This is a genomic window from Streptomyces sp. TP-A0874 (genome assembly GCF_001748085.1).
Taxonomy (GTDB): domain Bacteria; phylum Actinomycetota; class Actinomycetes; order Streptomycetales; family Streptomycetaceae; genus Streptomyces.
Genome location: NZ_BBZK01000003.1, coordinates 921,093 through 1,017,734, shown reverse-complemented (window position 1 = coordinate 1,017,734; position 96,642 = coordinate 921,093). Strand labels below are relative to the sequence as shown.

Here is a 96,642-nt window from a genome sequence, read left to right as displayed (position 1 = left end):
ACAGCATCCTCGCTGAATAAAAATTTGTTTCAAAGGAACCACATCCCGAAGAAAAACCCACGAAACCGCAGGCCCCTCCGGAACGGGGTATCAACATAAATCTGGCGTTGACTTTTGGCACGCTGTTGAGTTCTCAAGGAACGGACGCTTCCTTCAACCCCTCTTACAAGGTCTCCGGGCGCTTCCCTTTCGCTGTGTCCACTACTTTAGCGGATTCTTTCTCCTGCTCATAATCGAGCTGTTGGAAACCAGATTCCAGGCATACCGAGACTTCCCCCTGGAGGGGGCTGCTCAGAGTAGTGGTGCCGCCTGTCGGCGCTCGTCCGGCCGAGGGCCGAGGTCACGAGTCTGCTTCTTCAAGCGGCCTGGCGTACGTTAGGCGCTCCGTCGCCCGGAGTCAAGCGGTGCTCTGACGCCGTCGCCGGGGGACGTGCGCCCGGTAACGGCTGACCGTGGGATCACCGTCGATCCAGAACCGCCAGGGATGCACGGCGCCCTCTCCCCCGACACCTGTTCTGGGGCCGTTCCGTACTCGCTCCGCTGCGGGTGGGCCGCCAGTCAGCAGGGACAGCTCCCCGCTGCCGCCGCACAGGTCGATGCCGTCATGCCCCTGCCGGGTGATGTCCAGGGCGGTCGCCAACCGCGCGGGGCCCTGCGCGAGTTCGGTGTCCCTACGAGCCGTGGCCCGCCGGGCGCGCACCAGTTCCGCGCCCCGAGTGATCTCACCGGCCCGCAGCAGCACTCCGCTGGCGACCCCCTCGGGACCGCAGACGAGGTTGAGACTGAACCACATCCCGTAGATGAAGTAGACGTAGGCGCGGCCCGGTGGGCCGAACATCGAGGCATTCCGTTCGGTCCGTCCCCGGTACGCGTGGGACCCCGGGTCGGACGGCCCGTCGTAAGCCTCCACCTCGGTGAGCCGGAGCTCGATCGGGCCCTGCTCCGTCCTGCGGACCAGTGTGCGCCCCAGCAGGTCCGGGGCCACCTCAAGCACCGGGCGGTCGAAGAACTCGCGGGGCAGCGGCGTGCGGCTGGTCGAGGGGCCGTCCGGTGCCGGGAGCACCGAGGTCTCGTCCTCGGAGGGTTCTGGCATGTGGTCCGAGGTTACCGGATCCTCCTCCGCCCGGGCGGGCACTCACGGACGCCCCGGCGCGGGGTGGCTGCGTGGAACCGCCCTGGCTGATTCCGCGTTTTCTTGATCAAGTAATAGCCGCTCGAGAAGATCACGCCGGCCGGACGCGCCCGCGTCCGGCCGGCTCTGCCGGAGAGGGAGACCATGGGGCTCAAGAAGTTGCTCGCCAGCCTGGGTGCGGGCGGTGCGACGGTGGAGACCGTACTGACCGAGGAGAACGTCCTCCCCGGAGGCATCGTGCAGGGAGAGGTGCGTATCGAGGGTGGCTCGGTCCCCCAGAAGATCCAGGGGCTCTCCGTCGGGCTCAGGACCCGGGTCGAGGTCGAGGGTAACGACGGCGAGTACCACCAGGACGTCGAGTTCTTCCGGCAGCAGCTGGGCGGGGCCTTCGAGGTGCAGGCCGGCGCGGTCCACACGGTGCCCTTCGGTCTGGAGATCCCCTGGGAGACCCCGGTCACCACGTTCATGGGGCAGTACCTGACGGGGATGAGCATCGGTGTCTCCACCGAACTGCAGATCGCGCACGCGGTGGACTCCGGGGACCTCGACCCCGTCAACGTCCATCCGCTCCCGGCCCAGCAGGCCATACTCGACGCCTTCGGCAACCTCGGCTTCATGTTCAAGTCCGCGGACCTGGAGCGGGGGCACGTGCGGGGCACCCGGCAGCAGCTGCCCTTCTACCAGGAGATCGAGTTCCACGCCCCTCCGCAGTACCGCGGCCTGAACCAGGTGGAGCTGACGTTCGTCGCCGACGGTCGGGAGATGGACGTGGTCCTGGAGATGGACAAGAAGTCCGGCCTGTTCACCGAGGGCAGCGACACCTACCGGTCGTTCGTCGTCGACCTGGCCTCCTTCGGACAGACGGACTGGACGGCGCTGTTGAACCAGTGGCTGTCGGAGGTCGGGGGCCAGCGCAACTGGTTCTGACCGGACGGCGTTCCCAGCGAGCAGCTCCGCTTCCGCGGACGGCGGCGGAGCTCTCGAGGGCGGTCCGCCCGGTGGCCGCAGGACATGGGACACGGCCTCCTGCCGAGCTGATGTCGGCGCCTCTCCGTGTCGATCGGTGCGCCCGCGCATCCTCGTGTCCGGATTGAGCTCGGCCTCGGACGCACCGCCTCTGGCGACGTGCGCTGATCCACCACGGATGACCGGACAGCCCTTAGGCTCGCCCGCAGTGAGTCCATCGGATCCGGAGGTTCCAACGTGACCGACAGCAAGCGGCCACCGCTCCCGCACGACCATCTGCCCCCGGTACTGTCGTTCACCCTGGTGAGCGACGATCTGGCGCCCGGTGCCAAGCTGGGCGAGGCCCAGGCCCGCACCGGTGGCGACGTCTCTCCGCACCTGCGCTGGGAGGGCTTCCCGCCGGAGACGAAGAGTTTCGCCGTGACCTGCTTCGACCCCGACGCGCCGACGGGCAGCGGGTTCTGGCACTGGTCGCTGTTCGATATCCCGGCATCGGTCACCGAACTGCCCACCGGGGCGGGCGGCGGGGAGTTCCCCGGGCTGCCGGCCGGCGCCGTGCACGTCCGAAACGACTACGGCACCCGGGACTTCGGTGGCGCGGCGCCGCCCCCGGGGGAGACCCACCGCTACGTGTTCACGGTCTACGCCGTCGACACGGAGAAGCTCGGCCCGGACGCGGACGCCTCACCGGCCGTCGTCGGATTCAACCTGCGGTTCCACACCCTGGCCCGAGCGCATCTGATCGGTGAGTACGCCATTCCCGGCTAGGCGCGGGCAGCGCTCATCCGCCCCGGTCCCGGTGGGGACTTCCCCGTCCCGGAGCCGGGGCGCTGCCGTCCCGGTTCGCCGGGCGCTCCCCTGAGCCGGGAAATTCCGTTGTAGCCACCCCCGGCCGACGACAGAGTTGCTTCGAGGCCCGCCGTAGCGGCGGACGGCCTACTCGGAGGTGAGCGGGATGCGGGAGACCTTGGTGCTCAATGCGAGCTTTGAGCCGCTGGCGACGGTGACGCTACGCCGGGCGGTGGTGCTCGTGCTGCAGGGCAAGGCCGTCGTCGAACACGCCCATCCGGGCCTGCGGATCCGTGCCACCGCCGTCGAACTGCCGGTTCCGTTGGTGATCAGACTCTGCCGTTACGTCCGGGTGCCGTTCCGAAGACAGGCTCCCTGGTCCCGGCGGGGGGTGCTGGTGCGGGACCGGAACCGGTGCGCCTACTGCGGCCGGCGGGCGACCACGGTCGACCATCTGGTGCCCCGCTCGCACGGGGGCGCCGACTCCTGGCTCAACACGGTGGCGGCCTGCGCCGAGGACAATCACCGTAAAGCGGACCGGACTCCGGAGCAGGCGGGGATGAAGCTGCTCAGCGAGCCGTTCGTGCCGACACCGGCGGACGCCATGCTGCTGGCTCTCGGGGGCGGTGCCGCGGAGGCGGAACTCCCGCAGTGGCTCTCCCTGTCCGTCTGAGCACCCCCCGCCCTGGCGCCCACCGGGTATTACGGGACACCCCTTAGCGCAGCAGCAGTTGGACGATGGCGAGGCTGCCGACCAGGACGATGAGGCCGCGCAGCGCCGTGGCGGGGAGCCGCCGGCCGATCCTGGCACCGAGTTGGCCGCCGGCGGCCGAGCCGATGGCGAGCAGGACCACGACGCCCCAGTCGAATTCCGCGACGAAGAGGAAGAAGAGCGCGGCCACGCCGTTGACCACCGCGCCCAGGATGTTCTTGACGGCGTTGATGCGTTGCAGGTTCTCGTTGAGTAGCAGTCCCATCAGCGAGAGGTAGAGCACGCCCTGGGCGGCGCCGAAGTACCCGCCGTACGCGCTGGCCAACAAGAGGCCCACCAGCAGGGCGGGGCCGCCGTCCTGCTGGGCCGCCGTGCCCTTCTCCTCCCGGCGGCGCCGGAGGGCGCCGGAGAGCCATGGCTGGAGGATGACGAGCACCACGGCGATGCCGATCAGTGCGGGCACGATCGCGTCGAAGGCCTCGGAGGGCAGTGCCAGCAGCAGAACCGCGCCGCAGAGCCCGCCGATCAGCGCCACGGTAACGAAGCGGAGCACCCGGCCGCTCTGCCCGGTCAGCTCGTGCCGGTATCCGATGGCACCGCTGACCGATCCCGCGACCAGCCCGAGCGCGTTGGAGACGTTGGCGGTGATGGGCGACAGCCCCAGGGCGAGGAGGACCGGGAAGGTGATGAGGGTGCCGGAGCCGACCATGGTGTTGATGGTTCCGGCTCCGACCCCGGCGACCAGCACCGCCGCCGCTTCCCACATGCCCACTCGGTGTCTCTCCTCGGTCGGGGCTGATCGCACCGATCATGCCGGAGAGGCCCGGACTCAGTCGATCGGGGGGGCCTCCCGGCGCGGAGGCGCGACCTTCGGCGCCTCTTCGCCCATTCCTCCCGGAGTGAAATTGCCGAGCGCGCCGCCGAGCCCCTTGAGTGCGTCGCCGATTTCGCTGGGCACGATCCAGAGCTTGTTGGCGTCTCCCTCCGCGATCTTGGGAAGCATCTGGAGGTACTGGTAGGACAGGAGTTTCTGGTCCGGGTCGCCGGCGTGGATCGACTCGAAGACGGTGCGGATCGCCTGCGCCTCGCCCTCGGCCCGCAGCGCCTGCGCCTTGGCGTCACCTTCGGCGCGCAGGATGGCGGACTGCTTCTCGCCCTCGGCGCGGAGGATCTCCGACTGGCGGACACCCTCGGCCTGGAGGATGGCGGCCCGCTTGTCCCGGTCGGCGCGCATCTGCTTCTCCATCGAATCCTGGATGGAGGTCGGCGGCTCGATGGCCTTGAGCTCGACGCGGTTGACGCGGATGCCCCACTTGCCGGTCGCCTCGTCGAGGACGCCCCGCAGCGCCGCGTTGATCTCCTCGCGGGAGGTGAGGGTTCGCTCCAGGTCCATGCCGCCGATGATGTTCCGCAGCGTGGTGACGGTGAGCTGCTCGATCGCCTGGATGTAGCTGGCGACCTCGTACGTCGCGGCCCGGGCGTCGGTCACCTGGTAGTAGATGACGGTGTCGATGTTGACGACCAGGTTGTCCTGGGTGATGACCGGCTGCGGTGGGAACGGCACGACCTGTTCACGGAGGTCGATGCGGTTGCGGACCGAGTCGATGAAGGGGACGACGATGTTCAGGCCGGCGTTGAGCGTACGGGTGTAGCGGCCGAAGCGCTCCACGATGGCCGCGCTGGCCTGGGGGATGACCTGGACCGTCTTCATGAGGGCGATGAAGACGAGCACCACCAGGATGATCAGAACGATGATGACCGGTTGCATGGATCCTTCCCCCCGCGTCCTACGGTTGCTTGCTGATCAGTCTCTCAGAAGTCCGGCCACCGGAGTGCGGGTCGGCGCCGGTGCGTGCACGGAGTGCTCACATGACCACGGCGGTCGCCCCGTCGATGTCGACCACGTCGACCTCCTGACCCACCTCGTAGGCCTGGTCCGCGTCGAGCGTGCGGGCGGACCACACTTCCCCGGCGAGTTTGACGCGGCCCCCGTGATGGTCGACGCGCTCCAGCACCACCGCTTGCCGGCCCCGTAGGGCGTCGATACCGGAGGCCAGCTCGGGCCGTTGGGCTCGGTGCCGGTTGGCGATCGGGCGGACGACGGCGATCAGCGCGACCGAGACGATCGCGAAGACGAGGAACTGGGCCACCACGCCCCCGCCGAGGGCGTCGGTGACGGCGGCGGCCACCGCGCCGACCGCGAGCATCCCGAACTCGGGCATCGCGGTCACGACGAGAGGAATACCCAGCCCCACGGCGGCGATCAGCCACCACACCCATGGATCCACGTGGTTATCGTAAGGCGGAAGTCCGCCCGGCGACAGGGCCCCGTAGATCTCGGTCCGGTGGTTCCGGGTGTCAGGAGAGAGCCAGCCCCTGGGCGGTCCAGCGGTCCTCACGGCGTTCCACGACGAGCGGGAGTCCGAAGCAGCGGGAGAGGTTGCGGGAGGTGAGCTCCTGCTCCACCGGCCCCGCGGCGAGCACCTTGCCCTGGCGGATCATGAGGACGTGGGTGAAGCCCGGAGCGATCTCCTCGACATGGTGGGTGACCATGATCATGGAAGGGGCGTACGGATCGCGTGCCAGTCGGCCCAGGCGGCGCACGAGGTCCTCGCGGCCTCCGAGGTCGAGGCCGGCCGCCGGCTCGTCGAGCAGCAGCAGCTCCGGGTCGGTCATCATGGCCCGGGCGATCATGGTGCGCTTCCGCTCGCCCTCGGAGAGCGTGCCGAACCTGCGGTCGAGGAGTTCGTTCATGCCCAGCCGGTCGAGGAAGGCCCGGGCCCGCTCCTCGTCGACTGCCTCGTACTCCTCCTGCCAGCCGGCGGTCATACCGTAGGCGGCGGTGAGCACCGTCTGCAGCACGGTCTGGCGGCCGGGCAGCTTCTGGGCGACGGACATACCGGCGACACCGATCCGGGGGCGCAGGTCGAACACGTCGACGCTGCCGAGCTTCTCGCCCAGGATCTGGACGGTGCCGGTGGTCGGGAAGAGATAGCTGGAGGCGATGTTCAGCAGGGTCGTCTTGCCGGCTCCGTTGGGGCCGAGGATCACCCAGCGCTCCCCCTCGGCGACCGACCAGGAGACCTGGTCGACCAGAGCCCGGCCCTCGCGGACCACTGATACGTCCACCAGCTCCAGTACATCGCTCATGAGCGCGTTGTCTCCCCTTGCAGTCTCGGTTGTCCACCGCGCCTGTGGGCGCAGCCCCCAGCCAACCTACGCCACACGTTCCCGGTGCCACTCCTTAGGCTGTCCCCATGCTCTGCGAACCTCACTCAGGACGGCTGGCCGCTTGGGGTAATTCCCTTTTCGCCGGACTCGTCGCACCGGATGACGCCGTCCAGATGATCCTCGGTGAGGACGCCGTGCACCGGGTCGTCGCGGTGCCCGGGGAGAGTGCGCCGGTCGGACTCACGCTGGCGTTGGGTCGGCTGCGGTCGATCGGGGCGGTCGGGCTCCGGGTCGCCCTGCCGGTGCCGGGTCATCCGCTGGGGTTGAGCGGTCCTCCGGAGTTCAACGCGCGGGCGCTGGAGGCGGGTGAGGCCGTCCTCGCGTCGGGTGCCGCGGTGGGCCTGGTCCCCGAGGTGCGCGAGGTCGGACCGGAGGGTGATGTGCTGCGCGAGGTGGTGTGGCACTGGCTGCCCGTCCAGGTTGCCCCGCCGGCCGACGTCCCTTCGCTGGGGGAGGCGGAGCGGGAACTGGCCGAGGCGCTCAGGGAGGCCACCGCGACGCTCTCCGCGCTGGACGTCGCCGGCTCGGGTGCGGCGGCGCGGGCCGCACTGGAGGTCTACCGGGCGCGAGCCGAGCGGAGCCGGGACGTTCTGGCGCCGGGCTACTCCCCCAGGGCCGTGCGGGTGCTGGAGATGGCGCAGCGGGTGGCCACCCTCGTCGCCATCGCCCAGGGGGCCGGGACACCGGAAGGGCACGGCACCGAGCACGGAGGCGCGCTGAGCGCTTCGCAGATGGCCGCGCGGAGCGAGACCCTACGACCACTGGAGCGCACCGCCCGCCGGGCTCAGGTGGCGGCGTACAACGCCTATGTGGAGGAGCGCGGGCGGGGCTGACCGGCTGGTGGGGGCTCCGGGAAGGCCGAGGCCCTGCGGGACCATGGGGCCCGCAGGGCCTTCGCAGGAAAGCAGCTGGTCAGCGGTGGTGCTTCCAGTGGCCGTGGTGGTCCACGTCACCGTTGATGCACTTGTGGCCCTGCGAGGAGTCCAGCAGGCCGATGACCGAGATGGTGTTGCCGCAGAGGTTCACCGGGATGTCGATCGGCACCTGGATGACGTTGCCCGAGATGAAGCCCGGGGACCCGACAGCCGCACCCTGGGCTCCGGCGCCGTTGGCGGCGAGAGCGGTGCCCGCGGAGGCACCCATGGCGACGCCCGCGGCGACGATGGTGAGGGCGGCCTTCTTGACAGTCTTCATGAGGTCTTCCTCTTTCTCAGTGTTCCGTGACCCCAGCCGCGGGATCACGTGTTGCAGAACGCCTGAGAGGTCCGGATGACACGGGCACCCCGGATGTCACCCCCGATCGGCTCAACCTCCGTGACGCACGGCCCAGAGCGCGGCCTGGGTGCGGTCGGCGAGATCCAGTTTCATCAGGATGTTGGAGACGTGGGTCTTGATGGTCTTCTCCGAGAGCACCAGTGCCCGGGCTATCTCCCGGTTGGAACGGCCGTCGGCGATCAGGGTGAGCACCTCGCGCTCCCGTTCGGTGAGCGAACCGGCCCGTCCCCGCGTCTCCGAGGTCTCGCCCGGGAAGAGTGTCGCTTCGGCCACCTCCGGCTCCAGCACCACGTGTCCGGCGTGCACCGACCTGATGGCGCCCGCGAGCGCCCCCGGATCGATGTCCTTGTAGAGGTAGCCGGCGGCACCGGCCCGCAGTGCGGGGACGACGGTGCGGCGCTCGGTGAAGCTCGTCACCACCAGGACCCGGGCCGGGTGCTCCGACTCCCGGATGGCACGGAGCGCCTCGATGCCGTCGGTGCCGGGCATCTTCACGTCCATCAGCACGACGTCGGGGCGGAGCTCCTCGGTACGGGCGATACCCTCCGCACCGTCCGAGGCCTCGCCGACCACCTCGATGTCCTCCTGTACCTCGAGGAACGTGCGCAGTCCCCGGCGGACCACCTGGTGGTCGTCGACGAGCAACACTCTGATCGCGGAGGGCTCAGACACCGCCGGGAACCTCCATCTCGATGACGGTGCCCTTCCCGGGCTCCGATGCCACGGTGAGCCGGCCGCCGACCCCGCCGGCCCGGTCCCGCATGGACACCAGGCCCAGGTGGCGGCCGCCGGTCCGCACGGCCTCGGCGTCGAAGCCCCGGCCGTCGTCGCTGACCCGGAGCAGCACACCCGGGCCGTGCCTGCTGAGTGCCACGTCGACACGCTCCGGATCGGCGTGCCGGAGCGCGTTGTGCAGCGCCTCCTGGGCCACCCGCAGCAGCGCCTCCTCCTGGGCCGCCGGGAGGGCGCGGACCTGGTTGGCGGTGAAGGCGACGCGGGCGCTGTGGGCCCGGTCCAGCACCTGCACCTGGGTACGGAGGGTGGCGACCAGGCCGTCCTCGTCGAGCGCCGCCGGGCGCAGCTCGATGACGGCCGTGCGCAGTTCCTCGGCCGCCTCGGCGGCGAGGTGGGTGATCTGCCCCAGCTCCTCCCTGGCCCGGGCCGGGTCCCGGTGTACGAGGGCGGCGGCCGCCTGGGCGGTCAGCCGCAGCGAGAAGAGCTTCTGGGCGACCGCGTCGTGCAGTTCGTGGGCGAGCCGGGCCCTTTCCTCCGCGATGGTCAGCTCGCGGCTCCGCTCGTAGAGGCGGGCGTTGGTGAGGGCGATGGCGGCGTGCTGGGCGAGGATGCCGAGCAGCGCCTCGTCCTGCTCGGTGAAGGTGCACCGGCCGGGGGGCTGGGGCCGGGGGCAGTTCTTGTTGGCGAGGAACAGCGCGCCGAGCACCTCGTCACCGTCCGCCACCGGGAGCCCCAGGAAGTCCGATATCTCCGGATGGGCGCTCGGCCAGCCCTGGAAGCGGGGGTCGGTACGGACGTCGGCGAGCCGCTGCGGGGTGGCCTCCCGGAGCATCGCGGCGAGGATCCCGTGCTGCCGGGGGAGCTGCCCGAGCGCTCGCCACTGCTCCTCGCTCACCCCGTCGACGACGAACTGCGCGAAGCCCCCGTGGTCGTCGGGGACGCCGAGGGCGGCGTACTCGGCGTCGAGGAGTTCGCGGGCGGAGGTCACGATCGTCTGGAGGACGTCGCGGACCTCGAGGTGCCGGTTCATCGCCAGGAGGGCGCCGCTCACCGCGGCTAGTCCGGATCTGGGTAGCGGGCCGCTGGTCATGGCCCTCACGCTACCGGCGAGGGCGGAGCGGCCCCTCCGTCCGGCGACGCATCCCGCCTCGGTCCTCGGGCCTAAGGGCCGCCGCCGGACCGTGGGCTCGGCTGGCTCGCCGGCGGTGTGGGGACACCCCTCCTACACCGCTCCCGGGGCCGGCGAAATCAATGACGGTAGGTGGTACCGCCGCTCCGTCCGGTCATTTTCGGGGAGCCCCGTTGTGAGCCCCGGCATAGGACCAAGGTCACCTACGACCGGGGCTAGTTGACCACCGGTTTCCGCTTGGCTTGGAAGCGCCGGTCGGGACGGTCCCGGGACGGGTCCTTTGCCACGATCGAGGGTAGTACGTCACACCTTTGTCAGGGGTTTTCCCGGCCGCTAACAATGGCTGATGTCGCACGGCGCCAAGTCAGAAGTGGCGCTCTCTGCCAGAACCGGCATCTGCGGCCCTACCGCTCAGGGCCTTGGTCGGTCGAAGAACGGCACTGCGGCGTCCCACGCGATCGGAAGAGGTTCATTCCGTATGTTCGTCCCCACCTTTTCTTCTGCTTTCCGCCGTCTGTCCAAGCCCCACAAGTACTCCGCGGCCGGTCTCGCCGCCGTAGGCGTCGCCTCGCTGGCGTTCGCGGCGGTGCCGGGCCAGGCCGACGCCGGCCAGAGCGCGCAGGCCCTGTCGGCCAAGCCGGTCGCCCTGCAGGCCTCCGGCCAGGGCGCGCAGGCGCAGAAGGCCGCTCTGGTGCACCAGACCTCCTTCGCCGTGAAGAAGGCGGACAGCGGGGTCGACCAGAAGAAGGATGCCGGGAAGAAGGCTGACAAGAAGGTCCTCGCCGACGGCGCCAAGAAGGCGAACGAGACGGCGAGCGCCAAGCCCAAGGCCCAGCCGAAGAAGTACGAAGACAACCTCGACGGCTGGATCCGGGAAGCCATGGACATCATGAAGAAGGAAGGCATCCCCGGCTCCTACGAGGGCATCCACCGCAACATCATCCGTGAGTCCGGCGGTAACCCGAACATCGCCAACACCTGGGACATCAACGCCCAGAACGGCACGCCGTCCATCGGCCTGCTGCAGGTCATCCAGCCGACCTTCGACGCCTACCACGTCAAGGGCACCAAGCACGACCTGAAGGACCCGGTGGCGAACATCGTCGCGGCCTGCAACTACGCGGCCGACCGCTACGGCTCCATGGACAACGTCAACTCCGCGTACTGATCCGGTCAGCCCGGCTGACCCCGGACGGATAGAGCGCCAAGAGCGGCGGCACCCGGAAGGGTGCCGCCGCTCTCGTGCGTGCGGGGCCGGAGGCGGTACGGCGCACCGCTGCCGGCCGGGGGCCGCTACTTGCGCATGACCTCCGGCTCGTGCCGCCGCAGCAGCCGGGCGACCGCGAAGCCGCAGACCACGCCGATCATGATCAGCGCCGCCATGTTGAGGCTCCACTGACCGACGGTGCTCTGCCAGAGCGGGTCGAGGTCGGTGGGGTTGTTCCGGTCCCACGGGGCCATGACGTGGGAGAGGTCCAGCGTGGCCCCGGCGGCGCCGATCGCCCAGCGGGAGGGCATCAGCCAGGCGAACTGCTCGATGCCGGGCGAGCCGTAGATCTGGAAGAGCACGCCGGTGAAGACGACCTGCACGATGGCGAACATGACCAGCAGCGGCATGGTCTTCTCGGAGGTCTTCACCAGCGAGGAGATCACCAGGCCGAACATCATCGAGGTGAAGCCCAGGGCGATGATGACCAGGCAGAGCTCGAAGGCCGGCGGGAAGATCAGCCCCTCGTCCGGCAGCTGGCGGGTGGAGAAGCCGATGGCACAGATGACCACGGCCTGCAGCGCCGTGGTGACGCCGAGGACGATCACCTTCGACATCAGATAGGCGGAGCGGGAGAGACCGGTGGCGCGTTCCCGCTCGTAGATCACCCTCTCCTTGATCAGTTCGCGTACGGAGTTGGCCGCACCGGAGAAGCACATCCCCACCGCGAGGATGAGCATGATGGTGCCCGCGTGCTGGTTGAACAACGACTTGCTGGTCGGCGGTGGCGAGGTCAGCCCGAACTCGGTCGGGATGACGACGCTGACCGTGCCCAGCACCGCTGGCAGGATGAGCATCAGGGCCATGAACCCGCGGTCGGAGGCGATGACGGCGCAGTAGCGGCGTATCAGGGTCCACAGCTGGGAGCCCCAGCTCTGCTGTTTCTGCGGTCGCGAGAGCTGCGGCTGCACGTGGGTGGACTGCGGCGCCACCGCGTCGATGTCGGCCGCGTACATCTGGTAGTGCTGGGAGCCGCGCCAGCGGCCGGCCCAGTCGTAGTCCCGGTAGTTCTCGAAGGCCGAGAAGACGTCGGCCCAGCTGGAGTAGCCGAAGAAGTTCAGCGCCTCGTCCGGCGGGCCGAAGTAGGCGACCGCACCGCCCGGCGCCATGACCAGGAGCTTGTCGCAGATCGACAGCTCGGCGACGGAGTGGGTGACCACCAGGACGGTGCGGCCGTCGTCGGCGAGGCCGCGCAGCAGCTGCATGACGTCCCGGTCCATGCCCGGGTCGAGGCCGGAGGTCGGCTCGTCCAGGAAGATCAGCGACGGCTTGGTGAGCAGCTCCAGCGCGACGGAGACCCGCTTGCGCTGGCCTCCGGAGAGCGAGGTGACCTTCTTGTCCTTGTGGACGTCGAGTTTGAGCTCGGTGAGCACCTCGTCGATCCGAGCCTCCCGCTCGGCGGCGGCGGTGTCTCCGGGGAACCGGAGCTTCGCGGCGTACTTCAGGGCGGTGCGTACCGTGAGCTCCTTGTGCAGGATGTCGTCCTGCGGCACCAGGCCGATGCGCTGGCGGAGCTCGGCGAACTGCTTGTAGAGGTTGCGGTGGTCGTAGAGGACCTCGCCCTGGTCGGCCGGACGGTATCCGGTGAGCGCGCGCAACAGCGTGGACTTGCCGGAGCCGGACGGGCCGATGACCCCGATCAGCGACTTCTCCGGGGCTCCGAAGGAGACGTCCCGGAGGATCTGCTTGCCGCCGTCGACGGTGACGGTCAGGTGGCGGGCGGAGAAGGAGACCTCGCCGGTGTCCGCGTACTCCTCCAACCGGTCCCCGACCAGCCGGAAGGTGGAGTGACCGACGCCGACGATGTCGTGCGGGCCGATGATCTGCCGCTGGACCGGTTGGCCGTTGACGTAGGTGCCGTTGTGGCTGCCGAGGTCGACGATCTCGAAGCGGCCGTCCGGTGTCGGCCGGAACTCCGCATGGTGACGGGACACCTGCAGATCGGAGACGACCAGCTCGTTCTCGAGCGCCCGGCCGATCCTCATCACGTTCCCGGCCAGCTGGTGGAAACCGGTCAGGTTGCGGTCGCGTTGCCGCGGCAGCTCCGTCCCCGGTCCGGCGCCGGCGGGGGCGCCCCCCTGGGGCGGTCCCTGCTGCGCATAGGGCTGGGTCTGCGCCGACGACTGGTGGGGCGGCTGCGACATGCCGGGGTACTGCTGCTGCGGCTGGTACGGCTGCGGGGCCTGGGGCTGCCACCCCTGCTGCTGGTGCGCGGCCGGGGCTCCCCAGCTCTGGTTGGCCGGCTGGGCCGGCGCCGACTGGGCGTACTGCTGGGAGAGCCCCCCCTGGGCCGGCGCGGGGTAGGGCTGCGCGGCCTGCTGGCCCCCGGCGGCCGCTCCCGAGAAGGTCAGCTGCGGGCCGTCGCTCGCGTTGCCGAGGTGGACGGCGGAGCCGGGCCCCACCTCCACCTGCTGGACCCGTCGGCCCTGCGCGTACGTGCCGTTGGTACTCCCCCCGTCCTCGATCACCCAACCGCCTCCGCCCGGGCGGAGGGTAGCGTGCCGCCAGGAGACCCTGGCGTCGTCGATGACCACGTCCCCCTGCGGATCACGACCGATGCTGTACGACCTGGACGCTTCGAGCATCCAGGTGTTTCCGTTGAATTCCAGTACGAGTTCCGGCACTCCAGGCCCCACTTGTCGTCCCCCGAGTTTCCCCCTGCACAGGGAGTCTAGGGATGCTGAACATCGTGAGGAACTATTCCAGGCCCGTCCGCCGAATCGAAACCCGGGGCACCGGGTGCGCGTGATCCCGGTCACCCACCCGTCCGCCGGTCGGGCGGTGCGGCGGGGCCCCGGAGTCCCCCGGCTTTCCGAGCCGCCGCACCGCCGCGGCGGGCGGGCCGGGCCGTCCGCAGTCCGGACCGGACGAGCGCCTGGCAGACCCGTCCGGATACGGTGGAAACACCATGAGCGCACTGCGGACCCCACCCTCTCCGGCCGTCTCCCAGGACGACGTCCCCACCATCCTTGTGAAGATCTTCGGCAAGGACCGGCCGGGTATCACCGCCGGACTGTTCGACACACTGGCCGGCTACGCGGTCGAGGTCATCGACATCGAGCAGGTGGTCACCCGCGGGCGGATCGTGCTGTGCGCCCTGGTCACCGCCCCCGCGACGAACGGCACCACCGAGGGGCAGCTGCGGGCCACGGTCCACAACTGGGCCGAGTCGATGCGGCTGCAGGCCGAGATCATCTCCGGCACGGGCGACAACCTCCCGCGCGGCACCGGGCGTTCCCACGTCACCGTGCTCGGCCATCCGCTGACCGCCGAGTCGACGGCCGCCATAACGGCCAGCATCACCGGCACCGGTGGCAATATCGACCGGATCTTCCGGCTGGCGAAATACCCGGTGACCGCCGTGGAATTCGCCGTCTCCGGCGTCGAGACCGAGCCGCTCCGCACCGCGCTGGCCACCGAGGCCGCCGCGCTCGGCGTGGACGTCGCCGTGGTGGCGTCCGGTCTGCAGCGCCGCGCCCAGCGCCTGGTGGTGATGGACGTGGACTCCACGCTCATCCAGGACGAGGTGATCGAGCTCTTCGCGGCCCACGCCCGCTGTGAGCGGGAGGTGGCGGACGTGACCTCCGCCGCGATGCGCGGCGAGCTGGACTTCGAGCAGTCGCTGCACGCCCGGGTCGCACTGTTGGCAGGGCTGGACGCCTCCGTGATCGACACGGTGCGGTCCGAGGTCCGGCTGACCCCGGGCGCCCGTACCCTCATCCGTACGCTGAAGCGGCTCGGCTACCAGGTCGGCGTGGTCTCCGGGGGCTTCACCCAGGTGACGGACGACCTCAGGGAGCGGCTGGGCCTGGACTTCGCCTCGGCCAACACCCTGGAGGTGGTGGACGGGAAACTGACCGGCCGGGTGGTCGGCGAGGTCGTGGACCGTGCGGGGAAGGCCCGGTTGCTGCGGCGATTCGCGGCGGAGGCGGGTGTGCCACTGGCGCAGACGGTGGCGATCGGGGACGGCGCCAACGATCTCGACATGCTGAACGCCGCCGGGCTCGGGGTCGCCTTCAACGCCAAGCCGGTGGTACGGGAAGCGGCGCACGCCGCGGTCAACGTGCCGTTCCTGGACACCGTCCTCTACCTGCTGGGCATCACCCGGGAAGAGGTCGAGGCCGCGGAGACGGACCTCGACTGAACGGCCCGAGCGGGCCGGGAGGGACTCCGCGGCGCAGCGGAGGCCCACCCCCGCCCCCGGCCCTCAGGAATGCGGTGCCCAGTACTCCAGCAGCCGGCCCGCTCCGTGCTCGACGGACTTCCAGGGGCCGTCGAACCCGATGACGGCGAAGGCCGTGGTGGGGTATCCGCCGCGGTTCATCCGCTCGAGGCTGTCGCCCTCGGCCTCCGCCGCGAGGGCGTCGGCCAGTGCGTGCATCCCGGGGTTGTGGCCGACCAGCAGCAGGTTGCGCACGCTCTCGGGCACTTCGTTGAGCAGGGCGAGGAGGTCACCGAGAGTGGCTTCGTAGAGCCGCTCCTCGTACACCGTTCTGGGACGCTGGGGGAGTTCGTGGGCGACGAGTTTCCAGGTCTCGCGGGTGCGGGTGGCGGTCGAGCAGAGGGCGAGATCGAAGTCGATGCCGAGACCGGCCAACCGGACCCCGGCCACCGGCGCGTCCTTGCGTCCGCGTTCGGCCAGCGGACGGTCGTGGTCGGCCACGTCGGGCCAGTCGGCTTTGGCATGGCGGAGGAGGACGATCCTGCGGGGCTCGCGGTGCGTGCCCAGGGAAGATGCAGCGACGCTCATACCACCAGCTTCGCACGAAACCCGCCGTGGAGCGCCAGCTGTTGGCCCTTGCGACGGGCAACTGCCGCCGTCGGTCCGCCCGGTCAGGTCAGGAGTCTGACCGGTCAGATCAGCAGCCTGAGGAGCACCTCCGGGAGCCGGCCGAGCAGCGGCGGGATACCGCCGCCGAGGCTGACGCCTCCGGAGGCGGCCTGTGCCTCGACGGGGCCGAGCAGCAGGGTCAGCAGGAGGGCGAAGGCGGCGGCCGGCAGGGCGATCGCCCACCACGGTAGCCAGACCCGCCCGCCGTCCTCGGGTGGTGAGTTGCTCCGCGTACGCGAGCCGGCCGGCATGGGTGCCTCCGCTGGTTCGGGGCCGTGACGGCGCGGCCGACCGGCCGCGCCCACCGCTTCGGGCGGTGGATGGCCGCCGCCCCGTCCCCTGAGGGGCGACAGTGAGAACCTACGGGCTTCCGCGGTCCGTTCTCATCCGGTGAGCCACCCAATCGTCCCTGAGGCCGACCCCCTAGGGGGTGGGGCCGCGGTTCGATTCGTCCCCGGTTGTCCCGGAGCGGTGCTGCGGAGGGCGCGGAGGGGTGCCGGCCGTCTGACGAACGGCTGGGCACCCCCTCCGGCAGACGGTGGCGACGGCAGCCGGTCACCGCCCCCGGTACCGGCCGTGCGGTACCGGGGGGTGCGGCCACCGCCGGGTTCACGACGAGAGGAAGCTGGCGAGCGCGCCGATGACGACGGTGATGGCGAGCATCGTGCCGAGCACGGCGAGCAGCTTCTTCTGGCCGTCCTTGGGACTGGGATCGAGCACTGGCATGCTCCCAGTCTACGAGGGGCGGTGGGCCGCTCCTGACGTCGCCCGCTGCGACGGGGAGCGGCCGGCACCGCCGCTCGTGACGCCGCCCCGGAGGCGGGCCTGGGTGAGAGGTGGTACCGGCCGGATCTCGCGGCGGGGTCGAGCGGAGGCGAGTGGCTCAGCCCTTGCCGCCCGAGATGGCGATCTTCGCGCCGAAGGGGTCCCAGGTGTGCTTCTTGGCGCTCGACCCGGCGCCGACCGTCACCTGCGGCTCCACGACGACGGTCACCGACTTGGTGTCGGCCGGGATCTGGAACACGGCCCTGTCCTTGAAGGCGCTCTTCAGCCCGGAGGGGTCGTTGCCCGGTTGGACGGTCTTCCCGTTGTCCAGTTCGAGATGCATGGTCGTCTCGTCGAAGCTCGTCGCGCTGAACTCCGCCCACTCCATCTCGACGGAGAGGTACGTCTTGCCCGAGCCGGCCCAGCCGTCACCGCCGTCACGTCGATGGAGCCAGGGCACGACGAAGGCGTCGGCCACCGACCCGGCGATCCGCTGCTTGTCACCGGTCCACCCGGTGAAGTTCTTCTCGAACTCGTCCACCGAGGAGACCTTGACATCGCGGTCCGCGACCTCGTAGACCTGCTCGACGTCGCTGCTCACCCGGTGGCCGTCGAGCAGGCTCAGGCTCTGGAACTTCCCGTCGGTCTCGACCTCCAGAACCGCGGAGTCGGGGGCGCTGTCGGCGGGCAGGCTGGCGACGATCGTCCCCCGGTGCATCGTCCCCTCGTCGGTGCGGAGGACCTCCGCGACGTCGTTTCCGTTGACCACGACGGAGGCGACACTGTCCGGGATCTCGCCCCTCGGCTCCCACTGCGGATCGTCGGAGGAGTACTCGACGGCGTAGAAGGCCTGGTTCTTGGCCGGGTAGACCTCCTTGACCGGCTTGCCCTCGCGGTCCACACCGGGCGATGTGCCGGCGAGGTCGGCATAGACCTCCGCGGTCAGGGTGTCGAGCTGCGCCACCCCGGTGATGTGCAGATCAACGCCTGGGGCGAGCAACTGGGCGTCGGCGGCGTTGTCGACCTTCTTGAAGCGGGCGTCGACCGACATACTCGTCGCCCCCGCGATATCGGCCTTGGCCCGGAAGGCGTTGTCGGGGACGGTGGCGGACACCTTGTCCCCGCTGTCCTCGGCGGACCCGCCGCCACAAGCGCTCACCCCGAACAGCGCTGCTGCCGCTACGGCCGCTATCGCTCCGGAACGCGGCCGAATCCTACCCATCATGGTCATATGCTCTTCTCGTTACACGTCGTCGGAGTGCGGCCAAATGCCCGCTGACGCACGGGCGGTGGGGCTGCCGCACTCACGGAAGGTCCTTGGCCACCAGGTGCGGCCAGCCCTCATTGGCAGCAACCAAGCCATTCCCGTCCAATAAGGCCACAGTTGGAACAACTGTGCCATGGTCTCTGCCATCCTGACGCATCAGGCCCTATCCGAGGGCCATATAGCTTTGATTCGCATGCGGTTGGTTTCGAGCTTTTGAACACACCGCGCGTTCCCGGACCGGTCCGTCCGGGTCAGGACTTGACACTCTCGGCGCACCCTTTGACGACCGCCGCTCGTTTAACCCGCAACGCCGGGAGAAGCCGGGCGGTTTGTCCCAACGGCTGTCCCCGCGGCGCGAAACGGCCGGAAGCGGCGCGGTTCCGGGAAAGTGAGTACGAACTCCGCCGAGCGGTGACCGGCTCCCGCTGAAGGTGGGGAGAGAAGAGGTCCGGAAAGGAAGGGGGAGTCCATGACGCGTCCGGTACTCGGGGCACCCGCGGGCGGGGCGGCTGTTGGTGGCGGCGTACTCTTCGGGCTGCTGACGGTCTGGGTCCTCTGGTCCGGAAAGGGTGCTCTGCCTGTGGACCGGGCGCTGCTCGACTGGTCTGTCGCTCATCGGCCGGCCGGTGCCGCCGGGGCGGCGAGAGCGGTCACGGACACGGGCGCCGGGGGCCTCCCGTATGTCCTGGTCGCCCTGGCGGGGCTGATCGCGGGGCGGACGATCCCACGCAAGCTCCTGTCGGCGGCCGGATGCGCGGTGTTCCTGGCCGCCGGCCAGCTCCTGCGACGCCTGGCAGCGGCGGAGGTCGCCCGCCCCCGTCCCCCCTCACACGACTGGGCGGCGCACGCTTCGGGCTGGTCCTTCCCCTCCGGCCACACCACGACGGCCGGAATCACCGCGGGGCTGCTCATCGCCGCCCTGCTCGCTGCTCGGCGAGCGGACTCCCGAGGTGGGCCGGCGGCTGCCGCCCTCGCCTGCTGCTGGGCGGCGGCGGTCGGCTTGACGCGGGTCTATCTCGGCGTGCACTGGTTCACCGATGTGGTCGGCGGATGGCTCTTCGCCACCGCCTGGGTCTGCCTCGGCCTGTGGGCTGTGGCGCGGCTCCGTCCGAGAGCCGGCAGGGGTGGCTGGCGCCGCTCCGGGGCGTCCGGTTCCGGCTGACGGAGCAGCGCCACCGGTGTGGTTCCCGTGTCGAGACGGGTCCGCCTACCGCCCGGTGCGCGCGATCAGGTCCCCGGACGCTGCCCCACCGTCCACCGCTGGGCCCGGCAGGATCCGAGGCGACGAGCACGGACGACGGAAGCGGCGGCCAGCGTGCGCTGCTACGGTCGCGCGGTCGTCAACTCCTCCTCCACCACCCGGTCGCGTCCAGCCAGCATGCCGAACAGGACCTGGGGCACCATCAGCCCGGCCATGAGCGCCAGCGGCTGCCCCCAGCCCCCGCTGTGCTGGTAGAGCACCCCCACCAGCAGCGGGCCCGGGATGGAGATGAGGTATCCGGCGCTCTGCGCGAAGGCGGACAGCCGCACCACCCCGGCGCCGCTGCGGGCACGCATCCCGATCAGGGTGAGAACGAGAGGGAAGGCGCAGTTCGAGACGCCGAGCAGAACGGCCCACACCCAGGACCCGGCCGCGGGTGCCAGGTAGAGACCGGCGTAACCGGTGAGTCCGCAGGCCCCGAGAACCAGGGAGAGCAGGCTCTGGCTCCGCATTTTCGCGGCGATCCTCGGCAGCACGTACGACAGCGGCACACCCAGCCCCATGATCACGGCGAGCAGCAGCCCGGCGGTGGAGGCCGAGACTCCGGCGTCCCGGAAGATCTGCGGCATCCAGCCCATGGTGATGTACGCCGCGGTGGCCTGGAGTCCGAAGAAGCAGGCGAGGGCCCAAGCCGTGGGGCTGCGGGTGATGTTCCCGGTCGTGCGCCGGTCGGCCCCGCCCCCGGATCGCTCCGAGGCGTTCCGCCGGCCGGCCGCGGCCGGCAGCCAGATCGCGACGGCGACCAGGGCCAGCACCGCCCAGAGGCCCAGCCCGATCCGCCAGTCGCCGCCGGCCAGGCCGGCGGCCGGTACGGTCACGGCGGCCGCGAGCGTGGTGCCGAGGGCGAGCCCCATGGAGTAGACGCCGGTCATCTGGCCGACCCGGTCGGGGAAGCGGCTCTTGACGATGACCGGCATCAGGATGTTGCTCACCGCGATCCCGGCGAGGGCCAGAACGCTCGCCATGAGGAACCCGGCGGTCCCCCCGGTGAAGGAGCGGGCCAGCACGCCCGTGGCGATGGCCACCATTCCGGCGCAGACCACCGCGCTCGGTCCCCAGCGCCGCGCCAGGCGCGGGGCGGCCACTCCGAAGACGGCGAAGCAGACCGCCGGTGCCGAGGTGAGGAGGCCGGCGACGCTGCCGCTCATACCGAGGCCGTCGCGGACCTCTTCCATCATCGCCCCGAGACTGGTGATGGCGGGGCGCAGGTTGAGGGCGGCCAGCACGAGGCCGACGACCATCAGCCAGCCGCGGTTCGAACGTGCCCGCTCGGCGTCCGCAGGTTGCCGGAGTCCGTCCGGTCGGGCGTCGGCTGGTGCGGTCGGTGGTGGCTGCAGGATCCGGGTCTCGTCGTCGGGCATCCAACCATCATAGAATGATGGGATGAATGACCCGTCCCGCAGTCCTCTCGGTCCCGCCGCAGTCCGCACCCCCGGGGAAACGGCATGGCTGCACTGAGGTCTCCCCGGCGTTCGGTCCTGGCCGACCAGGTGATCGCCGAGCTGCGCCGGCAGATCTCCTCGGGCGAGTGGCCGGTCGGCTCCCGTATCCCCACCGAGCCGGAACTGGTGGAACAGCTGGGGGTGGCCCGCAACACCGTGCGTGAGGCGGTGCGCGCGCTGGCGCACAACGGCCTGCTGGACATCCGCCAGGGATCGGGCACGTACGTGGTCGCCACCAGCGAGCTGGCCGGGGTGATGCACCGCCGGTTCGCCGACGCCGAGCACCGCCACATCGCGGAGGTCCGCAGCACGCTGGAGTCCTCGGCGGCCCGGCTGGCCGCGGTCCGGCGCACGGAACGGGACCTGGAGCAGTTGGAGGAGCTGCTCGCCCGGCGGGAGGAGACCTGGCGGACCCGGGACGCGGAGGCCTTCGTCGCCGCCGACGTGAACCTGCACCTGGCCGTGGTGGCCGCGTCTCACAACGAGGTGCTGCTGGGGCTCTACGCCGACCTCGGGGCCGTACTACGGGCCTTCCTCCGGCAGGACGTGGGCCGCGAGCTGCGCGCCGAGAGCTACATGGACCACCATCTGCTGGTCGACGCGATCCGCGCCGGGGACGCCGAGATGGCGGCCACGGAGGCGGCGAGCTACGCCTTCAAGTGCCGGCCGGAGCACACCCCGGCCCACTCCGGCTGACCGAGGGCCACCTTCGGGCCCGTACCGCCCCGTTTCCTCGTCGCCGCGGCGCGGACCGAACGGGGCTGGGCTCTGGTGGGCTGGCGGGAACGGACACGACGGGCCCGGCCCCCGATGGGGTGGGCCCGTCGTGTCCGTTCCCGGACGGGCTCAGGCGCCCATCATGTGCACGCCGCCGTCGACGTGGACGATCTCACCGGTGGTCTTGGGGAACCAGTCGGACAGCAGCCCGACGACCCCACGGGCGGCGGGCTCCGGGTCGGCCATGTCCCAGCCGATGGGGGCACGGTGGTTCCAGACGTCGGCGAGGTCCTCGAACCCGGGGATGGACTTCGCGGCCATGGACTTGATGGGCCCGGCCGAGACGAGGTTGCAGCGGACGTTCTTCTCGCCCAGGTCGCGGGCGATGTAGCGGGAGGTGGACTCCAGCGCGGCCTTGGCCACGCCCATCCAGTCGTACTTCGGCCAGGCGAACTTGGCGTCGAAGGTCAGACCGACGACGGAGCCGCCCTCCGCCATCAGCGGCAGGCAGGCCATGGTGAGCGACTTCAGCGAGTAGGCCGAGACCTCGACCGCCGTGCCGACGTCCGCCCAGTCCGCCGCCAGGAAGTTGAATGCGCCCTGCGGGCCGAAGGCGATGGAGTGGACGACACCGTCCAGCCGGGCGTCCTCGCCGAAGTGCTCTCGGACCCGGTCGGCGAGCCCGTCGAGCTGCTCCTGGTTCTGCACGTCGAGCTCGATGACGGGGGCCGGTTTGGGCAGCCGCTTGGCGATCCGCTGCACCAGGGTGAGCCGGCCGAAGCCGGTGAGGACGACCTCCGCGCCCTCCTCCTGGGCGAGCTTGGCGACGTGGAAGGCGATGGAGGCATCGGTGATGACTCCGGTCACCAGGATCCGCTTGCCGGCGAGAATTCCACTCATATGATCAGTGCCCCATACCCAATCCGCCGTCGACGGGAATGACGGCTCCGGTGATGTACGCGGCCTCGTCGGAGGCCAGGAAGCGAACCGAGGAGGCGATCTCCTCGGGCTGCGCGTAACGCGCGAGCGGCACCTGCTTCTTGATGGCCTCTCGCTGCTCGTCGCTGAGCACCCGGGTCATGTCGGTGTCGACGAAACCAGGGGCGACGACGTTGACGGTGATGTTCCGGGAACCGAGCTCACGCGCGAGGGACCGGGCGAAACCGATCAGTCCCGCCTTGGAAGCGGCGTAGTTCGCCTGCCCCGCCTGCCCCAGCAGACCGATCACCGAGGAGATCAGCACGATCCTCCCCTTGCGGGCGCGCAGCATCGCGCGGTTAGCGCGCTTCACCACCCGGAACGCCCCGGTGAGGTTGGTGTCCAGGACGCTGGAGAAGTCCTCCTCCGACATCCGCATCAGCAACTGGTCGCGGGTGATGCCGGCGTTGGCGACCAGCACCTCGACCGGGCCGTGCTTCTCCTCGATCTCCTTGTAGGCCTGCTCGACCTGCTCGGGGTCCGTGATGTCGCACCTGACCGCGAGGAAGCCCGCCGGCGGTTCCCCCGACCGGTACGTGATGGCGACCTGGTCGCCCGCTTCGGCGAAGGCGCTGGCGATGGCGAGGCCGATGCCCCGGTTTCCTCCGGTGACGAGAACCGAGCGGCTCAACGGATCACCCTTTCGCTAGTGGTCGGGTCCCCTGGAAAGCTATCGGCCCGAGAGCCGTTACGGGGAATCGGGCACTGACAGGGGCACCAGCCGCCCGCTGTCGGGTCCCTACAGAAACGCCCGAAGAGGGCGGCGGGCGGAGGTGACCGGGGACGGGCCGGGCCCCGGTCAGCGGGACCGGCCCGGGCGGGCTCGGCTCTGCTCCCGGACGGCCACCACCAGCAGCACCGCGGTACCGACCGCCGACGGCGCCAGCACCGGGGCCAGGAACCATCCCGGTACGTGGTCCAGGCCTCCGGGGCGCCACGTCGCGGTGCAGGTGACGGCGATGGTGAGACCCACACAGAAGTTGAGCAGCAGCAGCGCCTTCGCCATCCGCCGGACGGCGGTGCGGTCGGCCGGGCGGTTGACCAGCCCCGTCAGCCCCTCCCCGGGCGGCAGTTCCTCCTCGGTGCGCATACCCGCCATCCCGATCGAGGTCGCGATCAGTACGGCGGTGACTCCGGCGTAGACGAAGACCGGCAGGAACACCGACCCGACCGACCTGGTCGCGTACTCGTCGACGGCGCCCCCGGCAGTGATGCGCTGCGGCACCTGCTCGGGCAGCTCCGGGTAGACCGACGCACCCCACACCCCCAGGCCGAGGAGCAGCAGCAGACTCGGCAGGAGCCACCGCCAGGGAAGAACGTCCCGGAACCTGTCGTCCATCTGCTGCCCCCTCCTGCTCGGCCCCCCCTGCCGCACCGCGGCGGCCAGGCGTCTGGCCGGGGGCGGCCCGTTGGTCGTCGGGGCCGTCGGGGCGGTGCGAGGCGGGAGGCGCCGCGTATCCGTGCCGCCCCACACTGCCACCGTATTCGAAACGCTGTACACCGTGGTCGAGGAATCCGAACAGCGCTGGTCCGCGGCCGGTGGCCCGGCCCCACTCCGAGGCGCGGCCGGGCCGCTGGAGCGACCCCATAGAATCGAGGCCGTCCCTCCGTCCACGCTCACCGCGCCCCCTCCACCTCCGAGCCCAGGAACCGAACACATGACACGCCTCGGCGAATCCGTCGCTCGCGTCAGCGAACTGCTGACCCAGGACCTCTCCTCCGACAAGGCCGTGGAGCAGTTGCTCACCGAGACGGAGGCGCGCCGCTCCCTGGACCTGACGGACCTGTCCGCCGGGGAGCAGGCGGAGCTGATCGCCGGGCGCGCGGTGGAGCTGCTGCCCTCCCCGGAGGGGCTCGCCGAGCGGATCACCGAAGCCCGGAAGGCCGGGCGGGGCCTGGTCGTCAAGCTCGGCATCGACCCGACGGCCGCCGATGTCCATCTGGGGCACACCGTGCCCATGATCGTTCTCAGCCGCTTCCAGCGGATGGGGCACGAGGTGACCCTGATCATCGGGGACGTCACCGCGAAGATCGGCGACCCGTCGGGCCGCTCCGACGAACGCCCCCCGCTGACCGACGAGGACATCGCACGCAACCTCGCCGGCTACCGCGATCAGGTCAAGCCGTTCTTCGACTTCGATCGAGTCGACTTCCGGCACAACAGTGAGTGGCTGGCCGGTATCACCCTGCCCCGGCTGATCGGGATCCTCTCCCAGGTGCCGGCCTCCGCGCTGCTCCAGCGCGAGGACTTCCGCAACCGGCTCGCCGCCGGTCACGGCCTGACGATGTCCGAGCTCATCTACCCCGTCGCGATGGCCATCGACTCGGCCGAGATCAGCGCCGACATCGAACTCGGCGGTGTCGACCAGCTGCTGAACATGCAGATGGGCCGGAAGGTGATGGAGATCCACGGCCAGCGGCCACAGCTGATCGCCACCATGCCGCTGATCGAGGGGATCGACGGCAGCGGAGCCAAGATGAGCAAGTCGAAGGGGAACGCCGTCGCCCTGGCCTCGACGGCCGAGGACGTCTTCGGCAAGATCATGTCGATTCCGGACCGGCTGATGCTCCCGTACCTGCGGGCCTGGACCGAATGGACCGACGCCGAGATCGACGTGGTCAGCGCCCGCATCGAGGACAGGTCGCTCCATCCGATGGACCTCAAGAAGGTGCTGGCCGGCGAGGTGGTCTCGGCTCTGCACGGAGTGCCGGCGGCGATGGCGGCGCGGACCGGGTTCGTCGCGCAGTTCTCGAAGCGGACCTTCGCCGACGTGGAGGCCCTGCCGCGGGTGGGCCTCGCGGAACACGGCGAGGAGACCGTGGCCACCGTGCTGACCAAGGTGCTGGAGTTCACCCCGAGCGCTTCGGCGGCCCGTCGGCTGGCCAAGCAGAACGGGCTGCGGATCGTGGTGGAGAACGGCGAGGGCCAGCAGGCGCTGCTGGTGCCGGAGTCGGCGGTGGTCCGACCGCTCGGTGAGGTGCTCGCCGAGTGCCTCGTCGACGCCGGGGTGGGCCGACAGGAGGGGGATGTATACCTCAAGGCAGGCCGCAAGCTGGCCCGTCTTGACGGCCGCTAGCGCCCCGTCCGGCTGCCGGACGGGCACCGGACGACTGTCGGGAGCGGGACCGTCGGGACGGGAGGGAGACCGGCGTAGCGTGGGGCCCGTCCCGACCCGACCGTCTTCCGGACGAGGAACAGGTGGTGGAACGTGACGCGGAAACAGCCCCGCACGGAGATCTTCCGGATCACCGGGGCTCGCCGGGGGTTGGCCGAGGACGTACGGGCACGGCAGCGCCGCTACACGATCTCGATGCTGGTGCGCACCGCCTCGGTGCTGGGGGCGGCGGCGCTGTGGGACGTCGAGAGGCATCTGGCGGTGGTCGCCCTGCTGCTGGGCGTGGTGCTGCCGTACGTCGCCGTGGTGATCGCCAACGCTGGCCGTGAGAACGCCACCTCGTTGCCTTCCACGCACATCCCACCGGTCCGCGGGGCGCTGCCCGCGGCCGGGGACGCCTCGGCGGCGCCCGGGCCGGAGGCCGCGGAGGGGCCGGAGGCCGATCGGCCCGAAGACGGAGCGAACCCCTCCGCCTGAGGCCTCCCCGAACCTCAGGAAAAGCTCAGATCAATAACGTCGTTCCGGTGCACTGGTCCCTGCCCCCCGTGCCATACTTCGTAGGCGCTCCGTATCCCCCGTCGGAGCGATGGATCGACGCCGGGCAGCTCCCCCCGTGGCTGCCCGGCGTCGTCACGTCCGGCCCGTATCCGCAGGCGCCCCACGCACCGTGCCGCCGGCTCGGCGGTGGCGACCGAGCCTGCGGCGGCTGCCTCGACGCCCCCGCGTCGGCCGTCGCCGTGCGCCCGCCGGGTCCCCGGGGGACAGCCCGTAGCCTGGGGGCCGTGAACCTCCTCGAAACCGAAGCCGGTCCCCCCTCCCCCATCTGCTCCGCCAAGGGCTGCCGGGCCGCCGCCGTCTGGGTGCTGGCCTGGAACAACCCGAAACTGCACTCGCCGGAGCGCCGCAAGACGTGGCTGGCCTGCGACGAGCACCGTGAGAACCTGGCGCAGTTCCTCGGGGTCCGGGGCTTCCTCAAGGAGACCGTCGCCTTCGAGGAGTGGTCAGCCGCCGATCGCTGACATCGGCCGGTCCGGTTGGAGGAACGACGGGTCGTCGAGCCCCGAGCCCGCCTTCTTGCCCCACATCGCCTCCTGCCACAGCCGCGCGATCTCCTCGTCCGGAGCCGCGGAGCGCAGGGCGGTGCGCAGATCGGTCTCCTCCCGCGCGAACAGGCAGTTGCGCACCTGCCCGTCGGCGGTGAGCCGGGTGCGGTCGCAGGCTCCGCAGAACGGGCGGCTGACCGAGGCGATCACCCCCACGCGCGCCGGACCGCCGTCCACCAACCAGCGCTCGGCCGGCGCCGAACCCCGCTCCCCCTCCCCTTCGGGGGTGAGTTCGAAGCGGTCGCGCAGGCTCCGCAGGATGTCCGCCGCAGTGATCATCCCCTCCCGCTTCCAACCGTGCTGGGCGTCGAGCGGCATCTGTTCGATGAAGCGCAGCTCGTATCCGCGGGAGACGGCCCAGGCCAGCAGCTCGGGGGCCTCATCGTCGTTGAGGCCCGGCATCAGCACGGCGTTGACCTTGACCGGGGCGAGTCCGGCGGCGTGCGCCGCGGCCAGCCCCCGGAGGACGTCCGAGTGGCGGTTGCGCCGGGTCATCTCCCGGAAGACGTCGGGCCGCAGGGTGTCGAGGGAGACGTTCACCCGGTCGAGACCCGCCTCGCGGAGCGCCTCGGCGGTGCGTTCCAGGCCGATGCCGTTGGAGGTCAGTGACATCTTGGGGCGGGGCTCCAGCGCGGCGCAGCGCTCGACTATGCCGACCAGGCCGGGCCGGAGCAGGGGCTCGCCGCCGGTGAAGCGGACCTCGGTGACGCCGAGCCGGGTGACGGCGATGTCGATCAGCCGGACGATCTCCTCGTCGGTGAGGAGGTCGGGCTTGGCCAGCCACTGGAGGCCTTCCTCCGGCATGCAGTAGGTGCAGCGGAGGTTGCATCGGTCGGTGAGCGAGACCCGCAGGTCGGTGGCGACTCGACCATAGGTGTCAATGAGCACGGTTGCGGCCCCTTCCACGGTTTCCTGCGGGCTGTGTCGGCTGCGACCTGCGGCCTCGCCTCCGGAAGGCGAGGCTCCACTCTGTGCAGCGTACGCGACCGCTCGGGGCTCAGTGGTTCGCCGGCTTCCCGGAGGACCGGCGGCGGGCCCGACTGCGAGGAGCCGGCCCTGGAACGGCCGGGCCGCCCGGGGTACGGCTCCGGACGTCCCCGACCTCCGCCGGGGAGCGTCCTTCGCCGTACGGCCGGGCGGCCGGGGAAGCCGTCTCCGCTTCAGTGGGAGCCGCTGCCGGTGAGCGAGCGGACCTCCAGCTCCGCGTACTTGTCCCGGTCTGCGGTCTCCTTGGACAGCAGGGTGCCGATCCAGCCGAGCAGGAAGCCCAGCGGGATGGAGATCAGGCCCGGGTTCTCCAGCGGGAACCAGTGGAAGTCCACGCCGGGGAACATCGAGCTCTCCTTGCCCGAGACCACCGGTGAGAACAGCACCAGCAGCACCGAGGCCCCCAGTCCACCGTAGATGGACCAGAGCGCTCCGGTGGTGGTGAACCTCTTCCAGAACAGGCTGTAGAGCAGAGTGGGCAGGTTGGCCGAGGCCGCCACCGCGAAGGCCAGCGCGACCAGTCCGGCGACGTTGAGTTCTCGGGCGAAGACCCCCAGGACGACGGCGGCCGCACCGATGCCGACGGTGGCCCAGCGCGCCGCCCGCACCTCCTCCTGTTCGGTCGCCTTCCCCTTGCGGATGACGTTGGCGTACAGGTCGTGGGCGAAGGAGGACGACGAGGCGAGGGTGAGCCCGGCGACCACCGCGAGGATGGTCGCGAAGGCCACTGCCGAGATGGTGGCGAGCAGGATGGCGCCGCCGGTCGAACCCGCGCCGCCGCCGATCTCCTGGGCCAGCTGGGGGGCCGCGGTGTTGCCGGCCGCGTTGGAGGACTTGATCTCCTCCGGGGAGAGCAGGGCGGCGGCGCCGAAGCCCAGGGCGATGGTCATCAGGTAGAAGACGCCGATGATGCCGATCGCCCAGTTGACGGATTTCCGGGCGACCTTCGCGGTGGGCACGGTGTAGAAGCGGATGAGGATGTGCGGCAGGCCCGCGGTGCCGAGCACCAGTGCGATGCCCAGCGAGATGAAGTCGATCTTCGAGATAGCGTCGACCCCGTACTTCAGCCCCGGCTGGAGGAACGCCGCTCCGTTCCCGCTGGTCTCGGCGGCCTCGCCCAGCAGGCGGGAGATGTTCCAGTTGAACTTGAACATCACCAGGAGGGTGATCAGGAGCGTGCCTGCCATCAGCAGCACGGCCTTGACCATCTGCACCCAGGTCGTCCCCTTCATACCGCCGATGGCGACGTAGAGGATCATCACGATGCCCACCAGCACCACGATGAGGATCTTCCCGGCCTCGCTGGTGATTCCCAGCAGCAGGGCCACCAGCGCACCGGCGCCGGCCATCTGGGCCAGCAGGTAGAAGATCGAGACCACGATCGTGGACAGGCCGGCCGCGGTCCGCACGGGGCGCTGGCGCATCCGGTAGGCGAGCACATCGCCCATGGTGTAGCGGCCCGAGTTGCGCAGCGGTTCGGCGACCAGCAGCAGCGCCACCAGCCAGGCGACGAGGAAGCCGATCGAGTAGAGGAACCCGTCGTAGCCGAAGAGGGCGATGGCGCCGGCGATGCCGAGGAAGGAAGCGGCGGACATGTAGTCGCCGGAGATCGCCAGACCGTTCTGGAAGCCGGTGAAGGCGCGCCCGCCGGCGTAGAAGTCGGTGGCGTCCTTCGTCTGCCGGCCGGCCCAGACCGTGATGCCGAGGGTGATGAGCACGAACACCGTGAAGAGCGAGATGATCAGCGGCCGGTGCTCGTCCACCCCCTCCACGGCCAGGGTGCTCGTCGCTGCGAGGGAAAGGTGCATCATGCGCCGCTCTCCAGTCGGGTCTTGATGGCCTCGGCCCTGGGGTCGAGCTCCGCCTCGGCGTGCCGCGAGTACCACCAGGCGATGAGGAACGTGGTGACGAACTGCGCCAGGCCGAGGACGAACGCCATGTTCAGATTGCCCGCGACCTTGATCTTCATGAAGTCACCGGCGTAGCTCGACAGCAGTACGTAGAGCAGGTACCAGGCGATGAAGGCGACGGTGAGCGGGAACGCGAAGGAGCGGTGCGCCCGGCGCAGCTCCGCGAATTCCGTGCTCCCCTGCACCTCCCGGTAGTCGGCACCGGAGGGCGCTTCCGAGGGCGACTCCGGCGCCCGGTCCGGTGAGTCCTGGGGTGGGGGTGATGCGGATGCCACAGCGTCTCCAGTGGTGTGCGGCTGCTGGGATGACGAGGCGTTGGAGTGAGGTTGATCACGCCGACACCGGATGCGGCATGTTAAGCCTCAGCACCGCCCGCCCAACAGGGGCAAGTTCCCGGGAGTTTCACAGCGAATGGCGGTTACGCCCAATGGGGCTTGATTCCGCTCTCGATACCCCGGATCCGAGATGGACAACTCCGGGAAAACATGCTGAAGCACTGTCATCTTCGGCCAACCGGGCCAAGCTGAATCGTAATCCCGACTTTCTGTCCGGATACATTGATCAGATCTACTGTTCGGCGCTAGTTTCCGTCGTCATGTACCTGTCCGCGCATTCCGCGATCGGACGGTCCTGCAGATGATGTGGAGACCCATGGCTCATCTCCGGTCCAGACCCAGGCGCGCGCTCGGCGTATCGGTCGGGCTCGCGCTCACCGCGTCCCTCGCCTTCCTGCCCGGCGCCGCCTCGGCCGCCCCGCAGGCTCCGGCGGTGACGGCGGCCGGGCAGGACGGCCCAGTGCTGTCGTACGTGGTCAACACCACCGACCGCGGCGCCGTCGGCCAGGTCAGGAAGGCGGTCGTCCGTGCGGGCGGTTCGGTCGTCACGGTCCACAAGAAGATCGGCGTCATCGTCGCCCGCTCGGCCGATCCCGACTTCGGCCGGATCCTCCGCGGCACCGAGGGGGTGCAGTCGGCCGGCGCCACCCGAACCGCCCCGCTGACCCCGCTGGCCACGACGGAGGTCGGCGAGCCGGAGCGGCTCGCGGAGCCCGCCGCCCCGCTGCGCGCCGCCGCCGAGGCCAGGGGCGAGGAACCCCTGGAGTCGCTGCAGTGGGACATCGCGGCGATCAGGGCGGACCGGGCAGCGAAGGTCAACCCGGGCAGCCGGAAGGTGACCGTCGCGGTCATCGACACCGGCGTCGACGACACCCACCCCGACCTCGCCCCGAACTTCTCGAAGAAGCAGTCGGCCAACTGCGTGGGCGGGGTGGCCGACACAGGTAAGGGCGCCTGGCGCCCGTACACCCCGCAGGACTACCACGGGACGCATGTCGCCGGAGAGATCGCCGCCGCCCGCAACGGGGTGGGCGTGGCCGGTGTCGCGCCGGGCGTGAAGGTCGCGTCCATCAAGGTGGCCGAGCCGGACTCCAGCCTCTTCTACGCCGAGGCCGTCGTCTGCGCCTTCGTCTTCGCCGCGGACCACGGGGTCCAGGTAACGAACAACAGCTACTACGTCGACCCGTGGATGTTCAACTGCGGGGACCACCCGGACCAGAAGGCGATCCGGGACGCCGTCGCCCGGGCCGCGGAGTACGCCGAGAGCAAGGGCACGCTGAACGTCTCCTCGGCCGGCAACTCCAACTTCGACCTCGCCTCCGACTCGATCGTCGACGCCGGCAGCCCCAACGACTCCACCCCGGTCGAACGCACCGTGGCCCCGACAGCCTGCCCGAACGTCCCGGCGCTGCTGCCCGGCTCGGTCACCGTCGCCGCCACCGGTGTGCACTCGCTCAAGTCCTACTACTCCAACTACGGCCGGAACCAGATCGACGTCGCCGCTCCGGGCGGGGACTCCCGCCAGGTTCCCGAGCTGCCTGCGAAGGACGGCCGGATCCTCTCCACGATGCCCGGCGGTGACTACGCCTACCTGCAGGGCACCTCGATGGCCGCACCGCACGTGGCCGGGGTCGCCGCCCTGATCAGGAGCGTACGGCCGGACGCGAGCCCGCAGGAGGTGCGCTGGCTCCTCAGGGCACAGGCCCACAACCCGGGCTGCCCTGACGAGCCGTACGACCCGGACGGCGACGGTGAGGTCGACGCCGAGTGCACCGGCACCCAGCACGTCAACAGCTTCTACGGCTTCGGCATCGTCGACGCCCTGGACGCCGTCCGCGGCTGACGCCCCGACGCGCGCGGGACGGGCGGCCGGCCGGTCCCCGTCCCCCGCGGCTTCCCACCTCCCACCCGAAGAACTGGAGAAACCCATGACGTCGCGCCTCGCCCACTCCCGTCGCGCAGTCGCCATACCCGTGGGCACGGCCCTGGCCACCGCCCTGGCCTTCCTGCCGAGCGCGGCCACCGCGGCGCCCACGGGCACCGCCGGTGCGCAGGGCAGCACCGCGCCGGCGACCGCCTACGACGGCGAGTCGCTGAGCTACGTGGTCAACGTCCTGCCCGGCAAGGTGGCCGCGCGTTACGCCCAGAAGGCCATCGCCAAGGCCGGCGGTGAGGTCGTCCACTCCTACGACACGATCGGCGTGATCGTCGTGCACTCGGCGAATCCCGACTTCGCCAAGACGATCCGCTCGGTCAGAGGGGTCCAGTCGGCCGGCGCCACCCGCAACGCTCCGCTGTCGGCCCAGAGCACCACCGACGTCGGAGCTCCCCAGCAGCTGACCGAGGCGGAGGTGAAGGAGGCGTCGCGGCGGGCGAAGGCCGGCGAGGACCCGCTCCAGCCGCTGCAGTGGGACCTGCCCGCCATCAAGGCGGACAAGGCGCACGAGAAGTCGCTCGGCAGCTCGAAGGTGACCGTCGGCGTCATCGACACCGGCGTCGACGACACCCACCCCGACCTCGCCCCCAACTTCGACCGCCGGGCGTCGGTCAACTGCGTCGCCGGAACCCCGGACACCACCGACGGCGCCTGGCGGCCGAACGAGCAGGAAAGCCCGCACGGCACGCATGTGGCGGGCGAGATCGCCGCGGCGAAGAACGGCGTCGGAATGACCGGGGTCGCCCCCGGGGTGAAGGTCTCCGGCATCAAGGTCTCGACCGAGGACGGCTACTTCTACACCGAGGCGGTGGTCTGCGGCTTCGTCTGGGCGGCCGAGCACGGCGTGGACGTGACCAACAACAGCTACTACGTCGACCCGTGGATGTTCAACTGCACGGACGACCCGGACCAGAAGGCGCTCCGGGACGCCGTCTTCCGGGCCACCCGCTACGCCGAGCGCAAGGGCGTGGTGAACGTCGCCGCGGCCGGCAACTCCAACTTCGACCTCGCCTCCGACTCGATCCTCGACGAGTCCAGCCCGAACGACGGGGTGCCCGGCGGGCGCGACATCGACCCGTCGGTGTGCCCGGACATCCCGACCCAGCTGCCGGGTGTCGTCACCGTGGCCGCCACCGGCGCCAAGGGGCTGAAGTCCTCGTTCTCGAACTACGGTCGCGGTGTCATCGACATCGCCGCGCCCGGTGGTGACAGCACCTCCTTCCAGCCTCCGGAGGAGCCCGCCACCAGCGGTCTGATCCTGGGCACCCTCCCTGGCGGCGAGTACGGCTACATGGCCGGCACCTCGATGGCCTCCCCGCACGTCGCCGGGGTCGCCGCGCTCATCAAGAGCACCCACCCGAAGGCTCCGCCGGCCCTTGTCAAGGCGCTGCTGAAGTTCGGGGCCGACCCGATGCCCTGCACCGACCCGTACGACATCGACGGCGACGGGAAGATCGACGCGGTCTGCCAGGGCGGCCGGAACCTCAACGGCTTCTACGGGGCCGGGATGGCGGACGCCTTGGACGCCGTCCGGCGGTGATCTGAGAGCCGTGCCGTCAGCGGCGGCCGGTGCGGGCTCCCGGGGAGCCGGCACCGGCCGCCGCGGGCGTTCCGCCGGGCCCGCCCTCCGCCGGCCCGGCGGTGCGGGCTCCCGGATCCCCGGGCCAACCGGTGTGCCGGGCAGGCGAGGTGACGTCCCCACAGCCGTGCTCCATCGCCGGGCCGACGGGGTTCGGCCACCCCGGAGACCACCCAAATCGCTCTCCCGGCAGGGGCGGCGGCGGACCGTCAGCCGGGCCACGTATTCTCGTGATCCATGCTCGAAGACCGCACCGCCCCCCTCGTCGAGGAGCAGCCGTCCCCGCCCCCCGACGCGTGGCCCGCCACGTATCCGAAGGGCTACGCGGTCGTCGACGTGGAGACCACCGGACTGGCGCGTGACGACCGGATCGTCTCGGCGGCGGTCTACCGGCTCGACGCCCGGGGCGAGGTGGAGGACCACTGGTACACCCAGATCAACCCCGAACGGGATCCGGGACCGGTCTGGATCCACGGCCTCACCAGTGACATGCTCCGGGACTCCCCGCTCTTCCCGGCGATCGCCGAACAGCTGTCGGAGCGGCTGGCCGACCGGGTCCTGGTCGCCCACAACGCGATGTTCGACTGGTCGATGCTGGCCCGGGAGTACGCCCGGGCCCGGTTGACCGTGCCGGTCCGCCAGCGGCTGTGCACCATCGCCCTCTCCAAGGAGCTGGCGCTCCCGCTGCCCAACCACAAACTGGAGACCCTGGCCGCGCACTACGGGGTGGTGCAGCAGCGGGCCCACCACGCGCTCGACGACGCCCGGGTACTGGCCGAGGCGTTCCGTCCGGCGCTCCGGCTCGCCGCCGAGGCGGGCCTGCGGCTGCCGCTGCTGGCCTGCCGGCCGCTGACGGAGTGGGCCGACGGCGCTCCGGCCGGCGGTGGCCGCTCCATCGGCCGCCAGGCCTCCCATCGTCCGAACACCTGGCGCCCGAGCCGGAAGCGTCCTGCCTGCCCGTACCCCAACCCGGGCCGCTACGAGCCCGGCGGGCCGCTGGTCCAGGGCATGCGGGTGGCCATCTCCGGCGACACCTCGACCGATCGGGAGCTGCTGGAGGACCGCGCCACGGAGGCCGGGCTGCACATCGCCGGCAGCCTGTCCCGGCTGACCAGCCTGCTGGTCACCAACGATCCGGACTCGGCCACCTCCAAGGCGGTCAAGGCGCGCACCTTCGGGACCCCTGTCATCGACGAGGCGGCCTTCACCCAGCTGCTGCGGGACGTCGTGCCGCAGCAGGACCGGTGAGCCCGGGGACTCCGCCAGCCGGGTAGAGCGTCGCCGACCCGCCAGCCGCCGTCCTTGCCCCGGTCCGCCCCGCTCTGCACCATGCGCCTCATGGCACGATGCGAGGTATGCGGTAACGACTACGGCATGGCGTTCTACGTGGAGACCCAGGACGGCGCGCGGCACGTCTTCGACTCCTTCTCGTGCGCCATCCACCGGATGGCGCCGGTCTGCGAGCACTGCCGGTGCCGGATCATCGGCCAGGGGGTGGAGGCGGCGGGCCACTTCTACTGCGGGGCGCACTGCGCCCGCGCCGAGGGGCGGGCGGGCATCGTCGACCACGTCTGAGCCGGGCCCCACCCGCCCGGCAGGTCGCGACCGAGATGTACCGTCGTGGGGTGTACCGCTTCCTGTTGTCCCGGCAGTGGGTGATCCTCACCCTCGTGGCGCTCGCCGTCATCCCGGTCATGGTCGAGCTGGGCTTCTGGCAGTTCCACCGCCATGAGCAGCGGGTCGCTCGGAACCAGCTGATCGAGGAGAACCTCCGGGCACCCGCCGTCCCGGTGCAGCGACTCGCCGCACCGGACCGCGAGGTCCCCGGGTCGCAGGTGTGGCGTCCGGTCCGGGCGACCGGACGCTACGACACGCAGCACGAGGTGGTGGTCCGCCAGCGCACCGGCAGCGACGACCGCAGCATCGGCTACTACGTGCTGACCCCGCTCGAGCTCACCGACGGCCGGGTGGTCCTGGTCAACCGGGGCTGGATCCCGGCCGGTGGTGACCTGACGGCCTTCCCGGAGGTGCCGGCCGCCCCGACCGGCGAGGTCACCGTCACCGGCCGGCTGAAGGCCGACGAGACCAGCGGCGGCAGCGGCATCAAGGACCGGCGGGGACTCCCCGACCGCCAGGTCATGCTGATCAACAGCGGCCAGCAGGCGGAGCGGCTGGGCCGGCAGGTGCTCGGCGGTTACATCGAGCTGACCGGGACCGCTCCGGCGCCCGGCGACGGGCAGCCGGAGACGGTCGCCGAACCGGACCACGACGGGGTGGGCGTACACCTGGCCTACGCCGTCCAGTGGTGGCTGTTCGCCGCCGGGGTACCGATCGGCTGGGTGGTACTGGTCCGCCGAGAGCGCCGGGACCGGCTGGCCGCGGTGCGAACGGAGGGAACCCGCCCCGCCGTCGCCGCCTGAGCCCGAGTCGCGGGGCGCACCGACCCCCGGCAGGCTACCGGCAGGGGAGCCGGGCTTCCGACCTGGAAGGAGGCAGCGTGGCGGGACGCATCGAGGACTATGCGCTGATCGGCGATCTGCAGACCGCCGCGCTCGTCTGCCGGGACGGCTCCATCGACTGGCTGTGCCTGCCCCGCTTCGACTCCGCGGCCTGCTTCGCCGCACTGCTGGGCGACCAGGAGAACGGTCAGTGGCGGATCGCCCCCGCCGGCCGCAGCGAGTGCACCAGCCGGTCCTACCGCGGCGACACCATGGTGCTGGACACCTTCTGGCAAACCGCGGACGGCAGCGTCAGGGTCACCGACTTCATGCCGCAGCGGGACCGGGCGCCCGAGCTGGTGCGGATCGTCGAGGGCGTCTCCGGCCGGGTGCGGGTGGAGAACGAGATCCGGCTGCGCTTCGACTACGGCAACATCATCCCCTGGATGCGCCGAGCCGACGACCACCACATCGCCATCGCCGGACCGGACTCCGTCTGGCTGCGCAGCGAGCCTTCGGTGCCCACGTACGGCAAGGACTTCTCGACCCACGCCGACATCACGGTCTCCGCCGGCGAGCGGGTGGCCTTCGTCCTCACCTGGCACCCGTCCCACGAGCGGCGACCCCGCCGGATCGACCCGTACAAGGCCCTGGAGCAGACCCTCGAAGGCTGGGAGAGGTGGTCGGCGCAGTGCACCTACCAGGGCCCGTGGCGGGACGCGGTGCTGCGCTCCCTACTCACCCTGAAGGCGCTCACCTACGCCCCCAGCGGGGGCATCGTCGCCTCGGCCACCACCTCCCTGCCGGAGCACATCGGCGGTGTCCGCAACTGGGACTACCGGTACTGCTGGCTGCGGGACGCCACGCTCACCCTCAACTCGCTGGTCTCCAGCGGCTACCTCAAGGAAGCCGCGGCCTGGCGGGACTGGCTGCTGCGGGCCGTTGCCGGCTCGCCGGCGGACCTCCAGATCATGTACGGGATCGCCGGCGAGCGGCGGCTGACCGAGTACGAGGTCCCGTGGCTGACCGGCTACGAGTCCTCGGCCCCGGTCCGGATCGGCAACGCCGCCGTGGAACAGCTCCAGTTGGACGTCTACGGCGAGGTGCTCGACTCCCTCTACCTCTCCCGGGAGCGGGGGCTGCCGCAGGAGGAGCACGCCTGGCAGATCCAGACCGCGATCATGAACCATCTCGAGTCGAACTGGCGGCAGGCCGACGAGGGCCTGTGGGAGGTCCGCGGGCCGCGCCGGCACTTCGTCCACTCCAAGGTCATGGCCTGGGTGGCGGCGGACCGGGTCATCCAGACCATGCGGACGCACCCCGGGATCGAGGGCGACCTCACACGGTGGCGGGCGATGGGCGCCGAAGTGCACAAGGAGGTGTGCTCGCGGGGCTACGACCCGGAGCGGAACACCTTCACCCAGTACTACGGCTCCACCGAACTTGACGCCGCCAGCCTCCTCATCCCCCGGGTGGGCTTCCTCCCCCCCGGCGATCCACGGGTGGTCGGCACCGTGGACGCGGTCCGCCGGGAGCTCAGCCACGGCGGGTTCCTCCGCCGCTACAGTTCGGAGGACGGCACCGTGGACGGGCTGCCGGGCGAGGAGGGGGCCTTCCTCGCCTGTTCCTACTGGCTCACCGACGCCCTCCACCTCACCGGGCGCGGCGCCGAGGCCCGTGATCTCTTCGAGCGGCTGCTGGCGATCCGCAACGACGTCGGGCTGCTCGCCGAGGAGTGGGATCCGCTCGCCGGCCGGCAGCTCGGCAACTACCCGCAGGCGTTCAGTCACGTCGGCCTGGTCAACTCGGCACTCGCGCTCTCAGGTGCCGATGGTTCACCATGAGGGCATGGATCTTGGACTGAAAGACCGTGTGTACGTCGTCACCGGCGGGGGCCGCGGGCTGGGCCTGGCCGCCGCCCGCGAGTTGGTCGCCGAAGGTGCCAGGACGGTGATCACCAGCCGGAACGAGAAGGACGCCGCCGCCGCGGCCGCCGGACTCGGCGGGAACGCGGTCGGTGTCGGCGCCGACAACGCCGACCCGGAGACGCCCGAACGGCTGATAGCAGCCGCCCGGGAGCACTTCGGCCGGTTCGACGGCCTCCTGATCAGCGTGGGCGGTCCGCCGGCCGGACTGATCGGCGACATCTCCGACGAGCAGTGGCGGTCCGCTTTCGACTCGGTCTTCCTCGGCGCGGTCCGACTGGCCCGAGCGGCCGTCCAGGAGCTGTCCGAGGGCGGCGTGGTCGGACTCGTCCTCTCCAGCTCGGTGCACGAACCGATCACCAACCTCGCGATCTCCAACGGCCTTCGCCCCGGGCTGGCGGGCTTCGCCAAGTCCCTCGCCACCGAAGTCGGTCCGCGCGGCATCCGGGTACTCGGACTGAGCCCGGGGCGGATCGACACCGACCGGGTCCGGGAGCTCGACGCCATGAGCGGCGATCCGGAGGCGGCCCGGGCGAGCAGCACCGCCGGGATCCCACTCGGTCGGTACGGTGCACCGGAGGAGTTCGGCCGGGCCGCCGCCTTCTTCCTCTCCCCCGCGGCCTCCTACCTCACCGGTGTGGTGATCCCGGTCGACGGCGGTATGCGTCGGGGTTTCTGAGGCGCCGCACCGCTCCGGTACCCCGCCCGCTGGGGCCGGGATACCGGAGCCGCGCCGGTCAGAGCACCCGCTCCGGGCGGTGCCGGACCGCCTTAAGCCGGGCCTCCGTCGGCAGCCGGTCCAGCCCCGCGGACTGCCGGGCGTGCCGCACCCCGGCACCGCTCAACCTGGCCAGGGTCTCCCCCGGGTCCGCGTGGGCCTCCAGGAGCAGCCGGATCCGTGCCCTGGCGGCCCTCCGACGCCCGATCAGCGCCACCCGCGCCCGGGAGACCCCGTCCAGCGCCTCGGCTTCCGCGGCCAGCGCTGCCGCCAGCGCCGTCCCGCTCAGCCGGGCTCCGACACCGTCTCCGCTGTCCACCACGACCTCGGCGAGCCTCCCCGGCCGCAGCTGCGCCAGCAGCCACCAGAGCAGCAGCGCGAGCAGGACGCCCAACACCGCGAAGACGACCGGCCACCACCATCCGGCGGAGCGGAAGTGCGTCCGGTCCGCGTTGGTCAGCAGTACCCCGCCGGGGCGGTCGAAGGGCCAGCGCTTCGGCAGCGAGAAGCCCCAGTGGCGCCGCAGGTCGAGGCCGCCGATCAGCACGGCACCGCCCAGACCGAACAGGATCAGCCCGGCGAGGCCCAGCAGTACCCGGTTGACCGCTCTGAGCATGCTCAGCTCACCTCTTCCTCGGCCGCCGAACGTGCACCGACAACCGCGGCCGTCGGCGCAGCCCGAGTTCGCGCACCCCGTCGTCGAGCGCCGCGGTCAGGTCCTCCCGCACCGCGTCCAACTCCCGGAAGTGAGCTCTCGCCTCGGCACGCACTCTCCGTCGGCCCACGTCGACCCGGACGTTCTGCACCCCGCCGACCTCCATGGCGCGGTCCCGCAGCACCAGCCCGGCCGCTGAGCGGTCGATACCGGCCCGCACCTCCTCGCCGCCCTCCGGCGGCCGCATCGAGAGCAGCGACCGCATGCCGGGGGTCAGCGCGAGCACGATGAGCCAGAGCCCGACGGCCATCGCCACCGCGGCCCCGGTGATCACCCAGACGTCGTCGATCGGCCGGGTCGCCAACTCCTGGGAGAGCCGCCGCCGCCAGGTCATCTCGGGCTGTTTCAGCCGCACCGAAGCCAGGTCGTACAGCGCCAGCCCGATCCCGGCGGTGCACAGCAGCGCCACCACGGTGGCGGGCACCCGGCGGGTGGACCAGAAGCGGCGCACCGACCTGCCTCCGCCGGCCGAGGGCGGGGCCGGCGGTTGGGCATCCGCATGGCTCATCGGACCCTGCCCCCCTCCGGACGCCCGGTCTGGGCCGAGTGGAGCCGCTCCACCGCGATGGCGACCTCCGGCACCTCCATCCCGGCCAGTTCCCCCACCCGCTCGACGACCCGGCGGCGCACCGCACCGCACTGGGCGCCGACATCGGCCGGATAGCCGAGATCGAGGGAGATCTTCACCCGGGCCTCTCCGTGGACCGCGGCCGACCGGGCGCTCTTCCCGCCTTTTTTCCGGGACGGCACCCGCCGCAGCGAGACCTTCGTGTCGGGGACGGAGCGCCGACTCGGCACCCAGCGGCCGGAGGCTTCACCGCGCAGCGCCTCCACCGCGGCCTGTGCGGCGATCTTCGCCACGACCCGGGGCTCGATGTGTGTGGCGCCGCGGTCTCCCACGGCCGGTACTCGCTCCTCACTCGTCGCCCCCGGCACCGCGGTCACCGCTGCCGGTCGCCGCGTTCACGGGGACGGAAGAACTCGCCGGGCTCCAGCTCACCGTCCAGGTACCGGCCGGCGAAGAACCCCGCCGCCGCGAGCGCCGCCACCACGAGAAAGGCTCCGAAGCCACCGAAGTAGCCGGCGAATCCGAGGGCCATTCCGGCGATCACGCCCAACTTCGTCATGCTCATCATGAGCTCCCTCGCTCAAGTCCCGCCTCCCCCACCGCTTCGGCTACTGCAACCGCGATTCACCCTCCTCTTCCTCGTCCTCCTCATCGGGGAGCTTGACGTCGCTCACCGCGATGTTGACCTCCACGACCTCCAGACCGGTCATCCGCTCCACGGCCGAGATCACGTTCTCCCGCACGGTGCGCGCCACATCGGCGATGGCGAAGCCGTACTCGACGACGATCTCCAGGTCCAGCGCCGTCTGCACCTCGCCCACCTCGGCCTTGACGCCCCGGGTGACGGACTTCCCACCCCCGGGCACCCGTTCCCGCACCGCCCCGAGGCTGCGTGCCAGTCCGCTGCCCATGGCGTGTACGCCGACGACATCGCGGGCGGCCAGTCCGGCGATCTTCTCGACGACGCCGTCGGCGATGGTGGTCCGGCCACGGGCCGCCGGGTCTCCGCCACCCTGGCGCCCGCCGAGGCCCTTACCGGAGCTTCCCCCCGAGGCCCCGCTACCCGCTCCCGACTCGCCGGCCCCGGTCTGCTGTGCGTGGTCAGCCATCCCAGACCACCCCTTTCAGGAGAAACCAGACTTACGGCTCACATTCCCCAACACTAGGTGCGGTCGCGCGTTCCCGCTCCGGCAGCGGAGCGGACGGGGCTGCGGCAGGGTGGGGAGCGGATATGAGCGAAGGCGACGGTTCCGGAAGCGGACGGGCGAGGGTGAGCAGCGTGGTCTCGAAAGGCGTGGCCCCGACAGGTTGGGCCCAGGCGGTACGCCGGCAGCTGGCGTCGGGGCGGCTGCTGCCGCTCGGGGGCCCGCGGGACGGCTGCTGGATCACCGAGCGGGCGGCGTGCGGTGTCCTCCGCCAGTCGGCCGCGGAGCTGGCCGACGTGCTGCTCCTGGACCGCTTCCGGATCGGCCTGGCCGGGCCGGGTACCTCACCCGGGGGAACGTCTTCCGCTGGAGCACCGGCCGGGACTCCCCCGGTGCCGCCCCCGCCGAGCGCGCTGCCGTACGGGATGCTGCGCATCACGGCCGACTGCGCCCTGGCGGCTCGCGCACCGCTGCCGGACACCGCCGAGCGCCTCCGCCGGAAGCTACTGATCGCCGCCGACGAACGTCTCGGGCTGCCGCTGGCCGGGGCCGACCTGCGGATCGTCGAACTGCTCGACCAGTCGGCCGAGCGCCCCCCGGAGGCGGCCGTCGGCGGCCGGCCCCCCGGAGGCCAGCCGGAGGGCGACGTCCCGGAACCGGCCGCGGACGGGGATCCCGCCCTGGTTCTCACACCGACGGGCGAAGCGCCGCCCCGGGATCTGGTCCGGGCCGCGGAGTCGGTGCCCGGGGTGACCCGGCTGGCCCCCGTCCTCGGGTCGCTGGGCCAGGCGGTCCTGACCGAGGAGGGGGACGGCGGCCCCGGTGCTCCCCGCCACGTACGGGTGCAGATCGCCACGGCCGCGGGCCACCGGGCGCTGGATGTAGCCACCGCGGTCCGGGCCGCCGTGGCCGGCGCGGCGGGCACGGCCGGCCCGGGACACCGGGTCACGGTCGCGGCGCTGGTGACCGCCGTCGACGGCTGAAGCAGCCGGCCGAACGACCGTTCGCGGGGGTGCGACGCACCCACCGGGACATCCGGTTCCGCTCCAGGCTCCCCCTCCCCGTCTGCTGTCGCTCCTACAGGTCGAACTCGACGTGCTCCGGGTCGGTGTACTCCACCAGCAGTCCGGCGGCGCGGCGGCCTCCGTCCTTGAAATACGTCTCCTGGAGGCCTTCGGCGGCGATCTCCTGGAGGTGTCGGTCGGATGCCCCCTGGTCCTGGGCCTCGAAGAGCCGGGCGGCGTACTGCGGTGGTAGGGCCACGGTGAGGTGGCGGAGCCGGGGATCGTCGGTGCTGCCCGGGGCGGCGGTGTAGCCGAAGCGGGCCCGGGTGTCGATGACGATGCCGCCGGTGGTGGCCGCCGCCTTCTTGGCCCTGGCGCGGACCTGCGGCTGCCACCGTTTGGTCACCTCATCTTCAAGCCGGTCGGCGAGCTGTCTGCGGGGCCGTCTGATCTGGTCCTTCACATAGCGCTCGACGGTGCGCTGGGAGATCCCGAGCAGTTCGGCCACCGCCCTGGTGCCCTTGAGCTGTTTGACGAGGTATCGCATCCGAGCGCCCGCCGACTTCGGGACGGGGCGGGTGAAGGCCCGCTGCACGGCCTTGTCGAGTCCGTCCCCGAACAGGCTCATCGTCTACTCCCCGTTGTCCGTGGCGGTGACGTCGCCGTCCTTGATGTAGCGGGCGAGGTTGAGCTCTGGGCCGTGTTCCTCCCGCAGGCCCTCGCCCCACAGCACGCTCTGGGTGCCCTCGTGCTTGACCATTCCGGGAGAGACCCCGAGTCTCCAGCCGCCCGGCAGGGGCTTGCCGTCCCGGTAGGGCAGGAAGTCCAGCGGGGACGGGCCGGCGGCCGGGTACACGGCGCAGTCCGAAAGGATCGCTACCGGGTACTGCCCGGTGGCGGCCGCGTGCTTGACCACCTTGCGGTGCATGTTGACCCGGGTGCGGGAGATGACGGCGGCTCGGATGTCCGGCCGCCAGGTCGGGCGGGCGAGAGCCGGCCACGGCTGGCCGGGGCGCCAGCCACCGCCGCGGGGCCGCTCGCGGAGCTTGCCGATACCGCCCTTGACCGTGGCCTTGATCGCCGTCAGGACGATCGCCAGCTGGGGGTCGCGCGCCCGGTAGCCGTCCATCGCCGCGAGGAAGTCCTCCGGCGGCAGGTCGCCGGTGACTCCCAGGTCGGCCATCGTCCTCACGTAGGCGTCGCGCAACCGGGTGTACCAGCCGTCCAGGTAGCGGCCGTTGTCGTACCGCACCCACGCCTCGATCGGAGCGACGTCGTAGCCGAGCTCCACCGCGTAGGCGACGGTCGGCGTGGCATACCAGGCCGGGCCTTCGGGCCGCTCGCCCTTCGGCGTGAACGGGCTGGGCAGCAGCGTGTCGTCCAGCTCCACCCACTCCTTGCCGGACTTCACCTTCGACAGGTCGACGTGACTGAGGTCGACCAGCCACGAACCGGGCAGCTTCGGGTCGAAGACCGGCCGCCTGACGTGCGTGGGGGCGCCGAGTCCGACGATCGTGCCGTTGGCTCCGGCGGCGAAGGCCATGTTGACGTCGATGCCGACCAGGTACGGCTTGAGGCATTCGGAATCGGTGAGCGGACGCGCCCAGTCGTACGCCTCCTCCATGAGCATCTCGGCCGGGGTCCGCTGGTGGAACCGGGGCAGGTCCGCCAGCAGGGGGTGCCCGTCGGGTGCCTCGCAGGGCGCGCACTCCACGGGGTCCTTCCCGAGCGAGCCGGGGTTGTGCCGGCTGTGGCGGACGCCGTTCTCGTCCGGCTCGCTCGCCCGCGTCGGCGGGTGCAGGGCGGTCATCAACTCCAGGCCGGTGACGGCGGTGGAGCCGCGCGGCGTCATCACCCGTGTCGCGTAGGCGCCCAGGAGGCGGGCGAGGTCCGCCGGCGGAAGCCGGCCGGCATCGGCCCAGTGCCGGGTGTCGAGCGCGTCCCAGCCCGGGACGCACAACTGCACGCAGCGCCGCTGTCCGCCCTCGGCCGGACGGTAGATCCGCGCCCAAGGACCCAGGCCACGCTTGGTCAGCTGCCAGTTCGCCCGGGTCAGCTGCCTGATGACCTTGTGGTCCTCCGGCAGCCGTCCCGACAACCGCTCTTCCGGGGCGAGATGGGCCGGTAGTCCGTACCGCTCGCAGGCGGACTCGGTGAGCACGAGCAGCGGGTCCGCGTCCTTGCCCGGCCCGGACAGCCTCGGCTGGCCGAGCCGGGCTTCGGCGAGGGTCCAGTCGACCAGGGCCGGGAGGCTCCTGGCGGGCACGTCCAGGAGCAGCCCCCCGAGGCAGTACGCCGACACCTGGCCGTCCGCGAAGTCGACAACGGCCAGCGGCCCGTTCTCGAAGCGCGGATCACCACCGGCGGGCCCGGGGGCCGGCTTCGGTGCGGCTTTCCTCGACACGGGCCGCCGGGACGTCGGCGGGGGCTCGGCCGAGCGGGTGCGAGGCGATGCGGGGGCCAAGGCGGTGACGGCCGCGTGGTCCTTCTCGTCGGCCGCTCGGGGCGCAGGCGCCGCGGGACCCGTGAAGGTCCCATGTTCTCCGGCCCCCTCGGCCGGTGTCGAGGGCGCCGGGGGGTAGAGCTCCGCGAGCTTCTGCAACAGGCGGGCGTAGGCCTCGCGTTGCGGCGGCCGCGGCTCGGTTCTGCCGCTCTCCCACGACACGACGGTCGGCCGGCGCACGTTCAGGGCGACGGCTACCTGCTGCTGGGTCAGGCCGTGGGCCTTGCGCAACCGCTCCCGCTCGACGGGGGGAGGAAGTGCGGGTTGCCCCGCGATCAGCGCGTCGACTGCCTCGAACAACTCGGACACGGACACCTCCACCACGATTCGCCGTTCACGCTAACATTCGCCGAACCACGAAACGATCATCCAGCGACCATGCTGTTCCCCGCGTCCGCATCCCCGGCCGCGCCGCTGGTCCTGATCAGTCCCCCGCCGCTCGGACTGCACAAGACGCGTCCCCGGCTTGCGGGGCGGGCCCAGTACCACGCGGCGGAGTACGGCTTCGCCGCGGCCACCGTCGAACATCCCGGTAGAGGTGACCGGCCCGTTGGGCCGCCGCCGAGCGGGCCCGCGCCGACCTGCGCCGGGCACACCGGCGTCCCGCGGTTCGAACTCGACGCCCTGGCCCGGTACTTCGCCCGACATCCGCGCTAACCGCGGGGAGGGCCCGCCGCCGGGCCCGCAGACGGTAGGCGGTATACCGGCCGGCACGCGCGGACCGATACCGGCCCGGTGCCTCCTGGGTGGCGACGGCCAGGGGTGCGCGACCGCTCCGATCCGGCGGTACCCCGTGATCGGAGCGGCACGGCGGCCTGGTGCCCTTCGAGGGCGCGGCCGGCTGGTCCAGAGGTGGGCTCCGGACGACGCGTGTTCCGCGTCGAGTTGAAGCCGAGCGGGGCATCCACCTGGTCGAGTCCCTGTGACCATCCCTACATCACCGCAGGTTGACCGGTCTCCGCCCTTCCGGTTACCTTCGGGCCGTGCGGCTTCACGCGCCTCGACGGAGAGCCCCAGGGAATCTCCCGCGCCGGGACCCGCGACCGTAGGCGTTAACGTCAGTCAACGCGTTACAGCTTTCTGCCCAGAACGACACGGCAGGAGGCGGCGCGTCGTTGCACAGACCGTTGCCTGCCGGGAATACGGAGTCCCCGGGTGGCCGACAGCACTCATCAGCCCGCCGCGAAGGCCGAGGCCGCGAAGACCGGGAACCCCGAGGCCGCGCCACCCGAACCGGCCCAGCGCCGTAGACGCTTCACCGTCGATACCACGCCGCTGCGGATCAAGCCCTTCCGCCGGCTGTGGTCCTCAACCGCCGTCACCGCGATCGGCAGCCAGCTCACCGCGGTCGCCGTCCCGCTCCAGATCTACGAAGACACGGGGTCCTCGGCACTCGTCGGCGTCGCCGGAGCCGTGGCCCTCGTGCCGCTCATCGTCTTCGCACTGTGGGGCGGCGCCATCGCCGATCTGCGCGACCGCCGCACGCTCCTGCTCTTCAGCAACGCCGGCATCGCCCTCACCTCGCTCCTCTTCTGGGTTCAGGCCGCGCTCGGGATGCAGTCCCTCACGGTGCTCTTCGTCCTGCTCGCCTTCCAGCAGGCGCTCTTCGGCATCAACGCCCCGACCCGTACCGCCTCTGTCGCCCGTCTCGTACCGGAGGCGCAACTCCCCGCCGCGACCGCGCTCACCTCCACCGTCGCGCAGTTCGGGCAGATCCTCGGCCCGCTGCTCGCCGGGGCGCTCGCCCCGCTGCTCGGCATATCGACGCTGTACCTCATCGACACGCTCGCGCTCGTCATCACACTGTGGGCGGTGTGGAAGCTGCCGTCGCTGCCGCCGCTCAAGGTAGCCGCGCGCCGCGCCGGGCTCAGGGACGTCTTCGACGGCTTCCGCTACCTGTGGCCGCGTAAGCTCCTCCTCGTCTCCTTCCTCGCCGACATCGCCGCGATGGTGCTCGGGATGCCCCGCGCCCTCTTCCCCGAGATGGCGCACTCGTACTTCGGCGGCGACATCGCGCTCGGCGTGCTGTACGCGGCGCTACCCGTCGGCGCACTGCTGTGCGGGGTCTTCTCCGGGCTCTACTCCCATATCCGCAGGCACGGCGTGATGGTGGTCCTGTCGGTCGCCGCGTGGGGCCTCGCCGTCGCGGGTCTCGGCCTCGCGCACTCCCTTTGGCTGGCGGCCCTCATGCTCGCGCTCGCCGGAGCCGCCGACATGATCTCGATGGTGTTCCGCGGTGTCATCCTCCAGTCCGAGGCCACCGACGAGATGCGCGGCCGGATGCAGGGCGTCTTCACCGTCGTGGTCGCGGGCGGCCCGCGCCTCGCCGACCTCCTGCACGGCACCGTGGGCGAGGCGGCGGGCGCGCGCTCGGCCACGACCGGCGGCGGGTTGCTCGTGGTCCTCGCCGTCGCCGCACTCGCCCTCGCGGTGCCGGCCTTCTGGCGGTACGTACCGGCCCCCATGAGGCGCGACTGACCTCCGATGCGGGTTTCCTCGCCGCTCCTGCCAAGGCGGCGGAGCGGGCACCTCGACGGCCGCAGCCCGCCCGCCGCACGGGGGCTCCGTGCGGCGGGCGGGCTGCGGGCTTGCGGGCGAGGTCCCTAGCGGGCGGAGGAACCGCTCGGAGGCCGGTTCACTCCCCCAGCCCGGCGAGGTCGCGCAGGCGCCGGGCCTGTGCCGCCCGTTCGGCGGCGCGCTGTTCGTCGTACAAGCGCTCGGGCGCTCCCCGCAAGAGCGCCTTGGTCTCGATCACGGCGTCCCTGGGAGCCGCCAGCACCGCCGCGGCCAGGTCCAGGGCGGCGGCGTCCAGCTCGGCCTCGGGCACCACGAGGTTGGCCAGGCCGATCCGCTCAGCCTCCTCCCCGGAGACGTACCGCCCGGTGAGGCAGATCTCCAGCGCCCGGCCGTAGCCGACCAGGGAGACCAGCGGGTGGGTGCCGGTGAGGTCGGGCACCAGCCCGAGACCGGTCTCCCGCATGGCGAACCGCACGTCCGCGGCGCAGACCCGCAGATCGCAGGAGAGCGCGAGTTGGAAACCGGCGCCGATCGCATGGCCCTGCACCGCGGCGATGCTGACCAGGTCGGTCCGCCGCCACCAGGTGAAGGCCTCCTGGAACTCCGCGAGGGCCGCGTCCAGCCCCTGCTCACCCCGGGCCAAGAGGTCACCGATCGAGGGCTCGCCGTCCAGGCCGTCGGGCTCGAACGCCTGCCGGTGCAGTCCGGCGGAGAAGGACTTCCCCTCGGCTCGCAGCAGCACCACCCGGACGCTGCCGGGCAGCCGTCGTCCCGCCTCGGCCAGCGCCCGCCACAGCGCGAACGTCTGGGCGTTCCGCTGCGCGGGGTTGGCCAGGGTCACCGTGGCGACGGACGCGCTGTCGTCGACGGTGAGCCGTACGCCGTCCTGGTCCAACACAGTCATCGGGTCCTCCGGTGGGCCGCGGTCGATCAGCCCGGTCGGCGGAGTGCTTCACCGAAAGGCTGCATTACCGAACAGTAACCACCCGGGCGACCGACTGGCCGACCGGGTGGCGACTGCCCCTGACCGACGGCCCGCCAAGGACCAGGACGTCAGGACGAGGCGGCTTTCTTACCCCGTGTGGCGCCACCGCGGCCGCGGAGGGTCACTCCCGATTCGCTCAACATACGGTGGACGAATCCGTAAGAGCGGCCGGTTTCCTCGGCCAGCGCCCGGATGCTTGCTCCGGAGTCGTACTTCTTCTTCAGGTCAGCCGCGAGCTTTTCGCGCGCGGAGCCGGTAACCCGGCTGCCCTTCTTCAGAGTCTCGGCCACCCGTGCCTCCTCGTAGGAAGTGCGCTCTGGACTCTCATGATCACCCCTAGCGGGCTTCCTGGCCACCCATTCGGCAAGGTAGGTACGACGACCTTGCCTGCGAGGCAGCGCGGGAAAATGGGCGGAACGCGGAATTCCGAATGATCGAACTCTCTTGAGCGATCATGATCGAAAAGCAAACGCACTGGTCATCGCGGCATTCTGGGAACCCGGACCACGGCGGCGCCGAAGATCACGAAGTCCGGCTGTTCTCTCGGTGACGCACCGCTGTACGACCTCGACTCACCCAGATGAAGGATCGGCGATCGGCCGAATGATTCAAGGAAACCCGTCCGAGCATGGCCGACACGCCCTCCGGCCGGCCCACGGCCTCCGGAGGAGCCGAAGGGCTCACGCCAGGGCGACGAGGTCGGCGTAGTCCCGACTCCAGAGGTCCTCGACACCGTCCGGCAGCATGATGACCCGCTCGGGCTGCAGCGCCTCCACCGCTCCCTCGTCGTGCGTCACCAGCACCACCGCGCCGGTGAAGCGCCGCAGCGCCCCCAGGATCTCCTCACGGCTCGCCGGGTCGAGGTTGTTCGTCGGCTCGTCGAGCAGCAGCACGTTGGCCGAGGAGACCACCAGTGTCGCCAGCGCCAGCCTGGTCTTCTCCCCGCCGGACAGCACCGCGGCGGGCTTGTCCACGTCGTCGCCGGAGAACAGGAAGGAGCCGAGGGTCTTCCGGATGTCCACCAGGTCCAGGTCCGGAGCCGAGGAACGCATGTTCTCCAGCACCGTGCGATCCGGGTCGAGGGTCTCGTGCTCCTGTGCGTAGTAGCCCAGCTTCAGTCCGTGGCCGGGGGTGACGGCCCCGGTGTCGGGCTTCTCGACCCCGGCGAGCAGTCTCAGCAGGGTGGTCTTGCCCGCTCCGTTCAGCCCCAGGATGACCACCCGGGCCCCGCGGTCGACGGCCAGGTCGACATCGGTGAAGATCTCCAGCGAGCCATAGGACTTCGACAGCGCCTCAGCCGCCAGGGGCGTCTTCCCGCAGGGGGCGGGGTCGGGGAAGCGGAGCTTCGCCACCTTGTCGGCGGCCCGGTCCGCTTCCAGCCCCGAGAGCAGCCGCTCGGCGCGGCGCGCCATGTTCTGGGCGGCGACGGCCTTGGTGGCCTTGGCCCGCATCTTGTCGGCCTGGGCGTTGAGGGCCGCCGCCTTCTTCTCGGCGTTGGCGCGCTCCCGCTTGCGCCGCCGCTCGTCGGCCTCCCGCTGGGTCTGGTACTGCTTCCAGCCCATGTTGTAGACGTCGATGAGCGAGCGGTTGGCGTCCAGGTAGAAGACCTTGTTGACCACCGTCTCGACCAACTGGATGTCGTGCGAGATGACCACGAAACCGCCGTGGTAGCTCTTCAGGTAGTCACGCAGCCAGACGATCGAGTCGGCGTCGAGGTGGTTGGTCGGCTCGTCCAGCAGGAGGATGTCCGCGTCGGAGAAGAGGATCCGGGCCAGTTCGACCCGGCGCCGCTGGCCGCCGGAGAGCGTGTGCAGCGGCTGCCCCAGCACCCGGTCGGGTAGTCCCAGGCTGGCGGCGATGGTGGCGGCCTCCGCCTCGGCGGCGTATCCGCCCTTGGTGAGGAACTCCGTCTCCAGCCGCTCGTACTTGCGCATCGCCCGCTCGCGGGTGCCGCCCTGGCCGCTGGACATGCGCTCCTCGTTCTCCCGCATCTTGCGGAGCACGGAGTCCAGACCCCGGGCGGAAAGGATCCGGTCCCGGGCGAGCACCTCCAGGTCCCCGGTGCGCGGGTCCTGCGGGAGGTATCCGACGCCGCCGGTCCGGGTCACCGATCCTGCGGCCGGGGTGCCCTCACCCGCCAGGATCTTGGTGAGGGTGGTCTTTCCGGCGCCGTTGCGGCCCACCAGGCCGATACGGTCGCCCCTGGCGATGCGGAAAGAAGCCGACTCGATGAGGAGTCGGGCGCCGGCGCGCAGCTCAAGGCCGGTTGCGGTGATCACGGGAAGGGCTCCAGGGCAGTTTCGGGCGTCTCTTGGGCGGACCAGAGGGTGCGCCGCCCGGCACAGCTGCGTCACGGCAGCGGCGGGCCGGCGTTCGACGCCGTCTAGTGCACGAAGATTGAGAGCATGCGGTGAGTCTACCGGGGGCGGCAACCGGATTTCCCCGGGGCGTCCGGGGGGCTGCCTCGCCCGCTCCCGGCGTGGCGGCAGGGGTATCCGGCCGCCCGGGGGTCGAATCGGAGCATCGGAGCCGGGCGCGAGGAGGAGTGGTCCGCATGGCGGGAGCCGGAAGTCGGCCGACGATCTGCCCGACACTGCTTTACACCGACGCGAGGGCCGCGTTGGAACAGCTCAAGAGGGCCTTCCGGTTCACCGAGGTGGCCGTGTACGAGGGTGCGGACGGGGTCGTGGCGCACGCCGAGTTGGCCTACGGGAACGGCGTGGTGATGCTCGGCACCAGGTCGAAGCGGGGGCAGTTCGCCGAAGTCATGAGCGGTGCCGGGCCCACCGGCGTCTACGTCGTGGTCGAGGACGTGGACGCGCACTACCTGCACGCTCAGGCCAGCGGCGTGGAGATCCTGGCCCCGCCCGGGGACAAGGAGTACGGCGGACGGGACTACCTGGCCCGGGACCTGGAGGGGAACCTCTGGAGCTTCGGTACCTACGCGCCGAGCACCCCGGGCTGAGCGCCAGGCCACCCGTCCGAGCTCGACCGGTGGGGCCTCGGCGGCCGATGCCACCGCGGCCGGTCGTACCGGAGCCGGCGAAGCCGCAAGGCTCCGCCGGCCCGGGCGGTACCGGTCAGGCTTCGCCGGTGTGCACCTGGAAGGCCGCTCGGCGCACCGCCTTGGCGAGCGCGGGATCGGGATGTGCCGCGGCCAGGGCCACCAGTACCTGCACGGTGCGCGGGTGGCCTACCGCGCGCACCTCCTCAAGCAGCGCCGGGACGGTGCCCTGCACCGCGGAGTCGAGGTGCCGCACGAGCAGTTGCGCGTCGCCGTGGTCCAGCACCGCGGCGGCGGTGTCCACCCAGAGCCAGGTGGCCTCCTCCCGGGTGAGCACCTCGGGGCTGTCGTCCGGGTCGCCGCCTTCCTGCTCCGCCAGCCACAGCAGTGCGTACGGCCGCAGGTAGGGGTCGTCGGTGGCGCTCCGGACCGCGGTCTCGGCCGGTGCCCCCACCACCCGCAGCGCCTCGAAGGCGAGGCCGCGCAGCAGGGCGTCCTCTCCACGGGCGGCGTCCAGGAGTTCGGTGACGGCGCTGCCGACCGGCCGGGCCGCCAGCCAGGCCCGGTACTCGGCGCGGGCCGGGCCGGGGGTGAGTCGGGAACAGCCGCGCAGCATCTCGGGGGCCGACTGCTCGATGTTCCCCGCGGGGCTCTGGGCCGCCACGCAGATCTGCTCCAGCTTGACCCAGACCGCCCAGTTGCCGAGCGGGGTCAGGGTCGCCTGCCCGTCCTCGAAGGTGAGCGCGCCCACCGAGGCGAGGCTGTCGAGGACCCAGTTGAGCAGTGCGGGCGGGGGTGGTCCGCCGATGCTGCCGAGTTCCTGGGGGTGCGTCGGCCCGTCGGCGGGGAGGCTGTGCCCCGCCTCGACCGAGGGGCCGTCGAGGGCCTCGTACGGCACCTCGCAGCGTTCGGTGTGCAGTTCGGCGACGCGCTGTTCGAGGAGGTCCTGGAGGGCCGGGATGAGCACCGGGCCGTCCGAGAGCTGGAGCAGGGAGAGGAGTTGGGGGACCGCTTCGACGACTTCGGCGACGAGCGTGGGGGCGAAGGCGGCCGGGGCGGGACGGGCGATCGACCAGGCGTCGAAGAGGGCGACCCAGCCCCGCAGCACCGCGGTGTCGTCGCTGTCCCAGACCATCAGCCGCCAGCCGGGTCTGGCGGTGTCGCCGTGCAGTTCCACCAGCCCGGCCAACCGCGCCCGGTCCCATGCCGCGCGCACCTCGGCGGCGGTCGCCCCGAGGTCGGTGGCGGCGCGTTCGGCCGCCTGGTCGAGGAGCGAACCGACGCTGCCCGGGCGGAGCCTGGTGCCCCCGCCTGACCCGTCGTTCGCCCACCGGGCGATCCGCACCGCGTCGGCGAGCCCGGCCCGGGCCTGCCGGGCCAGCTCCGCCAAGGCGGGTGTCCCCGCGGGAGGGCGGGGGGCCGAAGCCCCCCAGGCTGGGGTCCCCGGACGTTGTCGCCGTGTGGTCACCGCCTGGCGAGCGGCGGCGATCGGTCGTCGCGGGACGAGTTGGAGTCTGGAGTCGCGTGGTGTACGGGACGTCACAGGAGCAGTGTTGCCGGTGACGGCCCGAAAGCCCAATCGGGACGCCCGCAATCGATTTCGCTCCGGGTGTTCCGTGGCCGGGCGGCGGCGGTGCGCCGGGCGGGCGTTTCACATCAGCGGGGTCAGGAACCGCCGCAGGGCCTCCTGGTAACCGACCGGATCGGCGTTCCACATCGCGCCGTGCGGAGCCTGCCGCACCTGGTGGAGGCTGACCAGGTCGGGCCGGGCGGCCGCCAGCTCGCGGGAGGGCTCCCAGGAGGCCACCCGGTCGTCCGGGCCGTGCAGGAGCAGGGTCGGCACGGTCAGCTCCGCCGGGTCGTAGGCGCGGGAGAGGTACTCCGGTTCCGGCCCGAGGCGGCCCTGGGCGGCCCGGACTGCCAGCGGCAGCAGCGGCCTGGGGGTGTGCCCGGCCGCGATCAGGGCGCGGAGCGTGGCCGGCCGGTCCAGCACCGGCGAGTCGAGGATGAGTCCGGCGACCCGCTCCCGGTAGGCCGAGCGGGTGGCGGTGTGCAGCGCCATGCCGGCGCCGGTGGACCAGCCGTACAGCACCACGCGCTCCGCACCCTGCCGCACGGCCTCGGCGAGGACGTGTTCGAGGTCGTGCCACTCGGCTCCGCCCAGCCGGTTCAGACCGTCCGGAGCCGGAGGTGCCCCCGGATCCCCGCGGTAGGCCGGGGCCAGCATCGGGAACCGCCAGCGGCGCAGGCAGGACATCACCACCATGGGATGTTCGCGGGTGGTGCCGTAGCCGTGCACCAGGATGATCCACGTGCTGCGGGCGTCCGGCAGGAACCAGGCGGGCAGCGTCCCGAGCTCGCCCGCCACCTCCACGTCCTGGTACTCCAGGCCCAGCGCGTCCAGCGGGTCGCCGACGTACGCCTGGGGGGTGAACCGCATCCGCGCCCCGGGCTCGATCGGCCCCCGGCTGACGCGCACCAGATGGCGGACGACGGTGTCGGCGCCGCGGCGCTCGTCCTCGACGACCGGCCCGACGACTGCGTGGCCGCCGCCGCCCGCCAGGCCGTAGGTACCCGGGCGGAGCGCGGTGAGGCTGCGGGTCAGCACGATGCGTCGGCCCTCGGCGGAGTGCACCGTGAGGCTCCGCTCCCCCGGTAGCGGCCGGGCCCGCCGGGGGTTGAGTGCGGCATCGCTCGTGTACCGGCCCACCGCCACCGCGGCGGCTCCGGCACCGAGCACGGTGCTGGCGGCCAGGGCCGCCGAGGTACGCGGACGCATCCCCACCAGTCTGGAAGGGCCGGCGGGAGCCGGCCACCCGACCGGAGCACGGGTGTGGCCCGGACAGGGGCCAGGGGGTGTCCGGAGCCCCGCGGGTGGGTGTTCCGGGTGGTCCTGGAGCCGCCTCCGCCGCGGCGGCTAGTGCTGCGTCACGCAAGGTTCGGGCCGGGACTTCGAGGAGAACACCTCAACAATGCCGGGTGTTCACCTTCTGTTCATCATCTCTTCCTAGCGTCGCGGTGCCACTGACCGTCCGACTGATTGTCCGGGTGAATGGAACACCTAACGCTGCTCATCGGAGTCGTGATCATCACGGCCCTGGTGTTCGACTTTACGAACGGCTTCCATGACACCGCCAACGCCATGGCGACCACCATTTCCACCGGGGCCCTCAAGCCCAAGGCGGCGGTGGCGATGTCGGCGGTCCTCAACCTCGTCGGCGCGTTCCTCTCGGTGGAGGTCGCCAGAACCATCTCCGGCGGGATCATCGACGAGAGCACCGGCATCCGACCCGAAGTGATCTTCGCCGGGCTCGTCGGCGCCATCATCTGGAACCTGCTGACCTGGCTGCTCGGCCTCCCCTCCAGCTCCTCGCACGCACTGTACGGCGGGCTGATCGGGGCGACGATCTTCTCCGTCGGGCTCGGCGGGGTCCACCACGACGTCGTCCTGATGAAGGTGCTCATCCCGGCCCTCGCCGCGCCGCTGGTGGCCGGGGTGGCCGCGATGGCCGCCACCCGGCTCACCTACCGGATGGCCCGGAACCGGAGCGACGAGGACACCGCAAAGGGCTACCGCGCGGGGCAGATCGCCTCCGCCGCCCTGGTCTCGCTGGCGCACGGCACCAACGACGCCCAGAAGACGATGGGCGTGATGACCCTGGCGCTCATCACCGGCGGTGTGCTGGCCCCCAACGCCGACCCGCCCGTGTGGGTGATCGTCTCCGCCGGACTGGCCATCGCCCTCGGCACCTACCTGGGTGGCTGGCGCATCATCCGCACCATGGGCAAGGGCCTCACCGACATTCAGCCGCCGCAGGGCTTCGCCGCCCAGACGGGTGCGGCCACCGTCATCCTGGCCTCCTCGCACCTCGGCTTCGGCCTCTCCACCACCCAGGTCTGCTCCGGCGCCATCATGGGTTCCGGGCTCGGCCGCAAGGGCGGTGTGGTGCGCTGGTCCACGGCGACCCGGATGTTCGTCGCCTGGGGGCTGACGCTTCCGGCGGCCGGGATCGTCGGCGGCGGTGCCGCGCTCCTCGCGGAGCAGGGCGACTGGGGCGTGATCGCGGTCGCGGTGGTCGCCCTGCTGGTCTGCGGCGGAGTCTGGCTCGCGGCGCGCCGCGAGCCGGTTGACCACACCAACGTCAACGACGAGGAGATCCCGGAGCGCGCGCCCGCCGCCAGCGAACCGGACGGCGTCATCACCACCGCGGTCCGCGCGGTGACACCGCCTCCCGCCCGGGTCCCCGGGGACCAGGCCGACGCCGCCCTCACGGTGACCGTCCACCCGATCGCGGAGGGCCCGGCGCGGGCGGTCGTCGAGCCGGCCGCCCAGGCACCGGCCACGACGGCGCTCGGAAACAGCGTCTGAGCCGGCGCCCGCGTAGGGAACCGGCATGAGTGAGAACACGCACCGGCGACGGGCCGGTGGAAGGAGCAGCAGCACATGAACGTCGACTGGGCAGCACTCGGGCAGGTCTTCGGGGTGAGTCTCGCGGTCACGGTCGGCTTCGTCGCCCTGTTCACCTTCGGCATCCTCGGCACCTCCGGTGGCGGCCGGCGGCCGGGCGGGAGCGGGGCCGACCCGGTGGCGGCCGACGGCCAGCAGACGCTCTCGGCCCGGGCCGGCGCGTACGCCTGCTTCGGTCTCTGCTTCGCCATGGTGGCTTACGGGATCCACCTGATCGTGGCCTGATCCGCTCCCCGGTGCGGGGCGGACGCCTGGCGGGTTGGGCCGTCCACGGAGCACGCCGGGTGCCCGCTCAGTCGGCGATGCCCACCACCAGCCAGATGAACGCGACCCCCAGCACGGTGCAGAGCAGGGTGGAGCGGGCCGGGTGCTCGTGGTGGGCCTCGGGGAGGATGTCGGAGGTCGCCAGGTAGAGCAGGACTCCGGCGAAGAACCCGAGGTAGAAGCCGAGGAGCTGGGCCGGAAGGGTGAACAGCAGGGTGGAGGCGGCGCCGGCCACCGGCGCCAGCGCGGTGGCGCAGAGCATCGCCGCGGCCCTGCGGCGGCTGTTCCCGTACAGGCTGGTGATCGTGTAGGTGTTGAAGCCGTCGGCGAAGTCGTGGGCGATCACCGCCAGCGCCACGGCCACCGCCATACCGCTGCTGACCTGGAAGGCCAGCCCGATGGCGACCCCGTCCATCAGGCTGTGCCCGGCCAGCGCCGCCGCCGCGGTCAGCCCCACCCGGGGCGACCGCTGGTCGGGATCGGCGCCATGGGCGGCTCTGCGGACGGCCAGCATCCGCTCCACCAGATGGGCGGCGAGGAAGCCGGCGACGAAGAGCAGCAGCCCTTCGGGCACCCCGAAGACCTCCCGCCCCGCGGCGTCCAGCGCCTCCGGCAGCAGGTCGAGTCCGACGACGCCGAGCATCAGTCCGCCGGCCAGCCCGAGGACGAGGTGGCGCCGGTCGGTGACGCGTTGCGCCGTCCAGCCGCCGACCAGCGTCATCAGGACCGCTGCCAGCGCGACGACGACCGGCATGCCCTACCTCCTTACGCCGCCGGGTCCCCGGTGGACCGGTACGGCGCCGGGCCGCCCGCCCCGCTCGTCACCGGACGAAGGCACCAACCGCCGGCCGGCCGGCGATCCCGACCGCCGGGTGGAGCAGCAGCCTCCCAGCCGGGGCCGGTTCGGGCACGGCGCCGCGCTGGTCGCGGGCGTTGCTTCGCCCGGTGCCCCTCCGGCCTGCGGCCGGAGGGGCGGACGGGCTCAGAGCACGACCTGGCCGCGGAGCACCACCCGGCGGGGCGCCGCCAGCACCCGCACGTCCTCCCGCGGGTCGGTCTCGTACAGCACCAGGTCGGCTGGGGCCCCTTCGGTGAGCCCGGGTCGGCCGAGCCACTCCCGGGCCGCCCACGCGGTGGCGGAGAGCGCCGCCGCCGGGGGGATCCCGGCGGCCACCAGCTCGGCGACCTCCGCGGCGACCAGTCCGTGCGGGAGTGAGCCTCCGGCGTCGGTGCCCACGTAGACCGGTACCCCGGCGTCGTAGGCCGCGCGCACGGTGTCGTAGCGGCGGGCGTGCAGGCGTCGCATGTGCTCGGCCCAGCGCGGGTACTTCCGCTCGCCGCCCTCGGCGAGCTTGGGGAAGGTGGCGATGTTGACCAGGGTCGGGACGATGGCGACCCCGCGCTCGGCGAAGAGCGGGATGGTCTCCTCCGTCAGCCCGGTGGCGTGCTCCACGCAGTCGATACCGGCCGCCACCAGGTCGGGCAGCGACTCCTCGGCGAAGCAGTGCGCGGTGACCCTGGCGCCCAGCCGGTGCGCCTCCGCGATGGCGGCCGTGACCTCACCGCGCGGCCAGCAGGCGGCCAGGTCTCCGGTCGAGCGGTCTATCCAGTCGCCGACGAGCTTCACCCAGCCGTCTCCGCGCCGGGCTTCCTGTGCCACGTAGGCGACCAGGTCCTCCGGCTCGATCTCATGCGCGTAGTTCCGGATGTACCGGCGGGTGCGGGCGATGTGCCGGCCCGCCCTGATGACGCGCGGCAGGTCCGCCCGGTCGTCCATCCAGCGGGTGTCGGCGGGCGATCCCGCGTCCCGCAGCAGGAGCGTCCCGGTGTCCCGGTCGGTCAGGGCCTGCTTCTCGCTGGTCGACTCGTCGACCGCGCCGTGGGCGTCGAGTCCGACGTGGCAGTGGGCGTCGACCAGACCCGGTAGCGCCCACCCGGTGAGCGTCCGCACGTCCCGCGCTCCGGTCGGCCGCTGAAACGTGATCCGACCGCCCACGATCCACAGCTCGTCCCGGACGTCCTCCGGCCCGACGAGCACCCGCCCCCTGATGTGCAGCACCGCGCTATCACTCATGACAGGCAACCCTAACGATCCCCCGGCTGCCTGCGACAGAGCGTCCGCGACCTCCGCCGGAGATTCGCGTTATCTTCTGAGGAATTGATTTCGAATTGCCGATGAACGTAGCTGCCCGTATTCTTCTTCCCGGTTTCGAAGGATGCAAACACATCACTTTCGAGAGCCGTCCGGATATCAAAATCCGGACCTTCCGCGATGATCGTCTCGAAGATGTGACGGACTCCACAGAGCGCCCGTTTCGCCCGGTAATCTCATGACATTCCCCCATGAAACCACGCCCTGGCTACGCGCCTGCGCGATTACCACAGATCACCGTTCCTGGTAACCCGACCTGACGATGCAATATGCGCTTCGGCTGGGTAAATTAAATCCGCATGACCGCCGCACAAGCAGACCGTGCACGTGCCCGCAGCGAATTCCCGGAAATGCCGGAGGAGCTGAAGCTCGACACACCGCGTGTCGAGGACGGAGCAGCACTCTGGCGCATCGCCCGCGACTCCCGCGTACTGGACCTCAACTCCTCCTACAGCTACCTGCTCTGGTGCCGCGACTTCGCCGCCACCTCGGTGGTGGCGCGCGGACCCGACGGCGCACCGGTCGGCTTCGTCACCGGCTATCTCCGCCCCGAGCAGCCGGAGACCCTGGTCGTCTGGCAGGTGGCGGTCGACGAGGCGCAGCGCGGCCGGGGACTGGCAGCAGCGCTGTTGGACGCGCTGGCCGACCGGGCCGCCGACGCCTTCGGTGTATGCCGGCTGGAGACCACCATCACCCCGGACAACGGGCCGTCGAACCGGCTGTTCACCTCGTTCGCCGAGCGGCACGGCGCCGCTGTGGACCGCGAGGTGCTGTTCGACAGAGGGATGTTCCCCGACCCCGGCCACGAACCGGAGGTCCTGTACCGGATAGGACCGCTCGCACGGGCAACGAGCCGGCCGTGAGGGCCGCCGTGCGGGCCGAACACCGACCCAGACCCCTTCCTTCTGCTCGTCTCTCATCTTTCTGGAGCACGCTGTGACCATCACCCCGCCCGCCCTGAGTGTCTTCGAGACCCTGGAGTCGGAGGTGCGCAGCTACTGCCGCGGTTGGCCTGCTGTGTTCGACCGCGCGCAGGGCAGCTACATCCACGACGAGGACGGCCGCACCTACCTCGACTTCTTCGCCGGCGCCGGAGCACTCAACTACGGCCACAACAACCCGGTCCTGAAACGGGCGCTGCTCGACTACATCGAGCGTGACGGCATCACGCACGCGCTCGACATGGGCACCACGGCGAAACGCGCCTTCCTGGAGTCGTTCGAGAACACCATCCTGCGCCCCCGCGACCTGCCCTACAAGGTCATGTTCCCCGGCCCGACGGGCACCAACGCGGTCGAGGCCGCGCTGAAGCTGGCCCGCAAGGTCAAGGGCCGGGAGTCCATCGTCAGCTTCACCAACGCCTTCCACGGCATGTCGCTGGGCGCGCTCGCGGTCACCGGCAACTCCATGAAGCGGGCCGGGGCCGGCATCCCGCTGGTGCACGGCACCCCGATGCCCTTCGACAACTACTTCGACGGCGCCGTCGAGGACTTCCTCTGGTTCGAGAGCCTGCTCGAGGACGAGGGGTCCGGTCTCAACAAGCCCGCCGCCGTGATCGTGGAGACGATCCAGGGCGAGGGCGGCATCAACGTCGCCCGCCCCGAGTGGCTCCGCGCCCTCGCCGACCTCTGCCGGCGCCGCGACATGCTGCTGATCGTGGACGACATCCAGATGGGCTGCGGCCGGACCGGGGCGTTCTTCTCCTTCGAGGAGGCCGGGATCACGCCGGACATCGTCACCCTGTCGAAGTCCATCAGCGGCTACGGCCTGCCCATGTCGCTGACCCTCTTCAAGCCCGAGTTGGACGTCTGGGAGCCTGGCGAGCACAACGGCACCTTCCGCGGGAACAACCCGGCCTTCGTGACCGCCGCCGCGGCCTTCGACACCTACTGGGCCGACGGGCAGATGGAGAAGCAGACCATCGCCCGGGGCGAGGTGGTCGAGCGGGCGCTCCGGTCGATCATCGAGGAGCACCCCGGGCTCGGCGCCGGCATGCGCGGGCGGGGGCTGGCCTGGGGGATCGAGTTCGCCGACAAGGACCGCGCCTCCGCGGTCTGCAAACGAGCCTTCGAGTTGGGCCTGCTGGTGGAGACCTCCGGGCCGCAGAGCGAGGTCGTCAAACTGCTGCCGCCGCTCACCGTCACGCTGGAAGAACTGGACGAGGGGCTCCGCATCCTCGCCCGGTCGGTGCGCGAGACCGCTTGACGCCGAACGCCATACCGCTGACCGTAGAGACAAGAAAGGCCACGAATCACTGTGATCGTCCGATCCTTCAAGGACATCGAGGGCACAGACCGGCACGTCAAGGCGGCGTCCGGTACCTGGGAGAGCAAGCGGATCGTCCTCGCCAAGGAGCGTGTGGGTTTCTCCCTCCACGAGACGACGCTCTACGCGGGCACCGAGACCACGATGTGGTACGCCAACCACATCGAGGCGGTGCTCTGCGTCGAGGGCGAAGCCGAACTCACCAACGAGGAGACCGGCGAGAAGCACTGGATCGAGCCGGGCACCATGTACCTGCTGGACGGGCACGAGCGGCACACCATGCGCCCGAAGACCGATTTCCGCTGCGTCTGCGTCTTCAACCCGCCGGTGACGGGCCGTGAGGACCACGACGAGAACGGCGTCTACCCGCTGCTGACCGAGGACGACGCCTAGTCCTCGCCATCGGACGGGTTCGCCCCGACGCGGCGTCCGGCGCGCGCGACCGTACGCGCACCGGACGCCGCTCCCGTCGGCGCGGACCGCGCCCGATCGGCACTGACTGAGACTTCCCCACTGGGGAACCGAAAGAGAGTAAGGGAAGTACCGGAAGGAGAAGGTGCACCACCATGACCACCGCACCCGAGCGAACGGCTGACCTCTACCCGACCCGCGGTGCCACCGAGGTGATCACTCCGCGCCAGGCCCCGGTCGTCTGGTCGGAGCCCGGAGCACCCGGTCCGATGCGACCGGAGGAGCTGAATGCGTTCGATCACGACGGGTTCCTGGCGATCGAACAGCTGATCACTCCGGATGAGGTGGTGATGTACCGCACCGAGTTGGACCGGCTGGTCGTCGACCCGGAGGTCCGGGCCGACGAGCGCTCCATCGTCGAGCCCAAGTCCCAGGACGTCCGGTCGGTCTTCGAGGTGCATCGGATCAGCAAGGTCTTCGCCGAACTGGTGCGCGACCCGCGGTTGGTGGAGCGCGCCCGGCAGATCCTCGGCTCCGACGTCTACGTCCACCAGAGCCGGATCAACGTCAAGCCGGGGTTCGGGGCGACCGGTTTCTACTGGCACTCGGACTTCGAGACCTGGCACGCCGAGGACGGTCTGCCGAACATGCGGACGGTCTCGGTCTCGATCGCGCTGACCGAGAACTACGACACCAACGGCGGCCTGATGATCATGCCGGGTTCGCACCGGACCTTCCTGGGCTGCGCCGGTGAGACCCCGGAGGACAACTACAAGAAGTCGCTCCAGATGCAGGACGCTGGCATCCCCTCGGACGAGGCACTGACCGACCTGGCGTCCAGGCACGGCATCAAGCTGTTCACCGGCAAGGCCGGTTCGGCGACCTGGTTCGACTGCAACGCCATGCACGGTTCGGGCGACAACATCACGCCCTTCCCGCGCAGCAACGTCTTCATCGTCTTCAACAGCGTGGAGAACAAGGCGGTCGAGCCCTTCGCGGCGCCGATCCGCCGCCCCGAGTTCCTCGGCGCACGGGACTTCACGCCGGTGAAGTAGGAGCAGCCCCGCGTCGGGCGTGACCTGGGCCCGAACGAAGGCTGCGACCGGGAAGGTCTGCCGGAGAACCCGCGCGGCGAGGTGCCGTGCACGGCGCCGCGGGCCGGTGGACCTCCCGGTCACAGCACTGAGTGCGAGCGTTCGGGCCGGGCTCATCGCCGGGCGAGCGCAGCGGTCGTCACCCGGCCTCCGTGCCGGGCGGCGGCCGTTGCGCCTTTCCGGGGTCAGCGGTGGTCGGAGAGTACGTCCAGCACCCGGTCGACATCGGCGGTGGTGTTGTAGAGGTGGAAGGCCAGCCGGAGGTTTCCGGCGCGCGCCGTCGCCTCCACCCCGGCCCGCCGCAGGTGCTCCTCGGCCGTGTCGAGCCCCGGAACGGCGACGATGGCCGAACCCGGGGCCGCCACCGGCTGGTGCCCCAGGTCGGCGGCCCCGGCCCGGAACCGGTCGGCGAGCGCCCGGTTGTGGGCACCGATCCGCTCCGGGCCGAGCTCCTCGACGAGGGCCAGCGAGTGCTGCGCGGCGAGGTAGGGGAGGTCGGCCGGGCTCTGGTCGAAGCGGCGTGCGGAGCGGGCCAGTTGCGCGATCGGGCCGTAGACGCTCCGCCACGGCTCCTCTCCGGCGGTCCACCCAGCGTAGAGCGGCGGCAGGTCCTCGTGCCGCTCGGGCACGGTGAGGAAGGAGACCCCCCGCGGGCAGAGCAGCCACTTGTAGCCCCCGGCCACCGTGTAGTCGAAGTCCGCGGCGCACATGGGGAGCCAGCCCGCCGACTGGGTGCAGTCGACCAGAGTGCGGGCGCCGCTGGCCCGAGCGGCCCGGCCGATGGCCGCGAGGTCGGCGATCCGCCCGTCCGCCGACTGCACCGCGCTGACGGCGACCAGGGTGGTCTCCGGCCGTACCGCCGCGGCCAGATCGGGCAGCGGCACGGTGCGCAGCCTCAGGTCCCGGCGCACGGCGAAAGGATTCACCAACGAGCTGAAGTCGCCGTCGGCCACGAGGATCTCGCCCCCGGTCGGCAGCGCGGAGGCGATCAGCCCGACGTGCAGGGAGACGGACCCCGCGACGGCGACCCGGTCCACGTCGACCCCGACGAGACGGGCGAAGGACTCCCGCGCGGCGCCGACCGACTCGAAGCCGGTGGCCGGGGTGGGGCGTCCGGCCGCGGCGTCGTCCACGGCGGCGCGGAGCACGGCCGCCGACCGGGCGGGCAGCAGTCCGCTGGCGGCGGTCTTCAGATACGTCGTCTGGGGCGCGAACTCGGCGCCCCCGAGGCCTGTGTCCATACCGTTCACTATCCGGGCAGCCGGTCGCCGGGTCCACGGCACCGCACCGTGTTCACGGGACACCCGCCCGTGGCCCCGGGCGTTCGGCCTCAGGCCTCCGTGCCGGTTTGGCGGCGGCCGTCCACCCGGCGCGGCAGTCCCAGCGGGTTGCCGTCGCGCAGCTCCGGCGGCAGCAGGGTCTCCGGGGTGCCCTGGTAGACCACCGGGCGCAGCCAGCGCTCGATGGCGGTGCCCCCGACCGAGGTGGCGGTGGAGGTGGTGGCCGGGTACGGACCGCCGTGGTGCTGGGCGTGGGCCACCGCCACCCCCGTGGGCCAGCCGTTGACCAGGACCCGGCCGGCGAGCGGGGTGAGTTCGGCGAGCAGCCGGGCGGCCGGACCGTCCGGCTGCTCGGCCTCCTCGGCACCGAGGTGGACGGTCGCGGTGAGGTTCCCCGGGAGCCGGGCGAGGAGCCCGGAGACCTCCGTGCGGTCCCGGTAGCGCGCGATGACGGTCACCGGGCCGAAGCACTCCTCCAGCAGCAGTTGGTGCTCGGGGGCGGTGAGCCGCACGGCGGGGACGGTGAGGAACCCGGCGCTGACCGCGTTCGCCCCGCTGCCGCCCGGGGTCACCGGGCTCTCCACCTCGGGGAGCTCCCGCCGGGCCCGTACCCCCTCGATGAAGGCCTCCCGCACAGCGGCCCCCAGCATCACGCCCTCGGGGGTGCCGCTGACCGCCTCGGTGAGGGAGTCGACGAGGCGGTCGCCGTGCGGTCCCGCGGGGACCAGCACCAGCCCGGGCTTGACGCAGAACTGGCCGGTGCCCAGCGTGGCCGACCCGGCGAGTCCGGTGCCGATCCGCTCGGCCCGCTCGGCCGCCGCGGCCTCGGTCACCACGACCGGGTTGAGGCTGCCGAGTTCTCCGTGGAAGGGGATGGGCACCGGGCGGGCGGCGGCGGCGTCGTGGAGCGCCCGGCCACCGCGGACCGAGCCGGTGAACCCGGCGGCGGACACCAGCGGGTGCTCCACCAGGCGCACCCCCGCGTCGAAGCCGTGGAGCAGCCCGATGACGCTCTCCGGCAGACCGGAGAGCGCCGCGGCCCGGCGGAGCAGGGAGGCGCAGAGTTCGGAGGTCGCCGGATGGGCTGGGTGCGCCTTGACGACCACCGGGCAGCCGGCGGCGAGGGCGCTGGCCGTGTCGCCGCCCGGGACGGAGAAGGCGAGCGGGAAGTTGCTGGCCCCGTAGACGGCGACCACGCCCAGCGGCACCTTGTAGCGGCGGAGATCCGGCTGCGGGATCGGCGTCCGGTCCGGATCGGCGTGGTCGATCAGGATGTCCAGGAAGGCGCCCTCGTCGACGATGTCGGCGAAGGAGCGCAGTTGGTGGCAGGTGCGGGCGAGTTCGCCGGTGAGCCGGCCGGGCCCCAGGGCCGTCTCCGCGTCGGCCGCCTCCACGACCTGCTCACCGGCCTGCTCCAGCAGGTCGGCGGCGGTCCGCAGGAAGGCGGCGCGGACGGTCCGCCCGGCCAGCGCGCCGCGCGCCTGGTGTGCGGCGCGAACCACCCGGTCGACCTCCTCGGGGGTCGCCTCCACGGCGACCTCTTCCCGCTGCTTCCCAGTACGGGGGTCGACGCTCCACACTGCTGCTGCCACCGCGGATCCTCCTGCTTGCCGCACGGGTCGGCCCCGTGCCTGCCGCACGGCGCCGACCGTTCGATATGCTGAACAATGTCCCTGATGGTGAATTCCTGGGACTCTATTTCTGGGTTGACGAAGGGGTCAAGGTCGATGGCTGCTCCCGAGCCGGGCGGTGCGCAGGTCAAGTCGGCGGTGCGCACGGTGGAACTGCTGGAGTACTTCGCCGGCCGGCCCGGAATGCACAGCCTGGCCGCCGTGCAGGAGGCCGTCGGCTACCCGAAGAGCAGTCTGTACATGCTGCTGCGCACCCTGGTGGACCTCGGCTGGGTGGAGACGGACGCCACCGGCACCCGGTACGGGATCGGGGTACGGGCGCTGCTGGTCGGTACCTCCTACATCGACGGGGACGAGGTCGTGGCCACGGCCCGGGCCACCCTCGACCGACTGGCCGAGGACACCACCGAGACCATCCACCTGGCCCGCCTCGACGGCACCAGCGTCGTGTACCTGGCGACCCGCCAGTCCCAGCACTACCTGAGGCCGTTCACCCGGGTCGGTCGCCGGCTGCCGGCCCACTCCACCTCGTTGGGCAAGGCGCTGCTCGCCACCTACCCCGACGAGCGCGTCCGGGAGTTGCTGCCGCCGGAGCTGGAGAGGCTGACCGAGCACACCGTCACCGACCGGGAGCAGCTCATCGAAGAGCTCCGACTGGTCCGCGAACGCGGCTACGCGGTGGACAACGAGGAGAACACCCTCGGTCTGCGCTGCTTCGGCCTGGCCATCCCGTACCGCTCCCCCGCCCGCGACGCGATCAGTTGCTCGGTGCCGGTGGCCCGGCTGACGCCGGAGCATGAACAGCTGGTCACCCAGGCCCTGTTGGAGGCCCGGGACCGGCTCGCGCTGGCCACCCGGCACCTGTGAGACTCCGCGGCGGAACGGTCGCGGGACAGGGGCTAGGCTTTGCGCCGTCCCGTGATCCCCGGCGGGCGCACGACGAGAGCCACGGTGCCGCGCCGTGTTGCCTGAACGCCCGAAACCGCTGCGGCACCCGGGGGCACCTCCGCCCTGTGAGGCACCCGACTCGACGCCGTGCGCTGCTCCATCCGGCGTGACGGGACAGCCCTTGCCCGCTTCCCGAGGCTTTTGCGGAGGCCGATCGTGCGCGCACCCCGTTCCCTGTCCGGCTGGACGATGGCCGTCTTCGGAGGTCTGGCGGTCCTGATGGGGGTGACGGGGCTGGTCGCTCCGGACATCCTCCTCGGCACGCTGGGCTTCTCCGAGGTCCCGGCCGACGGAGCCGCCGTCGACCAGGCGGGCGTGCTCCTGGCCGCCTCGTCGATGGCCTCGTTCAACATGGGTGTCTACTACCTGCTCGCCGCCGCGGCCGACTGGCGGCCGTTCTTCCGCTGGACGGTGCCCTTCCGGTTGTTGACCTGCACCGTCTTCACCCTGCTCGTGGTGGTCGGCAAGGCCCCCGGCGCGTTCGTCACGGTCGGGCTCTGGGAGGGGCTGGGCGCCGTGGTGACGGGCGCCGCGCTCCGGCGTGAGTCCGTGGCGGCCCGCCGCGCCGTGGTCTGAGCCGCGGCGCGGCGCCGCCGTATTCGGAGGAGGATCAGCCGCGCCCGGCACCGGCGCCCTCTTCGACGATGTGCGGCACCAAGCGGGGATGGTCGACGCGGGTGCGCAGGACCGGCCGCCAGCCCACGTCGTCACCGAGCTCCTCCTCCGGGACCGCGGCGTTGTGCAGGCCGAGCAGATCGGTCAGGGATCCGTTGACGCGGTTGTTCCGCTCGGTCAGCACCGTGCCCTTCCATCCCTTGATGACCTGGGCCGGGTCGACCGGGGTGGGCAGTGTGACGGCGTTGGCCTCGACGTACAGCCGCGACTCGACCCCGACGCCCCAGGAGTAGGCGTAGCCGGACGCCGGTACCACGTGGTGGTTGTTGTAGACGTCGACCTGCCCGAAGCGGACCCGGGGCGCCCGCTCGACGATGTCCCGGAAGAGGTTGTGGTGCATGGTCACCCGGAGCCTCCCCCGGTCGGTGTCCCCGGCGCTGTCGCTGTTGCCGATGAGCACCGTCTTGTCGTGGTCGGCGAAGACGTTCCACGAGACGGTGACCAGGTCGGCGCCGCGGACGACGTCGAGTTCGCCGTCGTGCTGCTGGAAGAGCTGCCCGAAGTAGTGCGGCTGCCCGCTGTCGGGACGGCGGCCGTCGGTGAAGGTGTTGTGGTCCACCCAGACGTGGGTGGAGCCGTGGACCACCAGGTTGTCGTACTCGGAGTTCCACGCGCCGTCGGCGCCGTCGGTCGGATCCCACTGCGGGAAGCAGTCGTAGGCGTCCTCGAAGGTGAGCTCGCGCACCACGACGTTGTCCACGCCCTTGATCTGGAGGGTGCCGCCCAGCAGTCGCGGGTTCCGGCCCGTGCCCAGGATGGTGGTGTTGGGGCCGACGGAGAGCTTCACCCGCTCGGCCTGCCGCGCGGCGGACGCGGCGCGCGCCTCCTCCATCGGGCCGGAGGGCAGTTCCTCCCTCCCCCAGGTCGCCGGATCGTACGCCTTGAGGTAGCCCTCCCGCGAGTAGCCGTCGGTTGCGTAGTCCGCGCAGTCCAGGGGCCTACCGCGGTCGTCGGTGTTGGCGTCGATGGTGCCTGCCACCCGGATCACCCTGGGGGTGGGGTCGCCGTCCCCGAGCGCTCGGACGAGCTCGCCCCTGGTCCGGACGGTGAAGACGTGGGCGGCGTCGGCGTCGGCCCCGCCCGTGGTGCCCCCGCCGGCGGAGGCCCAGCCGTCCCGGGCGGGCAGTACCGGCCAGGCCGCGTCTCCCGGGTGCGCGGCTGCCGCCAGGGCCGGCGCGGCTGACAGGGCCGGAGCGGAGCAGCACAGCGCGGCGCCGCACAACACGGCGGCCGCGGCACGGCCGGGCCGCCGCTCCCGGCCTGTGGATCGGTGGGCGGTGGTCCGGTCGTTCGGTCTCATGGCGCGGTCACTCCTGACGCGGCTCGAATGGGAGCGGCGGTCGTTCACGGCACCGGGTTACTCCTGCTGCTGCCGCCACTCGGCCTGCGCCTCGTTGAGCAGGGTGGCGAGCTTGTCCGCGAACTCCTGCGCCGACACCTTTCCGAGCAGCACCTTCTGGAAGTCCGGCTCGGTGTCGGCCTTGCTGATGTTGTTCCAGTCGGGCAGGTAGTAGGGCAGCTGGACGATCCGGGTGTCGGGGTCGTTGACCGACTCCATCGCCGCCCTGATGGGCTTGGCGTCGGCCACCCAGGCGTCGTCGGCCGCGTCGTTGTTGGCGGGGATGGCTCCGGCCTCCTCGTTCCAGAGGCTGTTCATCTCCGGGGAGGCGGCGAACTCGATGAACTTCCACGCCGCCGACTTGTTCTTGCTGGTCCGGAAGAGTCCGAGGCCGTCCACCGGGTTGGAGACCACGGTGCGGACGCCGCCCTTCTCGGCGGGCGGCAGCGGGATCCCGTCGACCCGGTCCTCGCCGAACGCCTTCACATGGTCGGTGTACGAACCGAGGTTGTGCTGGAGCATCCCGATGTCGCCGCTGTCGAACTGGGCGACCATCTTGGCGAAGTCGTTGTTCAGGTCGGCGGCCGGGGTGGCCTTCTTGTACAGGCCGACGTACCTCTCCAGCGCCTTGACGTTCTCGGGGTCGTTGACGGTGGTCCTGTCGTCCTTCCAGAAGGTGTCGATACCGGACTGGGCGTACATCATCTCCAGGGCCTGCGCCACGGATCCGGCGCCGCCGCGGATGGTGAAGCCGAACTCGTTGGCCCCCCGGTCGGTGAGCTTCTCCGCCGCCGCGTAGAACTCCTCCCAGGTCTCCGGGGTCTCCAGGCCCGCCGCCTCGAACAGGTCGGTGCGGTACCAGAGGGTGCCCTGGTTGGCGGAGGTCGGCACGGAGAAGAGCTCCTTCCCGGACCCGCCGGCCGCCTCGACGCTGGCGACCATGCCGCGCGAGAGCCTGCCCTCGAGGGTGCTGTCCGCGATCCGTTCGGTGAGCGGTTCGAGGGCGTCCTGGGCCACCATGTTGGCCAGGTACGCGGTGCCGACGCCGCCGACGTCCGGCAGTCCGCCGCCGGCTATCGCGGTGTCGTACTTCGACTGCACATCGGTGATCGGCACCGGCACGTATGTGACCTTGATGTCCGGGTTCTGCTTCTCGAACTCGGCGATGATCTTCTTCCAGACGGCGGTGCGCGCCCCGCCGTTGTTGTCCCAGAACTCGATGGTGCCCCTGCCGTCGCCTTCCGCTCCGGCGGCGGCACCGGAGTCACCGCAGGCGGCGGCGGTGAGCGCGAGGACTCCGGCGACGGCCACCGCCGCGGCCCGCCGTCCTCTTCGGTGCTGCGAGATCCTCATTGCCCTCTCCTCTTCGGGGGATCGGTGTTCGGTGCCTGGACTGCTGCCGGGGTACTGCCCTACGAGGGGCCGCGTGGCTCCCGCCCTCTCAGGGGGCCCGCTCTCCGGGGCTCCCGCTCTTCCGGAACACGGTCTTCGGAGTCATGGGGCCCTCGGAGTCGACGCTTCCCCGGCGGTGTCGGCCACGCTGTCCGACGCCGCCCGGGCCCACTCCACGCCGAGTTCGGAGAAGAGCGCGAGGCGTTCCGCGCTCGCCTCGACCAGGGAGTCGACGCCCGGCACCACTCGGCGGGGGGCGACCGGGCGCCCGCCCCCGGGCTCCGCGGTGACGGTGTACCAGGTGCCACCGGGCAGCCGCACCGGTGGTGGGGCGCTCCGCACCGCCTCGACCACGCGCATGAAGGCTCCGGCACGCTCGGGGGGCACCAGCAGCGGGACGCCGGAGCGCAGGTGCTCGAGGAGGTTCTCCAGCAGGTCGGTCCGCCCGTGGAGGCGTTCTTCCGGGCCCCGGCCGGCCCGCTGGAGCAGCACGCGGCCCTCCTTGTACCAGAAGGTGATCCGGCCCTGGTCGCCGTGGACGACGACGTACGGTTCACCGGCCCGCTCGGCGCAGAGGGTGACCGCGACGGTGATGGTGGTCCCGCCCGCGGTCCGCAGTCGGAGGCAGGAGGTGTCGTCGGCCTCGATGTCGTTGGCCCGGAACTGCTCCAGTTCGACGGCGGCGATGTCCTCGGCCCGGTCGCCGCCCTCGATCCGCAGCGCGGTGGCGACGGCGTGGGCCAGCGGGTTGGTCAGCGCTCCGTCGACGACGTCCTGCCCGTCCAGGCGGCGCCGCCCGGCCCAGGGCGCGCGGGCGTAGTACTCCGCGTCGCGCACCCAGGCCCCGGCGGCTCCGATGCCGCGCAGCCGACCGATCGCGCCCTCCGCGACCAGCTCCCGGATGGCTTCCACGGCGTGGGATCCGAGCGACTGGAAACCGATCTGACAGACGGCACCGGCGTCGCGCAGGCCCTCGGTGAGCTGTTGGAAGGCGCGCTGTGAGGGGGCCGGCGGCTTCTCCAGCAGGATGTGCGAGCCGACCCGGGCCGCGGTGAGCGCCAGATCGACATGGGTCTGGATCGGTGTGCAGACGATGGTGACGGTGGCGCCGGTGCGCTCCAGCAGGTCGCGGAGGTGGGTGGACTGCTCGACCCGGCCGAAGCCGGCGAGCTCCGCTTCCGGGAGCGGCTGGAGTTCGCAGACGCCGGCCAGCCGCACCCGCCCGTCCGCGGCGAGCCGTGCGAGGTTCCGCCGGTGCCAGCGGCCGTGCCCGTTGCCGCCGACGAGCACCACGGGTACCGGACGCGGGCTCACCGGCCGGCCCCCTGCGGTACGGGGGCCGTCGGGGCGGCGGCCGGGCCCGATTTCTGGTGGGGTACCGCGCGCATGTTTCACGCTCCTTCGGAAGAGGTGGGACTCAGCCCTTCACGGCACCGGCGCTGAAGCCGGCGATCAGCCATTTCTGGATGAAGGCGAAGACGATGACCACCGGCACGGCCGCGACGACTCCGCCCGCGGCGAGCGCTCCGAGGTCGACGCTCTCGGCCCCGATGGTGTAGTTCAGCCCGACGGGGATCGTGTACTTGTCCTGGCCGCTGAGGAACATCAGCGCGAAGAGGAAGTGGTTCCAGCTGTGCACGAAGGCGAAGGAACCGACGGCGATCAGCCCGGGCCGCAGCAGCGGGAGCACCACGGCGCAGAACGCCCGGAAGCGTCCGCAGCCGTCGACCCAGGCGGCCTCCTCCAACTCGGCGGGCACGTTCCTGATGAACCCGCTGATCAGGATGAGGGAGAGCGGAAGCTGGAAGACGGTCTCGGCGATGACCACGCTCCACAGCGAGTTGACGAGGTCGAGATTGCGGAAGACCTCGAAGAGCGGGACGAGCATCAGTGCGCCGGGGATGAACTGGGAGCAGAGCAGGGCGAGCAGGAACCCGCCCCGGCCGCGGAAGTCGAAGCGGGCCAGCGCGTAGCCGCCGGCCAGCGCCACCACCGTGGTGGTGAGCAGCGAGGCGATGCCGACCAGGACGCTGTTGCGGAAGAAGACGGCGAAACCGAGGTCGTTCCAGACCTTGTCGAAGTGTTCGAGGGTGGCCGGCCAGGGCACGAGGGAGGTCGATCCGGCCGGGCGGAATGCGAACAGCAGCATCCAGTAGAAGGGGACGAGGGTGAAGAGCAGGTAGAGCACGAGCGGGAGGTGGATCTGCCAGCGGGGGGTCTCGTCGGCGACGCCTCGTTTCGACGGTCGGACGGCGGGCGGGCGAGGCCGCCCGCCGTCCCCGCGGACGCCGGGCCGCGGCCCGGTCAGGGCGGTGGTCATGTGCGGTCGCCCCCGAACTTGCTGAGACGCAGGTACAGGATGGAGGAGAACAGGAGGATCACGAAGGCGACCGTGGTCAGGGCCGAGGCGTAGCCGAAGTCATGGCCTTCGATACCGGTGTTGGCGACGTAGAGCGGCAGCGTGGTGGTGGTGCCGGCGGGTCCGCCGCCGGTCAGGGTGTACAGCAGGTCGACGTTGTTGAACTCCCACACCGCGCGCAGCAGCGTGGAGAGGACGATGGCGTCCTTCAGGTGCGGCAGGGTGATGGAGAGGAAGCGACGGAGCCGGCCGGCTCCGTCGACCGCGGCCGCCTCGTGGAGGTCCTTGGGGATGGACTGCAGGTCGGCCAGGATGAGGATGGCGAAGAAGGGGACGCCGCGCCAGAGTTCGGCCAGCACCGCGGCCCAGAACACCGTCCCGGTGTCGGACAGCACCGAGGTCCCGTACGCGCCGATGCCCGCGTCGGCGAGGTAGCGGCTGACGCCGGTGGACGGGTTGTAGAGCAGCATCCAGATGGTGGTGGTCAGGACACCGGAGACGGCCCAGGGTGAGAACACCAGGGCTCGGGCGAGGCCTCGGCCGACGAAGGTCTGGTTCACCAGGAGCGCCAGCGCGAGGCCGAAGGCGAGTTGGAGCCCCACCTCGGCGATGACCCACTTGGCGCTGAAGCCGAGGCTCTGCCAGAACAGCGGGTCCTCGGTGAGCAGCCGGGTGAAGTTCTCCAGGCCGGCGAAACCGTTCCGCCAGGGCTTGGTGACGTTGTAGTGCTGGAGGCTGTAGTAGAGGACGCTGACCATGGGGTAGGCGAGGAAGCCCAGCATGAGCAGCAGGGACGGCGATATCAGCAGGTACGGGACGCGGGCCGAACCGCCCGCCCGGCGGCGGCTTCGCCGTCCGGGCTCTCTGGCCACGGCGAGTGCCATGACTGCACTCTCCTTCTGTACTGGCTTTCTTTTCCGGGACTGTTCTGGGTAGGCCGGGTCCGACCTGACGGTTGGTGCTTCAGCCGCTGTTCCGTTCTCGACTCCCGGGGACGGCGGCTTCTCGGGTCCTCTCGGGTACGGCGGTTGCCTTCTGTGCCGCTATCGGGTGAGTTGCCCTGGTTAAGCGCTTGCGTGAGCCGGGTGGGGGTCCCGGCGGTCTCGTTGAGGGCCGGCGCTCAGCCGGCGTCGGCGGCGGGTACCCGGCCCGGTCGGGCCAGGAAGTCGAAGTCGCAGCCGGTGTCGGCCTGGGTGATGTGCTCCTGGTACAGCGCGCCGTAGCCCCGCCCGTAGCGCTTCGGCGGCCGCTGCCACCGCTGCCGCCGGCGGACGAGTTCGGCCTCGCCGACCTCCAGCCGCAGCAGCCGGCTCGGCACGTCGAGGGTGATCCGGTCCCCGGTGCGGACCAGGGCCAGCGGTCCGCCCACATGCGACTCCGGGGCGATGTGCAGCACGCAGGCTCCGTAACTGGTGCCGCTCATCCGGGCGTCGGAGATCCGCACCATGTCCCGGACCCCCTGTTTCAGCAGGCGGTCGGGGATGGGCAGCATGCCGTACTCGGGCATGCCGGGGCCGCCGAGCGGGCCGGAGCCCCGGAGCACCAGCACGCTGTCGGCGGTGATGTCCAACTCCGGGTCGTCGATGCCGGCCAGCATCGCCCGGTAGTCCTCGAAGACGACCGCCGGTCCGGTGTGCCGGAGCAGTCGCTCCGCGGCGGCGATGTGTTTGATGACCGCGCCGTCGGGGGCCAGGTTGCCCCGCAGCACCGCCACCCCGCCCTCCGGGGAGAGGGGGTCGTCCCGGGAGCGGATGACGTCCTCGTCGTGGACGCGGGCGCCGGCGAGCTGTTCGCGGAGCGTGGTGTGGGCGATGGTGGGGCGGTCGGGGTGCAGGTGGTCGATGAGCCGGGCCAGCAGCCCCGGGAGCCCTCCGGCGTAGTGGAAGTCCTCCATCAGGTGGGCCCCTCCGGGGCGGAGGTTGGCGAGCACCGGCACCCGGCGGGAGATGGTGTCGAAGTCGTCCAGGGTGAGCCGTACGCCGGAGCGGCCGGCCATCGCGATCAGATGGATGACGGCGTTGGTCGAGCCCCCGAGGGCGACGACGGTGGCCACCGCGTCCTGGTAGGCCTCCCGGGTGAGGAACTCGGAGAGCCTCCGGTCCCGCCACACCAACTCCACCGACCGCCGTCCGGCGGCGGCGGCCATCCTGCTGTGTCCGCTGTCGACCGCCGGTATGGAGGAGGCCCCGGGCTCGGTCACGCCGAGCGCCTCGGCGGCGGCCGTCATGGTGGAGGCGGTGCCCATCGTCATGCAGTGGCCGGGCGAGCGTGCCAGGCCGCACTCCAGCTCGGCCAGCTCGCAGTCGCCGATGAGCCCGGCGCGCTTGTCGTCCCAGTACTTCCACATGTCGGTGCCGGAACCGAGGGTCTGCCCGCGCCAGTGGCCGCGGAGCATCGGACCTGCGGGCACGAAGACGGTCGGCAGGTCGACCGAGGCGGCGCCCATGAGCAGAGCCGGGGTGGTCTTGTCGCAACCGCCCATCAGCACCGCGCCGTCCACCGGGTAGGAGCGCAGCAGCTCCTCCGTCTCCATGGCGAGGAGGTTCCGGTAGAGCATCGGGGTGGGCTTCTGGAAGGTCTCCGAGAGTGTGGCCACCGGGAACTCCAGCGGAAAACCGCCGGCCTGCCACACCCCGCGCTTGACGGCCTCCGCCCGCTCGCGCAGGTGCTGGTGGCAGGGGTTGATGTCGCTCCAGGTGTTGAGTACGGCGATGACCGGTTTGCCGAGGTGCTCCTCGGGCAGGTAGCCGAGCTGCCGGGTACGGGCCCGGTGGCTGAAGGAGCGCAGGCCGTCCGTGCCGTACCAGGCGTGGCTGCGCAGGTCCTCGGGGCGCTTGCCGGTCATGGCAGCTGCCACCCCCGCACCGCTTCGGCTACCCGGGCGCGTTTCTCCTCCGGCAGCAGCCGGCTGGGCGGGCGCACATCCCGGCGGCACAGGCCGAGCCCGGCCAGCGCCTCCTTGATGACCGTGACGTTGTCGGCGGAGTGCTGCTCGGCCCGTAGCTCCTCGAACTCCCGGATCCGCTCCCAGATCCGCATGGCGGCCGGGTAGTCGGCCCCCCGCAGCGCTTGCAGCAGGCCGAGTGAGAGCCCCGGGGCGATGTTGACCAGCCCGGAGGTGAATCCGGTGGCTCCGATGCTCCAGGATGCCGGTGCGTGCAGCTCGGCGAGCCCGGCGATCCACACGAAGCGCTCCAGCCCGGCGTCGCGCGCCACGGAGGCGAAGCGCACCGCGTCCGGTACCGCGTACTTCACGCCGATCACGTTGGGGCAGGCCGCGCCGAGTCGGGCGATGCGGTCGCCGTCCAGGTGCGGATCGCGGACGTAGGGGACGACGCCCAGTTCCGGCACGGCTTCCGCGATCGCCCGGTGGTAGTCCACCCATCCGTCGGGCGACACGTACGGGTGGACCGGCTGGTGGACCATCACCATCTGGGCGCCGCTCCGCCGGGCGTGCCGGGACGCCTCCACCGCGGTGGGGACGTCGTGGCCGATGCCCACGATGACGGCGGCCCGGTCGCCGGCCTCGGCCACGGTCATCTCGGTGACCGCCCGCCGCTCCTCGGGGGTGAGGGCGTAGAACTCCCCGGTGTTGCCGTTGGGAGTCACCGCCCGGATCCCGCCGTCGAGCAACCTGCGCAGAAGGGCTCGGTAGGTGTCCGACTCGATCCCCCCTTCGGCGTCGAACGGGGTCACCGGTATCGCGACGACGTCCGCGAGGGACTCCTTCAGCGGTGTGCAGTCCATTCGGTCCGCCCTTCCGTGTTGTCGCGGGTGTTGTGGTGTCTGCCGGTCGGTACGGGCCTGCTATGGGTGGCCGTCGTGCGCGTCGCCCCGCGGCTGGTGGGTGTCGTCGGGGAAGGCCCGCTGGACGAACGAGCCGATGTGCTCGTGGAGCAGACGCGCCGCGTCGTCCGCGTCGCCGGCGAGAGCCGTGTCGAGGATCTTCCGGTGTTCCTGGGCCTCCTGCTGCCAGGAGGGCACCCGCGCCCAGGCCGCCGTGGACACCAGCGCCGCCTGGTCCCGGAGTTCGTCGAGCATCCGGGCGAGCAGCGGGTTCCCGCAGGGGAGGTAGAGCGCTCGGTGGAAGTCCCGGTTGGCCAGGCTGCGATCGGCCGGGTCGGCCGCCCGGCCGGCCCGCTCCAGCGCCTCCTCCGCGGCTGCCAGCGACGCCGCGGAGCGCACCGTGCGGCGCAGCGCCTCCGGTTCGAGCAGCAGCCGTACGTCGTAGACCTCCCGTGCCATGGCCGCGTCCACGGTCCGCACGGTGGCGCCCTTGTACTGGCTCATGACGACCAGGCCCGTGCCGGCCAGGGTCTTCAGCGCCTCCCGCACCGGCGTCTTGGAGACGCCGAACCGTTGGGCCAACTCGGTCTCCACCAAGGGAGACCCAGGGCTCAACTGGCCGGTGAGGATGCCGTGCTTGATCGCCTCCTGCACGTACTGGGTCCGGGAGGGGATGGGGTTGGGCAACGGCCTCGGCGCCGGGCTGGCGGCAGTCTCCATGAAGGGGCCTCGGGTCTCGCGTATCGCGTCTCATATATGACGTATGAAGTACGCGTAGAAGCTAGGACCGCCCTGTTGCTTCGTCAATGCCCCCGGCGGAAGAAGATGCCCGTGGCGGTGCGCCACGGGCATCGGGCGGTGCGGGGGCCGGCGTCAGCTCGCGGCCACCGCCGCCAACGCGGTGCGGACTGCCGCCAGGTCCTCGTCGGATGCCAGCCCGGCGTGGTAGAGGCGGAGTTCGGTCGCTCCCAGTCCGGCCGCGTGGTCCGCGTCCGCGGCCAATCGGGCGGGGTGGCCGCCCATCCCGGAGACCACGGTGAAGTTGGCGGCGAGGGTGGTGTTTCTCCGGCGGTGCCGGGCGAAGGGCTCCAGCACCGCCGCCCGCTCCGCCGCCGAGCCGGTGCACGCCAGGACCACGCCGTCGGCGTGGGACAGCAGGTCCGCCGGGTCCGCTCCGGCGTTGGCCCCGCAGCGGTGCACCGCGGGGTCGGCGTGCAGCAGGACCCGGAAGCCCGCACCGGCCTCCGCCCGGACGGCCGCGACCGCCTCACGCTGCAGCGCCCGCGCCACCGCGGCGCGCCACCGGCGGGTGGCCGCCGCGAGTTCCCCGCCCAGGAGTGCTTCGATCCGGCCCCACTCCCCCGCCCGGCCGTCCGGCGCGGCCGACTCGTCCGCGGTCGGGGGCCGCCCGGACCACAGCGGCGCGAGGGCCCGCACGACCTGTTCCCGCAGTCGTTCCGGCTCCGCACCCGAGTCCAGGTACCCCTCCCGGCAGACCGCGCAGAAGCAGAGGGACATCAGGTACTGGGCCGCGCCGTCCAGCGGCACGCCGCCGATCTTGTCGTGGGCGTGCAGGTGCGCGAGGCCGTACCACCCGCAGGACTCCAGCTCGGCGCCTCCGGCTCCCGGGCGTACCGCCGCCTCGGCCGCGAGGGTGACCGCGTAGTCGCGCACCTCGGGCCGGGCGATACACGGCGCCCAGGGGTATCGGTCGCCGTAGGCGTTCCGCACCGAGTTGTCCGGATGTTCCTCGCCGAGCCGGGAGTTGTGGGCCAACACCACCCAGGAGTGCACCTGGAGTCCAGCGGCGGCGAGCGCCTCGGCCGCCGCCCCGTAGGGGTCCTCCCCGGGCGTCCAGCTCTGCCGGTACGGCTGGAGGGGGCGGCCGGCCCACCGCCCGGCGTCGGGCGGGTAGAGCACCGCCGCGTACCGGGCGGTGACGATTCGGTGCCGCGGATGGCGCGGCGTCAGTGCCCTGGTGGAGTGGTAGGCGGAGGCCAGCGTCACCTGCCGGACGCCGAGTTCGGCGAGCCGCTCGGGGCAGTGCGGGTCCCCCACGACGTCCCAGGGGTAGAGGAAGGCTGAGGCACGCAAGACGGGGCTCCTCGGATGGACGGGGACCGGCGGTCGCAATCTGACGTCGTGCGCTGATCCGCCAGAGATTACGGGACGGCGCTCAGCCCGCGACCACGGAGAGCCCGCGTTCGATCAACTCCGCCAACTCGCCGATGTGCTCGGGTTCCGGTTCGGAGAGCGGCGGGCGGACCCCGCCGACGTCCATCCCGCGGATCCGGACGCCGGCCTTGACCAGCGACACGGCGTAGCCCCGGCCCCGGTTCCGGAGTTCGACCAGCGGTCGGTAGAACACGTCGATCAACTGGTTCACCAGGGACTCGTCTCCGCGGTGCAGCGCCCGCTGGAAGGCGAGGGCCACCTCGGGCACGAAGCAGAACGCCGCGGAGGAGTAGAGGTGTACTCCGATACCCCGGTAGGCCTGCGCCGTGAGCTCGGCGGTCGGCAGCCCGTTGAAGTAGCGGAAGCCGCTGTCCGGCAGGGCGCTCCGCACCGCGCTCACCGTCCGCTGCATCAGGTCGAGGTCCCCGTGGCCGTCCTTGAGCCCGACCACGTTCGGGACCCGGGCGAGTTCGACAGCGGCTTCCGGGGTGAACACCGCGTTGTCCCGCTGGTAGACGATCAGTTCCAGCGGGGTGCTCTCGGCGAGCGCGCGGTAGTGGCGCAGGAGTCCCCGCTGGTCGGGGACGAGCAGGTAGGGCGGCATGGCCAGCAGTCCGTCCGCGCCGGCCTCTCCGGCGATGCGCGCGTACCGCACGGCGAGGGCGGTGCCGTAGCCGACCCCGGCCACGACCGGCACCCGGCCGTCCACCTCCGCTGTCACCGCGGCCACGCAGGCACCGAACTCCTGGTCGTCGAGGGCGTGGAACTCGCCGGTGCCGCAGCAGACGAAGACCGCGCCCGCGCCGGCGTCAACGCCGTGCCGGACATGGGCGCGCAGCACCGCGAGGTCGACGGAGCCGTCCGCGCCGTAGGCGGTCACCGGGAAGAACAGCAGACCGTCGAGCCGCTCGGCGAGTGATGGTTCTGAGGTCACGGTCTCTCCTGACAGACTGCCACAGTACACGGTTGTGATTTCTGTTTATATTCATGAACGAATTAAACGCTAGGCCACCGCCTCACGAGGGTCAAGGGAGCGACATCCTCCGAGGCCGACACCTCGTCACGGCTGCCTTGACGGACCCCGGACGCCTCCTTAGCGTGTCCACGTATCTGAATCGCGTTTACCACCAAGCCCGCCACGAACCGCCCGCCGCACCCTGAGGAGACCTCGCCCCATGGCCGGACCCCGCACTCTCCTCCTCACCGGCGCCGCCGGCGGCGTCGGCACCGCCATGCGGGAACTGCTGCCCGGTTACGGATACGACCTGCGGCTGTTCGATGTGACCCCGATCGAGACCGGGCCGGACGAGGCCCCGGCGATCACGGCCGACCTGGCGGACACCGAGGCGGTGCGCCGTGCGGTGCGGGGTGCCGACGCCGTCGTCCACCTCGCCGGGATCTCCCTGGAGTCGTCCTTCGACGACATCCTGCGCGCCAACGTCCAGGGCACGTACAACCTCTACGAGGGCGCCCGGGCGGAGGGCGTGCGCCGGGTGGTCTTCGCCTCCAGCAACCACGCGGTCGGCTTCACCCCGAGCCCGTCCGCCGGGGAGCCTCCGATCCCGGCCGACGTCCCGCACCGCCCGGACACCTTCTACGGCCTCTCCAAGTGCTTCGGAGAGGACCTGGCCTCCCTCTACTGGGACCGGCACGGCATCGAGACCGTGTCCATCCGGATCGGCTCCTGCTTCCCGCAGCCGACCTCGGTGCGCATGCTGTCGATCTGGCTGAGCCCGGAGGACTGCGCCCGACTGCTGCACGCCGCACTCACCGCCCAGGACGTCGGCCATACCGTGGTGAACGGCAGTTCCGCCAACACCCGCCAGTGGCTGGACCTCGCCAGCGCCCGAGCCCTCGGCTACGAGCCCCGGGACGACTCCGAGAAGTACGCGCGGAAACTCATCGACGAGCAGGGCGAACTCGACCTCGAGAACCCCGAACACGCCCGGTTGGGCGGCCGGTTCTGCACCGCTCAGCCACCGCTGTGGCAGCAGCCGGCTTCTCGGCCGTAGCGACGGCGAGCCCGTCGCCCCCGCTCGCCGCGCCCCCATGCCCTCGACCGCGCCCCTTGCGGCAGGACGACCACGGGCCCTCCAGCGCCTCCCCCGGCCCTCCGACCGGGCGTCGCCGACCACCCGGGCCGGGCCCTGTCCGCGACCTGCCGTGGCGCGACCCAGCCGCTGAGCCCCTGGCCCGGCTCCTACCACGCCTGGCCGGTCCTCGGCGGACTCCTCGTCGGGACCGCGTTCTGCGGGGTCAGCCTCTGGCGCGTCACCACACACGGCGTGAGCGACGACCGGCGCCAGGCCAGGGTGCGGGCGACGATCGGGGCCTGGGGCGTGCTGGTCGCCGCACCCCTCTTCGCCGTCGCCACCGGCATGGGGCTGGTGGTGCTGAGCCTGCCCTGCGGCGGAACCATGAGGGCCACCGCGCTCTGCTGCCTCGGGGCCACCGCCTTCGTCTCGGCGCTGAGCGCCGGCTGGTCGCTGGCCGCCCTGCTGGCGCCCCACGCCCACGTCGGCGAACCGTCATGACCGGGCGCCCGCTCACCATCCGGGTGGACCCGGCCACCCCCGTACCTCCGTTCGATCAGATCAGAGCGCAGCTCGCCGACCTGATCTCGGTCGGCCGCCTGACGAGGGCGAGCGGCTGCCGCCGGTGCGCCAGCTCGCCTCCGACCTCGGTCTGGCCGACAACACGGTGGTCCGGGCCTACCGAGAGCTGGAGTCGGCGGGGCTGGTGCAGGGAGGGGAGCCGGCACCCGGGTCACCGCCGCTGCCGCCCGGACCGATGCCAAGGACAGTCTCGCCGCCCACGCGCGCAACTACGCGGCGGCGTCCGGAACCTCGGGATCGGCAACGAGGAGGCGCTGGCGGCCGTTCGGCACGCGCTCGCCAGCCCCGAGGACCCTTGAATGCCGAGCCTGGTGGCACCTTGGGAGGACTGCGGGCGCCGAGGTCTCGCCGACCCGCCGCCCGGGCCCGGGGAACGGAACCGCACAGCTGAACCGTTCGTTACCTCCAGCATGACCGCTATGACCCCTGGCTCGAACATCCCGCTGAGCGTCCCCCGGGTGACGGTTGACGTCTCGGCTCCCGTACCGCTCGACGTTTCGGGCCTGTTGCTCGGCGCCTCCGGCAAGGTGCGCTCCGATGACGACTTCGTCTTCTACAACCAGCCCACGGGCCCGGGTGTGAGCCACCGGGCCGGTGGCGGTGCCGGACCCGACTCCATCACGGTGGACACCGCCGCGGTGCCGGCGGATATTGAGAAGATCGTGGTGACGGCGAGCCTCGACGCCCCCGGCGCGACCTTCGCCGGCACCGAGCCGACCGCCACCCTGCGCAGCGCGGACGACGGCAGCGTGCTCGCCACCTTCACCCCGCCGCAACTCGGCTCGGAGACCGCCCTCCTGGTGATGGAGGTGTACCGCAGGGGCGGCGCCTGGAAGGCGCGCGCGGTCGGGCAGGGCTACGCCAACGGCCTCTCAGGCATCGCCACGGACTTCGGGGTGACCGTGGAGGAGGAGCCCGCACAGCCCGCCACGGTCCCGGTGGGCGCGCCACCGCCGCCGACCGCCCCGCCGCCCGTCCCGCCGCAGCCCGCTCCGCCGCCGGCACCCCCGGCCGCGCCCTTCGGCGCTCCGTTCGCCGCTCCCCCGCCGCCCACGGCCCCGGCACCGGGCGGGAAGGTGAACCTCGACAAGGGCCGGGTCAGCCTGCAGAAGAACCAGACCGTCTCCCTGGTCAAGGGCGGTCAACCGCTGCTCAGCTCGGTGAGGATGGGGTTGGGTTGGGAACCGGCGTACCGCGGCAAGGACATCGACCTGGACGCCTCGGTCATCGCCTACGGCCCGGACCGGCAGATGGTCGCCGTCTGCTACTTCGGTGAACTGTCCATCCTGAACGGGGTGATCCAGCACTCGGGCGACAACCTCACCGGCGAGGGCGGTGGCGACGACGAGACGATCACCGTCCACCTCGCCAACATCCCCCCGCAGGTCACCGGACTGGTCTTCACCGTGAACTCCTACTCGGGGCAGAGGTTCACGGAGGTCGCGAAGGCCTACTGCCGGCTGCTGGACGCCGGCAGCAACCAGGAGATGGTCCGTTTCGACCTCACCCACGCCGAGCCGAGGACCGGCGTGATGATGTGCAAGCTGATCCGGCAGTTCTCCGGCGAGTGGGAGATGACGGCCATCGGTGAGTACATCGACTCGCGAACGGTGCGCGGCATGGTCGAGGCCGGCGCCCGCGCCCTGTAGCGGCCGGTACGGGTGGTCCGGCCGCCGGACCACCCGTACCCCCTCCCTCAACCCCTCCGGCGTGACCGGGCCTTGAAGGCCGCGGTGCGCGCTTCCTTGGCCTGCCGCGGGTCGGGATGCAGCCGCCCCATCGCCGCGAGCACCTCGGCGGTCGCCGGATGCTCCACCCGCCAGGCCGCCTCGAAGAAGCCGCTGTGCTGGTCCGCGAGTCCCCGCACCAACTCTTCCAGTTCGGCCGCGTCCTCACCGGCCGCCAACTGCGCCGCGATGGTGTCCACCGTCAGCCAGAAGACGAGTTCCGGCGAGGGCTCGGGCACGTCCCGGGCCCCGTGTTCGACGAGCCAGACCCTCGCCAGCCCGCCCAGCTGCGGATCGTCAAGCACCTCTCGGAGCGCGGGTTCGGCCGCCGCCGGCAGCAGTGAGAGGGCCTGCTGACAGCCGAGGCGGCGCAACGGCGCGCGCTCGTCGTCCCCCCTCCCGGCCGCCAGCAGCTCCCCGGCCGCCGCCACCACCTCGCGCCGGCCCAGCCAACCCTCGATCTCGGCCCGCGCGGCGGCGTCCGGAAACTCCGGCAGACGGTCCAGGAGAGTGGTGGCGCCCTCCTCGGCGAGCTCCCCGACCAGCGGTGCGGCCTCGCCCGCCTCAAGCAGCCCGGCCCGGATCCCGTAGACCCCGAGCGGGGTGAGTCGCACCAGCCCGTAACGGGTGAGGTCCTCCTGGTCGGGCGCACCCTGCGCCCCGACCGGCCGTCCGTCCGCCCGCCCGTCGGTCCCCGGCTCCTCGGTCTCCGGCTCATCGAACTCCTGCAGGAACTCCAGGTCGACGGGGCGGTACTCCAGCAGGCCGATGGGCTCGAGCAGCCGGAACCGTTCGTCCAGCCGCATCACCGCCGCCGAGACCTCCTCCAGGACCTCGTCCGTGGGCTCGGCCATATCCTGCGGCGCGATCACCGAGGCGACGAGCGCCGGCAGCGGCACCGGCTTCTCGGGGAAGCCGCCTTCGTGGGCGGTGATCCGGTACAGCTGCCGCAACACGCTCTCGAGGAAGGCGCCCTCCTGGTCCCGGTCCCGGTCCAACGCCTCCAGCGAACCGAGGTCCACCTCCCCGCCGTCGGCGGCGCTCGCCACCAGCTCCGAGATATCGGGCGCGGCGGCGTCCGACAGGGCGGCCTCCAGCCCCGTGAGCCAGATGTCGAGGACTTCCCGGGGGCTGCCCGCGGTGATCCGGGCCGCTGTCTCCCCGGTGGTCGCGGTACCGCCGCCGTCCTCCGTCGCGGAGGGGTCGCCGGTCCCGTCCTCCTCGACCTCCACCAGGCCGGTGTCGACGGCGAGCAGCCACGCCTCGTCGGTCTCCGCCCTGCCCTCGTCGCCCTCGGCCAGGCCCAGGTGGGCGGTAGCCTCGTCCAACTCCTCCTTCAGCAGCGCCCCGCCGGCGTCGACCCGGACTCCCGGGGCGGCCCACCGGGCGAGCCGGACGGCCCGGGCCAACCGCGGCCCGGAGAGGGCCGCGCCGGCGAGTTCGGCCTCGGAGAGCAGCCGCACGGGGGGCATGGGCGAACTCTTTGCGGACATCGGAAGCTCTCCTCGGAAGACCGATCGGGGCGGGCCTGAGCTGGTGCAGGCGGATTCGGAACACGGCGCACGGCCGCAGGCGTGGCCAGCCTAAGGGTTGCCCCGTGTTCCCCGGTGGATCGAGCGCCCGGCAGCGCAGGCGGTGCGTCGCACGGCGAACGCCCGAGACCGCCCTCCCGAGCCCCCGCCTGGCGCCAACCCCCACCTCACGCCGCCGAACCGCCGGTCAACTCCCGGACGGTGACGTGGTACCTAGATGTCTCGGAGGCCAGGCCTGGCCCCCCGGTCGGCCAGGGTCCGGCGGTACCTACACCACCGGGCGTGTGCGGTGACGCTGCCTTCGGTGGGCCGGCCCAGTCCGGCGAGGAGGCGCAGCAGGGTGGACTCTCCGCGGCCGTTGGGGCCGAGGACCCGGGTACCCGAGACCGCGGTGGGCGGTACGCCGGGACAACCCTTAGGGCGCCCGGAAGGCAGCGGAGATGGCCCAACCTCCGAGTGGGCTACTCAGGCATGCCTGACCCAAACGGAATCGGCCTCTCCGCTGGGTTCTTCCGCTCTCTTCGAGCCGACGCTTCCGGGTGTGTCCGACTCCTCCCCACTTCCCGGGAGCCGACCTGCCCGGGGTCCGGTGTCTGCGAACCCCTGAGAACCCACGGAGCGTCATCCGGGTCGGCGCGCCGACCCGGATGACGCTCTTCAGGCCCCCGTGGATCAGGGCTTGAACCGCAGCACCTGCGGGTCGTGGTCGCTGTTCTGCTCGGCGAACTCGGCGTTGATGTGCACGCTGTCGTAGCTGAGACCGCCGAGGCGGACGGCCGGGCTGACCAGGATCTGGTCCAGCACCTGGCTGTTTCCCTGGTAGTCGTAGGTGTAACGCTCGTTCCTGGGCAGCGACTTGATCGCCGACCAGAGCGCCCCGCCGCGCTCCAGGCGCTGCGTGGTGCCGGAGAACTCGAAGTCGTTGATGTCGCCCAGCGTCACCACCCGCGCCTTCCGGTCCACCTTCAGGATCTTCTTCACGAAGGTGTTCACGATCTCGGCCTGTCGGTGCCGCTGGCCCTCCGAGCCGCGCGTCGGCGGCTGGTACTGCGAGTGCAGCGCCTGGTCGCCGCCCTTGGAGGCGAAGTGGTTGGCGATCACGAACACCGTGCGGCCCCGGAAGACGAACTCCCCGGCGAGCGGCTTGCGGCTGTCCGACCAGGCTTCGTCGGCGGGGTCGACCCGCCCGGGCGAGGCCGTCAGCGCCGCACCGCCGCGCGCCCGGGTCACACCGACGGCCGTGGTGGCGTCCCCGCCGGGCCGGTCCGTGAAGGAGACCCGCTCCGGGTTGAACAGGAAGACCTGGCGGATGTTCCCGCCGGGCTCCCCGCCGTCCGCCTTGTCGACCGGGTCGATGGCGCGCCAGTCGTAGCGGGGGCCGCCCGCCGCGACGATCGCGTCGGTGAACTGCCGAACCGTACGCTCCGCCGAGACCGTGCCGTCGTCCTCCGGGCCGTTGTCGTCCTGGATCTCCTCGACCGCCACGATGTCCGGCGAGGCCAGGTGGGTCACCACGCCCTCGGCGAGCCGGTCGAACTTCTCCTGCGGATCGGTCGGGTCGAGGTTCTCCACGTTGTAGGTGGCCACCGCGAGTTCGCCGTTCTTCTGCTTGCGGGTGGTCTCCCTCACCGGCGACCGGCCGTCGACGGTGCCGATCGTCCGGGCGTTGAGGGTGTAGCCGCCGTACTCGGTGTAGTCCAGCGGGCCTTCGGTGGTGCCGCGCAGCCGCTGCCCCACGTCGGCGACCGGGAATGTCTGTTCCTCCGCGGGGATCAGTGACTGGATCTGCAACCGGCCGGAGTTCTGGTCGGAGTACGAGCCGTAGACGGCGCCACCCCGGGCACTGGCGTTCTGCCGGGGCTTGACGGTGACCCACAGCTCGCCGTACGGGTTGCTCGCGGTGACCACCCGCGAGGAGCCGATGCGGACGTTCATGCCCTCCAGCGACTCGAAGAGGTCCAGGGCGTACCGGGAGGGCCGCAGCTCCAGGGCGTTGACCGATCCGTCCGCGGCCGGGTCGCCGGCCGGCGCGTAGGCCTCGGGCACCGACCTGGAGTCCAGCACGACGGCCTTCGGCAGGCGGTTGCCGGAGGATTCCACCGTCACCGTCGGTTGGGTGATCTCGGTCAGCGACTGGTTGCCGGAGGAGGCGCCGCCGGGCACGTACTCCGAGACCGTGCCGGAGACCCGAACCGCGTCCCCGACCGCCACGGTGGGCGCGGAGTTGGTGAAGACGAAGATGCCCTCGCTGGTGGCCGGGTCGTTGTCGGGCCGCGGGTCCTGGAACCAGAAGCCCTTGGAGCCTTCGGTACGGACACCGGTGACGATGCCCGGCACATCGGCCACCTGCTGGCCTGCGAACGGGGATATGCGGGTCGTTCCCTGGATGTCGTGGATGCGGACCTCGTCCGCCTGGGCGGGCGAGGTGAGCACCACGGCGGTGAGCGTGGAGCAGACGGCGGCGACGGTGAGCGCGGCGATGCGCGACGAGGACTTGCTCGGCAAGGTTCCCTCCGGGGGGTGTGGGGGCAGCGGCGCCGGGACGAGGGCGGAGCCGAGAAGTTCCGGCCGCAGGCCACGGGCCGCCGGCCGCAATCCGGGGGTACGGTCTCACCAGCACCTTCTTCTACGCGCGTCAATGTCTTGCCCCGCGGGGGGAGTTGTCAAGGACCCGTCCATGTGCGGTTGGTTACTCGGCGCTCGGCTCTTCAGCGGATTCGCCGCTCAGCCGACGCTCCGCACAGCTCCACGGTCGTCCGACTGCGGCCAGTCGGCGGCCCGGCGGCCGGGACCAGTTGGCAGCGACCGGACAGCTCCTGAAACGCCCCGCCCGCCGGTGCGGTAACTTGACCGCTCATTCCTTCACGCTTTCGAACACCGAGGACACGCGGGAGCAGCATGGTCTGGATCGTCGCCGGGTTGATCGCGCTGGCTGCCGCCGGAGTCTGCGGTTATCTGACACGGCGGGCGCACGGCCGCATCCGTTCGATGGAAGCCACCGAGACCCTGACCACCGCCGAGCTCAAGGAGCTGCACCGGGCAGCGGTGGAGGCCGCCGGCGAGGGGGTGTTCCGGCACCGCTGCGAGGTGGTGGGCGTGGCCCGACCGCACCGGAACGGAACGCTGACCTCAGAGCTGGAGAAGGTGTCCTGCGTCTGGCACAAGCACAAGATCACGCGTAAGTACGAGGAGACCGAGCGGAACAGCGACGGCGAGGAGCGCACCGTCACCAAGCACGAGGTGGTGGCCGAACACACCACGGAGACCGCCTTCTTCCTGGAGGACGGCACCGGCAAGACGGTGATCCGTCCCGCCGGACACGACATCGACCGTGCGGAGAAGGCCCTCGACCGCTTCCGGCCGCACCACGGCGGAGGGCAGCTGACGATCGGTCCGCTGACCATCGGCGCGCGCGGCAGCACCATCGGCTTCAAGGAGGAGGAGTGGGTTGTCCGTCCCGGCACCCGGCTCTACGTCCACGGTGAGGCGAGCGACGCTTCCGGCGGCCGGCTGGCGGTGGGCGCGCCCGCGGAGCGCGGGGTCTTCATCATGTCGACGCGCTCCGAGGCCGAGTTGCTGCGCGGCGAGAACAACCGGCTCCTGGGCTTCGGCATAGCCTCGGGGACAGCCGCGGTGGCGGCGGCGGTGCTCCTGGTGATCGGCGCGGTCAACATCACGGGGTGAGCTGCTCGCAGGGCCGTCCGGCACCGTGCGGGGCGCCGCCGCCGGTTCATGCCGCGGCGCTCCGGACACCGAGGGCCAGCAGCATCACGGACGTGGTCCTGGCCATCGCCTTCCGGAAACCCGGTTTCCGCAGAGCCTGCGCGGCGCCGCCGACGAGCAGGGTCCAGACGAGGAGCCAGAGCGTGATCAGCACCGCGTGGGCGGTGGCCAGGACGAGGATCTGACCGCGGAAGGACTCACCGGTCGCGATGAACTGGGGCACCAGCGTCAGGTAGATGGACGCCGCCTTCGGGTTGAGGACGTTGGCGAGCAGCGCCTGAGCGTAGACGGAGTCCGGCCGCTTCGGCGGCAGTGCGCGGGAGCGGGCGGACGCCGGGTTCGCTGCGGTGGAGCGCCATGTCCAGACCCCCAGACCGATGAGGTAGACGGCACCGATGATCCTTACCGCGGTGAAGGCCTGACCGGAGTGCATGACCAGGGCCGACAGCCCGGCCACGGCGAGAGCCGCGTGGAGGTACAGGCCGGTGGCCGTGCCGAGGATGACGGGAACAGCCTGGCGGCGCCCCTTGTCGGAGGTGTGTCGGATCAGCAGGGCCAGGCTGGCTCCCGGGGTGGCGATCAGCGGAAGGATCGCCACCAGGAACCCGGCGACTGCGTGGGAACGGACCATCGTGCCTCCGAGCAGTGCCGGCGCGTGGTCAGATCACGACGCGGTAGTGGGTGGTCAGGCGCCGGTCGTCGTCCAGGACGTGGAAGGCGAGGCCCGGCGGCTGCTCACGGTCCGCGGGGGCGTCGCCCTCCCAGGGCATCCGCAGGGTCCAGGTGACCGCCGGTCCGACGATCAACGGGCGCCCGGCGAACGTCGAGCCGGCCGCGGTGTGGGCATGGCCGGTGAGGACGGCGACCACCTCCGGGTGCGCCTGGAGCAGGTCGGCCAGCGGCCCGGTCTCTTCGAGCATGCAGGAGTCCGGCAGTGGGTGGTGCATACGGACCGGCGGCTGGTGGAAGGCGAGCAGTGCCGGGGCGTCCTGCGGTAGCTCGGTGAGGGTCGTCTCGATCCACGCCAGGGTCTCGGCGTCGAGGCGGCCCTCGTCACGGCCCGGGATCGTCGAGTCGCACATCAGGACGGCGGTGCCGCCGATGTGGTGGGCCTGGTTGATGGGGCCGGGTTCGGGCGCGGTTCCGAGCAGCGCCTTGCGGTAGGCCGGTCGTGCGTCGTGGTTCCCGGGGCAGGTGAGCACGGGAAACGGGGCCTTCAGGATCCGCGTCGCCTCCTCGTACTCACCCTCCGCACCGTGGTCGGCGATGTCCCCGGTCACCAGGAGCGCGTCGACCTCGCGGGGCAGGGCCCGCAGGTAGTCCATGACACGGGTGGCGCGTCGGGCCGCCCGCTCGCCGCCGTCCAGGTGCAGGTCGCTGATCTGAGCAAGCAAGGTCATTCCGCTGTCCCCTCCGTCGGCAGCGCAGCCGCTGGCCTCCGCCCGGCATGAGCCGCCACCCACTTCAAGCTCTAATGGAATTTTTCTGTTTTCCGTTAGAGACCCTAGGGTGTACGAAGGGATCGATCAAGTGGTTGACGCCCGACACCGAGTTGAGAGGGGCGCCTTGTGGAACGCTGGCTCGCACTGGAACTGGCGAGCACGATCCGCCACGACGGGGACGGCGGGGTCGCCGACGACCTCTCCACGGTCCGGGGAACGACCCGCTGGATCGGGGAGCGACGGGACCTGCTGGCCGGTCAGCTTCCGATTGACGGGCTGGTGGTGGACGAAGGACTCAGACTTGAGCTCGTCGGGCTTCGGCAAGCGGTCCGGGCACTCTTCGCCCGAGCGGTGAGCCCCGCTCCCCCAAGCCCGGCGGACGCCGGTCGTCTGATGACCGCGGAGCAGGCGATCGCGCGCCTGAACAGGGTCACCGCCCGGGAACCGGTCGCTCCGCAGCTGGAGTGGCCCGTCGAGGGAGCCCCCGCCACCCGGCTGCTTTCGGCGGAGGACGACCCCCGGGTCCGGCTCGTCGCGGCCCTGGCCCGAGCGGCCATCGACTTCCTCACCGGCCCGCAGCGCGGGCGGTTGCGCTCCTGCACCGCGCCCCGCTGTGTGCGCTACTTCGTCAAGAGCCACGGGCGGCAGGAGTGGTGCAAGCCATCCTGCGGCAACCGCGCCCGAGCAGCTCGCCACTACCGGCGTCAACGCGGGGCCGCCCAGGGCGGACCTGCCCACTCCTGATCGGTACCGGCTCGCCGGATACCGGGCGGTATCCGGCGGTCCTCCGACGCGGGCGCCGACGCCTCCCGCTGCCGCAGCGGTCATCCCGCGCCCGTGGGGACTGCGGCACGCTCCTCAGGCGCGCGCCGAAGCAACCACTCCCCCGGCGTGGGCGCGGGCCACGAACGGCCGGGAGACGAGGGTCACGGCCAGGGAGATGACGGCCACGGCGGTGATCGCGGTGCCGGGGGCGAGGTACTGGGCCGTCCCGCCGGCGATGGCGGCACCGATACCCTGCCAGGTCATCCGACCGGCGGACTCGACGCCCTGCACCTGGCCGCGGACCGGTTCCGGAGTCAGCGCGAGAAGCACCTCCTGGAGCGGCAGGGTGGCGGCGAATCCGGCGCTGGCGAGGAACACCGCCGCCGCCACCACCGGCAGGGGCGGGTGGAACGCGAACAGCAGGTAGGGCGCGGCGAGTAGGAGCCGCAGGGCGAACGCGGAGCGGCGTCGCTGCTCGGCGGTGAGCAGCCGCCCCACGGTCAGGTCCCCGAGGAGCATGCCTGCCGATCCGGCGGCCAGCAGGATCCCGGCGTGGTCCGGGTCGTAGGAGATGAACAGGGCCTCGCAGCCGACGATCAGGCCGTTGGGCACCCACAGGTTCAGCAGCAGCGCCCGCTGGCCGGAGTGGGAGAAGAGCTCGGTGTTCGTCCTCCAGGTCTGGCGCAGTCCCGGCCGACGGGTCAGGCGGATCGAGCGCTCCCGGATGGTCACCGCCAGGACGACGACTCCGAGGCCGGTCAGGGCCGCGGCCACGACGAAGACGTCTCGCGGGCTGAGGTACCGCAGCAGCAGGGCTCCGACGGCGTAGCCCGTGATCGCCATACCGCCCGAGGTGATGTTCATCAGCGACCTGGCCAGCGCGTAGCCGGCGGTCGGTACGACCTCGACGAGCAGGCCCATCCTGGTGCCCGTCCCCAGGGACTGGAAGAAACCCAGCAGTAGCAGCAGGACGAACCGGGCGGCCAACGGCAGCCCCGGGACCGCCTGTGCGGCGACCCCCGTCAACGAGAGGCACTGGAGCGCGACGACGGTCCGACGCGGACGGGCGCCGTCCGCGACCGACATCAGTGTCAACGCCCCGAGCACCATGGCGAACGTGGCGCCGTACATGCTCACCGCCGTCAGGAACGGCGACCGGGTCTCCCGGTTGACCAGCGTGCCGAGCGCGAAGCCCGAGAGGGTGCCGGCGGCGACGGTCAGGGTGAAGCTGACGTACAAGCCCGTGAACTCGCTGTTGCGGAGCAGGGCACGGTAACCGGTGGTCGAGGGTGAAGCGGCCGGCGCAGAGGTGTCGGGTGTCGCGGAGGTGTCGGGAGGCATGAAAAAAGCCTCCGGACTCACACACTGGTGCGTGCCGAAGGACAACACGGGAATTCTAGCATCGAGACGGCGGCCAAGGCGGAGATCAGCACCAGTTCGCAGCTCCGTGACCGTCGTGGGAGGCACGACGCGGGGCAGCCCCGCGGATGCTCGACCGGCTCTTCGCGTTTACTGTCGTGCTCGGTGACCGCTGCGGAGGCGTTCCGTCCCGGTCCTCGTCGTCGCCTTCGATCCGAGCCGCGCAATGGCGGCGCCTCCGGAGGCACGGCGACCACGGTGCGCTTCTTGTTCCTCCCGCGGAAGGAGCGTGGTCGCGGTGGCCCGTAACCGCCGTCTGATTCTGAGTTCGCCGTCGGAGGTCTGGGGGCTGTTGTGCGACGGCCACCGTTACGGCGAGTGGGTGAGCGGCACCCAGCAGGTCCTAGCCGTGGATCCGGGCTGGCCCGAAGTGGACACACGCCTGCGGGTCCGTGTCGGTCTCGGTCCGCTGACTCTGGACGACTCCTGCGTCGTCCGTATCTGCGAGCCGCGGCGCCGTCTGGAACTGGAGGCGAAGACGGATCCGTTCGGGGCGGCCCGTATCGCCATGAACCTGATTCCCTGGGGCGAACACACTCTGTTCGTCCTCGACTGGCACCCGCTTCGCGGCCCCGGTATCCGGATGCACGGGCTTCCCGTGGACTACGTCGTGGCCATCCGCAACGGCATGATGCTCACGAAGCTCGCACGGATCGCCGTGCGCGAGCACGACGAGAGGTCGGGCGGGCGGCTCAGTGGCCGAAGCGCGGGTTCCGCGAGTGCGTAGGCCCGATCGCCCGAGGTTCCGGTTCGGAGCCGCGGGAGAGAACGAGCCGTGGTCCGCCGCTCCGAGCCCGCCGCTCGGTGATTGACCTGGTTGTACCAGTCACCGGGGCGACCGTTCGCGGGCCGGTCCGGCCTTTGCCAGTCTGAGAGCAGTCGTCTCGCGCCGTGCCCCGGGCGGACGCCGGCCACGGAACCGGGTTTACCTACAACGCCCCGGCCCCACACCGAACCGGGCTCACCCGATAGGAGGACGACTCACATGAAGACATTCGTCATGAAGAGCATCGGTGAAGTGGGTTTCATGGAGAAGCCGGTGCCGGACATCGGCTCCCGTGATGCTCTGGTGCGGACGACGAAGGCTCTGATCTGCACATCCGACTCGCACACCGTGCAAGGTGGTATCGGGCCGCGGGAGAACCTGACGCTGGGGCACGAGGCGGTGGGTGTCGTGGACGCCGTGGGCAGCGAAGTCGCGGACTTCCGGCCGGGCGACCGCGTCCTCGTCGGCGCCATCACCCCGGACTGGGGCGACCTGGCTTCCCAGAACGGCTACCCGTCCCAGTCGGGAGGGCCGCTCGGGGGGTTCAAGTTCGCGAACTCCAAGGACGGCGTCTTCGCCGAGTACTTCCACGTCGGTGACGCCGACGCGAACCTCGCCAAGATCCCCGAGGGCATCGCCGACGAGGAGGCCGTCTACTGCGCCGACATGCTCTCCACCGGGTTCATGGGCGCCGAGCACGGCAACATCCCGGTGGGCGGGACCGTGGCCGTCCTCGCCCAGGGGCCGGTGGGGCTGATGGCGACGGCAGGGGCCAGGCTCCAGGGCGCGGGACTCGTCATCGGCGTCGAGTCCGTGCCGAGCAGGCAGGCGCTCGCACGGTTCTACGGAGCGGACGAAATCGTCGACTTCTCCCGCGAGAACGTCGTCGAACGCGTCCTCGAGCTGACCGACGGCCAGGGGGTGGACACCGCGATCGAGGCGCTGGGCGCGGACGTCACCTTCAAGACCGCCGTCGAGATCACCAAGCCCGGCGGGACGATCTCGAACATCGGCTACTACGGCTCGGGCGACCACGTCAGCATCCCGCGTGTCGCGTGGGGGGTGGGACTGGCCGACAAGACGATCCGCTCCGGCCTCTGCCCGGGCGGGCGACTCCGGTTGGAACGGCTGCTGCGTGTGCTCCGGAACGGCCGCATCGATCCGACGCGTATGACGACGCACCAGTTCTCCTTCAGCGACATGGAACGCGCCTTCGAGGTGTCGGACAAGAAGCTGGAGGATGTCGTCAAGGTGCTGGTCACCTTCTGAGGGCCGTCCCCGTCCGCAGTCTCCGGCGGATCAGCGCACGGCGCCAAGCCGGGCCGCCGAGCACCGGCGGGCCGTCCCCGTGCCCGGGAACGTGACCGCCGGTGGATCCGGACTCAGGCGTTCTTCAGCTCGATGCCCTTGGTTTCCCGCATCAGGTAGACGGCGACCCCGGTGCCGAGGCACAGCACCATGATGTAGATCTCGGACAGCTGTGCCATGTCCAGGTTGATGAAGAGCTGGTTGAGGTACGGGGCGGTGCCACCGAAGACGGCGACGGAGACGGAGTAGGCGAAGCCGATGCCCTGGGTCCGCACCTGGGTCGGGAAGGCTTCCGACATGGTGGCGGACAGTAGCGCGCCGGGGATGGCCACGATGACGAGCGCCACTGCGGCGGCGACGAGGAGCGTCCAGCCCGCCGAACCGATCATCCCGGTGAGCGGCATGTGCAGGGCGGCCATCAGCACCGCAAAGGCGATCATCATCGGTCGGCGGCCGACCCGGTCGGAGACGTGGCCCCACAGCGGCAGCGTCGCCAGCGCGATGCACTGGGCGCCGACCGAGCACCAGTAGGCCACGTCGGGGGCCATGCCCTGCTGGGTGATGGCGTAGGTGGACGCGTAGGAGGTCCAGGTGTAGTGGGCGGAGGTGATGCCCGAGGTCATCAGGATGACCAGCAGCACCGAGCGGGTCACCTGCCGGCGGGAGACCGGCCGGTCGGTGGGGCGCTCGGCGGCGGGCTGTTCGGTGAACACCTCGCTCTCGTCCATGGCGCGTCGCAGGTACAGAGCCACCAGTGCGAGGACTGCGCCGAGGAGGAACGGGACGCGCCAGCCCCATTCGGCGACGGTGCTGTGGGCCAGGCTGGAGGTGACCACACCGCCTACGGTGTAGGCGAGAACGGAGCCGCCGAAGATGGCGACGAAGACGATGCTGCCCCACATACCGCGCCGGTGGCTGGGCGCGATCTCCGCCACGTAGGTGTTGGCGGTGGCGGACTCGCCGCCGTGCGCGAACCCCTGCACCACCCGGGCCAGCAGCAGGATCAGCGAGGCCCACGCTCCGATGGAGGCGTAGGAGGGCAGAAAGCCGATGGCCAGGCTGCCGGCGGCCATCATGAGCATGGTGGTGACGAGCACGAACTTGCGCCCGCGCCGGTCGGCGACACGGCCGAAGACGATGCCGCCGAGTGGCCGCATGAGGAAGCCGACTGAGAAGACCGCGAGAGTGGACAGCAGCGCGGAAACCGAGTCGTCGGGGTTGAACATGGCGGCGGCGATGAACGGTGTGAAGACGGCGTAGGCGCTCCACTCGTACCACTCCAGGACGTTGCCGACCGTGCTGGCGATGAGGGACCTGCGTTTGGCGCGCAGGGTGAGTCCGGTCTTGCCTTCGGCTTCGAGTGGTGCGCCGAGTGATGTCTGTGCGTCGCTCACGGGAGCTCCTTCGCTCGCGGCGGGCAGGGGGGAGGGCTGAGTGTGTTGCGGCCGGACACCGGGTACGGCGCGGGGCGGGCGGAAGTGGGGTCAGTTGGTGGCGTGGGCGGCGGCCGTCTCCAGCAGACGCGGTACCCCCGATTCCAGTGAGGGTCCGAAGACCCGGTCATGGGGGCGCTCCCCGCGCAGCCACCGGGTGTGGATGGCCTCGCAGAAGATCGCCGCCTTCCACAGCGCGAGCGTCTGGTACCAGGGCAGGGGGGTGAGGTCGAGGTGGTCCATGCGCGCGCTGTAGTGCCGGGCCAGCTCGGCGCGGGTGGGATAGCCCTCCTCGCGGGTGACCGGGGTGAGTTCCAGCGGGGTGACGGGTCGGCCCGGCTCGGCGTAGGTGGCGGTGAGATAGCCGAGGTCGGCCAGCGGGTCGCCGAGGGTGGCCATTTCCCAGTCGAGGACGGCCATCAGCCGGGGCCCGCCGGCGGGTGCGAACATCAGGTTGCCCATGCGGTAGTCGCCGTGCACCACTCCGGAGGACTGGCTGTCCGGCAGGTTGCGGCCGAGCCAGTCGGCGAGCCGGAGCACCGTCGGCAGGTCGCGGGTGGTGTTGATCTCCCACAGGCCGGCGAAGCGCTCCACCTGGCGGGCCAGGTAGCCCTCGGGCCGCCCGAAGGAGGCGAGTTCGCCCTGGGTGACATCGATGCTGTGCAGGTCGACGAGGGTGTCGACGACCGCCAGCCCGGTGGCCCGGCGCCGCTCGGGGGTATCGAGGTGAGCGGGGACGGTGTCGGTGATGACGGTGCCGTCGAGATGGGCCATCAGGTAGAAGGGCGTGCCGAGTACCGAGTCGTCCTCGCAGACCGCGAGGATCTCCGGCACCGGCACCCCGTGGCCGCGAACCGCCTTCTGGATGCGGGCCTCGCGGACCATGTCGTGGGTGGACTTGGGCAGCGGCGGGCGCGGACCCCGGCGCAGTACGACGGAGGCCTCGCCGCGTCTGATCAGATAGGTGACGTTGGAGTGCCCGTCGCCGATGCGCTGCCAGGCGAGGGGGCCGCTGCCGATGCCGTGCCTGTCGAGGAAGCCGGTGACCTCGTCGACGATGAGTAGCGGCGGGGCGGTCAGCCGCTCGGCGGCCTCCCGGTCGGCGACGACCTCGGTACCGTCGGGAACGGTGTGCATCAGGCGTCCTCGTCCCGTACGACGGCGGTGCCCTGGTAGCGTTCGCCGGCTTCCACCCGAGCGTGGCGCTGTTTGGCGGCGCGCCGGGCGATCGCCCACTTGTGGGTCTCGGTGGAACCGTCGTAGATGCGGAACGGACGGACCTCGTTGAGGTACTGGGCCAGCGGCAGCCCGTCGGACACGCCGTCGCCGCCACACAGTTGCACCGACCTGTCGATGATCCGGGAGATCGCCTCCGAGCAGTGCACCTTGGCGACGGAGGAGAGCGCGGAGCCGGCCCTGGGGTCGCTCGCCAGCAGCACGGCCGTCTTGGTGATGATCGCGTCGGAGGTCTCGATGTCGATGACGGACTCGGCGATGAGGTTCTGCGCCAAGCCGAGTGAGGCCAGCGGCGCCCCGAACAGCTCGCGCCGCTGGGCCCGGTCGAGGGCGACGTCGAGGGAGCGGCGGGCCAACCCGAGCCAGCGCATGCAGTGGGTGAGCCGGGCCGGCCCGAGGCGTACCTGCGCGTACCGGAAGCCCTGGCCGACCGAACCGAGGACGGCGCTGTCCGGCACCGAGCAGTCCTCCAGGTGGACATGGGGGTGGCCGCCGTCGATGGCACGATCGACGGTGTGCACGGGGGCACCGACGCGGATGCCGGGATTGTCCATGTCGACCAGGAACATGGTGGCCCCCTCGGGGGCGTCCCCGATCGCGGGGGTGCGGGCCATCACGATGCAGAAGTCGGCGCCGACGGCCCCGCTGATGAACCGCTTGTGTCCGTTGATCACCCAGCCGCCGCCGGTCCGTTCGGCGGTGGTGCGCAGCGCAGCGGGGTCCGATCCGGCGCCTGGGTGCGGCTCCGTCATGCCGAAGCAGGAGCGGATCCGGCCGGCCGCGAGGGGGGCGAGATAGCGTTTTCTCTGCTCATCGGTGGCGATGAGGTGGAGCATGTGCATGTTGCCCTCGTCGGGGGCCATGCAGTTGAGCACGCTGGGGCCGATGGGCGAGTAGCCGGCCTCCTGCAGGATGGGGGACCAGTGCTCGATGGGCAGGCCCTGCCCTCCGTACTCGGTCGGCATGTGTGGGGCGAAGACCCGAGCGTCCTTGGCCGCGGCCTGCAACTGGTCGCGCGTGGCCTTGTCCAGGCGCTGGCCGGGGGCGGGCTCGGCCTCCATGACCGCCCCGCGGATGAAATGGCGGGTGCGCTCGCGCAGTTCTTCCACCGCGGACGGCAGGTGGCTGTGGGGCATGTTCCGGTCCCTTCGCTGGTCGGGTTCCACGGTCAGACGGTGCCGCCGGCGGCTGTGAGGCCGCCGTCGACGCTGAGGACGTGACCGGTGACCCAGGAGGCGTCTTCGGAGACGAGATAGGCGACGGCGGAGGCCACGTCGGCGGGTACGCCGAGCCGCCGCATCGGGTAGCCGGCGGCGGCTTCCTCCTCCTTGTCCTGGTAGAGCGCGCGGGCGAACCGGGTCTTGACGACGGCTGGGGCGACGGCGTTGACACGGACGTCCGGGCCCAGTTCGGCGGCGAGGGTTCGGGTGAGGTGCGAGACGGCGGCCTTGC

At 71.4% G+C, this 96,642-nt stretch carries 94 protein-coding genes (1 of these 94 cut by a window edge); 38 read left to right on the top strand and 56 right to left on the bottom strand.

Annotated elements, in window-relative coordinates; translation table 11 throughout:
• Window positions 1–397: 397 nt before the first annotated feature.
• A complete protein-coding gene (locus BGP73_RS04235) occupies window positions 398–1,093 on the bottom strand; it encodes a DNA-3-methyladenine glycosylase (protein ID WP_079127172.1) in 696 nt (231 codons plus the stop codon).
• A gap of 183 nt (window positions 1,094–1,276) precedes the next feature.
• Between BGP73_RS04235 and BGP73_RS04230 the strand changes: the two genes are divergently transcribed.
• From BGP73_RS04230 to BGP73_RS04220, 3 genes are all read left to right on the top strand, one after another.
• On the top strand, window positions 1,277–2,059 hold the full coding sequence (locus BGP73_RS04230; RefSeq protein ID WP_069812009.1) for a sporulation protein: 783 nt from the start codon (window positions 1,277–1,279) through the stop codon (window positions 2,057–2,059).
• 276 nt (window positions 2,060–2,335) lie between these two features.
• Window positions 2,336–2,866, top strand: a complete 531-nt coding sequence (locus tag BGP73_RS04225; RefSeq protein ID WP_069812008.1) for a YbhB/YbcL family Raf kinase inhibitor-like protein — start codon at window positions 2,336–2,338, stop codon at window positions 2,864–2,866.
• Between the two features lie 187 nt (window positions 2,867–3,053).
• Window positions 3,054–3,560: an HNH endonuclease gene (locus BGP73_RS04220; RefSeq protein WP_069812007.1), complete on the top strand. Its 507-nt coding sequence runs from the start codon at window positions 3,054–3,056 to the stop codon at window positions 3,558–3,560.
• Between the two features lie 43 nt (window positions 3,561–3,603).
• Here the strand turns inward: BGP73_RS04220 and BGP73_RS04215 are convergent, their stop codons facing one another.
• The 4 genes from BGP73_RS04215 to BGP73_RS04200 all read right to left on the bottom strand — a co-directional run bounded on the left by BGP73_RS04215 (window position 3,604) and on the right by BGP73_RS04200 (window position 6,749).
• The gene (locus tag BGP73_RS04215; RefSeq protein WP_374701116.1) at window positions 3,604–4,365 is read right to left on the bottom strand and encodes a sulfite exporter TauE/SafE family protein; all 762 of its coding nucleotides are present in this window, start codon (window positions 4,363–4,365) and stop codon (window positions 3,604–3,606) included.
• A gap of 63 nt (window positions 4,366–4,428) precedes the next feature.
• Entirely contained in the window at window positions 4,429–5,367 is a 939-nt protein-coding gene (locus BGP73_RS04210; protein WP_069812005.1) for an SPFH domain-containing protein, read from the bottom strand.
• Between the two features lie 97 nt (window positions 5,368–5,464).
• Window positions 5,465–5,887 carry an NfeD family protein gene (locus BGP73_RS04205; RefSeq protein ID WP_244501068.1) on the bottom strand — a complete coding sequence of 141 codons (423 nt, stop codon included), beginning with the start codon at window positions 5,885–5,887 and terminating at the stop codon, window positions 5,465–5,467.
• Window positions 5,888–5,957: 70 nt separating this feature from the next.
• On the bottom strand, window positions 5,958–6,749 hold the full coding sequence (locus BGP73_RS04200; protein ID WP_069812004.1) for an ABC transporter ATP-binding protein: 792 nt from the start codon (window positions 6,747–6,749) through the stop codon (window positions 5,958–5,960).
• 107 nt (window positions 6,750–6,856) lie between these two features.
• On the opposite strand from BGP73_RS04200, the gene BGP73_RS04195 reads away from it, so the two are divergent.
• Entirely contained in the window at window positions 6,857–7,663 is an 807-nt protein-coding gene (locus BGP73_RS04195; protein ID WP_069812003.1) for a hypothetical protein, read from the top strand.
• Window positions 7,664–7,742: 79 nt separating this feature from the next.
• On the opposite strand, the gene BGP73_RS04190 is transcribed toward BGP73_RS04195, so the two are convergent.
• From BGP73_RS04190 to BGP73_RS04180, 3 genes are all read right to left on the bottom strand, one after another.
• Window positions 7,743–8,024, bottom strand: a complete 282-nt coding sequence (locus tag BGP73_RS04190) for a chaplin (protein ID WP_069812002.1) — start codon at window positions 8,022–8,024, stop codon at window positions 7,743–7,745.
• 111 nt (window positions 8,025–8,135) lie between these two features.
• Entirely contained in the window at window positions 8,136–8,777 is a 642-nt protein-coding gene (locus BGP73_RS04185; RefSeq protein ID WP_069812001.1) for a response regulator, read from the bottom strand.
• Complete coding sequence (locus tag BGP73_RS04180; RefSeq protein ID WP_069812000.1) at window positions 8,770–9,930, bottom strand: GAF domain-containing sensor histidine kinase; 1,161 nt, start codon at window positions 9,928–9,930, stop codon at window positions 8,770–8,772. The genes BGP73_RS04185 and BGP73_RS04180 overlap by 8 nt, the downstream gene beginning before the upstream one ends.
• Before the next feature lie 517 nt (window positions 9,931–10,447).
• On the opposite strand from BGP73_RS04180, the gene BGP73_RS04175 reads away from it, so the two are divergent.
• The gene (locus BGP73_RS04175; protein ID WP_069811999.1) at window positions 10,448–11,137 is read left to right on the top strand and encodes a transglycosylase SLT domain-containing protein; all 690 of its coding nucleotides are present in this window, start codon (window positions 10,448–10,450) and stop codon (window positions 11,135–11,137) included.
• A gap of 125 nt (window positions 11,138–11,262) precedes the next feature.
• Here BGP73_RS04175 and BGP73_RS04170 read toward each other — a convergent pair whose 3' ends face one another.
• Window positions 11,263–13,821 carry an ABC transporter ATP-binding protein/permease gene (locus BGP73_RS04170; protein WP_079127199.1) on the bottom strand — a complete coding sequence of 853 codons (2,559 nt, stop codon included), beginning with the start codon at window positions 13,819–13,821 and terminating at the stop codon, window positions 11,263–11,265.
• Between the two features lie 323 nt (window positions 13,822–14,144).
• Between BGP73_RS04170 and serB the strand changes: the two genes are divergently transcribed.
• Window positions 14,145–15,380 (top strand): phosphoserine phosphatase SerB, encoded by a 1,236-nt coding sequence (gene serB, locus BGP73_RS04165; RefSeq protein ID WP_069811997.1) that lies wholly within the window; start codon window positions 14,145–14,147, stop codon window positions 15,378–15,380.
• A 63-nt stretch (window positions 15,381–15,443) separates the two neighbouring features.
• On the opposite strand, the gene BGP73_RS04160 is transcribed toward serB, so the two are convergent.
• The 4 genes from BGP73_RS04160 to BGP73_RS04150 form a co-directional block, all read right to left on the bottom strand.
• Window positions 15,444–15,986: a SixA phosphatase family protein gene (locus tag BGP73_RS04160; RefSeq protein ID WP_069811996.1), complete on the bottom strand. Its 543-nt coding sequence runs from the start codon at window positions 15,984–15,986 to the stop codon at window positions 15,444–15,446.
• A gap of 104 nt (window positions 15,987–16,090) precedes the next feature.
• The gene (locus tag BGP73_RS04155; protein WP_069811995.1) at window positions 16,091–16,318 is read right to left on the bottom strand and encodes a hypothetical protein; all 228 of its coding nucleotides are present in this window, start codon (window positions 16,316–16,318) and stop codon (window positions 16,091–16,093) included.
• Window positions 16,319–16,676: 358 nt separating this feature from the next.
• Window positions 16,677–16,793, bottom strand: a complete 117-nt coding sequence (locus BGP73_RS23740) for an SGM_5486 family transporter-associated protein (protein WP_280138127.1) — start codon at window positions 16,791–16,793, stop codon at window positions 16,677–16,679.
• A 157-nt stretch (window positions 16,794–16,950) separates the two neighbouring features.
• The gene (locus BGP73_RS04150; protein ID WP_212732773.1) at window positions 16,951–18,063 is read right to left on the bottom strand and encodes a hypothetical protein; all 1,113 of its coding nucleotides are present in this window, start codon (window positions 18,061–18,063) and stop codon (window positions 16,951–16,953) included.
• Window positions 18,064–18,568: 505 nt separating this feature from the next.
• Here BGP73_RS04150 and BGP73_RS04145 point away from each other — a divergent pair.
• Complete coding sequence (locus BGP73_RS04145) at window positions 18,569–19,261, top strand: phosphatase PAP2 family protein (RefSeq protein ID WP_069811994.1); 693 nt, start codon at window positions 18,569–18,571, stop codon at window positions 19,259–19,261.
• A gap of 161 nt (window positions 19,262–19,422) precedes the next feature.
• On the opposite strand, the gene BGP73_RS04140 is transcribed toward BGP73_RS04145, so the two are convergent.
• Window positions 19,423–20,721 carry a CynX/NimT family MFS transporter gene (locus tag BGP73_RS04140; RefSeq protein ID WP_069811993.1) on the bottom strand — a complete coding sequence of 433 codons (1,299 nt, stop codon included), beginning with the start codon at window positions 20,719–20,721 and terminating at the stop codon, window positions 19,423–19,425.
• Window positions 20,722–20,805: 84 nt separating this feature from the next.
• Between BGP73_RS04140 and BGP73_RS04135 the strand changes: the two genes are divergently transcribed.
• Window positions 20,806–21,498, top strand: a complete 693-nt coding sequence (locus tag BGP73_RS04135) for a FadR/GntR family transcriptional regulator (RefSeq protein ID WP_069811992.1) — start codon at window positions 20,806–20,808, stop codon at window positions 21,496–21,498.
• A gap of 150 nt (window positions 21,499–21,648) precedes the next feature.
• Here BGP73_RS04135 and fabI read toward each other — a convergent pair whose 3' ends face one another.
• From fabI to BGP73_RS04120, 3 genes are all read right to left on the bottom strand, one after another.
• Window positions 21,649–22,419, bottom strand: coding sequence for an enoyl-ACP reductase FabI (fabI, locus tag BGP73_RS04130; RefSeq protein WP_069811991.1), 771 nt, complete (start codon window positions 22,417–22,419; stop codon window positions 21,649–21,651).
• 4 nt (window positions 22,420–22,423) lie between these two features.
• On the bottom strand, window positions 22,424–23,128 hold the full coding sequence (gene fabG / locus BGP73_RS04125) for a 3-oxoacyl-[acyl-carrier-protein] reductase (RefSeq protein WP_069811990.1): 705 nt from the start codon (window positions 23,126–23,128) through the stop codon (window positions 22,424–22,426).
• Between the two features lie 168 nt (window positions 23,129–23,296).
• Complete coding sequence (locus BGP73_RS04120) at window positions 23,297–23,836, bottom strand: DUF1648 domain-containing protein (RefSeq protein ID WP_069811989.1); 540 nt, start codon at window positions 23,834–23,836, stop codon at window positions 23,297–23,299.
• Between the two features lie 319 nt (window positions 23,837–24,155).
• On the opposite strand from BGP73_RS04120, the gene tyrS reads away from it, so the two are divergent.
• The 3 genes from tyrS to BGP73_RS04105 all read left to right on the top strand — a co-directional run bounded on the left by tyrS (window position 24,156) and on the right by BGP73_RS04105 (window position 26,632).
• Window positions 24,156–25,574 (top strand): tyrosine--tRNA ligase, encoded by a 1,419-nt coding sequence (tyrS, locus tag BGP73_RS04115; protein WP_069811988.1) that lies wholly within the window; start codon window positions 24,156–24,158, stop codon window positions 25,572–25,574.
• Window positions 25,575–25,706: 132 nt separating this feature from the next.
• Window positions 25,707–26,090 carry a DUF3099 domain-containing protein gene (locus BGP73_RS04110; protein ID WP_069811987.1) on the top strand — a complete coding sequence of 128 codons (384 nt, stop codon included), beginning with the start codon at window positions 25,707–25,709 and terminating at the stop codon, window positions 26,088–26,090.
• 305 nt (window positions 26,091–26,395) lie between these two features.
• The gene (locus tag BGP73_RS04105) at window positions 26,396–26,632 is read left to right on the top strand and encodes a hypothetical protein (RefSeq protein ID WP_069811986.1); all 237 of its coding nucleotides are present in this window, start codon (window positions 26,396–26,398) and stop codon (window positions 26,630–26,632) included.
• On the opposite strand, the gene moaA is transcribed toward BGP73_RS04105, so the two are convergent.
• The 3 genes from moaA to BGP73_RS04090 all read right to left on the bottom strand — a co-directional run bounded on the left by moaA (window position 26,615) and on the right by BGP73_RS04090 (window position 29,888).
• Entirely contained in the window at window positions 26,615–27,604 is a 990-nt protein-coding gene (moaA, locus tag BGP73_RS04100) for a GTP 3',8-cyclase MoaA (RefSeq protein ID WP_069811985.1), read from the bottom strand. The genes BGP73_RS04105 and moaA overlap by 18 nt on opposite strands.
• 272 nt (window positions 27,605–27,876) lie before the next feature.
• The gene (locus tag BGP73_RS04095; RefSeq protein WP_107473939.1) at window positions 27,877–29,514 is read right to left on the bottom strand and encodes a solute symporter family protein; all 1,638 of its coding nucleotides are present in this window, start codon (window positions 29,512–29,514) and stop codon (window positions 27,877–27,879) included.
• Entirely contained in the window at window positions 29,511–29,888 is a 378-nt protein-coding gene (locus BGP73_RS04090; protein ID WP_069811984.1) for a DUF485 domain-containing protein, read from the bottom strand. The genes BGP73_RS04095 and BGP73_RS04090 overlap by 4 nt, the downstream gene beginning before the upstream one ends.
• Window positions 29,889–30,264: 376 nt before the next feature.
• Here BGP73_RS04090 and BGP73_RS04085 point away from each other — a divergent pair, with 376 nt between their 5' ends.
• The 7 genes from BGP73_RS04085 (at window position 30,265) to BGP73_RS04055 (ending at window position 38,505) form a co-directional block, all read left to right on the top strand.
• Entirely contained in the window at window positions 30,265–31,791 is a 1,527-nt protein-coding gene (locus tag BGP73_RS04085) for a S8 family serine peptidase (protein ID WP_069811983.1), read from the top strand.
• An 85-nt stretch (window positions 31,792–31,876) separates the two neighbouring features.
• Complete coding sequence (locus tag BGP73_RS04080) at window positions 31,877–33,424, top strand: S8 family peptidase (protein WP_069811982.1); 1,548 nt, start codon at window positions 31,877–31,879, stop codon at window positions 33,422–33,424.
• 276 nt (window positions 33,425–33,700) lie between these two features.
• Window positions 33,701–34,711 carry a DEDDh family exonuclease gene (locus BGP73_RS04075; protein WP_069811981.1) on the top strand — a complete coding sequence of 337 codons (1,011 nt, stop codon included), beginning with the start codon at window positions 33,701–33,703 and terminating at the stop codon, window positions 34,709–34,711.
• A gap of 90 nt (window positions 34,712–34,801) precedes the next feature.
• Window positions 34,802–35,038, top strand: a complete 237-nt coding sequence (locus BGP73_RS04070) for a hypothetical protein (protein WP_079127198.1) — start codon at window positions 34,802–34,804, stop codon at window positions 35,036–35,038.
• Window positions 35,039–35,088: 50 nt separating this feature from the next.
• Entirely contained in the window at window positions 35,089–35,883 is a 795-nt protein-coding gene (locus tag BGP73_RS04065) for an SURF1 family cytochrome oxidase biogenesis protein (RefSeq protein ID WP_069811979.1), read from the top strand.
• A 77-nt stretch (window positions 35,884–35,960) separates the two neighbouring features.
• Window positions 35,961–37,745 carry a glycoside hydrolase family 15 protein gene (locus BGP73_RS04060; protein ID WP_069811978.1) on the top strand — a complete coding sequence of 595 codons (1,785 nt, stop codon included), beginning with the start codon at window positions 35,961–35,963 and terminating at the stop codon, window positions 37,743–37,745.
• Between the two features lie 4 nt (window positions 37,746–37,749).
• The gene (locus tag BGP73_RS04055) at window positions 37,750–38,505 is read left to right on the top strand and encodes an SDR family oxidoreductase (protein ID WP_069811977.1); all 756 of its coding nucleotides are present in this window, start codon (window positions 37,750–37,752) and stop codon (window positions 38,503–38,505) included.
• Window positions 38,506–38,563: 58 nt separating this feature from the next.
• Here the strand turns inward: BGP73_RS04055 and amaP are convergent, their stop codons facing one another.
• Genes amaP through BGP73_RS04030 form a run of 5 tightly spaced genes read right to left on the bottom strand, consistent with a single transcriptional unit; the run spans window position 38,564 to window position 40,936 of the window.
• Window positions 38,564–39,160: an alkaline shock response membrane anchor protein AmaP gene (amaP, locus tag BGP73_RS04050; RefSeq protein ID WP_069811976.1), complete on the bottom strand. Its 597-nt coding sequence runs from the start codon at window positions 39,158–39,160 to the stop codon at window positions 38,564–38,566.
• A 7-nt stretch (window positions 39,161–39,167) separates the two neighbouring features.
• A complete protein-coding gene (locus tag BGP73_RS04045; protein ID WP_079127170.1) occupies window positions 39,168–39,767 on the bottom strand; it encodes a DUF6286 domain-containing protein in 600 nt (199 codons plus the stop codon).
• Window positions 39,764–40,159, bottom strand: coding sequence for a hypothetical protein (locus tag BGP73_RS04040; protein ID WP_244501067.1), 396 nt, complete (start codon window positions 40,157–40,159; stop codon window positions 39,764–39,766). The genes BGP73_RS04045 and BGP73_RS04040 overlap by 4 nt, the downstream gene beginning before the upstream one ends.
• 41 nt (window positions 40,160–40,200) lie before the next feature.
• Window positions 40,201–40,392, bottom strand: coding sequence for a hypothetical protein (locus tag BGP73_RS04035; RefSeq protein WP_069812119.1), 192 nt, complete (start codon window positions 40,390–40,392; stop codon window positions 40,201–40,203).
• A gap of 43 nt (window positions 40,393–40,435) precedes the next feature.
• Window positions 40,436–40,936, bottom strand: coding sequence for an Asp23/Gls24 family envelope stress response protein (locus BGP73_RS04030; RefSeq protein WP_069811974.1), 501 nt, complete (start codon window positions 40,934–40,936; stop codon window positions 40,436–40,438).
• 122 nt (window positions 40,937–41,058) lie between these two features.
• Here BGP73_RS04030 and BGP73_RS04025 point away from each other — a divergent pair, with 122 nt between their 5' ends.
• Entirely contained in the window at window positions 41,059–41,955 is an 897-nt protein-coding gene (locus BGP73_RS04025) for a nucleopolyhedrovirus P10 family protein (protein WP_244501066.1), read from the top strand.
• 94 nt (window positions 41,956–42,049) lie between these two features.
• Here the strand turns inward: BGP73_RS04025 and tpg are convergent, their stop codons facing one another.
• Window positions 42,050–42,604 (bottom strand): telomere-protecting terminal protein Tpg, encoded by a 555-nt coding sequence (tpg, locus tag BGP73_RS04020; RefSeq protein WP_069811973.1) that lies wholly within the window; start codon window positions 42,602–42,604, stop codon window positions 42,050–42,052.
• 3 nt (window positions 42,605–42,607) lie between these two features.
• On the bottom strand, window positions 42,608–44,788 hold the full coding sequence (gene tap, locus BGP73_RS04015; RefSeq protein WP_069812117.1) for a telomere-associated protein Tap: 2,181 nt from the start codon (window positions 44,786–44,788) through the stop codon (window positions 42,608–42,610).
• A 69-nt stretch (window positions 44,789–44,857) separates the two neighbouring features.
• Between tap and BGP73_RS04010 the strand changes: the two genes are divergently transcribed.
• Window positions 44,858–45,136: a hypothetical protein gene (locus tag BGP73_RS04010; protein ID WP_069811972.1), complete on the top strand. Its 279-nt coding sequence runs from the start codon at window positions 44,858–44,860 to the stop codon at window positions 45,134–45,136.
• Between the two features lie 498 nt (window positions 45,137–45,634).
• Window positions 45,635–46,957: an MFS transporter gene (locus BGP73_RS04005; RefSeq protein WP_069811971.1), complete on the top strand. Its 1,323-nt coding sequence runs from the start codon at window positions 45,635–45,637 to the stop codon at window positions 46,955–46,957.
• A 157-nt stretch (window positions 46,958–47,114) separates the two neighbouring features.
• On the opposite strand, the gene BGP73_RS04000 is transcribed toward BGP73_RS04005, so the two are convergent.
• The 3 genes from BGP73_RS04000 to BGP73_RS03990 form a co-directional block, all read right to left on the bottom strand.
• Window positions 47,115–47,900, bottom strand: a complete 786-nt coding sequence (locus BGP73_RS04000) for an enoyl-CoA hydratase/isomerase family protein (protein ID WP_069811970.1) — start codon at window positions 47,898–47,900, stop codon at window positions 47,115–47,117.
• 149 nt (window positions 47,901–48,049) lie between these two features.
• Window positions 48,050–48,271, bottom strand: coding sequence for a helix-turn-helix domain-containing protein (locus BGP73_RS03995; RefSeq protein WP_069811969.1), 222 nt, complete (start codon window positions 48,269–48,271; stop codon window positions 48,050–48,052).
• Between the two features lie 390 nt (window positions 48,272–48,661).
• Entirely contained in the window at window positions 48,662–50,260 is a 1,599-nt protein-coding gene (locus BGP73_RS03990) for an ABC-F family ATP-binding cassette domain-containing protein (protein ID WP_069811968.1), read from the bottom strand.
• A 275-nt stretch (window positions 50,261–50,535) separates the two neighbouring features.
• Between BGP73_RS03990 and BGP73_RS03985 the strand changes: the two genes are divergently transcribed.
• Entirely contained in the window at window positions 50,536–50,946 is a 411-nt protein-coding gene (locus BGP73_RS03985; protein WP_069811967.1) for a VOC family protein, read from the top strand.
• A 115-nt stretch (window positions 50,947–51,061) separates the two neighbouring features.
• Here BGP73_RS03985 and BGP73_RS03980 read toward each other — a convergent pair whose 3' ends face one another.
• Window positions 51,062–52,528, bottom strand: coding sequence for a hypothetical protein (locus BGP73_RS03980; RefSeq protein WP_170837736.1), 1,467 nt, complete (start codon window positions 52,526–52,528; stop codon window positions 51,062–51,064).
• A 108-nt stretch (window positions 52,529–52,636) separates the two neighbouring features.
• Window positions 52,637–53,764: an alpha/beta hydrolase gene (locus tag BGP73_RS03975; protein ID WP_069811965.1), complete on the bottom strand. Its 1,128-nt coding sequence runs from the start codon at window positions 53,762–53,764 to the stop codon at window positions 52,637–52,639.
• Window positions 53,765–54,037: 273 nt separating this feature from the next.
• Here BGP73_RS03975 and BGP73_RS03970 point away from each other — a divergent pair, with 273 nt between their 5' ends.
• Window positions 54,038–55,354, top strand: coding sequence for an inorganic phosphate transporter (locus BGP73_RS03970; protein ID WP_069811964.1), 1,317 nt, complete (start codon window positions 54,038–54,040; stop codon window positions 55,352–55,354).
• Window positions 55,355–55,429: 75 nt separating this feature from the next.
• On the top strand, window positions 55,430–55,678 hold the full coding sequence (locus BGP73_RS03965; RefSeq protein ID WP_069811963.1) for a hypothetical protein: 249 nt from the start codon (window positions 55,430–55,432) through the stop codon (window positions 55,676–55,678).
• 67 nt (window positions 55,679–55,745) lie between these two features.
• On the opposite strand, the gene BGP73_RS03960 is transcribed toward BGP73_RS03965, so the two are convergent.
• Complete coding sequence (locus BGP73_RS03960) at window positions 55,746–56,471, bottom strand: ZIP family metal transporter (protein WP_069811962.1); 726 nt, start codon at window positions 56,469–56,471, stop codon at window positions 55,746–55,748.
• A gap of 228 nt (window positions 56,472–56,699) precedes the next feature.
• A complete protein-coding gene (locus BGP73_RS03955) occupies window positions 56,700–57,791 on the bottom strand; it encodes an amidohydrolase family protein (protein ID WP_069811961.1) in 1,092 nt (363 codons plus the stop codon).
• A gap of 377 nt (window positions 57,792–58,168) precedes the next feature.
• Between BGP73_RS03955 and ectA the strand changes: the two genes are divergently transcribed.
• The 4 genes from ectA to thpD all read left to right on the top strand — a co-directional run bounded on the left by ectA (window position 58,169) and on the right by thpD (window position 61,600).
• Window positions 58,169–58,732: a diaminobutyrate acetyltransferase gene (gene ectA, locus BGP73_RS03950; protein ID WP_170837735.1), complete on the top strand. Its 564-nt coding sequence runs from the start codon at window positions 58,169–58,171 to the stop codon at window positions 58,730–58,732.
• 73 nt (window positions 58,733–58,805) lie between these two features.
• Window positions 58,806–60,074, top strand: coding sequence for a diaminobutyrate--2-oxoglutarate transaminase (gene ectB, locus BGP73_RS03945; RefSeq protein WP_069811959.1), 1,269 nt, complete (start codon window positions 58,806–58,808; stop codon window positions 60,072–60,074).
• Window positions 60,075–60,125: 51 nt separating this feature from the next.
• Entirely contained in the window at window positions 60,126–60,527 is a 402-nt protein-coding gene (locus BGP73_RS03940; RefSeq protein ID WP_069811958.1) for an ectoine synthase, read from the top strand.
• Window positions 60,528–60,700: 173 nt separating this feature from the next.
• The gene (gene thpD / locus BGP73_RS03935; RefSeq protein ID WP_069811957.1) at window positions 60,701–61,600 is read left to right on the top strand and encodes an ectoine hydroxylase; all 900 of its coding nucleotides are present in this window, start codon (window positions 60,701–60,703) and stop codon (window positions 61,598–61,600) included.
• A 224-nt stretch (window positions 61,601–61,824) separates the two neighbouring features.
• Here the strand turns inward: thpD and BGP73_RS03930 are convergent, their stop codons facing one another.
• Both BGP73_RS03930 and BGP73_RS03925 read right to left on the bottom strand, forming a co-directional pair.
• Window positions 61,825–62,880 (bottom strand): aminotransferase class V-fold PLP-dependent enzyme, encoded by a 1,056-nt coding sequence (locus BGP73_RS03930; RefSeq protein ID WP_069811956.1) that lies wholly within the window; start codon window positions 62,878–62,880, stop codon window positions 61,825–61,827.
• 89 nt (window positions 62,881–62,969) lie between these two features.
• Window positions 62,970–64,511 (bottom strand): aldehyde dehydrogenase (NADP(+)), encoded by a 1,542-nt coding sequence (locus BGP73_RS03925; protein WP_069811955.1) that lies wholly within the window; start codon window positions 64,509–64,511, stop codon window positions 62,970–62,972.
• Between the two features lie 135 nt (window positions 64,512–64,646).
• Between BGP73_RS03925 and BGP73_RS03920 the strand changes: the two genes are divergently transcribed.
• On the top strand, window positions 64,647–65,417 hold the full coding sequence (locus tag BGP73_RS03920; protein WP_069811954.1) for an IclR family transcriptional regulator: 771 nt from the start codon (window positions 64,647–64,649) through the stop codon (window positions 65,415–65,417).
• Between the two features lie 270 nt (window positions 65,418–65,687).
• Complete coding sequence (locus BGP73_RS03915) at window positions 65,688–66,074, top strand: hypothetical protein (protein ID WP_212732778.1); 387 nt, start codon at window positions 65,688–65,690, stop codon at window positions 66,072–66,074.
• Window positions 66,075–66,108: 34 nt separating this feature from the next.
• Here BGP73_RS03915 and BGP73_RS03910 read toward each other — a convergent pair whose 3' ends face one another.
• From BGP73_RS03910 to BGP73_RS03865, 10 genes are all read right to left on the bottom strand, one after another.
• A complete protein-coding gene (locus BGP73_RS03910) occupies window positions 66,109–67,473 on the bottom strand; it encodes a pectate lyase family protein (protein WP_079127168.1) in 1,365 nt (454 codons plus the stop codon).
• A gap of 57 nt (window positions 67,474–67,530) precedes the next feature.
• The gene (locus BGP73_RS03905) at window positions 67,531–68,865 is read right to left on the bottom strand and encodes an ABC transporter substrate-binding protein (RefSeq protein WP_069811953.1); all 1,335 of its coding nucleotides are present in this window, start codon (window positions 68,863–68,865) and stop codon (window positions 67,531–67,533) included.
• A gap of 141 nt (window positions 68,866–69,006) precedes the next feature.
• The gene (locus BGP73_RS03900) at window positions 69,007–70,218 is read right to left on the bottom strand and encodes a Gfo/Idh/MocA family protein (RefSeq protein ID WP_069811952.1); all 1,212 of its coding nucleotides are present in this window, start codon (window positions 70,216–70,218) and stop codon (window positions 69,007–69,009) included.
• 103 nt (window positions 70,219–70,321) lie between these two features.
• Entirely contained in the window at window positions 70,322–71,224 is a 903-nt protein-coding gene (locus BGP73_RS03895; RefSeq protein ID WP_069811951.1) for a carbohydrate ABC transporter permease, read from the bottom strand.
• Window positions 71,221–72,147, bottom strand: a complete 927-nt coding sequence (locus BGP73_RS03890; protein ID WP_069811950.1) for a carbohydrate ABC transporter permease — start codon at window positions 72,145–72,147, stop codon at window positions 71,221–71,223. The genes BGP73_RS03895 and BGP73_RS03890 overlap by 4 nt, the downstream gene beginning before the upstream one ends.
• A 236-nt stretch (window positions 72,148–72,383) precedes the next feature.
• Window positions 72,384–74,108, bottom strand: a complete 1,725-nt coding sequence (araD, locus tag BGP73_RS03885) for an L-arabinonate dehydratase (RefSeq protein WP_069811949.1) — start codon at window positions 74,106–74,108, stop codon at window positions 72,384–72,386.
• Window positions 74,105–75,010, bottom strand: a complete 906-nt coding sequence (locus BGP73_RS03880; RefSeq protein WP_069811948.1) for a dihydrodipicolinate synthase family protein — start codon at window positions 75,008–75,010, stop codon at window positions 74,105–74,107. Before BGP73_RS03880 ends, araD begins: the two co-directional genes overlap by 4 nt.
• A 60-nt stretch (window positions 75,011–75,070) precedes the next feature.
• Entirely contained in the window at window positions 75,071–75,769 is a 699-nt protein-coding gene (locus BGP73_RS03875; RefSeq protein ID WP_069811947.1) for a GntR family transcriptional regulator, read from the bottom strand.
• A 153-nt stretch (window positions 75,770–75,922) separates the two neighbouring features.
• A complete protein-coding gene (locus BGP73_RS03870; RefSeq protein ID WP_069811946.1) occupies window positions 75,923–77,143 on the bottom strand; it encodes a hypothetical protein in 1,221 nt (406 codons plus the stop codon).
• 82 nt (window positions 77,144–77,225) lie between these two features.
• Complete coding sequence (locus tag BGP73_RS03865; protein WP_069811945.1) at window positions 77,226–78,158, bottom strand: 5-dehydro-4-deoxyglucarate dehydratase; 933 nt, start codon at window positions 78,156–78,158, stop codon at window positions 77,226–77,228.
• Window positions 78,159–78,399: 241 nt separating this feature from the next.
• Here BGP73_RS03865 and BGP73_RS03860 point away from each other — a divergent pair, with 241 nt between their 5' ends.
• From BGP73_RS03860 to BGP73_RS03850, 4 genes are all read left to right on the top strand, one after another.
• Window positions 78,400–79,236: an NAD-dependent epimerase/dehydratase family protein gene (locus BGP73_RS03860; RefSeq protein WP_069811944.1), complete on the top strand. Its 837-nt coding sequence runs from the start codon at window positions 78,400–78,402 to the stop codon at window positions 79,234–79,236.
• 273 nt (window positions 79,237–79,509) lie between these two features.
• The gene (locus BGP73_RS03855; RefSeq protein ID WP_069811943.1) at window positions 79,510–79,758 is read left to right on the top strand and encodes a hypothetical protein; all 249 of its coding nucleotides are present in this window, start codon (window positions 79,510–79,512) and stop codon (window positions 79,756–79,758) included.
• A 124-nt stretch (window positions 79,759–79,882) separates the two neighbouring features.
• Window positions 79,883–80,230 (top strand): hypothetical protein, encoded by a 348-nt coding sequence (locus BGP73_RS21770; protein WP_244501065.1) that lies wholly within the window; start codon window positions 79,883–79,885, stop codon window positions 80,228–80,230.
• 28 nt (window positions 80,231–80,258) lie between these two features.
• Window positions 80,259–81,488, top strand: coding sequence for a TerD family protein (locus tag BGP73_RS03850; RefSeq protein ID WP_170837734.1), 1,230 nt, complete (start codon window positions 80,259–80,261; stop codon window positions 81,486–81,488).
• Between the two features lie 47 nt (window positions 81,489–81,535).
• Here BGP73_RS03850 and BGP73_RS03845 read toward each other — a convergent pair whose 3' ends face one another.
• From BGP73_RS03845 to BGP73_RS03840, 3 genes are all read right to left on the bottom strand, one after another.
• Window positions 81,536–83,059, bottom strand: coding sequence for a hypothetical protein (locus BGP73_RS03845; protein ID WP_069811941.1), 1,524 nt, complete (start codon window positions 83,057–83,059; stop codon window positions 81,536–81,538).
• 252 nt (window positions 83,060–83,311) lie between these two features.
• The gene (locus BGP73_RS23735; protein ID WP_280138129.1) at window positions 83,312–83,533 is read right to left on the bottom strand and encodes an ATP-binding cassette domain-containing protein; all 222 of its coding nucleotides are present in this window, start codon (window positions 83,531–83,533) and stop codon (window positions 83,312–83,314) included.
• Between the two features lie 237 nt (window positions 83,534–83,770).
• Complete coding sequence (locus tag BGP73_RS03840) at window positions 83,771–85,603, bottom strand: endonuclease/exonuclease/phosphatase family protein (RefSeq protein WP_069812114.1); 1,833 nt, start codon at window positions 85,601–85,603, stop codon at window positions 83,771–83,773.
• A 393-nt stretch (window positions 85,604–85,996) separates the two neighbouring features.
• On the opposite strand from BGP73_RS03840, the gene BGP73_RS03835 reads away from it, so the two are divergent.
• On the top strand, window positions 85,997–86,782 hold the full coding sequence (locus BGP73_RS03835; RefSeq protein WP_069811940.1) for a GIDE domain-containing protein: 786 nt from the start codon (window positions 85,997–85,999) through the stop codon (window positions 86,780–86,782).
• Window positions 86,783–86,828: 46 nt separating this feature from the next.
• On the opposite strand, the gene BGP73_RS03830 is transcribed toward BGP73_RS03835, so the two are convergent.
• Both BGP73_RS03830 and BGP73_RS03825 read right to left on the bottom strand, forming a co-directional pair.
• Window positions 86,829–87,452, bottom strand: a complete 624-nt coding sequence (locus tag BGP73_RS03830) for a LysE family translocator (protein WP_069811939.1) — start codon at window positions 87,450–87,452, stop codon at window positions 86,829–86,831.
• 28 nt (window positions 87,453–87,480) lie between these two features.
• Window positions 87,481–88,221: a metallophosphoesterase gene (locus BGP73_RS03825; protein ID WP_069811938.1), complete on the bottom strand. Its 741-nt coding sequence runs from the start codon at window positions 88,219–88,221 to the stop codon at window positions 87,481–87,483.
• Between the two features lie 168 nt (window positions 88,222–88,389).
• On the opposite strand from BGP73_RS03825, the gene BGP73_RS03820 reads away from it, so the two are divergent.
• Complete coding sequence (locus BGP73_RS03820; RefSeq protein ID WP_069811937.1) at window positions 88,390–89,007, top strand: CGNR zinc finger domain-containing protein; 618 nt, start codon at window positions 88,390–88,392, stop codon at window positions 89,005–89,007.
• A gap of 114 nt (window positions 89,008–89,121) precedes the next feature.
• On the opposite strand, the gene BGP73_RS03815 is transcribed toward BGP73_RS03820, so the two are convergent.
• Window positions 89,122–90,369 (bottom strand): hypothetical protein, encoded by a 1,248-nt coding sequence (locus BGP73_RS03815; protein WP_069811936.1) that lies wholly within the window; start codon window positions 90,367–90,369, stop codon window positions 89,122–89,124.
• A gap of 316 nt (window positions 90,370–90,685) precedes the next feature.
• Between BGP73_RS03815 and BGP73_RS03810 the strand changes: the two genes are divergently transcribed.
• Together BGP73_RS03810 and BGP73_RS03805 are read left to right on the top strand one after the other, a co-directional pair.
• Window positions 90,686–91,174 carry an SRPBCC family protein gene (locus tag BGP73_RS03810; RefSeq protein WP_107473951.1) on the top strand — a complete coding sequence of 163 codons (489 nt, stop codon included), beginning with the start codon at window positions 90,686–90,688 and terminating at the stop codon, window positions 91,172–91,174.
• A gap of 258 nt (window positions 91,175–91,432) precedes the next feature.
• The gene (locus BGP73_RS03805; protein ID WP_069811935.1) at window positions 91,433–92,482 is read left to right on the top strand and encodes an NAD(P)-dependent alcohol dehydrogenase; all 1,050 of its coding nucleotides are present in this window, start codon (window positions 91,433–91,435) and stop codon (window positions 92,480–92,482) included.
• Window positions 92,483–92,595: 113 nt separating this feature from the next.
• Here BGP73_RS03805 and BGP73_RS03800 read toward each other — a convergent pair whose 3' ends face one another.
• From BGP73_RS03800 to BGP73_RS03785, 4 genes are all read right to left on the bottom strand, one after another.
• A complete protein-coding gene (locus BGP73_RS03800; RefSeq protein WP_069811934.1) occupies window positions 92,596–93,915 on the bottom strand; it encodes an MFS transporter in 1,320 nt (439 codons plus the stop codon).
• Window positions 93,916–94,005: 90 nt separating this feature from the next.
• The gene (locus tag BGP73_RS03795) at window positions 94,006–95,091 is read right to left on the bottom strand and encodes a phosphotransferase family protein (protein WP_069811933.1); all 1,086 of its coding nucleotides are present in this window, start codon (window positions 95,089–95,091) and stop codon (window positions 94,006–94,008) included.
• Window positions 95,091–96,326 carry an acyl-CoA dehydrogenase family protein gene (locus tag BGP73_RS03790; RefSeq protein ID WP_069811932.1) on the bottom strand — a complete coding sequence of 412 codons (1,236 nt, stop codon included), beginning with the start codon at window positions 96,324–96,326 and terminating at the stop codon, window positions 95,091–95,093. The genes BGP73_RS03795 and BGP73_RS03790 overlap by 1 nt, the downstream gene beginning before the upstream one ends.
• A 32-nt stretch (window positions 96,327–96,358) precedes the next feature.
• Window positions 96,359–96,642, bottom strand: the final stretch of a protein-coding gene (locus BGP73_RS03785; RefSeq protein ID WP_069811931.1) for an SDR family oxidoreductase. The gene runs 523 nt beyond the window's last position; only the last 284 of its 807 coding nucleotides appear in the window; its start codon lies off the right edge, out of view — the gene reads right to left on this strand; the stop codon is at window positions 96,359–96,361.

What these genes read in the sequence shown, in the direction of transcription:
- amaP (WP_069811976.1), bottom strand. Translation starts at nt 39,160, where the DNA reads ATGCTCAGAGCGGTCAACCGGGTACTGCTGGGCCTCGCCGGGCTGATC.
- BGP73_RS04085 (WP_069811983.1), top strand. Translation starts at nt 30,265, where the DNA reads ATGGCTCATCTCCGGTCCAGACCCAGGCGCGCGCTCGGCGTATCGGTC.
- BGP73_RS03830 (WP_069811939.1), bottom strand. Translation starts at nt 87,452, where the DNA reads ATGGTCCGTTCCCACGCAGTCGCCGGGTTCCTGGTGGCGATCCTTCCG.
- BGP73_RS03795 (WP_069811933.1), bottom strand. Translation starts at nt 95,091, where the DNA reads ATGCACACCGTTCCCGACGGTACCGAGGTCGTCGCCGACCGGGAGGCC.
- BGP73_RS04030 (WP_069811974.1), bottom strand. Translation starts at nt 40,936, where the DNA reads ATGGCTGACCACGCACAGCAGACCGGGGCCGGCGAGTCGGGAGCGGGT.
- ectA (WP_170837735.1), top strand. Translation starts at nt 58,169, where the DNA reads ATGACCGCCGCACAAGCAGACCGTGCACGTGCCCGCAGCGAATTCCCG.
- BGP73_RS04035 (WP_069812119.1), bottom strand. Translation starts at nt 40,392, where the DNA reads ATGAGCATGACGAAGTTGGGCGTGATCGCCGGAATGGCCCTCGGATTC.
- BGP73_RS04230 (WP_069812009.1), top strand. Translation starts at nt 1,277, where the DNA reads ATGGGGCTCAAGAAGTTGCTCGCCAGCCTGGGTGCGGGCGGTGCGACG.
- BGP73_RS03975 (WP_069811965.1), bottom strand. Translation starts at nt 53,764, where the DNA reads ATGCGTCCGCGTACCTCGGCGGCCCTGGCCGCCAGCACCGTGCTCGGT.
- BGP73_RS03930 (WP_069811956.1), bottom strand. Translation starts at nt 62,880, where the DNA reads ATGGACACAGGCCTCGGGGGCGCCGAGTTCGCGCCCCAGACGACGTAT.
- BGP73_RS04025 (WP_244501066.1), top strand. Translation starts at nt 41,059, where the DNA reads ATGAGCGAAGGCGACGGTTCCGGAAGCGGACGGGCGAGGGTGAGCAGC.
- BGP73_RS03790 (WP_069811932.1), bottom strand. Translation starts at nt 96,326, where the DNA reads ATGCCCCACAGCCACCTGCCGTCCGCGGTGGAAGAACTGCGCGAGCGC.
- BGP73_RS04150 (WP_212732773.1), bottom strand. Translation starts at nt 18,063, where the DNA reads ATGACCATGATGGGTAGGATTCGGCCGCGTTCCGGAGCGATAGCGGCC.
- BGP73_RS03875 (WP_069811947.1), bottom strand. Translation starts at nt 75,769, where the DNA reads ATGGAGACTGCCGCCAGCCCGGCGCCGAGGCCGTTGCCCAACCCCATC.
- BGP73_RS03815 (WP_069811936.1), bottom strand. Translation starts at nt 90,369, where the DNA reads ATGCCTCCCGACACCTCCGCGACACCCGACACCTCTGCGCCGGCCGCT.
- BGP73_RS03880 (WP_069811948.1), bottom strand. Translation starts at nt 75,010, where the DNA reads ATGGACTGCACACCGCTGAAGGAGTCCCTCGCGGACGTCGTCGCGATA.
- BGP73_RS03910 (WP_079127168.1), bottom strand. Translation starts at nt 67,473, where the DNA reads ATGAGACCGAACGACCGGACCACCGCCCACCGATCCACAGGCCGGGAG.
- BGP73_RS04235 (WP_079127172.1), bottom strand. Translation starts at nt 1,093, where the DNA reads ATGCCAGAACCCTCCGAGGACGAGACCTCGGTGCTCCCGGCACCGGAC.
- BGP73_RS03825 (WP_069811938.1), bottom strand. Translation starts at nt 88,221, where the DNA reads ATGACCTTGCTTGCTCAGATCAGCGACCTGCACCTGGACGGCGGCGAG.
- BGP73_RS03835 (WP_069811940.1), top strand. Translation starts at nt 85,997, where the DNA reads ATGGTCTGGATCGTCGCCGGGTTGATCGCGCTGGCTGCCGCCGGAGTC.
- BGP73_RS04075 (WP_069811981.1), top strand. Translation starts at nt 33,701, where the DNA reads ATGCTCGAAGACCGCACCGCCCCCCTCGTCGAGGAGCAGCCGTCCCCG.
- BGP73_RS03970 (WP_069811964.1), top strand. Translation starts at nt 54,038, where the DNA reads ATGGAACACCTAACGCTGCTCATCGGAGTCGTGATCATCACGGCCCTG.
- BGP73_RS04145 (WP_069811994.1), top strand. Translation starts at nt 18,569, where the DNA reads ATGACGCGTCCGGTACTCGGGGCACCCGCGGGCGGGGCGGCTGTTGGT.
- BGP73_RS23740 (WP_280138127.1), bottom strand. Translation starts at nt 16,793, where the DNA reads ATGCCAGTGCTCGATCCCAGTCCCAAGGACGGCCAGAAGAAGCTGCTC.
- BGP73_RS04010 (WP_069811972.1), top strand. Translation starts at nt 44,858, where the DNA reads ATGCTGTTCCCCGCGTCCGCATCCCCGGCCGCGCCGCTGGTCCTGATC.
- araD (WP_069811949.1), bottom strand. Translation starts at nt 74,108, where the DNA reads ATGACCGGCAAGCGCCCCGAGGACCTGCGCAGCCACGCCTGGTACGGC.
- BGP73_RS03905 (WP_069811953.1), bottom strand. Translation starts at nt 68,865, where the DNA reads ATGAGGATCTCGCAGCACCGAAGAGGACGGCGGGCCGCGGCGGTGGCC.
- BGP73_RS04095 (WP_107473939.1), bottom strand. Translation starts at nt 29,514, where the DNA reads ATGATGCACCTTTCCCTCGCAGCGACGAGCACCCTGGCCGTGGAGGGG.
- BGP73_RS04195 (WP_069812003.1), top strand. Translation starts at nt 6,857, where the DNA reads ATGCTCTGCGAACCTCACTCAGGACGGCTGGCCGCTTGGGGTAATTCC.
- thpD (WP_069811957.1), top strand. Translation starts at nt 60,701, where the DNA reads ATGACCACCGCACCCGAGCGAACGGCTGACCTCTACCCGACCCGCGGT.
- BGP73_RS04215 (WP_374701116.1), bottom strand. Translation starts at nt 4,365, where the DNA reads ATGTGGGAAGCGGCGGCGGTGCTGGTCGCCGGGGTCGGAGCCGGAACC.
- fabI (WP_069811991.1), bottom strand. Translation starts at nt 22,419, where the DNA reads ATGAGTGGAATTCTCGCCGGCAAGCGGATCCTGGTGACCGGAGTCATC.
- BGP73_RS03860 (WP_069811944.1), top strand. Translation starts at nt 78,400, where the DNA reads ATGGCCGGACCCCGCACTCTCCTCCTCACCGGCGCCGCCGGCGGCGTC.
- tyrS (WP_069811988.1), top strand. Translation starts at nt 24,156, where the DNA reads ATGACACGCCTCGGCGAATCCGTCGCTCGCGTCAGCGAACTGCTGACC.
- BGP73_RS04055 (WP_069811977.1), top strand. Translation starts at nt 37,750, where the DNA reads ATGGATCTTGGACTGAAAGACCGTGTGTACGTCGTCACCGGCGGGGGC.
- BGP73_RS04155 (WP_069811995.1), bottom strand. Translation starts at nt 16,318, where the DNA reads ATGCCGGCCGGCTCGCGTACGCGGAGCAACTCACCACCCGAGGACGGC.
- BGP73_RS03960 (WP_069811962.1), bottom strand. Translation starts at nt 56,471, where the DNA reads ATGCCGGTCGTCGTCGCGCTGGCAGCGGTCCTGATGACGCTGGTCGGC.
- BGP73_RS03955 (WP_069811961.1), bottom strand. Translation starts at nt 57,791, where the DNA reads ATGAGTGATAGCGCGGTGCTGCACATCAGGGGGCGGGTGCTCGTCGGG.
- BGP73_RS04180 (WP_069812000.1), bottom strand. Translation starts at nt 9,930, where the DNA reads ATGACCAGCGGCCCGCTACCCAGATCCGGACTAGCCGCGGTGAGCGGC.
- BGP73_RS04135 (WP_069811992.1), top strand. Translation starts at nt 20,806, where the DNA reads ATGGCTGCACTGAGGTCTCCCCGGCGTTCGGTCCTGGCCGACCAGGTG.
- BGP73_RS04210 (WP_069812005.1), bottom strand. Translation starts at nt 5,367, where the DNA reads ATGCAACCGGTCATCATCGTTCTGATCATCCTGGTGGTGCTCGTCTTC.
- BGP73_RS04220 (WP_069812007.1), top strand. Translation starts at nt 3,054, where the DNA reads ATGCGGGAGACCTTGGTGCTCAATGCGAGCTTTGAGCCGCTGGCGACG.
- BGP73_RS04070 (WP_079127198.1), top strand. Translation starts at nt 34,802, where the DNA reads ATGGCACGATGCGAGGTATGCGGTAACGACTACGGCATGGCGTTCTAC.
- BGP73_RS04190 (WP_069812002.1), bottom strand. Translation starts at nt 8,024, where the DNA reads ATGAAGACTGTCAAGAAGGCCGCCCTCACCATCGTCGCCGCGGGCGTC.
- tpg (WP_069811973.1), bottom strand. Translation starts at nt 42,604, where the DNA reads ATGAGCCTGTTCGGGGACGGACTCGACAAGGCCGTGCAGCGGGCCTTC.
- BGP73_RS04140 (WP_069811993.1), bottom strand. Translation starts at nt 20,721, where the DNA reads ATGCCCGACGACGAGACCCGGATCCTGCAGCCACCACCGACCGCACCA.
- BGP73_RS04000 (WP_069811970.1), bottom strand. Translation starts at nt 47,900, where the DNA reads ATGACTGTGTTGGACCAGGACGGCGTACGGCTCACCGTCGACGACAGC.
- BGP73_RS03965 (WP_069811963.1), top strand. Translation starts at nt 55,430, where the DNA reads ATGAACGTCGACTGGGCAGCACTCGGGCAGGTCTTCGGGGTGAGTCTC.
- BGP73_RS03895 (WP_069811951.1), bottom strand. Translation starts at nt 71,224, where the DNA reads ATGACCACCGCCCTGACCGGGCCGCGGCCCGGCGTCCGCGGGGACGGC.
- BGP73_RS04160 (WP_069811996.1), bottom strand. Translation starts at nt 15,986, where the DNA reads ATGAGCGTCGCTGCATCTTCCCTGGGCACGCACCGCGAGCCCCGCAGG.
- BGP73_RS03915 (WP_212732778.1), top strand. Translation starts at nt 65,688, where the DNA reads ATGGCCGTCTTCGGAGGTCTGGCGGTCCTGATGGGGGTGACGGGGCTG.
- BGP73_RS04080 (WP_069811982.1), top strand. Translation starts at nt 31,877, where the DNA reads ATGACGTCGCGCCTCGCCCACTCCCGTCGCGCAGTCGCCATACCCGTG.
- BGP73_RS04045 (WP_079127170.1), bottom strand. Translation starts at nt 39,767, where the DNA reads ATGAGCCATGCGGATGCCCAACCGCCGGCCCCGCCCTCGGCCGGCGGA.
- BGP73_RS03920 (WP_069811954.1), top strand. Translation starts at nt 64,647, where the DNA reads ATGGCTGCTCCCGAGCCGGGCGGTGCGCAGGTCAAGTCGGCGGTGCGC.
- serB (WP_069811997.1), top strand. Translation starts at nt 14,145, where the DNA reads ATGAGCGCACTGCGGACCCCACCCTCTCCGGCCGTCTCCCAGGACGAC.
- BGP73_RS03890 (WP_069811950.1), bottom strand. Translation starts at nt 72,147, where the DNA reads ATGGCACTCGCCGTGGCCAGAGAGCCCGGACGGCGAAGCCGCCGCCGG.
- BGP73_RS04175 (WP_069811999.1), top strand. Translation starts at nt 10,448, where the DNA reads ATGTTCGTCCCCACCTTTTCTTCTGCTTTCCGCCGTCTGTCCAAGCCC.
- BGP73_RS03805 (WP_069811935.1), top strand. Translation starts at nt 91,433, where the DNA reads ATGAAGACATTCGTCATGAAGAGCATCGGTGAAGTGGGTTTCATGGAG.
- BGP73_RS04200 (WP_069812004.1), bottom strand. Translation starts at nt 6,749, where the DNA reads ATGAGCGATGTACTGGAGCTGGTGGACGTATCAGTGGTCCGCGAGGGC.
- BGP73_RS03850 (WP_170837734.1), top strand. Translation starts at nt 80,259, where the DNA reads ATGACCCCTGGCTCGAACATCCCGCTGAGCGTCCCCCGGGTGACGGTT.
- BGP73_RS03985 (WP_069811967.1), top strand. Translation starts at nt 50,536, where the DNA reads ATGGCGGGAGCCGGAAGTCGGCCGACGATCTGCCCGACACTGCTTTAC.
- BGP73_RS03845 (WP_069811941.1), bottom strand. Translation starts at nt 83,059, where the DNA reads ATGTCCGCAAAGAGTTCGCCCATGCCCCCCGTGCGGCTGCTCTCCGAG.
- BGP73_RS04170 (WP_079127199.1), bottom strand. Translation starts at nt 13,821, where the DNA reads ATGCTCGAAGCGTCCAGGTCGTACAGCATCGGTCGTGATCCGCAGGGG.
- BGP73_RS04120 (WP_069811989.1), bottom strand. Translation starts at nt 23,836, where the DNA reads ATGGACGACAGGTTCCGGGACGTTCTTCCCTGGCGGTGGCTCCTGCCG.